We start from the raw sequence: 115,343 nt of genomic DNA, 5'->3' as shown, positions 1-115,343 counted from the left end.
GCTAGTACGAAATACTATGACCTTGCAGGCTGGCCCACACCCCACCGAGCGAGAGTCCAAGTTGCATTTCACCCTACTCGGTACCTAAATTTCGCGAGCTCACGATGCGAGATTCATCGCAGACTGCACACATCCACCGATGCATACCGAGCTGCGCTCAGCGTCAATAACCGGTGCATGACGTCGCGAGCCCGCCGTGCGAGAAACTCGTCACGCGTGACTGAGCCCTGACAGTCTTCCCGGCTCGCTGCCGATGCTCCCGGTCGGTTGACGCCATTCGCACCCGGTCGGCATCGGGACCCGGCCTCAACTTTATTTTCTTATCGGTAGACGCCCGTTCCGAAGACGCTATAAACTCACATGATAGCCCGCCGCGCGAGTCCGGCTTTCGTCGAACGAGACTTGCAGGGTGGGCGGAACCAGTGATCGGAACAAGAGTCATGGCACTCGAAGGCACACCAGTCGGCAAGTACGGACCTATCGCTCGTCATCGTGGATGTGACCGACGCCCCGGCCAGTCCAGCCTTATAACCACGCTTACCTAACCCCCAGCACACCATCCAGCGATTCCCTGCGCTCGCGGAGCGGGTCTTCTCAGCCCGCAAGGTGGTGCGGTCAGCCGCAACCCGTAGCGCCGATTTCCACAAGACCACGAACCGTCGATGCAACCAGGCATCCCGACATCGGACAGGAACTTCGACATGAGCGCTACTACTTTGAAACGCGGCACAATGCATCGAACGAACGAAGGTTACGTTTCAGGTCTATCCGTCATGCTGGATTCCGAGGGCGCGGTGCTGTTCAGCGCTGCCGAGGCAGTTACCGCCAGGGACGTGGCCATGGCAGTGCGTTACTCGTCCGGGCTCATACACGCGGCCATGTACTCCGAGGACCTCGACCGGTTGCGCATTCCTGATCAACCCATCTTCGACAGTGAGCGCAGTGGTCTCTGTTTCACAGTCGCAGTCGACGCAGTCGGTGTGGGCACCGGAATATCGGCTATCGATCGTGCGCACACACTCCGAACCCTCGCCGATTCTGGCACCACCGCGGACGATCTCCGCCGTCCAGGGCATGTCCTACCCGTGCGCTGTCGTAGAGACCTGAAGGAACACACGCACACTGTCTACGAACGTGCGCTCAGCGCGGTTGTAGCAGGCGGACACGCTCCGGTTGCGCTGGTCTGTCGAATCGTCCAAGACCAGGGACCCGAAGTGTCCGACATCGAAGCGTGCCTGTTCGCTGAGCGTCACAAATTGACAGTCTTGCCCTAGAAAACGATCCTTGGACCTGGCGCTTCCGCCCTTCGGACACCTCTTCACGCCGACCGTCCTGTTCGCGGTCGAATCAGCCCGGGCTGCTTTTGCCGTACCGCCAATATCCACCGAAAGTGATGTCGGACTTAGGAATTCCTCGATCGTTGACAAGATGCCGTCGCAGTCCAGTCGGCAGCTTGTGTTCACCGGCAACCCACGTGTAAAAACTCCCTGAAGGAAGGGTCGAATCCTTGATTTCGCGCAGCAACTGCGTCCCGGGTACTTCGCTCGGGTTGTCACGAACGATCCAGTTGATACGCGTGGACCGCGGGGCAGACACCGTCTCGGGAATGTCGGACGCTAGAGGAACTTCGAGGAACACCTCGGTGTGCAGATCATCATGAGCACACTCGAGGATAGACAAAATGGCCGGTACAGCACTTTCCTCGCCAGCCAGCAAATGCCACCGAGCGTCCGATGGCGGTAAATAGGTGATGCCCTCGTCGAAGATTCCTACCGGATCGCCCGGCTGCGCGTACTCGGCCCACTTCGCCGCCGGGCTGACGTCTCCGTGACGTACGAAGTCGATGTCGATTTCCGAGGCGTCGGGCCTGAAACGCCGGATGGTGTAGTTGCGTACCCATGGACGCCGCGACTTGGGCTGGAGGAGAAACTGCGCCATCCATGCATCATTCGACACTGTCGGCATTTGCAGCTGCATCTGACCATCCCGCGGAAAGAAGAAGCGAACAACCTGATCGAACCCGAGGTAGTCCAGGTCGGCCAGGCCGTCGCCTCCCACAGTGACCCTCCTGAAGCTCGGGCTGATCTCGACGTTGCGGGTTACCGTCAACATAGTCATCCGCCGGCTCTTCGGGCGTTGCACTTTTGGCATCACGCTCATCTGACAAAACCTCCGCAATTGGATCGGCGTTCGCCGACACATAAATTAGGTTAGGCTAGGCTTTATTCTAAGTCAAGGCCTCGGCATGTCGAGCCGGAGGATGTCGCGCCAGTCATCGTCGGCGTAGTCGCTGCCCGCGCGAGGAGATGCGGGTGCCTCGCCGAGTGGACTTCAGGGTGGCGCTGTCGGCGGCACTCCCCTCAACGAGAATCTGCGGCTGAAGATCGGACGGTCCAGATCCCGCGGATCACTGCATCCGTCAGCCCGGTACGGCTGTAGCTCGCCTCTGAGGATCGATATCAGTACGTGTGCCATCACCGTCCGGGATACCGTCGCCGCGACAGTGCCCCAAGGACCTCGAGACCTCAACCGAGTACTACGCAAATCGGTTCGACAATCAAGATGGAAATGCGTTGCCTGGCATGCCAATTTAGCTCTCGACACGGAGACCCGGCTACGTTTTCGTGGCGTGCGCCGATCCGGTCCTCCGATCGCGACGGGCAACAACGCGGAGATACACCACTTCCCGCACTTTCCGCGCTCGGACGACGAGTTGGTCGATTCGTCGGCGGTTACATCGCCCGGGCTCGACATCGCCCCACCGCGCGAGGCTACGGTGCCCGCGGGCGACCGCGGGACGCTCGACGATGTGGGCGAGATGCGGCACTGGGCGACGCCGCCGCAGCGTTGATCGACGTCGGTGCGACGGTTTTTCCGACAACGGCGTACCCGTCGGATCTACCAGCGAAATTGGATGTAGCAGAACGGTTTCGAATGACTTACGGCGTTGGCGGGCTCACCGAGAGTACGAATTCCACCGGGTCATTCGAATAGTTGCTGTACAGGTGCGGCTGGTTCGAATCGATGGTGATCGCCTCACCACGAACGACGGAATGTCGTTGGTCGTTGACCGTTACCGTAAGTTCGCCTTCGACGACGTAGGCGCATTCCACTGCAGGATGGGACCACGGTTCATCACTGGACCGTCCGCCCGGGTTCAGTCTGCCCCGCAATACTTCGAGTTGCCCATTTCCCGGGGTAAGTCGCTCGTACTGGATGTGGCCCACGGGCGTACTGATCTTTGATCGCTGCCCCGGGCGGCTTATGTGCACCGAAACCGGTAACGGATCCTCGAACAGCGTGGAGACGGATTGTCCGAACACTCGAGCGAGCGCTCGTAAGGTCTTGAGGCTCGGCTCCGTGACTCCGCGTTCGACCTGACTCAGAAGCGTTGGCGACAGCCCTGTTTCCGTGGCCAAGCCTCGGAGCGTCATACCATGCGCGGATCTGAGTTCGCGAAGCTTGTCTCCAATCACGTCTGAACCCTATCCCAATGCCGCACAGCGACCGGTGTGCAATTTCACTGCACATATTGCGGTATTGCTGCAGTGTGAATACACTAACAACACTCCCTCGCCTGACCGGCACGCTGTGCACAGCTTAGGTAGACGTGAGAGCGTTGGACGCCAGCTCGGCCGTGAAACCGCCTGCACACTCGGGCACGAGGCGAGCACTCGGCGGCATTCCCCGATCGTGTCGATATCAGTGAACACGTGTGCGCACCATAGTCACTCGGCCTACGCCGTGATGAGAGGGAACCTCCAATGACACAAGACACCCGCCTACAGTTCAGAGGGGGCTGGGCGATGGCGTTCGTTCCCATCGCCGCTTTCCTCGCATTCTGCATTCTGTTCTTCGTCGTGTTCAAAGCTTTCGACATGACCGCTCTGGCAATGGGCGGATTCGTCTCTCTTCTGATCGGCGCACTTTTCGCCAAGCCGTACGGCAGCCATTGGGACGCCGTGATGAAGGGCGTGGGTAGCCCGACGTCGGTGTCGATCGTGTTGATTCTGTTCACCGTCGGGATGATGTCATCGCTCATCAAGGCCACCAACGTCTCGGGCGGATTCGTTTGGATCGCAGACACTTTGGGCATCGGTAGCGGCACGTTCACGCTCTTCGCATTCGTCGCGGTCGGAATCATTTCCATGTCGACCGGATCGTCGATCGGCACGATGTTCACCGCTTTCCCGATCTTCTACCCGGCCGGTGTTCTGCTGGGAGCCGACCCGGCCATCCTCGCGGGTGCCATCGTGTCCGGTGCCATCTTCGGAGACAACGTCGCCCCGATCTCGGACACCACGATCATCTCGGCATCCACACAGCGTTTCCGTCGCAAGGAAGGTTCGGCCGACATCGGCGGAGTCGTGTCGAGTCGTGCCCGCTTCGCATTGACAGCAGCGGCAATCAGCGCCGTCGGATTCCTCGTACTCGCCTCGACACGCAAGCACAACACCGCAGACGGTGCCCACGAACTCCTGAAGGCTACCGAGGACCCCAAAGCTCTGGTGATGCTGATTCCGGTCGCCATCATGCTGGTGGTGGCACTGCGCACCAGGAACATCTTCAAGGCCGTCAGCGTCGGGCTCGTCACCGGCATCATGACCGGGCTCGCTGCCCAGCTCATCGTTCCGTCCGACATCATCGGGGTCACCGACGGCGTCCCGACCGGATTCCTGTCGGCCGGCGTGACCAACATGCTCGGAACAGTTGCGTTGGTCTTCGCCGTATTCGGCATCATGGGTGTACTCACAGCTGCGGGCGTCCTGGAACGACTCGTGGAGGCCATCAGCCGCGGACGTCTGTCCGATACCCCGCGCGGCGCAGAAATTGCCATCGGCCTTGGTGTTTCGGTCACGACCCTGCTGTTCGGGGGTGTGAACTCGGCTGCGATGCTGACGTTCGGCCCGGTGGCGGACGAAATCGGATCTCGCGTCGGATTGCACCCCTACCGCCGCGCCGTAGTGATGGATTGCTTTGCCATGGGTATTGCCTGCATCGTCCCGGTTACTAGCGCCTACCTGTTCATCGGCGCGCTCCTCACCAGTGGATACGACACGGCACCGGCCCTGTCGACCACAGAGATATTCCTCGCCATGCTCTATCCGTTGGTGTTGACCGTCGTCATGTTGGTGGCAGTGGGAACCGGGTGGCACCGACGCTTCGAGGGTGAAGGCGGCGCGGCAGGGAAAGAACCCGATCACAACTACGTCGTACCGGACAAAGTTCCCTGATTCACTGCCTGAACCTGCTGCACAACATTGCAATTCGATCTGGAGAGTAGAGATGAACAGAGATTCCGTCGGATGGACCGGGTACATACCTGCGATCACCACACCGTTCACCCGGGATGGTGCGCTCGATCTGGCCGGCTTCGACGTTCAGATGGGTTGGCTCACCGAGCAGCGAATGAACGGGGTGATTCTCGCCGGCACCAGCGGTGAGTGGTTTTCGATGAGTACGGACGAGCGTCGACAACTCTTCGCGGAGGGAGGTAAGCATCGAAGTGAGACCATGGTGGTCATCGGTGCCTGCAACGCCTTCACACAACAGGAGGCGATCACTCACGCCCGTGCCGCCGAAAACGCTGGGCTGGACGGCATTCTGGTCACCCCGCCGCCGTATGTCGTACCCAACCGTCGGGAGATCGTGAAGTTCTATTCCGATATCTCCGACGCCACCGATATTCCGATCTGTGTGTACAACTGGCCGCGCGGATGCATCGTCGATCTCGACACCGATATTCTCCTCGAGCTCGCCGATATCGACAATGTCGTAGCGATCAAGAACTCGACAGGAAACTTCGCCGGATTCCTCGCCGGTATGTATGCCCTCGAAGGATCTGTGCGGTACTTCGGAATGCCGACCAGTGCCCTGGGCGCTGATCTGGCTCTGCTCGGGCACGGCGACGGGCTCATGGGGTCCGGCGGAGTGCTGGGCTCGGACCAGCCGGATTTCTGGCGCGCGATCGCGGCCGGCGACAGAGAACGTGCGCTGGAACTCGGTGCCCGCGACCGAGTGATCATGGACAGTTGGTTCACACCCGATTACGGGGTGCAGTTCGGCAACCAGCAAGCAATCATGAAGACCGCCCTTCGTCTACAGGGAGTACCCGCCGGATTCGTTCGCGATCCCCTGCTCGAACTGACTGCGCACGAAGTGACGATCGTTGCCGCCACACTCGAAAGACTGGGTATCGAAACGACACCGCTGACATGAGAGAGCAATTCGACGCTGTCGTCATCGGCGGTGGGCTGCTCGGTTGTGCAGTTGCGTGGATGCTCGCGCGCGACGGGGCGGACGTACTCCTCGTCGAGCGCGACCAGATAAACCAGCACGCCTCCGGCCAGAATGCGGGCAGTCTGCACTTTCAGCTCGAGTATCGGATGATCGAGAAAGGGATCGACGCCGCCAAACGAGCAGCGGAGGCGATGCCACTGCATCTCGAGGCAGCGCGACTGTGGGCAAGGCTCGCCGAAGAGGTCGGCGAACCCCTCGGAGTCGTCCAGAACGGTGGCCTCATGCTGGCCGAAGATGCTGCCCAGGCGTCGTTGCTCGAGACGAAAGCCGACATCGAGCGATCGTGGGGACTCGACGTTCAACTCCTCGACGGCCCGCAGGTTCACGCGATGGCCCCGTACCTGTCGGACTCCGTCGTAGCTGCCTCGTACTGTCCGCTGGAGGGCAAGGCGGACACTCGTACCGCAGGCCCCGCCATGGCCAGGGCAGCAATTCGGTGTGGCGCGACAGTGCGGACCCGTACGTCGGTCGACGATGTGCGACGAAGCGGCTCGAGATGGTCGGTATCCCTGACGGACCGGGACAGCGACGACAAGCGCCGGACATCCATCGTCACAACCGAATCGGTGATTCTCACGAGCGGTGTGTGGACCACGGAGATCGGCGACATGATCGGCGCGCACCTGCCTACCGTCGCCCTGGCACTGACCATGACGGTGACCGCGAAGACCGAGAAGTTCATCCCGCACCTCGTACAACACGCCGGTGCACGGCTTTCCCTCAAACAGTCCGCAGAAGGCAACGTACTGATCGGCGGGGGGTGGCCGGCCCGGCTCATCACCGGAGTGGACGGATCTCCCGACTTCTCGGTCCGGCCCGAACTTCTTCGCGCCTCGGTAGCCGGAAACGCACGAGCTGCAACGAAAGTCGTCCCACGGGTGGGGTCGCTACCGGCCCTGCGCACGTGGGTCGGAACCACGACGGTGACGCCGGACCAGCTGCCGCTGGTCGGTCCGGTCCCCGGAGCACCCGGCGTGTTCGTTGCAACAGGGGGGTCTGCGTTCACCCTCGGTCCGAGCTTCGCGCAGGTTCTGGCGGAACTGGCCCTCGGTCGCACGCCCGGAATCGACCTCACACCATACGATCCGAATCGCTACGAAAGAAGAGTCGGTGTCTCCCAGCCGTAAGTTACCGATCGTGCGTGGTGACAGTGTCCACATCACGTTCGACGGAAAAGCCCTGCCGTGCAACGAGGGCGACACTCTCGCAGCGGCACTGCTCGTTTCCGGAATACAGGAATTCGGGACCACGAGAACCGGCGAACCCCGACAACCGTTCTGCAACATGGGCACCTGTTTCGACTGCGCCGTCGTCATCGATGGCATTCCCCTGGTGCGCGCGTGCATCACGCAGGTCCGCGAGGGCATGAACATCGAGCCTACGAAGGGATTCTGATGACATACGACCTCGCCGTTGTCGGTGCCGGACCTGCAGGCATGAGTGCAGCACTCTCTGCTGCCGACGCGGGCCTGAGCGTGCTCGTGGTAGACGAACAACTCCGCGCCGGGGGACAGATCTTTCGTCGCCCTCCAATCGAGTTCTCCGATTCGGTACTCGCGCCCACCGCCGGCTACGGCTGGGCTGCAGACCTGCTCGAGCGTTTCGACAACCATTCCGGCATAACGCACATGGCGTCGAGCACGGCCTACGGGATCCTGCGTGACCGTGACGAAGCCTCGTTGTCGCTCTCGATCGCAGTCGCAGGCCCGACACTCAACGGTGCCATAGCAGTGCAGCGCATTCTCATCGCTACCGGTGCCTTCGATATGCCGGTTGCCTTCCCCGGCTGGACGCTGCCGGGCGTCATGACGGCCGGCGCCGTGCAGAGCCTGCTCAAGAGCCAGCATGTACTGGCCAGCGACGATCTCGTACTCGCAGGATCGCACCCGCTGCTCATCATCGTGGCCGACCAGCTGGTGAAGAAGGGGGCCAGAGTGTCCGAACTCGCTTTCGCGCGCAGTATACCGGCCCCACGTGAGCTGATCGCGGCTCGGCGCGCCATTCCCGGACACACAGCCCTACTGGCCGAATCGAGCCGCGCACTGGTCCGTCTCGTCTCCCGCGGCGTCACCGTCAGCACCAAGACCATCGTCACCGGAGCGTTCGGCGATCGCACCGTCGAGTCCGTCGAATTGGCCAAGGTGGACATGCAGTGGAACGCCTCGACCGAGCGCCGACGACGCGCGGCGTCGACCCTGGTGTTGGGGTATGGATTTTCCCCGTCGACAGAACTGGCGCGACAAGCCGACTGCGAGATGGTGTGGCACTCGCCCAAAGGCGGATGGGTGGTGGCACACGACGAGCGGATGGCCACCAGCGCACCCGGAATTTTCGTCGCCGGCGAGCCCACCGGAGTCGCGGGCGCAGAACAGTCCCGCGCCGAAGGACACCTGGCCGGATTGTCGATTGCCCGCGAACTGTCCGCCGCCCGCGCACCCACGAACGCCACTCTCGCGCAGGCGAAGTCGTCCGTGACACGAGCATCTCGATTCTCCACTGTCGTGCAGTCGATGTTCGAGCCCCAACGCCAAGCCCTTGCACAGCTCGCCACCCCCGAAACCACGGTCTGCCGTTGCGAACTCGTCACCTGCGAGACGGTGCAACGCACGCTCTGCGACAACCCGTTCATCTCGACTGCCAGTGCAGTGAAGCTCCAATGCCGCAGCGGAATGGGTCCGTGCCAGGGTCGCTACTGCGAAGGCACGGTCGGTGCTCTGGTAGCCAACGAACGCCGGACGTCACCACGCGAGGCCGGCCATTTCACTGCGCACCTCCCGGTCAAACCGGTACCGGTGCAGGCTCTCGGTGCCCTGGATCGAGACCTGCAATGAACAGAACGAGCCTGTCTGCTCGTGTAGTTCAACTGCAGTCGCGTCGTCAAAATTGTTGCATACCCATGCTGCATCCAGACTACCTGCGATTGAATCTCACGTAGACGAGCCAGCCAGGGCTGGCGGCCAGTCGAAGTGCACGAATAAGACGACGAACGGTCGAAATTCCGCATCACCACCCATCATCGCCCGCCCGGGCGATGCGATCAGGAGGATACAGAAATGAATATGCAACCGATCAATCCCGAAAATGTGCACCCTGCACCGGGTTTCAGCCATGCCATCATTTCCCACGGAAGCCATGTGGTTCACTTCGCGGGTCAGGTAGCGCTGGACACGCAGTTCAACGTTGTCGGTACCGATTTGGTGAGTCAGACCGTTGCCGCGATGCGGAACCTGGAAATCGTGGCAGGAGAAGCTGGTGTTCGCTGGGACCAGATCATCAGACGCACCATCTACACCACCGAGCCAACGGAGTATGCGGCGATCACGGACGCAATTCGGTCGGTCACCGGCTCTGACCATGAGCCGGCCCAGACAATCGTGGGTATCACCGGTCTTGCGATCGAGGGACTCCTGATCGAAATCGAGTGCACCGCCATTGTCGACGAGAAGTGAGGATGAGATGACGTCGACCGAGACAAACCCATCGACCGCATGGCCGGAAAGGCTCAGTGCGATCTACAATCGCGCCGATTCGCTTGACGCACGAAGTTTTTCGTCCTACTTCTCGGCCTCCGGCACAATGAAATTCGGCAATTCTGACATCCTGACGGGACCCCAGGAGATCGGGTCCTCGCTCACTGAGTTCTTCGGTTCGATCAGTTCCATGAAGCACACGATTGTGAGTGTGTGGGAGGCCTCGAATCAGGCAATATTCGAGGCTGTCGTGACCTACGGCAGGCTCGACGGCTCTTCCGTCGATGTACCTGCGGTAACCGCGTACGCCTTCGAGAACGACAAGGTCTCGAGCTGCCGCATATACTGCGACATGACTCCCGTTTTCGAGGCAGAAGAACAACTCTCGTAGCCCGTTGGCGTGTCCGGATTGCCGCCGACACCCGCCGGTCGGCATGCCTTTGCGCTCGAGTAAGAAGTAACCCAGGTAAGTCGCCCAAGAGGCCCGAGGTGCAGGGAGCATCTACTCGCTGAATACAGAAATGCCCGTTCGCCAATAAGTTCTGGTGAACGGGCATTTCGGTGTGCGCCATCCGGGGTCGCAGTCACAGTACGAACCCTTCCGATCGCTGTCGCTGGTCGCGCCGAGGACGTGTATCCAACAGCTACTCAGCTTCTGGCACTGGACCAGCACGCAGCCTCGGTGTCTACGAGACGGGTACCAGCCGGGCCGAGGTGGCGACTTCGAGCACCGTCTCTGGATCGCCGGTGCGTACCACCGGCCATGGGCGACCGGCCACAGTCGGTTCTGGTTCATCGATGAACTGTCTGACGATGCCCTGAAGTGTGCGACTAACTGCTTCCGAGGTTGCTTCGTCGGAACCCGCCATCATCGGAGCGTCGCGCCAATCGTCGAAGTTTCCGAAGAGGAACGGGGTTTCGAAGGTGTGGCAGGCTCCGAGTCGCCCGCACGGATGGTTCGATCGGTGGGCGAACGAGTACAGCAGTGTCTTTCCGTGCCGGCTGGCACGCCGCTGCGCCATCTGGATCGATGGTTCGATCACGTTCACCCTCCCGAACAGGTCCACTGCCAGCTCAGCAGGTGTACGTCCGTCGAGAGACGTCCCTTCGAACCGTTCTCGCAGGTCGACACCACCGATCGACTCGACGAATTGCGCAGCTGCGGCGCGCTCCATCGCCCAGAACGAGTCGTCGAAAGCCCAGTAGGCTCTGGCCTCCTCGGTGTTCCACCCGAGGAGCATCTCGATCGGCGGAGCGACACCCGGACCACCGGCGACGATGGAGTTTTCTGTGATGACATCGCCGTCGAGCACATGCCCAATCGGCGCTGCCGAGGTCACACGGGACGCTGACCGCTTCATCGTCGCCGCCTGTACCGCCAGAATTGTCTTGACGGGCAACGCCTCCACAGCGTCCCTCGAGATGCGCTCGATGCCGGCGTCCGACATGAAGGCTCGCGTCGTCGCCCAGGCTTCATCAGGATCGATCGGTAGCACTGCCATCGGAGCACTCATCACCACAGTCCGGTGCACCAAGTGCCGGTACACCGGGCTGTCGGCAAGTGCGGCTACCGAGTATCCGCCTGCGGACTGTCCGATTGCAGTTACGTTTCCAGGATCACCACCGAATCCGCTGATGTTGTCCCGCACCCAAATCCACGCTGCTCCTTGGTCTCGCAGACCGAGGTTCGCCACCTGCTCGTCTCCGAGTACACCCGAAGGAAAGTACAGAAACCCTAGTGCCCCCAAGCGGTAGTTGACCGTAACCACGATGGAGTCGAGCCGACGAGCCAGAATCGCAGCGTCGAACCACTGTGCCGACCCAGCCCCCGCTATCAGCCTGCCGCCGTGATGCCAGACGATGACCGGCCAACCGCCCGTGGGCGGAGCCCCTGGCGGAACCCACACCGAGAGAGTAAGGGCGTCTTCGGAGAATCCACCCGCGACCAAAGGCCCCATCACCTCGTCCAGCCGAGATGGAAGTTGCGGAACTGCGGCACCGCGACTCGACGCACCGATTCCGGTCCACCCTCCATGTGGACGCGGCGGTACCCACCGCATTGCTCCAACCGGGGCATGGGCGTAAGGAATAGCGGGATAGCACGCCGCGCCCCCAACCCAGTGCCCCGCCACCACACCGGGGACGGTTTCAACGGCGGGCGGTGCCGCACCGCGCGCCGTCGACCCACGGCCGGTCACTGCGTGTCGCCAGCGTCCCGAGCCACTCCGGTGCGATCGTGCACAGCCCGCCCACCGAGGAGGGTGAACACTGGGTCGAGCTCGGGAATGGCATCGACATCGCATTCGAGTGGATCGGTGTCGAAAGCGACCATATCGGCCCAATGTCCTGGCACCAGGGTTCCTCGTGTGTCGGATTCACCGAATGCACGGGGCCCCGCGATGGAGTAGAGCTCGAATGCCGTCCGTCGGTCGACGGCGTGTGCGGCACCGAGAATCTCGCCATGCTGAGTCTTTCTCGTAATCGTCTCCCAGATCGCGAGAAGCGGGTCGTAACGGCTGACATTCGAGTCGGTGCCGCCGGAGACGATCGCCCCCTCGTCGACCCATTCCCGAATCGGCATGGCGGCATTGGCGCGATCGGCACCCCAGTGCTCGACCATGTGGGTGCCGAGTGCAGACGCGATCGGGAACTGAACGGTGACACCGATCCCGGCGTCCACTACCCGTTTGCGCATCGCCTCGTCCGCAAAGAACGCGTGTTCGACAGACAGCCAGCCAGGCGGCAATGTCGGGTTGGAGGCGAGCACGTTCTCGAACGCGGTCACGGCGGTGTCGACGGCGCGATCACCGACCGCGTGGCAGCCGACTCGATAGCCCTTGTCCACGGCTGCAGTGACGAACTCCGTCAGGGCATCAGGTTCGATGAGCAGGTGCCCTGAGTAGTCGGGCCGTCCAATATAGGGAGCCCCAAGCGCTGCACCTTCGATGCCGCCATCGAGCGAGGTCTTGATACCGTCCACCCGAAGCAAGTCGTCACCGAAATCGCTACGCACGCCCCATGCGTCGATTCCGGAGATGGCGTCGGCGAGGGTGGGAAATCGATTCACACGAACAAACAACAATGCCCTCGTTCGGACGGTCAGTCCGCCCCGTTCACGCAGCACCTGGTACACGTCGAGTTCCCCGCGCGGCGTGAGGCCCGGATCTCGCACTGCTGTCATTCCCCGAGCATTGACAGCTCGGCACATTTGGCCGAGTGCCTCCACTTTCTCTTCGATGGTCGGCTCTGGCAGGAGATCGTTCACCGGCCGGTAGGCTGCGAACTCGAAGAGTTGCCCGTTGGGCATTCCGTCCGAGTGGCGGCCGAGTGTGCCACCCACGGGATCCTCCATGAGATCCCGCAGTCCGGCCATCTCCAGCCCGCGGGTGTTCACCACCATCACGTGACCGTCGCGCTTGAGGCATACCGGATGCTGGCTGGTTGCACGGTCTAGCTCTTCGGCGAAGGGCAAACGAGATTCCCGCAGGTTGGAGTCTTGCCAGTGTCTGGAGCTGACGATCCACTGCCCCGATGGTGTGGTCTGCGCCTTGGCGGCTATAGCGGCCACTACATCATCGATGCTTTTACAACTTGACAGATCGACGAAGCAGAACTTGTCCACTGCCGTCAACAACAGGTGATTGTGGGTGTCGTAGAACGACGGCATGATCGTGCTTTCGGGCGCATCGACGATGCGGGTGCGGGGTCCGACCAGAGCCTCCAGGTTGTCGTCCCCCGCTCCCGTAGCTACGATCTTGCCACCGAGGATGCCCAGTGCCTGAACGTCTTCCAGGTCATGTGCGAACGTGTGGATCTGACGCGCCCGGATTACCGTATCGACATACAGCGTCACAGGAATCTCCCGGTGTTATTGCGGTAAATCATCAGTTTGCGCTCCGCTCTGCGATCGATTCGTCGACCAAGCCGGTCACATCGACCTCCTGCTGGATAAGATTCTGTTTCATCCAGATGTCCTGAATTCGTGACAGCGTCTCTGCCGTAATGGTGCCTTTCTCGTCGAATGTGGGCATGGGGTCGACCGTGAAGTCAGCGGGAGCTATTCCTGTCCACTTGGCGAGGGAGGCGCTGTATTCGTCCGTCCACTTACCGTTTTGCGCATTGATCTCGCGGATCGTCTTCAGGTACGCACGAGAGAATTTTTCGATGGCGTCGGACTTCTGGTCCAGACTTACCGAGGATGCCGCGATAATCACCTGTGGATACCACGGCGCGGTCTCGTTCATGACCTTCCACCGCTTTCCGAGCCCGAGTCGCTCGATCTGCGAACCGACAGGCTCGATCGTCGAGATAACGTCAGCACTCTGGTTTCTTGCCAAGGCAAGCATGTCTGCGGCGGTCTTCGCGTTCTTCTCGATTGTGAGGTCGCTCTCGGTCAATCCGCCCTTTGCAATGGCTTCCAAAGCATCGACCTGGATTACGGACCCGTCGGCACCGGAGTCGATCGTCCGTCCGCGTAGATCCGAGTAGTCGCGTATTTCGTCAGCTGCAGTACCGACGGTTACCAGTGAGGGCGTACCCGCTTCACCTGTTGTGCCAGTGGACAGGATTGCCTTGATGTCGAACCCCTGCGTTACCGAGTTGAAGAACGAGGGCGACGGAGTGGAAGGCAATAGGTCGATGTCCCCACGCACAAGTCGAGGAATCTGCGCGGTAGCGGCACCCTGGTAAGTGTCGATCTGGAGGTCGATGCCCGCCTGTTCGAACGCCCCACTGTCGATTGCGGCGAAGATCGGCAGGAGCTGAGTGTTCGGCGTCAACGCTAGTCGCAGTGTTTCGAGACCGTTGTCATCCGAGCTGGAGCCCCCGCAAGCGGCGGTGACGAGCACGGTGGCGGTGAGCACGCCGAGAATTCTGTTGAATCTGCTGAAGTGGTGCATAACGAATCCGCTTTCTACGAGGCACTGCAAGGCAGGAATGCCTTACGCGGAATCGACATGGGAACGTGCGCTTCGGGATTGTGCGGTTGCATCGTCCATGCCACTGACGACGGCAATGCCAGCGTCAGTTCGATCGTGAGCAGCACCTTCGCCTCGAATACATGCCCGCCGAAGATCCGTCCGTCCGGCTGCGCGAATAAACCGTGCACATGAGAGATGGGGTCTCCGCTGTCCGTGAATCCAAGATGCCCTGAGAGCGCGCCTGTTTCGAAGGGCTGCCCGGAGCGGACGACTTGCCGCATGTCCAGCGAACCGTTGTCGTGGTAGAAGCCTTCGCCGTACACGATCTCTGCGAAACTGCCGATCGCAGATACGATCGAGCCAGCGCGCGCCCCGCTTGCAACGAATTCCTCGCGAAGCCGCGAGGTGAAGTCTTCACCGGTGCCGAGGCGAACCACCAAGAATTCGGTGGGGCCGCCGCGAAGGCCTCGAACGGCTGGTTCCTGTAGTGAGGTCACTGTGCATTCCTTTCGGCGGGTGCCCACGGCACCACTTTGGGTTCGATCCAATCGAGAAAAAGAAAGACGAAGAAGCCTATGAGTCCTGTGACGACCAAGCCGACCATGGACAGCCCCAGGTTCAACACCTGCCAGGCATTCCAAATCATGTACCCGAGTCCATTGCTGCCGATCAAGAATTCGACGGTGATGACACCGAGCAGACCGAGACCGACAGACAGGCGAAAGGCGCTGAAAATGATCGGCATCGAGGCCGGCAAGAGCACCCGACGGTACAACTTGAGAGTGCGGACGTTGTAGCTCTTGGCCACCTTCATATAAATCGGATCCACGTTCTGCACCGCAGCCTGTGTGCCGATCAACATGGTAAAAAATGGTCCGAGCGCAATCATGATGATGTTGCTGGATTCGTTGAGACCGATGACAAGTAGCACAAGCGGAAAGAGCGCTACGCGGGGCAGTGGGTAGAGCAGCGACACCAGCGGACCCATGATGACGCGAGGCCAACGGAACAAGCCCATCGTAAGCCCCAGGAGCAGGCCCGGCACACAGCCGACGACCATGCCGACGACGAAGCGCCACAGCGTCACCATCGTGTCGCACCCAAGAATTGTGTTGGGAATCGTGACACCCGAAATTTCGCAACCACCTACGAGCGGCGTGGTGATCTGCTGCCAGCCCAATTTCGCGACTTCGCTCGGCATGGAGAAGATGCGGGGATCCATCACCGGACCCGATCCCGGGAAGCGAGCCAGGATCTCCCAGATCAAAAGTAAGGTGAGTGGCGTTACGACGACGAAAACCCGTTCTGGTGTGAGTCTCCACCGCTTCTTCGGGTTGTCGATCGAAGAGTGATTACCAGCCGACTTCGCACCGTCGGTGCGGGGAAGTGTTGCGGTGTTGGACATGTCAGACCGTTCCGATAGGTAGATTGCTGTTGCTGTCCGAGGCCGGCTGCGCCGCGACAGGATCGTCACCGCGAGCTGCGAGCACCTCATCACGAAGCTGGCTCCAGATGGTGCCATGAAGCTTCAGAAACTCGGGGTCACTCTGCATCTCCAACACGTTGCGTGGGCGAGGGAGAGCGACAGGAATCGAGGCCTTGATGCGGCCTGGGCGCGCGGTCATGATGAGCACTCGATCGGCCAGCCGGATCGCCTCGTCGAGGCTGTGCGTGATGAACAAGACGGTTTTACTCGTGCCTTCCCATATTTGCAAAAGGCTTTCCTGCAAAAGCAATTTGGTCTGTTCGTCCAGAGCTGCGAACGGCTCGTCCATCAACAGGATCTCGGCATCTGTCGCGAACGCCCGCGCAAGGTTGACACGCTGCTTCATTCCGCCGGACAACTCATGAGGGTAGGACTTTTCGAACCTGGCCAAACCCATCTTCTTCAGGTAGAGGCGGGCCACTTCCTGGCGCTCCGCTTCAGGCACACCACGTGCCTCCAGCCCGAACGCAGCGTTTTCCAGGACTGTCATCCAGGGAAATATCCCCTGCTCCTGAAACACCACTGCACGCTTGGTCTTGGCATCGGACCGAGTGTTGACAGTGACACTGCCGCTCGACGGATCCTCGAGCCCAGCAACGATATTCAACAGCGATGTCTTGCCGCATCCGCTGGGACCGACGATGCACACGAATTCACCCGCATGCACGTCGATATCCACGTCATCGATAGCACGGACAGTACCGTTGGATCCGCGAAACTCTTTGATGAGATGGCTGATGTCGATCGAGACCGATTGTTGAGTAGCGTTGTGGGACTTGGAATCCCGTTGGGAATTTTCCATGAATAGAACGCTATACGGCAATATTTGAGATGTCTCCCACCGTGTCCAGTAGGACTGGACAAAATGAAGGAATTTAACCGGTACGCGACACTGGCAATCGATCTGAAACATGAACAACAGCAACAGCTTTCGGCAACGCGACCGGGCCCAGACATAGAAATAGACCCTCGGTCAACTTCGATCGAGAGTATGTTGGCGGTATTTTCAGCGAAGAAGGAATCTGTCGGGTACGCCGACCCATATCAGTCGGCTGAATGAGGACGCATCAAAACGATTTCGTCCATAACCTCTTGGACGTGCGCTGCCATCGAGAGCCGGGCACCGGACGAGTCTTGCAGGCGGATCGCCTCATAGATTTGCCGATGCGCAGCAACCGAGCGGGTGATTCGATTCATCGTCTGCAGCGTCGGCTCCCGAGATGGGGCCATCCACTCGTTGGCCACCTCGAGCAGTCGCGAGAGGAGCGGGTTGTGTGCCAGCTTTGCGACGCAGAGATGGAACTCGACATCGAGTTGGATCAAAACATCGATCGATGTCGTCGACTTGGCGAGGAGGATTTCTGCTCGTTCGAGAGGTGCAAGCAACAGCCCGAGTTCGCCGCTGAGAGCTCGCTGTGCAGCACGTTCAGCAATGGGCGGTTCGATGACTGCACGAAGATCCATTACCTCACGGAGGGCCCGGTCGCCAGGCGTCATCAATCCGAGCATCCCCGCCTGTAGATCCGGCCGAAGGGCCGGCGCCACAACGGTTCCGCGACCCTGCTTCCTGATTATCAGTCCACGAATTTCCAAGTCACGCAGCGCCTCTCGGACAGAGGTCCGGGAAACACCAGCAGATTCGGCAAGCTCACGTTCTCCGGGCAACTTCGTCCCAGGTTGGAGCGAACCATCGCTGATCATCCCCATCAGACGCTGGCTCAGCCGGTCGGACAGTGAACTGGCGGGGGTGTCCAGCTTCTCCCAGACATCCACTGGAACCTCCTTAACATGTCTGATGGTCCAACCTATTTACTGATGTTTACACATCTACGTGTGCTCGTCAACTGGTGTGTGCAATCAAGGCCGTTGAAAAAACGCTGAAGGACAACACATTCGGGCTGCACAGCACCTCCACACAGCGTGCGCGTAACCAACAGACGGGACCCGTACCGGTCCCAAGACCGGCTATGGCAGCTCACCAGGTAAGTGATGATGATCCAAGAACTGAATGATGTCTCTCGACCGACCTATGGGAGCGGAATGCCGCGACATCATGCCGGCAGGTCGGTCCCGTCCTGCGAGGAGTGGACGGGATAGCCGCTCGCTGAGCGCCAGGTTTCCTTCCGACCCCGTCGTCCGAGCAGCCGACGACTGGCGGCCGCCGCGGCACCGGACACCGCCTCACCGACCTCGTGTATTCGCGACCATGGGAAAGTATTACTGGGGCCTGCGATCGACAAGCCTCCGACGACGCCCTCCGCCCCCACTACCGCCGCACCAACGGAGGTCCACCCTTCCTGGAGGGTGCGGCTCACGATGTAACCCTGAGCCCGTGCCTTCGCCAACTCCGAGAGGAGTAAACCTTTATCAGGCATTGGGATTCGATCCTGAACACAACTGCGCTGCACTCGATTCCAGGCGTCGTCGCCGCTGAGAACAGCAAGTCCGCTCTTTCCGCAACCCGACAGGAATGCGGGTGCTCGCATGCCGACGCGATTGACCATCGCCACTTTGGAGGGACCGGACTCGCGATGTAGATATACGATCCAGCCGCCTACCAACTGTCCGACGTGGATTTCCTGGCCGTGACCGCGTCGCAACCCGGCGGCACTGCCCTCGGTCGCTTCGACCAGACCGCTACGGTCGATGACTCGGCCGCCGAGCTGCAAGATCATAGATCCCAGCCGGTACCCCCCGCCGGGCACTGATTCGAGCAAGTCCTCCTCGACCAAAGTCCTGCACAAGAGGTGCACCGTAGAACGAGGTAGTCCAGTCGCGTCGGCCAAAGCTCGTATTGTGAGCGCATCTTCCCCTGATGCGAATGCTCGCAGGATATGTCCGGCCTTACCCACAGACGCACTCACGTGAACACCTCGACTAGGGGTTGATGACCGAAACGGCCAGTGGCGTCAGCTTACTCGCCGGAGCGAACTCCGACTCGACCACGTCGCCGACCGACAGGGACTTGGGCGAATTCGCGCGAGCGAGGGCTATGCTGTCGCAGAACGGCAGGCGAAGCCAAATGGCCGAATCGAAGACCGCGACGGTCGTCGCACGATCTTCGACTCGAATCTCGACGACACGCATCTGTCGACTCCTCTTGCTTCGCAGATCAATATATGGTCTTGCGCTGACGATCAATACTGTAGCAGTATATGGAGGCAGTGTCCTTCACAATCGACGATAGTCACTGCATACGATGCCGCCGCTGAATCGAGCCCCATGACGGTCAACCCCAGCAATCGGACCTCTCTGGTCACGCCCCCAAGTTTCGCCCGACGACAGCAAGCCCGGAGGGCTCGACTTTTTTTGCCGGGCAGACTGCGCTCGTCAAGGGGGAAGACGGTTCGCCTGTCTTTTTGATATGTTCTGGCCGCACTGCGCCTCTCGCGGCTGAGGACGACCCGCCCACCACATCAGCCACTGACCGACGATGTGCGGATTTTTCCAATTTTCATGCAATCCGCTGACAGGCATCGACTACCAGCTCTGCCGGGGTATCGACGTAGCCGGCATATCGCATTCCGAGTCTGTGATCCGAATTCGGGGATCAGCCGACACGAGCGGTAGAAGACAAGAGTTCGAGCCTGCTGTCCGCAGCCCCGAACCACACCGGATGAGTCCCCTCGAACGAAACCCAGATGACCGCGCAACGTTCGGCAGTAAGTTCCTAGCGCTCACAAGGAGAATTGATTTGTCTACTTCAGCTGGTCCATCCGAGAAACGTCTCGAACGACGACGTGTCCTACTGATGCTGGTTTTGACTTTTGTGACCGGAGTTCTCGACGCCGTCGGCTATCTCGGTCTGGACAAAGTATTCACCGGCAACATGACCGGCAACGTAGTGATTCTCGCTATGGGACTGGGCGGAGGCGACGAGCTACCGGTACTGGGGCCGCTCGTGGCGCTCTTGTTGTTCTCCCTCGGTGCCGTAGTTGCTGGTATGGCTCTCAAGAAGCACCCTGGAAAGTGGAATCGAACCATCACCCTGCTGCTCGCCGCCGGCACCTTCGTTCTCGTTGGTGCCGCCGTGGCAACTTTCATCATCGGTCCCGACCTACCCCATGCTGCTGGGATCGTCGTCGCCGCTGTCATTGCACTTCAGATGGGGGTTCAAGCATGCATCGCACGGAAGCTTGCAGTTCGCGATATGACTACAGTGGTAGTCACTTCGACCCTGACGTCGCTGGCAGGCGAGGATTTTGTACGCGGAGGAAAGACTGCAGTGTTCAACCGGCGCGCCGGAGCAATCGTCGTTATCTTCCTCGGCGCGGTGGTCGGTACCTTGTTACTGCACTTCGTCCACATGAGCGCCGCGATCTCACTCTCCGCCCTGCTCACTGGGTCTGTCACCGTGATCGGCCATCGGTCGTGGAATCCGCGATCCACCGAACCCTCGGCATTCGATGCGAGTCGAGTAGGCAGAAAGGTAACTCGATGAACGCAGAATCCGGGGACGAAGGCCCTCGAACCGCACGGCAGGAATAAACCGCCCGGAGGCGCTGTGCGAGCCTCGACCGAGCCGGACTCCACCTTGACGCATATTACTGGACACGGTTACCAGCAGAGACTGGAAAGGACTCCACTCTTGCGAAACAGCTTCGGCAAAATTGCGCTGTTCGACCCATTGACCGAATATTGGGACTGGCAGTTGAACGCGAGATGTCGTGGGGCAGAGATTGCAGAATTCTTTCCGCCGCATTACATCAGAGGTATCGAACGCAGCAAGATCGAAGCGCAGGCCAAATCGATTTGCTCAGATTGCTCCGTGCGGCCGGACTGCCTTTCTCACGCTCTTCGATGCGGCGAACCGTACGGCGTGTGGGGCGGGCTGACTGCGAGCGAGCGAGCGACTGTGCTCCAAGGAGGGGCGCTCGAGCAACAGGACGAGCGCGTCGAAGCGCCCGACAGGCCAAGACGCACAATCGGAGCACCCCAACGCGCATACCTCCACCCGCAGCGCAATCGAAGACTTGTCGACTCTGGATAAGTATCGCCACACAATGGCGCGCGTGAAGTGTCCATCAGTGCGCGTTCACGGCGATGCTCCGCAGTCGAGTACGAGCGAATGCTGCTGAGAAGCAGATAGTTCGAGTAACCGAATCGAGTATCGGTGAGTGGACGAAATCGTCCTCGCATGCCTGACTGTCCCCCACCGACGAAGACACTGGATCTACATCGATCGACGGGAGATCACCTCTGATTGCTCGATACCGCAGACGGCGGGACTCGCGCCCGCCGTCTGCAACATGGTCAAGAGGGAACACCTGATAGACGGTGTCGGGTCCGATCACCGGCATCGCAACTGCGCTCATGATGTCTACTTCACCGTCTACCGATCTCGCTCCAAGCTTGCATTTTTACAACGGCCGTCACGCGATCAACATGCAATGAGGACGTCATGGGAGCGGCTTTAGTGACTGCGGCGGAGGCGAGCTGGCGTGACTACGGCGGCTCACTTCCGCAATGGCGCTCCAATCAGATTGTGCAAGTTCCGGATCCGCCAGAGCGGCATCGAGCACTTCGATAAGCACGGGCATGGTGGCAGGCGCAAAATCGACCGACGATGCTACCTGTTGGGCGAGGTCGAGGTCTTTTCTTCCCAAGGACATGTGGAAGCCAGGCGGCATGTATCGCCGTTGCGCAATCAGATTTCCGTAACCGGTGTACGCCACGCCGCCGAACAAGGTGCTCGACAGCAATTCCGTGAACAGCTCCGGGCTGACTCCGAGCCGCTCTGTCATGGTGACCGATTCGCCGATCGCCTGAAGAGCGTGGATGATGTTGTAGTTCACAATGGCCTTGACCGCATTGGCGATAGAGGGTTTGTCGCCGAGTCGCCACACTCGTTTCCCCATCTCGAGCAGCAACGGTTCTACGGAGTCGATCGACGGTCCGGCGGCAAGAATGTTGAGATTGCCGGCTGCCGCGACATCAGGCCGGCCGAGGACAGGTGCGCTGATGTACGTCGAACCTGCATCAGTGAAACGCCGATCGAGCACATCGGCCGTCGACGGACTGATCGATGCCATCATGACATGCGTTCTATGCGCCCCGTCTGCGCTGGTGGAAGGAATCAGCACCGCATCGGCGGCCGCGTCGTTGGCTAGCATCGAGAACGAAATATCAGCCTTCAGTACCTCTTCCGGGGTTGCGGCGGCATAAGCACCGCGGTGAACAAGGGTTGCCACGGGCCCGGGGGAACGGTTCCAGACAGTGACGTGGTGGCCTGCGTCGACGAGTCTGGCAGCCATTGCACCGCCCATCGATCCGAGGCCGACGAAACCAATACTTGTCATGCTTCGCCTCGGCCCCAGGTGGTGTTGCGGTGCGATTGCGCGTCCCGGTTCAGATTGAGCGGCCCCCCGATCGTGTAGTACTGGCTGCCAGCGACGATCAGTTCCTCGGCCGGGAACTTGGTGATGACCTCGCAACCATCGGCGGTGACGACCATTTCTTCCTCGATTCGCGCTGCCCCCCATCCGTCAGCAGACGGCCAGTAGGTCTCGAGAGCGAACACCATCCCCTCTTCCAAGGTCTCCGGATGGTCGAACGACGTCAGTCGCGAGAAGATCGGCTTCTCCCAGATCGAGAGACCGATACCGTGTCCGTACTGCAGGGCGAAAGCAGCCATTTCGTTCTCGAATCCGAATTCCTCCGCCTTCGGCCACACGGCGACGATGTCCGCAGTGGTTGCGCCGGGCTTGACCAAGGCGATAGCTCGATCCATGTACTCGCGAGCACGTGTGTACGCGTCGTGCTGAGCCTGCGAGGCCGATCCAACCGCAAACGTGCGGTAATAGCATGTGCGGTAACCGTTCCAACTGTGCAGGATGTCGAAGAACGCTGGATCTCCGGGTCGAATGAGGCGATCGGAGAATACGTGGGGATGAGGTGCGCAGCGCTCGCCCGAGATCGCGTTGACGCCTTCGACATACTCGGATCCGAGGTCGTACAGCGTCTTTGCGACAACTCCGACCGCTTCGTTCTCCCGAACTCCAGGTCTCAGAAAACGGTAGAGCGTTTCGTATGCTGCGTCCACCATCGACGCAGCCTGGGTAAGGAGACGGATTTCGTCGTTCGTCTTCACCCTCCGCGCCTCCATGAACACCTGTTGCCCGTCGACGACTTCGATGCCTTCTTTCTGAAGCGCGAACAGGACAGGGAGTTCGATCACATCGACACCGAGCGGCTCGTTCGCCAGCCCGAACTTTTCGAGTTCGCGCTTGATCTTCTTTGCCACGTCCCCCGCCAGATTGGCGTCCGGCGGGAACGCACCGCGCAGAGTGGAGAGTCCGGCGCGAGATCCGCTCTCGAGCCGAAGCCGTTTAGCGCCCTCGTGCATGTGCGGCACACTGGGGTCCGCATCGGCTTCAGCGGTCGTCACGTCGAGCCATGGGTTGTAGAGCGCGTGGTGCTTCGCGGCGGACCCGAAATCCCACACGATCGGATCTGTTCTTCGCGTCACCAGGGAAAAGCGAATCATCTTGTCCATCGCCCAGGTGCCGATATGCGTCCCGCTCATGTACCGAATATTCGAGAAATCGAATGCGAGAACGGCACCGAGCGAGGAGCGTTCGAGTTCTGCATGCAACCGAGCCAGTCGCTCGTCGCGTAATCGGCCCATGTCGACGCGTGCTTCCCAGTCGACTGCGTTGGTTCCGGTCGTTCCGGTGGGCTTCACTGGACCTCCTGTTTGGATGGCGATGCGACAACAAAGTGTTCACTGCAACTTAACGCCTTCAGGCGCGACATGGAAGTGCCAATGCTGCAGATCAGCACGAGACGACCAACGAAATGGGCTCGAAGTACCCGCTCAGCAACGTTTTTGCTGATCAAATCCGTAAAGACTCTTCGTAAACTTTCCGTTTCGGCTTGCAAAAAATGTTCACTCCTCCTTGATATGAGTCGTGTTGTCTGTCACGCTTGCTGAACACCGCGCGTAACTCGGTGTTCGAACGCAACTAGGAGATAGACATGGCAGATGTAGGTATTCGACCCGAGGTTGCCGCAGTTGTCGCCAGTATCGACGAATTACGTCCCATGCTCATCGAGCGTGGACGCGAGGGTGAAGAACTGCGCCGCATCCCGAAGGACGTCTTCGACGCAGTCGCCTCGACTGGCGCGTTCGGCGTTTCAGCACCGAAGAAGTTCGGCGGTCTGAACGCCAACACCCGCGAAGCTCATGCAGTCGCCCGGGCGATTGCACGAGGTGACGGGGCGCTCTCCTGGATCACCGGCATCCTCGACTCCGGTGCCTGGGTTTTGAGCCTCATGGACGAGCGCGCCCAGAAGGATGTCTGGGGTGGCGAGAAAGGCATCAACTCGTTCATTTCCATCGTTCTCGCGACCACTTCGGACACCGAGCTCACAGACGGTGGATACCGAGTGACCGGCAAGTGGGGATACGGCACAGGTAGCCAGCATGCCGACTGGTCACTACTGGGCATCCCGCTCAAGAATGACAGGGGTGAGGTGATAGACGCAGGTCTCGCCCTCATCCCGACGTCCGAACTCGGCGTCAAGGACAATTGGTTCGTCGCCGGCATGAAAGCGACGGGCAGCGTCATACAGGTCGCCGAGGACGTATTCGTCCCCGAGCATCGCATCCTGCCGCTGGGGGCCGCTATCGAGGGCGGGTACATAAGCGACAACTCCGAACAGACCTACCGAACTGTATTCGTCCCGTCTTTGTTCATGAAGCTCGTGGGTCCGCATCTCGGGATGGGCCGCGCAGCACTCGACTTCGTTATCGCCAAGGCGGATAGCAAGGCCATCGCGTACACCGGGTACGAGAAGCAGTCCGATTCGACCTCGTTCCAGGCGGCTGTAGCGAAGGCCACCGTCCAACTGAGCGCCGCAGATGCGCTTGCAGCGCAGGTAGCCGACCAGATCTTCGAAGCCTCGGCGCGGGACTATTACGCGCCCTACGCGGAGCGAATCGAGATGCGCGCCAAGGCCGGATGGATCGTGGAGACCATCACGACGATGATCAACGATCTCCTCACGGCCCACGGATCCGCAGGATTCGCAGAGACGGCGCAAATCCAGCGCATCTGGCGTGATCAGGCTACTGCGAGTCGGCACGGTCACACGTTGAGCATCAGCGGTTACGAAGCGTTCGGAAAGACGATTTTCGGACGTGAGGAAGAAGCACGTTTCGTGCTGCCAGTTGTATAGACATTAGAATGAGGAGGGAAGACCTTGACGTTCGCGTCCTCTGAGAATGACATAACTGCCGAGGAATTCAAGCACGCATTCAGGCTGCACCCAGGCGGGGTTGCCATTGTTACAGCAGATATCGGTGACGGACCGAAGGCTATGACCATCACCTCGATGTTCTCGGTTTCGGTCGACCCTCCGACGCTCGTCTTCTCGGCGTCGGCCATGTCGTCGAGCACTCCGACGGTTCTGAGTGCAGAAACGGTTGTGGTACATATGCTGTCGTCAGACGACATCGACCTCGCGAAGCTCTGCGCCACAAGCGGATCAGCACGGTTCGGCGACGAAGTCGACTGGGATCGACTCCCGACGGGTGAGCCGTTCTACCCCCGATCGAGCTCGTGGATACGCGGCCGAGTGGTCGACCGAGTGAACGTGCATGGGTCCGTGCTCGTCGTCGTCGAAGCACTGGAGGCGAAGCCGCCGAACGAAGATTCGGCGCGAAACGCCGTCCCACTGATCTATCACAATCGGAACTGGTTCGGGCTCGGAGGAAGTGCAATCCTCTGATGGGGCAAATGCACACGCGGTACACGAATACCCAACGATCGATGAGTCAGAGCACACCATTCAGAGTTACTACAACCGCAGGAGAATCAAAATGTCGAACGACAGACTGACGCACACACCGGCACCGATAGTGCCTGGAATCGCAGACAGTGTGAGAGTCAAAGCGGGTGAGCTGCTGTTCATCTCCGGTCAGGTCGGTTTCGAGGAAGACGGCTCGGTACCCGACAGTTTCGAGCGGGCCATCGAGCTCACCTACGGTGAACTCGAGCGCGCGCTCACCGCCGGTGGGGCCTCCTACGACGATCTTGTTCGGGTAAACGTCTACATCACGCACCTCGACCAAGAGAAGCTTGGCATCTTTCGTAGAACCCGCGATGCCATCGTGAAGGTCCCGGAGCCATCGGCCAGCACCGTAATCGGTGTCTACTCCCTGTACAACGGTGCCACGATCGAGATCGACGCAATCGCCGCCGTGTGAGAAGGCCAAGTGAGGGCATTCCCGATTGATTACGCTCCAGGCCCTCCGTCTACTGTGACGGAGGGTCTGAGCATGCACCAGCTCGATCGGAAGTTCCGCCGACCGAAACAGATGTGAGCGAGGGGTTCGAAAATGCCGGAAGGCCTTGGCGCGCGGCTTCGCGAAGCCCGTCAGAGACGTGGTCTCTCCTTGCGATCCCTGGCCAACGCGTTGGGGGTCTCTGCCAGTCTCGTGTCTCAGGTCGAAATGGGAAAGACACAGCCGTCTGTAGCAACTCTTTACGCTATGGCCAGCCACCTCGAGGTATCCCTCGACGATCTGGTGGGTAACGACGTGGCGACCGATCACCGGGGTGTCACGAACGGACTCAACTCGAAGATCGATGCGGTTCAACGAAAAAAAGACAACCCCCTCATCGAAATGGAGAACGGGGTGCAGTGGGAACGCATGGCCTATGCGCCAGGAGGTCCGGCCGACTCGCTGCTCGTGACGTACCAGCCGGGAGCGTGTAGCTCAGTGGACGGCAAGATGATGCGACATTCGGGCATCGAATACGCATACCTGCTGGAAGGCGAGCTGACGTTGAATCTGGAGTTCGACGTCGTCACTCTTTCGACAGGAGATTCGCTGTGCTTCGACTCGACACGTCCGCACATGTACTCGAACAGAGGCACTGTGAAAGCGCGAGGGTTGTGGACGGTCGTCGGCCGGCGAGATTCCGACCTGGTCACCGCTGCTCGACCGTCGACCGACTCGAAGGCTAGAAAAAAGGCCTCGTCGGCAGTCGACGTGCTTCGATCGATCGACGAGCTGGACTGACCCCGCTTCTGCCGACGACACGGCGGCAGATCAGCAGCCTCGATGTTCCAGTAGAAGCCATGACCACTTTTCCTGCTGTCTCGAGATTCGAGTTTGTAGGGGTGCGTGGTCAGTGCTCGAAAATCGCTGGATGCCTGAACAATTCGACACGTGTCCGGCGGATGTGGCGGTACAACACGTCCTCGGCCTCGTCGGCATCCCGCCGTCTCATGGCGGCGATCAGAAGGCGATGGTCGAGAAAGACCGCCGCATCATCTCCGTGTGCGCGGGCCACAACTGTGAACGCTCGGCGGTAGTGGTGGGTGCGGTTCCAAAGCCGGACGACGGTGTCTCGGAGCATCGTGGTGTCGGCGGCGGAGTAAGTCGCCAGGTGGAAGGTGCGATCCAAGGCCAGGAATTCCTCAGCGTTCGAGGCTGATTCCATGCGCAAGACCAAGTCGTCGAGCCAATCCAGATCAGCTTCGCTGAGCAACGGAACGTTCATGCTCAACAGCAGCGGTTCGATCCTCTCCCGCACGCGATACAACTCCTCGCATTCTGCGAGTTCGAGCTGAGAGACCCAAGTTCCGGAGTTCGCGACGCGGGTGACAAGCCCCTCGTCTTCCAGGATGCGCAGCGCCTCACGAACCGGGACTCGGCTGGCGGCGTAGCGCTCCGCCAAGTCCTCCTGACGGATACGGGTTCCTGGCAGGTACGCGCCTTCGATGATCGAGGCACGAATACCGTTCGCGATGCGAGACCCTGCGGCTCCATGACCGAAATCCTTTGTCGAAGTCGATGCCGCATCGCCGGCTGGGGTGTTGTTGTCGAAGTGCATTCCGCTCACTCTGCCGGACGAGCAGGATGCCACAGCACAGATCCCGCGCTGTCCTGATATTCGACAGCAGTTTCGTAGATCTTTCCGTCGGGGTAACTCACCAGCTCGAACTGCATGCCCCAGGGCGCGCGGAAGTAGATCCAGCGTTGTCCGGTCGAGGCTCCCCCAGAGACAACGGGATCCCCCATGACCTCGACGCCTTGCTCGCGCAAGTATGCGACTGCCCCATTCATATCGTCGACGTACAACGCGAGGTGATGACCGCCGATATCGCTGTTTCTCGGCTGCGCGGACTGACCGTCGGCCGAATCGTACTGGAACACTTCGAGATTCGAGCCGTGTGCGAGACGATAGAAGCGAATTTCGCGGATAGCGGTGCGCGGATGAACACCGAGCTGGCGGGTCATCCACTCGTCGTCGGCTTGCTTGCTACCCAATGTGTAGACCCGTATCGCACCGAGCACACCCACCAGGAAGTCCTCTGCTTCGTCGAGGTCAGGGACTGTAAAACCGATGTGATCGGTACCTCGAATGCCCGGGATCGCCACCGGCATCTCCTCATCTCCATCGATAGCCCTCAATTGGATACATTCAGACCATAATGCTCGATCGTCGATGAGCGCAATAGCGAATTTTGCTTGCATTGGATCCAATGAGCCCCTAGCGTGAGCTCGGACACCACACTGGTGCCGCATGACGGAGGTAGCAACGATGGCGAAACGGAAGCGCTTGCAAACCGGCGTGGACTGGATACAACTCGAGTCCACTTCGAGCGATTGGAAGGCTGCGGACCCCCTCCTTCTTCGTACGATGCTGGGACAGCTCCACTTGGTTCGCGCGTTCGAGGAGACCGTCCTCGAACTTGCCGGCGAAGGCCTGGTGCACGGTCCGGCGCACTCGAGCATCGGGCAAGAGGGTGGCGCGATCGGGTCGATTGTCGGTTTGCGCTCGAGCGACGCGGTGAACGGGTCCCACCGCGGACATCATCAGTTTCTTGCAAAAGTGATTGGTCACGTCTCGGGAGGTGCGCTGGATCTGGAGAACCTCGTATCCACCGAGTTACAAGCCGTGCTACAACGAACCCTCGCTGAAATCCTCGGTCTTGCTCAGGGCTTTTCAGGTGGGCGCGGCGGGTCGATGCACCTGCAATGGCTCGAAGCCGGCGCACTCGGCACCAACGCAATCGTCGGCGGCGGAGCCCCCTTTGCGGCAGGCAATGCCTGGGCTCAGAAGAACAGCGGTACAACAGATTTGACCATCAACTACTTCGGAGACGGCTCGGCCCAGATCGGGTCGGTGCTCGAATCCTTCAACCTGGCCGCAGCGTGGAAGTTGCCCGTCGCCTATTTCGTGGAGAACAATTTCTACGCAGTGTCCACCCATGCGAACGAGGTAGCTGCCGACTCGCGATTTTCAGTGCGTGGTCAGGGATTCGGCATCCCTTCGTGGCGTGTGGACGGTATGGATCCCCTCGCAGTTCACCTCGCCACGACAGAGGCGGCCGACGTCATGCGCTCGGGGGATGGCCCGGTCATCATCGAGGCGGAGGTCTACCGGTTCTTTCACCAGAACGGACCTTTCCCAGGAAGCGCTTTCGGCTACCGCACCAAGACGGAAGAGGCCGAGTGGAAAGCGCGTGACCCACTCGAGCGAACAGCGACCGAACTCTTGAAGCTTGCTCTCATCGACGACAGAGGCATCGCGGCGGTGCGCGAACAGGCACAGGCAGCACTGAGCAACGCCGTCACTGCGCTGATCGAGGCGGACCCTCACACTCCTGGCCAGCGCCGTATCAGGCCGGAACTATGGCCGCTCTCGACTGTCGTCGATACTGGCATACGGTCCGACGGCGAAGAGCTCGCCGCACTGACCGTCACGGATCCGGTGAACCACGACGGACCCTGGACTACAACGAAGTTCGTCGACGCAATCGCCGCAACACTCGACCGACGCATGGAGCGGGACGAACGCATCATCGTGCTGGGCGAGGACGTTCACCGCCTCAACGGAGGCACAAACGGTGCCACCAAAGGCCTGGCAAAAAAGTACGGTGCCAATCGCGTGATCGGTACGCCGATCAGTGAAAACGGTTTTTTCGGTCTGGCAGGCGGGGTGGCACTCGATGGCCGGTTCAGGCCGGTCGTCGAGTTCATGTACCCCGACTTCATGTGGGTCGCAGCCGACCAGGTCTTCAACCAGGTGGCCAAAGTGCGGCACATGTTCGGCGACAACAACCGGATGCCACTGGTCCTTCGCACGAAGGTCGCGATGGGATCCGGCTACGGATCACAGCATCTGATGGACCCGGCCGGACTCTTCGCCACGTCGGCGGGCTGGAGAATCGTGGCCGCATCCAACGCAGCGGACTACCGTGGACTGTTGAACGCGGCGCTGGCACTGGAAGATCCGGTCCTGGTAATCGAGCACGTCGACCTGTACGGACAATCCGACCGCGTTCTCGAAGACGACCTCGACTACATCATCCCCCCAGGTTCGGCGGCCATCCGACGCGTCGGCTCCGAACTGACCGTCCTGACGTACCTGACTATGGTTCAGCACTCCCTCGAGGCCATCGAACAGACCGGCGTGGACGCCGAGCTGATCGACCTGCGCTGGCTCGATCGCGCCTCGCTCGACTGGGACACGATCGGCAAGAGCATCCGAAAGACCAATCGCGTTCTCATCGTCGAGCAAGGTGCCCGCGGCACCTCGTACGGTGGTTGGCTCGCAGACGAGTTGCAACGACGATTCTTCGACTGGCTCGATCAACCCATCGAACGTGTCACCGGCGGCGAAGCCTCGCCGTCGATCTCGAAGGTGCTCGAGCGCGCAGCGATCGCCAAGACAGAAGAAGTGGTCGCAGGACTCGAGCGCATGCGCTCGGAGTGGGGAGTTTCCTGATGTCCACTGTGATACGAATGCCTCAACTCGCGGCAGGTGGTGCCGAGGCCGGGATTCAAGCCTGGCTGGTGCAGCCTGGTGACTCCATCGAAGCGGGTCAGCCCATCGCCGAGATCGAGACCGAGAAAGCCGTCGTCGAGTACGAATCCGAGGTCACGGGCACCTTCGCCGGGACGCTGGTGGATGCAGGCGAGCAGGTGGAGGTGGGTGCTCCGATTGCCGTCGTCGCGGGCCAGGGCGAGTCCGTCGAGGCGGCCCTGGCAGCCAACCGTCCCGAGTCGGCAGGCGCACCGGAGCTTCCGACGCCGGCCGTGGTCCCGCAACCTCCGGAGCCCGAGACGGCACCCGAGTCTGCATCGTCGGCAGCACCACCCGTCGTATCGGCAGCCGACATTGCTCGGTCGACCGCTACGGCACCGAATGGCGTCGAGTCCGTTCCGAGCGCAACCTCTGGAAGACGGCTTTTCGTCACCCCCCTGGTCCGACGGCTCGCTGCCGAACGCGGCGTGGACGTCGCGGCCGTGCCGGGCACGGGCCCCAACGGCCGCGTGACTCGACGAGATTTCGAGAAGTACATTGCGGCTGGGGCTAAGTCAGTTTATCCGGCCGTACCCCCGAAATCGGTACCAGCAACTCCTGCAACCGCCGTTGCTCCCGCACCGACGGCACGCCTGGTCGATCCGGAAACCGGGTTCACCGATATTCCGCACACCGGCATGCGCCGCGCAATCGCACGCCGCCTGACCGAGAGCAAGTCCACGGTGCCGCACTTCTACCTGGTGGCGGACATGCAGGTCGACGAACTACTGGGATTGCGTGCACGGTTGAACGAGGCCTCCCCTGCAAAGATCTCGGTCAACGATCTGGTGCTCAAAGCCGTGGCGGCAGCGTTCACCGACGTCCCCGATGCCAACGCGATCTGGACCGACTCCGCCACGCGACGCTTCGACTCGGTCGATCTCGCCGTTGCGGTGTCGGTGCCGAACGGATTGCTGACGCCCGTCATACGCGGTGCCGACTCCTTGTCCATCGGTGCATTGGCCGCGGCAGTACGGGACCTCGCCGAGCGCGCGCGTGACGGAAAAATCAAACAACACGAACTCGAGGGCGGTTCTTTTGCTGTATCCAACCTCGGGATGTATGGAATAAGCGAGTTCGCGGCGATCATAAATCCGCCGCATTCTGGAATCCTCGCTGTTGGTGCCGCATCGAACCGGGCAATCGTTACCGAGAGCGGCGAACTGAGTGTAGGAAAAATGATTACGGTGACCTTGTCCGCGGATCACCGCGTCCTCGACGGTGCGTTAGCTGCCGAATGGTTGAGGGCATTTGTCCAGCGAATCGAGAACCCACTCAGCATTATGTTGTGACCTGATCTGCGATCCGTCACGGGCACCGATCAGTCGGTGTCCGTGACGTGGCAGGGCCCGCGTCGACGGTGGGCGAACCACCAAGCTGATGTACGCAGAGGGTGCCTGGACACGTCTAGCATCAACGCAGTGTCCAGTTGCGTTCGATGAGACTGCACGTCAGCTGTCGCGGTGAGACACTAAGTCGAATTATCGTTCGATTCATTTTCGTCGAACAATGAACTCCTTCTTCATCGCCTGAATCCCGGAATAGAGGAACCGATCGTGAACTCCCCTTTGCCACACGACGAGGCACGATGATCGCCGCTACTCTGTATGGAGTCGTGACACTCCTGCTACCGGCCATATTCTGGGCCGCATTGGGACTGGAATGGGCCCAACAATCCAGGCACCAGCGCACTGATGCAATCTGTTTCGTTTCCTATGCATCATGCGCCATCGCATTGCACGCTGCTGCAATCACAGCCACGCTGGACATCGATACTGCGCTTCGATTTACTCTCTTTTTCCCAATAGGAATCTGGCTGATCTCTGCTTTCTGCGGGCTCGCCTACGTCCGACGCGTACAGAGATGATCCACGTCGCCGAGTTCAGCGAATCCGATAAATAACCACGGACTGGCGAGTGGGCCCACGTCCGCGTGGCGCACGTCAGTCCGTGGTTATTGCGTCGAAGATGCAGTCGAAGTCGGACTCGTCGATGAATCGTTCGGCCATAGCTAGACCGATCTGCAGACGGAATCCCGAGAGGTTCGACAACGAAACGTCGTCGTCACTGAATGTTGTCTGCGAAGCCGCCTCGTGGACCCACTCCGACAACTGCTCGATCATCGTCTCCCGATCGAGCAGACTGGCTGCATAACGCGCTGCGATCTCGTACGGAGTTCCGCCGGCCATGTCCGGTCGTAGGTCGGGAGCATCGATACCCGCCATCTGAAACCATTTCGAGATGGCCGACTGGCTGACTCCATTGGCCTTGGCCAGGCGCGTTTGGGTCCACATCATCTGCTCGTGGAGCTGGCGCAGACAGCGCAAGAACTCGATTCGGTCGACAGCGCCTTTCGCCTTGGACGTCATCATGGTCGTCTCGAGCTCGCGTTCGGGCACATCGGTCACAGCTACCACCTCAATTCTGACCGTAACATGATTTTTATATTGCTCTATTGACGATCATTACAATGAGGCAATACGTTGGGTGCTCACTCCGAGACGAGGAAGTCCCTATGACACGTCGCCCCGCCACGAGGCAGCACTCCGGCCTACTGGTATTGGCTCTTTGCTTCGTCACCATCGTGTTCGACGGCTACGACCTGGTGGTCTACGGATCAACCGTGCCAACCCTGATCGCGTACGAAGGATGGGACCTCGACAGCGGTTCAGCCGGTCTCATCGGCAGTCTCGCTTTGGTGGGCATGCTGCTCGGCACCCTGTCCGTCGGCTTGATGACGGATCGGTTCGGCCGACGCCGCATCATGATCGGGTCGATCGCCTGGTTTTCTGTCTGCATGATTGCCACGGCCTTCGCTCCGAACGAGGTCGCCTTCGGGGTACTGCGATTCCTCACGGGGATCGGCCTCGGAGGCGTGGTGCCTACGTGCATAGCTCTCACGGTCGAATTCGCGCCGAAGCGCAGGCGCCAGATCGCCAACGCGGTCATGTTCAGCGGATACTCCGTCGGCGGTGTGAGCGCAGCAGTCTTGGCCATCACACTGCTTCCCGTCGTGGACTTCAAAATGCTCTACGCACTCGGTGCCCTACCGCTGGTCACGCTCCTTCCCGTCGTCTATCGCTATCTCCCCGAGTCTGTTTCCTACCTTGCGGCGGTCGGCAGGGAGGCGGAAGCGCGAGCAGTGGCCGACCAACACGGGCTGGTCTACGAGGACGTCGTTGCTCCCACGTCGCTCGAGTCGAACGGCGATTTAGCCCAACCTATTTCGAGCATGCGTGAATTGTTCTCCACCCGCTGGCGTCGATCATCACTCCTGTTCGCTGCTGCCAACTTCTGCGGGCTTCTTCTCGTCTATGGCCTCAACACCTGGCTCCCGCAGATCATGCGTAGCGCTGGGTTCGCGCTAGGCAGTTCTCTGGCGTTCCTGATGGTGTTGAACCTGGGCGCAATCGTCGGCGCGATCAGCGCGTCGTTCATAGCCGACCGCATCGGAATCAAGAAGGTTGTCACAACCTCGTTCCTCATCGCGTTCGTCGCGATCTTCCTCATCAGCCTCGATCTCCCCGCTGGGTTGCTGTTCTTGCTTGTCGCAGTGGCGGGACTCGGCAGCGTGGGAACACAGATCCTTGTGGGAGGCTTCTGCGCCACTCACTACCCGCAGAAGCTAGGGGCCACCGCGCTGGCCTGGTCACTCGGCGTCGGCCGAATCGGTGCCATCTGCGGACCACTCCTAGGTGGTCTGATCGCAAGCTGGGCTTTGGGCTATCAAGTGAACTTCTACGCCTTTGCAGTCGTCGCGGTGCTCGGAGCGATCGTCGTCGCCTCGGTGTCCAACAACGACAATCAATCGCAGATCAGCGGTATCGCCACCGAGGAACCAAGAGCAGCGCTCAGCACAGAAAGTTGACAGTGTTTGCGTGCGTGCGAGATTCGCGCTGTATCAGCCGGCGTCTGTCGACCTGCGAATGAAGTGCCGGCTATACCCCAACTGGCATATCGAACACTCGAATAGGCATTTCTTAGGCAAGGCGGAGGGTGTGACAATCAAGACACTGCCGGTGGTCCTCTTGCCATCGTATTCACTCACGGAGGTTCAGATGACTGTTGACGCCTCGCAGCCCCAGGGGTGTCCTGTGGCCCACGACTTCGATCCACTCGGTGCTGACTACCTATCCGATCCGTACCGACCTCTCGAATCCCTTCGCGCCGAGAGTCCTGTGCACTACGTGCCATCCCTCGGCTACTGGCTCGTCACGCGCTACGCCGATATCGCTGGGGTGTTCGCCGACCGTGAGACCTTCTCGGAACGCATTGCCCAGGAACCACTTGCACCGTTGAGTGAGGAGGCACGCCAGATTCTCACGGAGGGTGTACGCAACACACCGGTGCTGACCAATTTCGGCGCTCCAGGGCACACCAGAGTTCGTCTCCGTCTCGCACGCCCGTTCCTTCCTCGTCGGGTTGAGCAATTACGCCCACTTATCGAAAAACGGGCTGAAGAGCTGATCGACAAGTTCGCCTCGAACGGCAGTGCGGATCTGGTCGAAGCGCTGACTTTCCCGCTCCCTGCCTTGACAGTATTCGGCCTTATCGGTTTCCCTGCCGAGGACGCCGACCAACTCAAATCGTGGTGCGACAACAAGCTCGAAGTCAATTGGGGGCGTCCGTCTCCGGAGTACCAGCAGCGGGCAGCGTCGAACATGTCGTTGTTCTGGGACTATTGCGAGCGATTCGTCGCTACACGACTGTCCGACCAGGCCGATGACCTCACCTCCGAGCTGATCCGCCAACGCGAGACCGATGAAGATGCCCTCGATGACCGCGAGATCACCAGTGTGATCTTCGCGCTGAGCTTCGCCGGACACGAAACCACCACCAATTTGATCGGCAACACTCTGCGCCAGCTGCTCTCGCGACCGGAGCTACTCCTTGCGATCCAAGCCGATCCCAGTGTGATCGACCGAGCGGTCGAAGAGACTCTTCGGTTCGATTCATCGGTAGTGGCGTGGCGACGTGTCACGACCAAGCCCACAACGATCGGAGGTGTCGACGTTCCGGAGGGAGCAAAGCTCATGCTCAGCCTTGCCTCCGCGAATCGCGACCCCGAGCAGTTCACGGATCCGGAGACTTTCGATATCGGTCGGAAGAATTCTCGAACACACCTGTCCTTCGGCAAGGGTGCGCACTTCTGCATGGGCCAGCACCTTGCACGTGTCGAGGCTCGCATCGTCATCGAGATGCTCGTCTCTCGCTTGCCCGGACTTCGATTGTCCGATGAACAACAATGGAGTTTTCCTCCCAACATCTCATTTCGAGGCCCGAAAAAACTGCAAGTGGAATGGGATGCCAACTGATGTACATCACCATCGCGCGAGAGAAGTGCACGAGTTGCGGCAACTGTGTGTTGGTCGCGCCAGAATTTTTCGATCTCGACGACAACGATGCCCGGGTCGTTCTCATCAAAGAACAACCTGACGAGTCCGAGATCGACACCATCCGCGAGGCCATCATCGATTGCCCCACTGATGTCATCGACCTGGTCGACGCGTGACCCGACACCATGCCACTGTCATTGTCGGTGCTTCCCGGGCAGGCCTGGCCGCCGCTCAGAGTCTTCGCCAGTCCAATCAGGATGAGAATGTAATCTTGATCGGCGAAGAGCGGTGGCTGCCTTACGACCGGACCACTCTGTCCAAAGATGTTCTTGCAGGCCTCCTCTCAGCCGAAGGCGCGATGCTTTGCGCTGAAGAGCAACTCGACGGCATTGATTTGAGGCTCGGATCGCGTGCAACCGCCTTGAACGTGGCAGAAAGCACGGTGGATCTCGACAACGGTAGCGCGGTCCAATTCGATTCACTCGTCATCGCGACCGGAGCAACCCCGCGGCGCCTGCCCGGAAGTGCAGGCCTGAAGGGTGTCCATGTGTTGCGCACGTTGGACGACAGCATCGGATTGGCTGAAGACCTTGCAGAATCAGACCATATTGCTATCGTCGGCGGAGGCTTCATCGGTGCTGAAATCGCCTCTACTGCAACGGCTCTAGGCCGTCGAGTGACATTAGTGGAAGCCGGACCGGCACCGATGTCCGCCGTGTTGGGGACCCAGATCGGGCAGTGGTCGGCTCAGTTGCACCGTAGTCACGGCGTCGACGTACGCACCGACGTGAGAGTAGACGGAATTACCAGCCGTCTGGGTCGGGCCAACGGACTCTCCCTTTCCGATGGGTCGTCAGTAGCAGCAGACCTGGTTGTCATGGGGGTAGGTGTCACGCCGAACGTCGGGTGGCTGGCAGGCAGCGGACTCCATCTCGACAACGGCGTCATGTGCAACGACAGGCTTCGAGCAGGGCCGAGCATATACGCCGCAGGTGACGTAGCTTGCTGGCCCAATCCCCTCTTCGACCGCACCATGCGCATCGAACACTGGACAAATGCCAGTGAGCAAGGGGCTGCGGTTGGGCGTGCGATCGCAACTGGCGAGTATCGCACTTTCGCTCCCGTCCCGTATGTATGGTCCGATCAGTACAACCTTCGGTTCCAGCTCTACGGAGATGTTGCCGGAGCCGACTCGGTACGGATTGTCTCTGGTTCGCTGCAAGAAACACCGCTGGTTGCACTTTATGGTCGACAGGACCGACTGGTGGCGGCCTTGGGCGTAAATGCGGCGAAAGATCTACTCAAATATCGTCGATTGATCACACAGCAGACCTCCTGGGACGATGTCGCCGCCGAAATGGTCTGAGTCCGAGGCCTTCCTGCTGCAACACTTCTCGCCGCTGTCGGCGGAGACCTCCGCTCGGCATGAACGTGTCGATGCCGATGAGGGCGAAGCAATAGCTTTTTCCGGTGAACCCGAGTGACTACCGTGGAACCATGACCATACTCGAGAAGCGGATACACGGGTGAGCACCCGCACGTTCGACGCGGTTGTGGTCGGTGCGGGAATCAACGGGATGGTCGCTGCCGCAGAACTTGCCGGCTCGGGATGGTCGGTCGCTCTCGTCGACGAGCGCGAGAAGCTCGGAGGATTCATCGCCTCGGATCCGCTGACGTGTCCCGGTTTCGTCCACGACACCTTCAGTTCCTGGCACCCCTTGTTCGTCACCGGTGGCGCATACGCGACTCTCGGGGACGACCTGCACCGTCATGGCCTCGCGTATTCCAACTCCGACGGAGCTGTCACGGGCGCGGTCTCGGATCGGGGCGTAGCAGTGGCGCATCGCGACCCAACGCAAACCGCCCAGAGCTTCGAGCACGAACACGATCGAGTGGCGTACGCAGCGATGCTGGCCGATCTGGAATCCTGGTCCCCCCATGTGTTCGGTGCCTTGGGCTCGGAACTGCGGCCGTTCGATCTCGCTCGCCTGGGCACATCGATGGCGCGCGCACTCGGCAAGGACGCCAGCTTCGACATGCTACGCGTCTCGGCACAGAGCGGACGCGCGCTCATCCGTGAGCGCTTTCGTGGTTTCGAGGCCGACCAACTCTGGACTCCGTGGTTACTGCATGCAGGCCTGTCGCCCGACCACGCGACCGGCGGGCTGATGCTGCCGATCATGGCTCTTACTATGCACGCGGCCGGACTTCCTGTGGTGACCGGTGGTGCGGACAATTTCGTGACCGCATTCGCCCGCGTGCTCAACGAGCGCGGGGTGACGGTGATACTCGGTGAAGCCGTGCAGCACATCGAGATTCGGTCCGGTCGCGCCGTTGCCGTGCAACTGGCCGACGAGAGACTGTCGGCGACGCGAGCCGTACTGGCATCGACAGCAACGCCCAGACTCTACGACAACCTGCTCGATCCTTCGGCCGTTCCTGTTGCAGGCCGACGCGCCGCCGACCGGCATCGCCCGGGCCGTGCTGCAATGCAACTGCATTTTGCGTTGGACCGTCCCGTTCGGTGGTCCGATTCGCGACTGGACGATGTGCCGCTGGTGCACATCGGAAGCGGTGCGTCGAGCACCGGAATCGCCTGTGCACAAGCCGAATCAGGCTATCTACCGTCAGATCCCACGATCGTCGTCGGCCAGCAGTGCGTTCTCGATCCGAGCCGAGCTCCGACCGGCAAGGCTACTTTGTGGGTACAACTACAGGAGCTGCCGTTTGCGCCGAAAGGTGATGCTGCGGGGTCGATTTCGACGGACGGTACGTGGAATACCGACACGACGGCAGCGTACGTCGATCGCGTGTTGGACTCGATCGAGCGTTTCGCACCTGGTCTACGTTCGACCGTGTTGCACGCGTATTCCATCCCGCCGACCGCGCTGACGGCTGCGAACGCCAACGCCGTCGCAGGCGATCCTTACGGCGGTGCGGCCGAAATCGATCAATCGCTGCTTTGGCGCCCCGGCACCGGCACCGGCCACCGCACCGGCATCGACGGACTGTTTCACATCGGTGCCTTCACGCACCCCGGGCCCGGACTCGGCGGCGGTTCGGGCCACCTGGTTGCTCAGCAACTACTCGCGCCATCTCGTCGCACACGCAGTGTCGATCGCGTTCGCAGAGCTATCGAGAAATTAACATCGAAATGATGACGGGAGTCACTCAGACGCTATATCGTAGCGGTGTTCGGTCACCAGGCGCGGTTCTGCCACGTCTACGGCAGCGCGGCCTGCGGGTATGAGATCTCGACTTAGCCCGAACAGTAACTTCGACAGAACCGACGAAAGGCTCGACCGATGACCACTCCAGCGACAACCTCGACACTCACCAACCTGTTGACCGAGCTGGCCAACGGCGCGCTACGGATCGTCGACCTCACTGCTCCCCTGTCGTCCACGACACCGGTGCTGGCGCTGCCCGCACCGTTCGCGAACACGATCTCACTGTCCCTCGAGCCCGTCAGCGACTTCGACGATGCAGGCCCAGGATGGGGATGGAACAACATCCACACCGGAGAGCACACCGGCACTCACGTCGATGCGCCCGCCCACTGGGCAACCGGGCGCGACGGTCACACCGTCGACACCATTCCCCCGTCGCGACTCGTCGGCCCCGCCGTCGTGCTGGACTTCACCGCCGAGGTCGCCTCGGACCCGGATTTCCTGCTCGAGCCCGCCCACCTCGACGAGTTCGTAGCAAAGAACGGCCCCCTTCCGGACAATGCGTGGTTGGTCTTCCGCACGGGATGGAGTGCTCGAAACCAGAACGCAGAAGAATTCCTCAACGCCGACGACGACGGCCCACACACTCCCGGCGTATCGGTGGCAGGTGCGCAGTGGCTCGCCGCGTCGACAATCTCCGGATTCGCCGTCGAGACAGTGGGCATCGACGCCGGCCAAGCGGCCGCGATGGAACCGATGTTCCCCGTCCACCACCACCTGCTCGGTGCGGACAAGTACGGAGTCACCCAACTGCAGAACCTCGATCAACTCCCCGCCGCAGGCGCGGTACTCGTGGTATCCCCCCTCCCGATTGTCGGCGGAACCGGCTCTCCTGCACGTGTTCTCGCGTTCGTGCCGGCATGACGCGCACGGTTGCACACCTGGTAGCGGACGTGCTCGCCGATCTCGGCGTCGGCCACATCTTCGGTGTCGTCGGTAGCGGTAACTTCGACGTCACCAACGCCCTCATCGCACGCGGCATCCCCTACACAGCAGCACGCCACGAAGGAGGCGCTGCGTCGATGGCCGATGGATTCGCCCGCCTTGCAGCGCTACCCGCGATTGTCAGCGTGCACCAGGGTTGTGGGCTGACGAACGCGATGACCGGCATCGGCGAGGCCGCCAAGAGCCGCACCCCCGTCATCGTGCTGGCCGCAGACGTCGCGGCATCGTCGAGATTGTCGAACTTCCGCATCGACCAAGACGCACTCGCCCGCAGCGTCGGCGCCGTTTCCGAGCGTGTGCACTCGGCGGCGACCGCCATTGCCGACGTGACCCGAGCGTGGCAGACCGCCGTGCACGACCGTCGCACCGTGGTGCTCAATTTGCCGCTCGACGTACAGTCCGCTCCCGCACCGGAACACGCCGGCACCGTCGCGCCCCCCTCGGCTCCCGAGCCGGTGCGTCCGGCACAGGCTGCGGTCGAACAGTTCGCAGCCCTCATCGCAGGGGCGTCGCGACCGGTGTTCGTCACCGGCCGTGGCGGTCGCGCTGCGGGCCCGGAGATCTCGGCCCTGGCCGAGCATGCCGGGGCGCTCGTGGCGACCTCTGCCGTCGCAAACGGCCTGTTCAGAGGCGAAGAATTCGATCTGGGAATCTCCGGCGGATTCTCGGCTCCGCTGACCGCGCAATTGATCTCCGACGCAGACCTCGTCGTGGGGTGGGGATGCGCGCTGAACATGTGGACGATGCGACACGGATCCCTCATCGGGCCGGATGCACGAGTGGTCCAGATCGACGACACCGCCTCCGCACTCGGTGCACATCGCCCCATCGACCTTGGAATCCATGGCGACTGTGCAACCACTGCGATCGATGTTCTCACCGAATTGACTCGTAACACCAAGGCGCGCCACGGATACCGGACTCCGGAAGTATCCACCGAACTCTCCGTACGGCGCTGGTGGAACGATACCGAGACTCCCGACTTGTCCACGTCCGAGACCATCGATCCGCGCCCGTTCACCAAAGCCCTGGACGACATACTGCCCGCAGAACGAGTGGTAGCCATCGACTCGGGCAACTTTATGGGATATCCGTCGACGTATCTACGCGTCCCCGACCACATGGGTTTCTGCTTCACGCAGGCGTTCCAATCCATCGGGCTCGGGCTGTCCAGTGGCATCGGAGCAGCGTTGGCTCAACCTGATCGCCTCGCCGTGATCGGGACCGGAGACGGCGGCTTCATGATGGGCATCTCGGAACTCGAAACCGCTGTCCGACTGGGACGTCCGCTGCTGATCGCGGTGTACAACGACGCGGCCTACGGTGCGGAGGTTCACCACTTCGAGCACCTCCCTCATGATGGTGACGCTGTGAATTTGTCGACTGTCACGTTCCCCGACATCGACATCGCCGCTATAGCAGAAGGTTTCGGTGCCCGCGGCGTGACGGTACGTACGCTCGCCGACATGGACGAAGTACGACGATGGGCCTCAGCACCGGACGGCGTCATGGTGATCGACGCCAAAATCGCCGCTGACGGCGGAGCGTGGTGGCTCGCAGAGGCATTCAAAGGCCACTGAACTGAATATCCTCGCGATACCTTCCGGGCTGTGCAAAGAGGTCACACTGCCCGGAAGGTGAGGACCGTCATGTCCCCTCTGCTTCGCCGTCATCCGGTGCTCGCCACAGCCGACCTGGACGAGGCGTGCTCGTCGGTCGGGCAGGTCCTCCACCGCTGTCGGTTCTCCCAGCGCTATCGCGCCGAGTTCGGCCTGAGCCCGTCTCGGACTCTCGCGTCCTGAACGGGCTCGGCAGGTGCCGTCACCAGAGCCTGCAACACCTCTCGCCACTGCGGCGGCCACGGCGCGGCAGCGGCTCCCGCGACTGCGCGGTCGATGTGCACCGTCACGTACGAGCCTCTCGCCGCGAGTGATCGGTCTCGCCCCTCGAACGCCTCACCCCAGATAGAGAACTCGAAACGCATCGACGACGACCCCAAGTGCGCGATATCGAGATCCGTCGTGACCTGCTGGCCGAAATACAGCGGTGCGTGGAAGTCGACCTCGTACCGCACTCGTGGGACTACCGGAAAATAGCCGACGAGGCCACACTCGCGAACGAGTGCGGCCTCGGCAGATTCGACGAACCGGATGACTGTGCTGTTGTGGTAGATGCCTGCTGCATCGGTGTCCACCCACTCGACCCGGCCTGTCAGCGAAAAAGTCATGCGGGCACTGTACTTCTCGGGCGCCAGCGGACGTGGGCGGAGTTGTCGGAACCGTCCCGAAGCAGCGACAGGCGAGGCGGGACCTTGTCGGTGCGGGAGGTCGGCGGACGGCGCCGACCTGCACGCCACTGGACAGGCCATTGCGCTCCGGGTCCTCGATACTCCTGCTCTGCAGCAGCATGCAGTGTCCACTGTGGGTCGTAGAGGTGCGGTCGACCGAGTGCGCAGATGTCGGCTCGGCCGGCCAGGAGAATGGAATTGACATCGTCGTACGACGAGATCGCTCCCACGGCGATGACGGCCACTCCCGCGGCCGCGGCCACCTCGTGACGGATGCGGTCGGCGAACGGAGTCTGATACGACCGTCCGAACGCCGGCTTCTCCTCCTTGGTCACCTGGCCAGAGGACACGTCGATGGCGGCTGCACCGTGTTCGACGAACGCCCGTACGATCTCGACGGCATCTTCGACCGTGTTTCCGTCCGGAGCCCAGTCGGTCGCCGAGATACGTACGGAGACCGGGAAGCTCGACGGAACCGCGCGTCGGACTGCATCGAAGACCTCGAGCGGGAACCGCAAGCGGTTCTCCAGGCTTCCGCCGTAGGAGTCGGTCCTGACGTTCGCAATCGGAGACAGGAACGACGAGAGCAGATATCCGTGCGCCGCATGGACTTCGATGAGGTCGAAACCGGCGGCTACGGCGCGCTCGGCCGCGGCGACGAAATCGGCCACCACGATATCCATGTCCTCGCGAGTTGCCTCACGTGGAACATGACATCCGTCGCCGTACGGGAGCGGCGACGGTCCGATCGGCTCCCAATTGCCCGATTCGAGCGGTTCGTCGATTCCGTCCCACATCAGCTTCGTCGAGCCCTTGCGACCCGAATGACCGATCTGCACTCCGATTTTCGCAGCACTGTGTGCGTGCACGAACGACGTCACCTGAGCCCAGGCACCGCGCTGTTCGTCGGTCCACAGCCCCGGGCAACCCGGCGTGATCCGCGCTTCCGGCGATACACAGACCATCTCGGTCATGAGCAGACCTGCTCCACCGAGTGCTTTGGATCCGAGGTGGACGAGATGGAATTCCCCGGGTAGACCGTCCACCGCCGAGTACATGTCCATCGGCGAGAGCATGATGCGGTTGACCAAATCCAGTTCACCGATGCGCACCGGTTGGAACATCGCAGGTGCTGATTCGACCGCGTTTCCACCCGCAACGGTGTCGGCAAACCGTTGCTGCACCAGCGCCGCGAACTCGTCGTCACGCTCACCGAGGTTCTCGAACGTGATTCGGCGTGAGCGGGTCAGCAAATTGAAGACGAACTGTGTGTCTTCCTGATCGGCGTAGAGGCCGATGTTCTCGAACCATTCCAACGAAGCCTGCGCCGCCCGCTGGGTACTTTCCACCACCGGCTTTCGTTCGGCCTGGTAAGCAGCGAGAGCGTCGGGGATGTTGGAGTGTTCATGCACGCAAGCGGCCAGAGCCAATGCGTCCTCCATCGCGAGCTTCGTTCCCGATCCGATGGAGAAGTGGGCTGTGTGCGCCGCGTCGCCCAGCAGCACCACGTTGTCGTCGAACCATCGCTCGTTACGAACAGTCTGGAACGACAACCACTTCGAGTTGTTCGTCAGAATATCGTGACCGCCGAGATCGTCCGCGAAGATCTCACGAATCCGATCGACTGCATAGGTATCGGATACTCCGGGTGGGAGTTGCTGGTCCTCGGTCGCGTCGAAACCGGCCCGCCGCCAGACATCCTCGTGCATCTCGACGATGAACGTCGAACCCTGATCCGAATACGGATAGCCGTGGATCTGCATCGTCCCGAACTCGGTGTGCCTGACGAGGAATTGAAACGCCTCGAACACTTTGTCGGTGCCCAACCAGATGTACTTGTTGTTGCGACGGTCCAGCGTCGGACCGAACGCATCCGCGTAGCGGGTACGGACAGCGGAATTTATCCCGTCGCAGGCGAGCACCAAGTCGTAGGATTTTCGCAGAACGTCGGTATCGGGTGCATGAGTCTTGTACTGCACCTCGATGCCCAACTCGGCCACGCGCTGCTGCAGGATGGCCAGTAGTTCCTTGCGGCTCATTGCAGCGAATCCCTGCCCGCCCACCGTGTACGAGCGGCCGTCGATCTCGACATCGATGTCCGTCCAGCGAGCGAAGCGGCGCTCCATCTCGGTGTGGACGACGGCGTCGGCCCCTTCGATACTGCCGAGTGTCTCGTCCGAGAACACCACCCCGAAGCCGAACGTGTCCTGCGGCGCATTACGTTCCCATACGTCGATGACATGACCTGCATCGAGTTGTTTGGCGAGGGCGGCGAAGTACAGACCGCCGGGGCCCCCACCCACGATGGCAATCCTCATGGTGTGTTCTCCTGTATCGTTTCGCGAAGTTTGAAGTGCTGAAGCTTGCCGCTGGAATTCCTCGGCAGAGCATCGATGAAGCGAATTCTTCTGGGGTACTTGTACGGTGCCAGTTCCGCTTTCACGTGATCCTGAATGGATTTGATGGCCGCGGCATCGTGGGCAACTCCCGCGCGAAGTACCACGAATGCGCTGACGATCTGGCCGCGTTCGGCGTCCGGCTCGGCGACGACGGCCGAATCCACGACGTCCGGATGCATATCGATACACGCCTCCACTTCGGGCGCGCCGATGTTGTAACCGGAGGACACGATCATGGAATCCGTGCGGGCGCAGTAGAAGAAGTAGCCGTCCTCGTCGCGGTAGAAGGTGTCACCGGTGACGTTCCAACCGTTCTCCACCCGCTCCTGCTGACGATCGTCGGCGAGGTATCGGCACCCGACCGGACCGATCACCGCCAGTCGACCCGGTATGCCTGCTGGCACCGGCTCGCCGTCGTCACCGAGAATCTCGGCCCGATAGCCAGGCAGGGGCTTACCTGTCGAACCCTCGCGAATCTCACTCGCCGCGGCGGTGGACAGAAAGATATGCAGCAGTTCTGTGGCGCCGATTCCGTCGACGATCTCCAGACCGACGGCGTCTCGGATGCCGTTCCACACCCCCGCCGAGATGTGCTCACCTGCGCTGACTGCGACCCGAAGATCGGCCAGCTGCTTTATCTTCCCAGCCTTGATGATTTGCTTGTACGCCGTGGGGGCGGTGGCAAGAACCGAAACTCCCTCGCTACGAACCACGTCGGCGAGTTCCGCGGGTGCCACCGCTTCGGTGAGCAGAGCGCAGGCACCAGCTCTCAACGGGAACACCACCAGCATCCCCAGGCCGAACGTGAACGCCATCGGTGCAGTACACGCGACCACGTCGTCCGGCCGTAAGCCGAGGCCGTGTTTGCCGAACGTGTTGTCTATCGAGAGCACATCGCGGTGAAAGTGCATCGTGATCTTGGGGGTTCCGGTACTGCCGGATGTCGGGCACAGAAGCGCGACGTCGTCTGCTGCGGTATCCACGGCCACGAAGTCGGTGGGCTTGACTGCCGAACGAACCATCAAATCGTCGGACGCGTCTCCTCCGAAGGGAACCACCACGAGTTCGGGATGCCCCTCGTCGCGCACCGTGTGCAGATCGTGCGCAAATCGCGAGTCCACCAGTGCGATGACCGGGCGTGTCTTGGCCACGATCGGTGCCAGTTCGCGGGAGCGAAGCGCGCTCATCACCACAACTGCGATGCCGCCTGCTTCGATGATCGCGAGCCATGCCGCGACTGCTATCGGTGTATTCGGCGAACGCAGCAAGACGCGGTTGCCGGGAACGAGTCCGAGGTCCTCGGTGAGCACCCGGGCGATCCGGTGCGTGTGGTCTCGGAGTTCACCGAGCGTCCAGGCTGTTCCAGCTGGGGTGCGAAGAGCGTGGTGATGCTCGCCGAATTGCTCGACAGCGCGCTCGATCAACTCGGCCCCCGCGTTGAGCCGCTCCGGATACTGCAGTTCCGGGGTCGTGAATTCGAGGATCGGCCACAATTCGGCGGGCGGGAGGTTGTCTCGCGCGAACGTGTCGACGTGTGCGCTTGGGGTGAGAGCTTGTACTGTGTCCGCGGTCATTGCCCGGCTCCTGTCGTCTCGGCATCGATCATGCCCTCCTGGACGACGGTGGCCAGGTGGATTCCTTCAGGGGTGAAGAATTTGCCGAGGCCGACACCGCGACCTCGATCGGCGGCGACTGCCTCCTGTGCGTAGAGCAACCATCCGTCCATCGTCCCCGGCTCGGGCATGCGGTGAAACCACATCGCATGATCGAGACTGGCTGTGACAAGCCCCTTCTCGGCCCACGGATGACCCAGCGCACGAAGTACCGGCTCGAGGATGGTGTAGTCGCAGACGTAGGCGAGCGCGGCGAGGTCCCTCTGCGCATCGGACAGACCGTCCACCGGACGTAACCGGTCGAAGGGGCGCACCCAGATGGCCTGGTGCGGGCTTCGCCCGCCTTCGATATCGAGGTAGATCGGACCCGGCACGTGCCGCATGTCGAAGCTACGTCCCGCCGACCAGTAGTCCTTCGAGACCGTGGTCATCGTGTTCTCGTCCGAGATGGCATGGTCTGCCAGGTATTGCGCCGACGTCGGAAGCGATTCGGGCGCCGGAACATTCGCGGGCACTGCGCTGCTCAAAGACCCACTACGACCGCCGGCCGCGAAGGACACCGTGCCGATGTAGGCAACTTTGTCGTTCTGATATGCGCGCACCTGCCGGGTGGAGAACCGGCGACCGTCACGAATCACCTCGACGTCGTAATGCACCTCTGCATCGATGTCGACGGGCCGCAAAAAATACGAGTGCATCGAGTGCATCGACTTACCGTCGGACACCGAACGCATGGCCGCGGCTGCTGCCTGGGCAACCATGTCGCCGCCGTACGCTTTGGGCCACGGACACTCCTGGGTGTGCGCGGTGAACCCGAGGTCGGCTCGACGAGGCTCGACTTCGGCCAACGACACGCATCTGGTGAACATGGCGGAGGTCGCCACCGACTGCGTCACGGCCGGTTCGACCAGTCACGAAGCGAATCATCATCCACCTCAGGCAGATTGACGACGATGTTGTCCGGTGTTCGCGTGGTCAGCCAATGCAACGGCTCGGTACGGCTCAGATTGCATTCGATGTGGGGCATGAACGGCGGCACGAAGACCCAGTCGCCCTCGTTCATGTCGATGTACTCCGAGTAGTTCTCGCCGAAGTAGATGCGGGCATGACCCGAGAGGACGTAACCACCGGTCTCGGCCTCCCCGTGATGGTGAGCGAGAGAACGATATCCGGGTTCGTTGCTGACCTTTCCGTACCAGATCTTCGTGGCCGGTGTGTGTTGCGGACTGACGCCCGAGATTCGTACAGCGCCCTCCGTTTGACCGGTGCGGCCGTCCTCTTGGCCGGCCCGGGTCACGACAGGAACAACCTGACCACCTGCGCTCGCGTAGATCGAGTTGTCGCCTTCCAGACGGTATCCGGCGTTGGAATCGAACTGGGTTGTCATGCTGTTCTCCTTGCTGGTGAGGCCGGCTCGGCGACCCGGACTGTGTTGGTGAGGGTTCCGATGGCCTCGATCTCCGTTTCGAGGACGTCGCCATCGGCGAGGAACCAGGCCGGCTCGCGAGCCATGCCGATTCCACCAGGAGTGCCGGTGAGTACGAGATCACCGGCACGCAAAGTTGTGAATGTCGATATGTACGAGAGGAGTTCCGCAGAATCGAACACCAATGTGCTCGTGCTGTCGCGCTGGACCTCGACGCCGTTGACCCGGCACGTGATCGTGATCCCCGCGGTCGGGTCGATTTCGTCTGCCGTCACCACGACCGGGCCCACCGGAGTCGTTGCGTCCCAGGCTTTTCCTTGAAACCACTGCAGGGTGCGGCGCTGCCAATCGCGCATCGAGACATCGTTCGCGACGGTGTAGCCCAAGATCGCTTCGGCTGCCTCGGCACGCGAAGCGCGCGTCAGCGTCCGGCCCACGACCACAGCCAGTTCGGCTTCCCAGTCGGCGTTGACGTCCCCTGATATCACCACGTCGTCCGTCGGCCCGATGAGAGAGTCGGCGAACTTCGCGAACAACGTCGGGTGGGTCGGCAGCTCACGACCGGTCTCGGCGATGTGCTCGCCGTAGTTCAATCCGCAGCAGATCACCTTGGTCGGTGCCGGCAGCGGAAGGACCAGAGTGCCGGCCACCTGCGGGCCCTCCACAACACCGGAGGTGGGCGCAGTCCAGCCCGTGCGGAGCAGCTCGGACAACGACGGCGCAGGTAGAGCCACCCAGCCGCCTGCATACGCCGCCGCTGCAACGGTGTCCCCGTTGTCGAGTTCGAGTGTCGCGAGCCTCATCCAAATCCTTCCGACCGATCGTGTGTTGAGTTTTGCACGATCGTCGCAAGTGCGCAATACTTGTTGTCAACATACAGATCCGGCGACCTTCGGGAAGGACCACTCATGGCCCACCACACTGTCAATCCGCCTCAACTGCCGACACCCAAGGGCTTCTCGCACGGCACGCTGGCAGGCAACACGCTCTACTTGGGTGGGCAGACAGCCCTCGACAAAAACATGAACATCGTCCCCGGCGGGATAGTGGAACAATTTCGCCAGTCCTTCTCGAATGTTCTGACCACGTTGGCCGCATCGGGTGGACAACCCGAAGACCTGGTGAACATCACGATTTTCTTGACCGACATTCCCGACTATCAGGCGCACGGCCGGGAGATCGGACGCGTGTGGCGCGAACTCGCCGGGCCGGTCTATCCGGCGATGGCCGGAATCGGAACCACTGGCCTGTGGCAAGCGGATGCCTTGATCGAAATTACAGCGATAGCAGTGATTCCCGAGGATCGGTTGATCCGTCCTTAGGACGCGTATCCATGCGAGCGGCGGCCCTCCCTCCATCCCGAGGAAGGTGAGATTGCTGTACGAGCACTATCGAGGGCGGATGCTCAGCAGTCTCCGGGCTGCCGACAATTACTCGGGTCCAGCGATCGACACGCTCGGATGCGACGGACATACATTCGTAGTACACGACTTGGAGGCTAGAGAGACATGACGCAAGTATCCGGCGATTACATGACGGGCACGTGGGTGATAGATCCACAGCGAAGTGCGGTCAAGTTTTCGATCAGCCACTTGATCGCGAAGAAAGTGCACGGTGTGTTCACCGAGTTCGACGGCCAGATCGTCACTCGTCCCGATGTCACCCAGACTGCCGTCCAGGCAAGCGTCCAAGTGCGGTCGATGGATACTTTCAATGCCAAACGTGATGAGGGAACGCTCGCCAAGGACCCGTTCGATGCGAATAACCACCCAGCCATTACCTACACTTCGACCTCGATCGAACCCAGTGGCAACGAAGTTCGAGTCCACGGCTCTCTCACCGTTCGCGGAGTAACTCGCCCGGTAGTGCTGGCGGTGACACAGCTCAGGTTCGAGCGCGACGCCAACGTACGCTACAACGTTCGATTTCTTGCCACAGGGCAGGTCAATCGTCAGGACTTCGGAGTCCGCTTCCCCGTTCCGCTGGATCGACAGGGAGTCTTGGCGGGCAATCGGATCGACATCGAGCTCGACGTCACTGCTGGTCTGCTTGACGACCATGACCATGATCTTGTGCCGGGAAATCGTGGGTAATTGACATGCACGAGGTCAGCTTCGATAAGTCTCCCTTTGCCGTTGTAATCAGTGCTGACGCAGCCCCGCGCGACGGAGCGGCACAATGGGCTGGCCTCGTGAGTTCTACCGATGCGCTTGCGCGGCCGCTGCCCGGGTATGGCGGAACGATCTGGCTCGCGCAGGGCCGGGCGCTCGGTCCGGCCTCCACCACCGACACCGAACTTCTCATGGGGTTTCTTTTCTGGCGCAGTAGCAGCGAGGCCGAGGCGTTTTCCACGGAACTGAGTCGCGCTCGAACCAAGAGCGAGTTCGTCGACGACCTCCTGATAGACGAAGGGATCTACCAGTTCAGCGCCACGGTGACGGCAGACGCGTCAACTCACGTCGACCCCGTGCGCTATCAGGCCGAGTTGGCGACCGAGATCATCAAAATGACACCCGTCAGCGGCAAACAAGGGTGGGTCGGCGAGTACAACGAGAGCGAGACGCGCGACCACATCAAGAATCTCGACGGCTTCGTTTCGGCGAGCTTCTTTCGCGACCTCCGGAGCGATCGAATAGTCGAGTATGTGCAGTGGCGCTCAGCCGCCGACTCGGCAGCGGCACTAGGCGACGCGCGCTTTGCCGAGCATCTGAGCGTGAACAGTCATTACTCCGCAGGAAAAGCTTTCCTCTTCGGTGAACGATTGGCCGGCGACACCGTGTAGGCGACGTCCCTCGCACGGCGCGAACCAATGTCGCCACCGCATGCGAAAACATGCAATAAGTGAACAAGCACGATGTCGGTAACGGTGCCCGTCATTCGATAGCGACGCACCGCGGACGCCCGTCGGGCGTCCGCGGTGCGTTACTTCTATGGCCATCGAAACTGGTGGTGCGCGCAAGGCGCGGCCATACCCAGTTCAGAACAACTGCACCGCTCTTCGACGTCACGGCTAGCAGCCTGAGCATGGCGGGTACCCAAGTGCAGACTCGCGTATTGCAAGTTGACATACCAAGACTGGGATAGCTGCACGAGAAAGTCGCATTGGTCAGAATGTGGGTCAAGTATCAGTATTGAGACAACCCGGACCCATCTCGAAGCGGTCAGCCCACAAGGCGCTGAGCCGGCACCAAAAGCGGGAGCGGCGAGAACAACTGCCCTGCAGGCGTCGCCTACGTTCAGGGTATAGGCGGCATATCTGGACACAAACGATTTTTGACACGTGACAGAGCGGAAACTAGATAACATGGCCTCACAATTCGACGGTTGGATTCGCAATTACGTCGACGGCTCCTATGTCGAACCCGACGAATCTTCGAGCTTCGATCAAGTCGACCCCGCAACGGGCCGCGTGCTCGGGCGGGTCCACGAGGCCGACAAAGCTTTGGTCGACCGGGCCGTGACTTCCGCCAGACGCGCCCTGGACAACGGTTGGTCCGATACGCCTGTCCGAGAGCGAACGGCATTGCTGCGCCGCGCCGCCGACCGGATCGAGGAGCGTTTCGAGGAGTTCGTGGCCGCAGAAATGGCGGACACCGGTAAGCCGATCACGCAGGCACGCGAACTCGACGTCGCGCGTGCCCTGACGAACTTCCGCACCTTCGCCGACGTCGCCGCCGCAGCCGGTCAAGAATCTTTCGTCACCGACCTCGCCGGGGGCAAACAGGCGCTGAACTATGCGATCCGCAAGCCGCTCGGAGTTGTCGCCGTTATTGTTCCGTGGAACTTGCCGCTGCTTCTGCTGACTTGGAAGGTTGCACCCGCTCTCGCGTGCGGAAATTCCGTGGTCGTCAAGCCCTCCGAGGAAACGCCGGCAACGGCGTCCCTACTCGCAGAGGTGCTCGAAGAAGTCGGGCTGCCCCGCGGCGTCTACAACGTCGTGCATGGGTTCGGCGCAAACTCCGCCGGGGAGTTTCTGACCACACACCACGGTATCGACGGAGTCACCTTCACAGGTTCCTCGGCAACGGGATCGAATGTCATGAAAACCGTTGCGCCGCGGGTTCGGCCAGTCTCGTTCGAACTCGGCGGGAAGAACGCCGCGATTGTGTTCGACGACGTCGACATCGAGGAAACGCTGACCGGCCTCACCAAATCGGTGTTCGCCAATACCGGCCAGGTCTGCCTGTGTACCGAACGGGTATACGTGCATCGAAGCATCTTCGATGACATCGCCGGCGGGCTCGTGGAGCGGGCAGCGGCACTGCGTCTCGGCGACCCGACGCTTGCCGATACGACCACCGGTCCCCTGATTTCGCAGGCGCACCGGAAGAAGGTCATGGACTACTTCGAAATCGCTGAGCAAGAAGGCGCGAAAGTGCTCACTGGCGGGGGCATTCCGGATCTCGGGCAGGACCTGTCCGGCGGATCCTGGATCGAACCTACTCTATGGACAGGCCTGACCAACAAGGATCGCACCGTGCGCGAGGAGATCTTCGGACCCGTCGCAGCGCTCATTCCGTTCGAGACCGAAGCCGAAGCGATCGCTCTGGCGAACGACACCGAGTACGGCCTTGCAGCCTCCGTCTGGACCAACGACCTGCGTCGTGGTCACCGCGTCGCGCAGAAGATGAACGTCGGAATCTCATGGGTGAACACGTGGTTCACACGCGAACTGCGATCACCCTTCGGTGGTATGGGGTTGTCGGGCATCGGACGTGAAGGTGGCGAGTCCTCGCTGCACTTCTACACCGAACCCACGAATGTGTGCGTGCAGCTGTGAATATCGAAACCGCAAATAATGTGCAGAAATGAGTGAGGCGTCATGACAGCCCTGAAAGGCACCGAAACCGCGCTTGCACGTCGCCTCGACGACGCACAGCAGAGACGCACCGACACCCCGAGCCTCGCCGACGATCACACCATCGATATCGACCAGGCCTACAGGATCCAAAACGAGCTCCTCGAACTACGCACCGAGCGTGGTGAATCGATTGTGGGCATCAAACTCGGCTTCACGAGCGAGGCGAAGATGGCGCAGATGGGCGTCTCGGAGGTCATCGTCGGCCAGTTGACCGACGCGATGTGTGTCAATGACGGCGGCGAAATCGACCTATCGGAATTCATCCATCCCAAGATCGAACCTGAAGTGGCTTACCGTCTGTCGAAAGACGTAGATATCGACGATCCGAACGTCGACATCGAAGCCTGCGTCGACGCGGTGGCTCCGGCGATGGAGATCATCGACTCGCGTTACCGCGACTTCCGCTTCACCTACACCGACGTCGTCGCGGACAACACCAGTGCGGCCGGTTACGTGATCGGACGATGGCTGCCGCTACAGAACGTCGCAGACCGTTCCGTGCGGATGGAAGTCGGTGACCAGACCGTACTCGGTTCCACCGAAGCAATTCTGGGCGATCCAGCGCGCGCTCTCCATGCACTGCTCGACATCGCTCGACGGCGCCGAATTCCATTGCGCGCGGGTCACGTAATTCTGGCCGGCGCTGCCACAGCAGCTGTGCGACTCGACGAGGGCGTCGCGCAGTGCAGCATCGACGGCCTCGGGACCGTCACAGTGATCGGTGTGAGGCAATGAGCGGCGCGCAGGTCATCGAGAAGCTGGCCAAGCCGCGCGGAAAGTTTCCGCACGTCAAGGTGGTCGGTGACTTCGTGTACGTCTCTGGCACCAGTTCGCGTCGGCCCGACAACACCTTTGCCGGCGTCGAGGTCGACGAGATGGGGACAACGGCCCTCGACATTCGAGAGCAGACCCGTGCAGTCATCGAAAATATCGAGTCGATCCTCGCGGAAGTGGGCGGGGTTCTCGGTGATCTGGTTCAGGTCACCTCGTACCTGGTGTCGATGAACGACTTCGGTGGATACAACGAGGTGTACGCCGAGTGGTTCGACGAAGACGGTCCGACCAGAACGACTGTGGCAGTGCATCAACTACCACACCCACACTTGCTCATCGAAATTTCCGGCGTGGCGTACGTGCCCGCCGCGAAGCGCCCAGAATCCGACGAAACGGAGACCACACCATGACCACAATTCCTCCAGTCATCGACTTCACCAAGTGGATCAACGACAACCGCCACCTCTTGCAGCCGCCTGTCAACAATCAGACGATGGCGCTGGGAGACGACTTCATCGTGCAGGTCGTCGGTGGCCCCAACCAGCGGACCGACTACCACCTCGACCCCTACGAGGAGTGGTTCTACCAGCTCGAAGGAGACATTCACGTCAACGTCATGACTGACGACGGCCCCCAGCGCGTCGACATCAGTGAGGGTGAAACCTGGTTGCTGCCGGGGAATGTCCCTCACTCGCCTCAGCGTCCCACCGTCGGCTCCATAGGCCTTGTCATCGAACGTGTCCGAAAAGAAGGCACCCTCGAGAAGTTTCAGTGGTACTGCCTCGAATGTGACCACAAAATTCATGAGGTCGAACTTCAGGTGCGCGACATCGTGTCCGACCTCCCACCGGTGTTCGTCGAGTTCTACGAGAGCGAAGAGGCTCGCACGTGCGACAAGTGCGGCACGCTCCATCCCGGTAAGGGCTGAACACATGAGCAACCTGATCGACATCCACACCCACTACGTTCCCAATGGGTGGCCGGACTTGACCGAGGATGCCGGGGCCCAAGCACCGTGGTTGAGGGTCGAGTCGGAAACCGAAGCCATGATCATGATGGGAACCAAGGAGTTCCGCCGCATTCGGTCCGATGCATGGGATGCTGAAGTGCGTCTCAAAGACATGGATGCCGATGGCGTCCATACGCAGGTCGTATCGCCGACGCCCGCGTTTTTCAACTACGGCCGAAGCGGCGAGCAGGCAAGTCGCATTGCACGGATCTTCAATGATCTCGCACTGGATATCGTGGAACCGGCGACTGATCGGTTGATTCCTTTCTGCCAGGTGCCTTTACAGGACACCGACGCAGCGTGCCGTGAACTGGAACGCTGCATTGCGAACGGGCACCGCGGTGTCGAGATCGGTAATCATGTCGGCGACCTGGATCTCGACAGCGAGGGCGTGGTGACGTTCCTCCAGCACTGTGCGTCGCTGGACGTACCGGTCTTCGTGCACCCGTGGGACATGGCCAGCTCTCCGCGCCTGGACCGGTGGATGGCACAGTGGCTCACCGCAATGCCCGCCGAAACGCATCTGTCGATACTTGCGCTGATTCTGGGAGGTGTGTTCGACAAGATCGACGACAGTCTCAAAATCGGATTTGCCCACGGTGGTGGATCTTTCGCGTTCTGGTTGGGCCGAATGGAAAACGCCTGGCATGGCCGGAACGACATCATCGGTACGTCGGAGTTTCCGCCCTCGCATTACCTAGGAAGATTTTACGTGGACTCGGTCGTCTTCGACGAGCGTGCGTTGAGGCTGTTGGTCGACACAGTAGGAGTGGACCGCGTGATGGTGGGCAGTGACTACCCGTATCCACTGGGCGAACGTCCGGTCGGTGAAGTGGTGCGCAAGAGCGAGTTCCTGAGCGAGTCCGGTCGTCACATGATCGCGAGGGGAAACGCTGAACGTTTCCTCGGGCTGGACTGAAATTCCTGGGCTTATCGGAATTTGGCGTGTTACCGCGGCACCTCGAACATCACGCGTCCGCAGGCGTGCTGGGCGGGGAACGAACATCGGTGCTTCGAGACCCACCCATCTCGATCGGTGACCGTCGAGATGCTGTTGTGCTTGATTCGTGGATGACACACCCGTACATCCACAGTAGATGTTCCGAGCGGAATCAGCCGTCGAGTCGGGGGCTCGCAATGTCGTCGGCTGTCTCGTGCAATCGAGCCACCAACGCATCAGCCGAAGGGTTCAGCGGACGATTGACTGCCAGAGTCAACCCCACTCTGTGAGATATCTGATCCAGTGTGACTGGAAGAGTAGTCAGGCGCGAATCAGCGCGAGGAATCAGACTCGGCAATACCGCGACCATATTCGTTTCCAGCAGCAGCTGCCTCACCGTCAGGAATGACGTCGCATCGACACGATTGGTCGGCAGTTCCATATCGTTCCGTGCGAAGAACTCTTCCAACTCGCTACGGAGTGCAGTCTCGACACCGGGAAAGATCCACGGGTAGCCCGCAGTATCCGAAAATTTCAGTTCCTTCACATCTGTCAACGGATGGTCGACACGTGTGACAAGTTGTACCGATTCACTGTAAAGAGCAATACGGATGACCCGGGCGTCGGAATGGGATGTCAATCGGCCGACGATCAGATCCACTTTCCCAGCTTCGAGTTCTGCCAACAACACTTCCGGTGTGCCTTCACGTACGATGACGGTCAGTTGCGGACGATCCACCTTGAGGGTTGCAATAGCTTTGGGCAGCAATATATTCGATCCAGCTAGATGCGACCCGACTACCACGGTTCCACGATCGGCATCGGCAAGTTCTGCGATGTGTTTCTGCGCTTGGACGAGCTGGGCGAGCACCGCCCTCGCATGCTGAGTGAAGGCCTTGCCATATATGGTTGGGCGCACCCCCCGAGGGCCGCGCTCATACAACGTCACACCAAGAATCGATTCCAGCTCATGTAAGCTCCGAGTTGCCACGGGCTGCGTGATATGCAGAAATCCGGCCGCCCCTACAACTGTGCCCAATCTTGTCACCGCGTCCACAAGTAGCATGTGCTTGATCTTCAGCCGACCATCGAGCAGGCGGGGTTCGTCCACGTAGCAAGCGTACCCCTGGAGCGGCCACGGAGAACGTTCGTGATGCTGGTACCGAACATTTCTTTTCGATCCGAGTCGAGTCGAATTCACCGTTATCCGTGGCGAGCCCTACCGAGTTCACTCCTTGCGGGCCGAACTCGCAAGTCACTCGGCAGACACACGTGCAAGCAATCGCCCCAGTGCCAAAGTGGCAGTCCGGACAGCGGGTGCAAGCAATTCAGGGCTGAAGCTCGCCTTGGGAACGGATACCGAGATTGCGGCAATAGCCTTCTTCGAGACAAGTACCGGTGCAGCAAGGCAGCAACCACCGATGGCTGCTTCCTCTCGCTCGATGGCGACGCCGGTCCGTCGTATCGAATCGAGCTGCTTGGACAGAATTCGAGGGTCTGTGATCGATTGCGGGGTGAAGCGGCGGAACGGCCGGGCGAGGATCTCGTTCTGTACAGCCGAGTCCTCCGATGCCAACAGCGCCTTCCCGACCGCAGTACACGTCAGCGGTAGTCGCCCGCCGATCTGCGAGGGCAAGGGTAGCGAGGAGTGGCCGTGAATCTTTTCCACGTACACCGCGTCGTGACCGTCTCGGACCGCGAGGTGCACCGTCTGTTCGGTCACTGCGAACAGGTCCTGCATAAACGGCAGTGCAGCGGTGCGCAATCGATGCTTGAGTCCGACTCGCTCACCGAGCTCGAACAGCGACATTCCAAGCTCGAATGTTTTGCCGATACGCATGATCCAACCCAGTTCTGCCAGATCGACCAACAACCGGTGCGTCGTCGAGCGAGGCAATCCGGTGCGAGTAGACACCTCGGCCAGCGTAAGAGCACAGCCCCCGGGAAAAGCCTCCAAGATCAAAGCGGATCGCTGCAACACCGATAACGCATCCCGTTTCATGGGACAGATCCTATCCGCGACGGCCGATCGTGAATAGCGTGAAAATCATGACCACAGTGGAACAACACACGATCAGCGAAGCGGCCGACCGTCTGGCCGCCGCCGCCAACACGGCCACCCCGTGTGCTCCGGTCCGTGACCTCATCGGACGCGAGGATATCGACGCCGCCTACCGCATCCAATCACGCAACATCGATGCACTCCTGGCATCGGGTCGCACCGTCGTCGGCCGAAAGATCGGGCTGACCTCGCCCGCCGTGCAGAAACAGCTCGGGGTCGATCAGCCCGACTTCGGAGTGCTGCTCGATGATTTCGACGTCTCCGGCGACGGCCCCGTCGACTCTGCCCGGCTGCTGCAACCGCGCATCGAAGCCGAGATCGCATTCATTCTGTCCTCCGACATCGACGAGAAGATCACCGCAGCACAAGCGCCATCGTTCGTCGACCGGGTGTTCGCATCGTTCGAGATCGTCGACAGCCGGATCACGGGCTGGGATATCAGCCTGGCCGACACCGTCGCCGACAATGCATCATCAGGGCTCTATGTGTTGGGGGAGAGCATTTCTCGCGCCGACGCACCCGACCTCGCCGAGGTCACCATGACCATGACCGCGGACGGTGAACAGGTTTCTGCCGGCAAGGGCTCGGACTGCCTGGGTAGCCCGTGGGAGGCGCTGGTGTGGTTGGCCAACACCAGCCTGTCTTACGGTTCGCCGCTGCGAGGCGGCGAAGTGATCCTCTCCGGTGCCCTCGGCCCGATGGTCCCCGTCACCACTGGCTCGACGTACACCGCGTCCATATCCGGAATCGGCGACGTCACAGCGACATTCACCGCGTGATCGACGACGGACGAACCTCCACACAGAATCGAAGGACATCATGAGCAAGACCAAAGTAGCGGTGATCGGATCCGGCAACATCGGCACCGACCTCGTCATCAAACTCAAACGTGTAGCCATGAACGTCGAAATCGCGGTACTCGTCGGAATCGACCCTGCCTCCGACGGTCTCGCCCGGGCACGCCGACTGGGTATCAGCACTGTGGACTCGGGAGTGCAGGGGCTGATCGATCACCCCGACTTCGCCGACATCGACATCATCTTCGACTCGACCTCCGCCAAAGCCCATGTCGCGAACGAAGAAGCTCTCCGGCCGTACAACAAGCGGCTGATCGATCTCACTCCTGCGGCGATCGGACCGTACGTTGTTCCCGCAGTCAACCTCGAGGAGCATCTGGGTGCGCCCGATGTGAACATGGTGACCTGCGGTGGGCAGGCGACCATCCCGATCGTCGCCGCGATCTCGGCCGTGACGCCGGTGCATTACGCAGAGATCGTCGCCTCGATTGCCTCGAAATCGGCGGGTCCCGGAACCCGCGCAAACATCGACGAGTTCACCGAAACCACCTCCGAGGCAATCGAAAAGGTCGGCGGTGCCGCCCGGGGGAAAGCCATCATCGTCCTCAACCCGGCCGAGCCGCCGTTGATCATGCGCGATACCGTGCTCGCGCTGGTATCGAACCCCGATCAGGACTCGATTCGTCGATCCGTACTGGACATGGTCGACAAGGTCTCGGCCTATGTCCCCGGCTACCGCCTCAAGCAAGAAGTGCAATTCACCCAGCTGGACGACGAAGAATCCGTCGCCACCTTGACCGGCGGCGTCGACAAAGGGCCCGGCCTGTGGAAGGTCTCGGTGTTCCTCGAAGTCGAAGGTGCCGCGCACTACCTTCCCGCGTATGCCGGCAACCTCGACATCATGACCTCCGCCGCCCTGCAGGTCGCGGAGAAGATTGCAGAGAACAAGACCTTGGAGGCGGCACGATGAGCGAAACCACGAAGCGATCGAACGCGACCGACGGCGCCGCCCTGTACATCCAGGACGTCACCCTGCGCGACGGCATGCACGCCATGCGTCACCGCATCAGCCCCGACAACGTTGCACGCGTCGCCAGCGCCCTCGACAGCGCCGGTGTCGACGCCATCGAGGTCACGCACGGGGACGGCCTCGCCGGCCACAGCCTGACGTACGGGCCGGGCAGCAACACCGACTGGGAGTGGATCGAAGCCGCCGCCTCAGTGGTGCACCGCGCCAAACTCACCACCCTGCTGTTGCCGGGGGTGGGGACGGTGAAGGAACTCGAGCACGCCTTCAAGCTCGGTGTCACCTCGGTCCGAGTGGCGACGCACTGCACCGAGGCCGACGTCTCCGCCCAGCACATCGGCAAAGCCCGCGAGCTCGGCATGGATGTGTCCGGATTTTTGATGATGTCGCACCTCGCCGAGCCCGAACAGCTTGCCGCGCAGGCCAAGCTGATGGAATCCTATGGCGCACACTGCGTGTACGTCACAGACTCGGGCGGCCGACTGACCATGAACGGCGTTCGCGACCGAGTGCGTGCCTACCGAGACGTCCTCGATGCCGACACCCAGATCGGCATTCACGCACATCAGAATCTGTCTCTGTCGGTCGCGAATTCTGTTGTGGCGGTGGAAGAGGGAGTTACCCGCGTCGACGCATCTCTCGCCGGTCACGGCGCAGGAGCAGGTAACTGCCCGATCGAGCCGTTTATCGCCGTCGCAGACCTACACGGGTGGAAGCACAATTGTGACCTGTTCGCACTGCAGGACGCGGCAGACGACATCGTCCGGCCTCTGCAGGACCGGCCTGTTCAGGTCGACCGCGAGACACTGACCCTCGGGTATGCAGGGGTGTACTCGAGCTTCCTACGTCATGCGGAGGCTGCCGCCAAGCAGTATGGATTGGATACGCGCGCAATCCTTCTCGCCGTCGGTGAACGTGGACTTGTGGGTGGCCAGGAAGATCTGATCACCGACATCGCGCTCGACTTGGCAGCGTCGAAGAGCTGAGTCGTCTGTTCCACGAATCCATCACGAGAGTTCACGAGCCTCATCGGCAAGCACCGTCGCAGACGCCGGATCACGATCCTGCGCCTTAGACAGAACTCGCCTGACCGTTCACTGTCCAAGGAGACTCATGACCACCATGTGCAAGGGAGTTATCGCCCGGAGTAAGGACGCCGTCGTAGAGCTCGTCGACATCGTCATCCCCGACCCCGGCCCCCACGACGTCATCGTCAAGATCCAGGCCTGCGGGGTCTGCCACACCGACCTCACCTACCGCGACGGCGGCATCAACAACGAATTCCCATTCCTCCTCGGCCACGAAGCCGCCGGCATCGTCGACACCATCGGCGACGCCGTCACCCACGTTTCCGTCGGCGACTTCGTCGTCCTCAACTGGCGCGCCGTCTGCGGAGAATGCCGCGCCTGCAAACGAGGCCGACCCTGGTACTGCTTCGACACCCACAACGCCTCACAGAAAATGACCCTCACCGACGGCACCGAACTCACCCCCGCCCTCGGAATCGGCTCCTTCGCCGACAAAACCCTCGTCCACGAAGGCCAATGCACCCGAGTCGACCCGACCGCCGACCCCGCCGTCGTCGGACTCCTCGGCTGCGGAATCATGGCCGGCCTCGGAGCAGCAGTCAACACCGGCAACATCTCGCGCGGAGACTCCGTCGCCGTCATCGGCTGCGGAGGAGTCGGAGACGCCGCCATCGCCGGAGCAGCCCTCGCCGGCGCATCGACCATCATCGCCATCGACCGCGACGACACCAAACTCGCCTGGGCGAAAGAACTCGGCGCCACCCACACTGTCAACGCCTCCCACACCGCACCGATCGCCGCCGTCAAAGACCTCACCGGCGGCCACGGAGCCGACGTCGTCATCGACGCCGTCGGACGCCCCGAAACCTGGAAACAAGCCTTCTACAGTCGCGACCTCGCCGGCACCGTCGTCCTCGTCGGCGTCCCCACCCCCGACATGCGCATCGACATGCCGCTCATCGACTTCTTCTCCCACGGAGGATCATTGAAGTCCTCCTGGTACGGCGACTGCCTCCCCGAACGCGACTTCCCGATGCTCGTCGATCTGTACCAACAGGGCCGGCTACCGCTCGAAAAGTTCGTCACCGAACGCATCGGACTCGCCGACATCGAACAGGCCTTCCACCGCATGCACGCCGGCGAAGTCCTCCGATCGGTCGTCGTCCTATGACCACCGAAACACTCATCACCACAAGCGGACTACGCATCGAACGAGTGCCTGCAACAAATAGTTCAGGTCGCGCTTTGTCTGGACACGCGAGGAGAAGACAGTCTGGGCGCACCGAAGGGAAATACCCACGCTGGGCAAATTTTGCTCTGCAGCCATCGACGAAACGCTCTCGGGCACACACGCCCTACACGACATTCCACACTCAGGGTCGGGAACCACGAGGAGCTGCAACGTCGTGCCCACATACCGGCAAATCCCTGAGGTCGACTTCACTCGGCGATGCCCATCCTGCGGTAACCGCTGCCAAGCAGAAGTGGTGCAGCGGGCAGTGACACCGACCGATAGCATCACCAGCGTTTATGCGGCATGCATGACGTGCCAGTGGGAAGGTGACGCGGACATGACAATTCGTTCGTGACTACGCAAATGCGCACGTTCGATCGACGCTCCTGACCGAGCGGCACGAAACCGCATCCCCCGCCCTCCACACAACTGCTCAGTACGAGGGAGAGACCTACCGTGGCACAGAATCAGAAGTTTCACGAGCAATGCTGGACTTCGCGTTGCGGTGGAGTCCCCACGGCGGAGGGAGGGACGAAGACATCCTCATCGAGTTCGGCCTCACCTCGCCCGCGTTCTTCGAACGCGTTCTCACGATGCTGGCCACACAACCGAACGGTCTGAAGTCAAGGAAAGAAAGATTGATCAACCCTTCGGCCGCACGTTCACCTTCGCCGAACCCGACGCCTGTGCCCTCACTCTGTACGACAAGGCCTGATTCATGACTCGACTCGAGAGCGTTCACGAGGTTGCCGGGCCCTGGTCGCTCGAGACCAGCAAACGATTCTGGGAGGGTTTCACCCCCGGCAGGCTGGTATCCCAGACGCATGACGCGGGCATCCACACCGCCTTTCTCTGCGATACCGACTGGCAGCGAGTCGATGCCGTCATCACCCAGGACGGGCCGTCCGTCCGCATCGTGGTCGAGGGCCCGGGCGAGCTGGATGCCGCGACCGAGCAGGTTCGTCGGCTGCTCTCGATAGACATCGATGGGCGCGGCTGGCCCGACGTCGCGGCACGCGATGGGGTCATTGCAGATGCGCAGGCTCAGCTCAGCGGGTTCCGGCCCTGCGGCTTCTTCTCGCCCTACGAGGCTGCCGTGTGGTCGGTCCTGACGCAACGCCTGCAGATACGGCAGGCGGCGGCGATCAAGATACGACTGACGCAGCAGCTCGGTGATGACGGAGCCTTTCCGTCTCCGGCCACCCTGCTCGCAGCGTCACTCGATCTGCCCGGACGCAAGGCCGAGTACCTGCATGCCGTCGCCGAGGCCGCTCTCGACGGCAAGCTCTCCGGCTCCCACCTGCGCTCGTTGCATTGGACCGAAGCGTTCGTCCAGGTGCAGAGGATCCTCGGGATGGGACCGTTCTCGGCCGAGCTCGTGGTGATTCGCGGGGCCAACTTCCCCGATGTGCTGCCGCGCAACTAGAACCACTTGAGCGACGAAATCACCAAACGCTACGGCACCGAACGCTCGATCGACGAGATCACCGAGGGCTGGAAACCATTCCGCTCGTGGGCAGCGGTGCACCTGCGCGCGCTGCGAGCGCTCGAGGAGTAAGTCCCACTCCCGCGGCTCGAGTCCTGCAGTTTTCCGCGATGGTGTCCCTCGGCATCGCCATAGAATACTCGAGTAACGCATCAGTGGCTGTGGGCGGCGAGCTTGTCGCGAATCAGCGTCGCGATCTCGGGGTCGACACCCTGGACCGTCGAAAGCAGGTACTCCTTCAGAGCGTGTACCGCACCGTCCGGGTCTCTGGCCGAGCATGGGGCGAGAACGGAGTCGCGCTCTCTGCGTCGGATATCGACCTCGGTCTCATTGGCTAGTGAATGAGCGCGGTATCGCTCACTGTTCTGCCACGTCGGGGCGATCGATCACATCAGCCAACACAATCGGCTCCTCATAGACCGTGAACAATGAAATCTCTCGTGGGCGATACGTGCCGAATCCCGTACTCCAAGTGTGAGAGTCAACTGCTGGACGTCAAGAGCCGCCGCCGCGTTGAGCGCATAGGCAGCCTGTTTGACCAACATTCCTTCCAGCATAATTCGCGTGAAGTAGGTACAAACCTGTTCAAATAGCGAACGGTTCACGAATCGGCGATGATTCCCTGGAGACGGTCCTTGAGGACCATGAGTTCTTCCCAGCTGCCCCGCTCGACCGGTACCGAGATGACGATCGCCATACGGTCACGCCAGGAGGCTCCCGAGAGCAGGAGCGCAATCGAACTGACCCCGCGCTCCGACTCTTGAACCGCCACGGCATATCCGTTCTGGCGGATCTCGGCGATGTCGTCCATCAGCGCCGTCCGAGTGGACAACGTCTTCGGCCCAAGTCGCAAAAGCGATTCGTCAGGGAAGAGGGCGAAGATTTGGTCGTCGCTGAGGCAGGACAACAACAGTTTGCCGCCTGCCATACCGTGCGCGGGCGCAACCATTCCCACTCGCAAACCAATGTCTACGCGATGCTTCGAGCGACGACCGTCTACGACGAGCAACTGGTCACCCAGAAGAAGAGACGTGTGTACGGATTCTTCGGTCTCTTCGAGTACCCGGTTGAGAATCGGGCGAGCCTCGATCCGGGATTGCGGATCGAGGCAGCGCGGACTCCCGATCTCTACCAGCCGCGGCCCGGCGGCATATCCGCGGCCCGATGACGACAGAGCGACGAAGTGTCGTCGCTCGAGTGTCGTCAGAGCACGGTGCGCCGTTGATCGAGCGACCCCGAGCTCGGTGGCAATATCGGTCACCGTGACGGTGTCGCGATTGAGCATCAGTTCGAGTATCTGCAAACCGGTGTCAAGGGATCCGATGATGTACTGGTTTTCGGCGGACACTGGTCACCTCGCTAATCGGGGGGCAGGTTGTGCCCAGTTCCATCATCGCAAGGTCTGCCTATGCGCGCCGATGCCCGTCGAAACCGACATCATGATCGCAGTTCGACCACTGCGGCGAGCACATACGTTCAGCCGAACGGCTACATGATATCGAGGTCGATGTCCGCGACGTCTTGATCGGTGAGGTTGACGACGATGTTGTCCGGGGTCCGGGTGGTCAGCCACACGAGTTCCTCGGTAGCACTGGCGTTGCCTTCGATGTGCGGCAGAAACGGGGGCACGTAGACGAAGTCGCCGGCTTCCAGGTAGACCACCGTTTCGTACCGCTCCCCGAAGCGAATGAAACCACGTCCGGAGAACACATACCCGCCCGTCTCGGCTTCGCCGTGATGATGGGGGTCGGAAACCTCACCGACGCCCGTGACCACTCGCCCGAACCATAGGCCATCGACCTCACTGTTATCCACGCTCACCCCGGAGTACCGCAGCGCCTTTTTCGTCTGGCCGGACGCTGGGATAAGGTCCGACCCGCGATTGACTTTCAGAGCCTTGTACGTGGTTTCCATTACCGGAGATCCTTTCCTCTGTAGCAACGTGTGTTGCGACAACTCGGCCACCATCCCGCCGCAGCACCGGGGGGACGTTCACCAGGCTCGGTGGCACTCACGCGCGTTGGCAAGTGGGGTCAACACTTCGTCCCTTACATCAGGACAACTCGAAGACTGGATCGAGTTGTTGTCCTGCACTGCGGGTCGTGCAGACCACCTAGATCGAAAACTAGTCGACTTCTAATGATGTAGCTCACTTATCAACCGGATTCAGCGACCTATTTGGATTTTTGTCCCGCTCTACGGGACGGCTGGGTACACCCAGTCAGCTGTCGTACCGCCATACGGGATATGTCGGACGCAGTCTTGCAGATCACATTCCAGCCCCCGCAGCATGTTCATCACTCGGTCGAATCGATGTCGGCCGGGGCCGCCACGGCGAAAGCACCCCTCAGACGAAAGGAGCCGGTCATGTCGCAAAGTAGCGATTCACTGGCACTCACGGCAGACGACGTTCGAGAGAACACGTTGCTTCGACTTGTTTTTCGGCGACTCATCCCCCTTATCGTCCTCATGCAGTTCATCTCTCAAACCGATCGAGCCAATCTCGCAATCCTGGCCGAACCTATCGACAAGTCACTGGGCCTCACCGCAACGGCCTTCGGCTTCGCTGCCGGCATGTTCTTCTGGGGTTACGTCGTGTTCGAGGTACCAAGCAATCTGGCGTTGTTGAAGTACGGCAGCCGGAAATGGTTGGCCCGCATCGTTATCTCGTGGGGCATGGTCACAGGATTGACGTCGCTAGCTCAGAATGAAGTGCAGTTTGCAATTCTTCGGTTCCTGTTGGGTGCGTGCGAAGCGGGACTCAGCCCCGGAATTCTGTTGTTCATTTCGATCTGGTTCAGCAAACGCAAGCAGACGAAGCCGCTGGCGTACTTCCAGTTGGCCGTACCGCTGGCATTCACCTTCGGCTCCATTCTGACCTCAGGACTGCTGCACGTATTCACCAACATCAGCCCGCTCTCCGCGTGGCGCTGGGTATTCGTCGCCGAGGGAACCGTCACGGTCATCATCGGCGTTCTGATACTCATCGCCTTACCTTCCAATCCGCGAGAGGCCAAGTGGCTGTCCGACGACGACGCCGAGTTCTTGGTCGCGCGCCGGGAAGCAGAACGTCAGTCCTTAGGAGACGTACACGAACATCTGAGCGAATGGCAGCGAGTGGGGCTTGCGCTGAAAAATGCCAAGACCTGGTACTTGTCGTTCACTTACTTCATGATTCTGACGGGCTTCTGGGCGATCACTTTCTTTCTTCCACAGATTATTGCCGCGACGTTCGGCACCAGCACGGTAAACAGTGGCCTCCTCTCGGCCATCCCCTGGAGTTTCGTCTTCATCGCAATCCTGTTGGTGGAACGCTTTGCGCGAAAGACACAGCACCGCAACAGAGTATTGTTCGGGTTGTTGGCAGCTGCTGGAGTAGGAATGCTCATCGCGGCCTTTGTGGGTAGCCCCGTAATCAGCCTCATCGGCCTCACTCTGGCGCTCTGTGGAGTGCAGTCGGCCGCCCCGTTGTTCTACCGTTTGCAGACCACACTCTTCACCGGAGTCATGGCCGCAGTACTCCTCGCCGTGGTGAACTCGATCGGAAACTTCGGCGGATTCGTCGGCCCCTTCATCTTCGGATTCTCCAAGGACCAATTCGGAAGCAATACCGTCGGCATCACGATCATGTCCGGGTTCCTCTTCATTGCCGCCATACTCGCTTTGGCCTCGACCAAGGTCTTGGGCGTCGCTGTTGACGAAAACGCGCCTGCCCCGCATACAGACGACCGGCCTGCAGCAAAGTCCAGGACGTAGCGATCCACCGACCATCGCCGCCATACACCCGAATCGGCGTGATCAATCAGAAAGGAACTCAACAATGACTGTGCGCGCTCTGACATTATTGACGAAGCGAGAAGGGATGAGCCGGCAGGATTTCAGAGAACACTGGCGGACCGTCCACGCCCCGATCGGGGCACGCTTCCCCCACCTGATTGCCTATCATCAGCACCTCACCATCGACACCGTGGCACGTGGGGCAATGCCTGCACCCGAGGCAACTGTCGACGGGATCTCCGAATTGGTCTTTGCAACTCGAGCTGATCTCGACGCTGCGTTGGCCAGCCCCGAGGCAGCAGAGGCCGCCGCCGACGCAGCCAATTTCATGACACAAATGCGGATGTACATCGTCGAGAGCACCACCGTGGTCGACGACGGACAAACCAAGCTACCGCTGGTGGACCGAGATGACTGACGATGCCGAGCGAATCGAGTCTGCGTATCTGCACGGTTGCGGCGGTGCCGCAGGCGTTGCCGAGTTCGAGCCGGGCCAGTCGTTTCCCCAGCACTACCACCGCACCGTCACTGAGATCTTCGTATGCACGAAGGGATCGATCAGCATCAGCATCGGCGAGGAAGTCCACCACCTCCACCCCGGCCAAACCGTGACGGCACCGCCGGGGGTGCTCCACCGAACCGTGAACGTCTCCGACTCTGCTGCTGAGATCTTCTACGTCAAGACTCCGCCGGCCATGGAAGATGTAGTCTTCGTATCTGAGTCCCAGGACCGGCAGCAATCAACGAAAGCTGTTGCATCACGATGAAACTCGTATCATTTGACCACCGCAATAGATACACCTGGGGGGTCTTGGAAGGCACTTCTTCGGTCTTCGACCTGGGTGCGGTGAGCCCGTACCCCGATCTTCGAGCAAGCCTGACCGCATGCAACATAGAAGAGTTCGCTGCCTGGCGGAGTGCGGCGACGTGCCTCAACACCGGCGACGTACAGCTTCTCCCACCCATTCCGCAGCCTGGGAAGATCTTGTGTGTTGGTCTGAACTATGCGGACCACATGGCTGAGATGGCGCGACCGGCCACGTCGAGGCCACCGATCTTCACTCGCTTTGCCGACACCTTGATCGGCGACGGCGAAGGAATCCTCGCGCCGTGGTGCAATGCCACCCTTGACTACGAGGGTGAATTAGCGGTTGTCATCGGCACAGGGGGCCGCCACATCGCCGTCGAGGACGCGCTGGATCATGTTCTTGGATATTCGGTCTTCAACGACGCCTCCGTGCGCGACTACCAACGCCATTCCAGTCAATTCACGCCGGGCAAGAACTTCCCCAAAACGGGTGCGTTCGGACCGCACATCATTACCGCCGACGAGATCGGCGTTCGGTTGGAGAATTTGACCATCCGAACCCGGCTCAACGGCGCGATCGTACAACAGTCGACCCTGGGGAACATGATCTTTTCGGTAGCCGAGATCATTTCCTACTGCTCGGAGTGGACCACGCTCAGCCCCGGTGACGTCATCGCCACTGGCACTCCCGGAGGTGTCGGCAGCGCCCACCAACCGCCGCTCTGGATCCATCCGGGCGATGTGGTTCAGGTAGAGATCGAGTCCATAGGCCACCTGACCAATCCGGTAGTCGAGGAGCCCCATCCCGCGGCCGACATCAAGCCACCAAGACCCGCGGACTCCGCGGAACAACCACAACAGATGAAGGAGAGAAGAGACCTATGAACCGGGTAGAGAACAAGGTAGCGGTCGTGACAGGCGCGCTGGGCGGAATCGGCGGAGCGATATGTTCGCTGCTCGCACGTGAGGGCGCAGCCGTCTATGCAATCGATCTGGCCAAGGAACCCGCAACACCCCTCGGACAGGGGATCACCTACCTGGCCTGCGACATCACGCAGGAGACGCAGGTCGCCGAAACGATAGCGGCGGTCCTCGCCGCCTCCGGTCGTATCGACATCCTGGTGAACAACGCGGGCATCATTGGTCCACACGGTCCGTCACATCTCGTGTCGCAGGAGCAGTTCGAGGAGGTCTTCGCCGTCAACGTTCGGGGCCCATGGCTGTGCACGAAGTACACCGTGCCCACGATGCTCGAGCAGCAGAGCGGAAGCATCGTCGACGTGTCGTCGATCAACGGAATCGTCGGTGGCTCAGCGATTCCTGTTTATCACGCCAGTAAGGGTGCGGTGCGACTCATGGCCAAGTCCGATGCCATCACCTATGCGAAGGATGGTATCCGGGTCAATTCCATTCACCCCGGGTCCATCACCACGGCGATGAGCGCGTCTGTCGTCGCTGTGCAAGGCGAAGTCGGCTCGGACTACGAAGACAAACTCATCGCGGCACACCCCCTTGGGCATCGCGGCGAACCCGACGACATCGCCTACGGAGTGTTGTATCTCGCGTCGGACGAATCGAAGTTCGTCACCGGTTCGGAGCTGGTCGTGGACGGCGGATACACCGCGCGCTGAAGCAGGTCTCGAACATGGACTTGCTGCGCCGGCCCGACATCGACTTCCGAGCGTGAATTTCGGTGCTGTACGCGGCGAACCATCGCCGATTGGCAGGTTGCACTGGCTACGTCCGAAGCCACGTCCCGATCGTGCGATCCCGCCCGGCCTCAGCATCAAATCTTGAATCGACTGCACAACCGACATGGAGGATCCACTATGGAACACAAGAAGGATGCCTACTTCGATTACCGCGTGCACGCGGATGATTCCCGCGGCCGCATTCTGGTGGCCAACTCATTGACGTCTTTCGAGGCCGGTGACCATCGCGATGACGTTGTTCTCGGGGGCTCGTTCGCCGGCGCGCCGACCGGCGTCCTGCCCCTTCGCCAAGGCGCTCGCGGCTGGATTGCTCACGAAGCCGGCCCCGGACTGGACGACGCGGGGGTCGGTGGACTGCCTATCTCGGACGACTTCGATGTGCCTGCCGCGGCTATCGCCACCATGTCGTCGCGCATCGCCTTCGGAGACGGCCTACTCACCGGCGTCGTGTCGCGGGTAAACCGGGCCGGGGCGGCACTCGGAATCGAATCCGGCATGAGCGGCACGCGGGCCGCCGAGGCGATGCTGCAAGCGCCCCGCGGTGTGTTCCGCACTGTCGATGGAATAGTCGATGAAAGCACCATCACCCTCGTCGAAGGGCCGACGGGCGGCATATACTCCTGCTGGTCTTCGTCGCGAGTCCAAGGCCGCCACCCAGAAGACGTCTTCTTGCTAGCGTCACACGGCGCTCTGACGATGGCGCTCTATGTCCTCGAGATCGCACCGAAGGGTGTCATCGTGAACGATGCCGGACGTGCGTTGGACGACTCGGGAATCGAGGGACTGGCGGAGCTCGGCAAACACGGCGTCGCCGCTGCGGCCGTCTCGGCGGAAACCGCCCGAATCGGCGACCCGGCAAGCACTTACGATGGCGTGATCTCCGCTGTGAATGAGGTGGCACGGGGCCTCGGAGTCCTGGTGGGCCAGCCGGCACGCACGGCGGCTGCACTGATGCTCGGCTAGAGCGGCGCGCTCGAAAGCAGTTGGGCGGTTGCGTTCGATCGAGTTGCTCGAATGCGCCGCCCGGTTGCCGACCGCCGATGCCGGCCATCCACACCTCGCGAAGTGGATTCGCTCGTCGCCGTCCGGTAATCCGTGGCCGAAAAGTTCCAGTGAGAAGAAAAGTGACTCGCGCAAGCGAGCCAGGTGCCCCATCGTTCAGACACGCGTTGCTGCTCCGTCGCCATTTCGCGCGTCGTGAACGGAAAGGTCATCTGTGGGCAGAACATCACAGCGACGGTCTCACTATCGGCTGACTTTCGCGGTGTTGGTCAGTGCCGCGATCGGATTTTCACTACTCCAATCGCTGACCTCGCCCGTGCTGGGTCCGATCAGCGAGCACCTTGGAACCGACCGCAACACGGTCACCTGGGTGTTGACCGCCTACCTGATTTCTGCGGCCGTGTGCACGCCGATAATCGGTCGGTTGGGCGATCGCGTCGGTAAAGAACGAATGCTCGTGGCATCGATGTCTGCACTGGCGTTCGGATGCCTCGCGGCAGTGTTCGCCCCGAGCATCGGGTGGCTGATCGTCGCACGGATCGTGCAGGGCGTCGGTGGCGGTGCGGTACCTCTGTGCTTCGGGATCATCCGTGACGAGTTCCCCGAGCAGAAGATCGCGGGGGCAGTGGGGTTCACGGCGTCCGTGGTAGCCATCGGAGGGGGCATAGGCGTCGTCGTAGCGGGTCCGATACTCGACGCGTTCGGCTACACGGGCCTGTTCTGGGTGCCTTTCGCGGTCACATCCTCTGCCGCCGTCGCAGCTTACTTGCTTGTCCCCGAGTCGCCAGTGCGCACACAAGCAGCCATCAGCGTACTGCCTGCTGTACTGCTCTCGAGCTGGCTCGTAGCCTTTCTGGTTCCGCTGAGCCAGGGGCTTCATTGGGGCTGGACATCGGCTCAGGTGATTGGGCCGATCGCGCTGTCCGTGCTGTTGTGCTGGGCGTGGATACATGTCGAGCTACACAGCAAAGCTCCCCTCATCGACATGGCGATGATGGGCAAGCGTGCGGTGTGGACCTGCAACGTCGTGGCGCTTGTGCTGGGGTGGACTCTGTTCTCGGCGTTCGTTTTTCTGCCACAGTTCGCACAGGTCGACAGCTCCCACGGTTACGGCTTCAGCGCATCGGTGACACAGTCCGGGCTGTTGATTCTGCCCTCGGCCGCAGCGATGGTGCTGACAGGTCTGTGCTCACCCTGGCTGGCCCGCCAGATCGGTGCGCGGACGGTTGTGTTCATCGGATGCCTGACGATGTCGGGTGCCACGGCAACGCTGGCGTTCGCGCACGGCACGATGGCGCACTTCTTGGTCGCCAACGGCATACTGGGCTTTGGGCAGGGCATGGTGATCTCCTGCATGGCAGGGCTCGTCGTCGCCGCCGTGCCGCCGGAGCAGACAGGCGTCGCCAGCGGCATGAACGCCAACATCCGCAATATCGGCGGTTCGGCCGGTGCCGCCGTGTCGTCGATGATCATCACAGCGAACACAGGCTTCGACGGAGTTCCAGCCGAGTCGGGGTTCACGTGGGCGTTCGGGACGATGTCCGCGACCATGGCCCTGGTGTCCGTTGTGGCACTGGCGATCCCGTCGATGGGCCGGCCACGTCCGGTCGAACGACTTTCTGCCCCGCAAGGGGCACCAGCAGACGAGACATCTCCGACTGCCCTATCGACAGACCGTGCGCGGGAGGAAATCAGCAACCACTGCCCTCGCTGACCGGGCCGACATATCCGCCGTGCGGCTGTACTCACACGCGTCGACACGATCCTCCGAGCGTGCCGACCAGATGTCACGTACCAGCACCGTCGAGACACCCGCCAGATCGTCGACCGGGACCCACCCGACGATCTCACACCTTCTGGACCGGAACGGAATTGGTCGTGCCGAGTAGTGGAACGTCGATCCGCGACCGAATCGGTTCGATCTACGAGTTTCGAGGTTCGTCACTGCACCACCCCGGTCTCGGACGTCGGGTGTTCCGGCGGTCGAAACGTGCGCTTGAACGACGACGAGAGAACACGCACGATTTTCGAGACCCGAAAACCTGGTGGAATGCGGCACATGTGCTGCGCGACGGAAGTGGTGGGACTCGGAATGGAGAGCGCTCGAACGATGGAACGCCGATACGCATGTGCAGCCGACGAATTGGCCCCCGGTACATCGATGACGATCAAGGGCGACCCTCAGGTGGCGCTGTTCAGGAATGTGGGGGGCGAATACTTCGCGACCGCGGACAGCTGCACCCACGAGCAATGGTCACTGGGTGAGGACAGCGACCTCGAAGGAAGCGAAGTCCTGTGCCCACTGCACATGGCCCGGTTCGATCTGCGTACAGGTAAGCCGCTGTGCTTTCCTGCGACCGTTGCGCTGCTGACATACGTCGTCGAGGTCGATGCCGACGGCGCGGTTCACGTGCTCGTCTGAGGTCCGGGCCAAGACTGCAAGGCGTCAACCCGTCCGATTTCATTGCGCCCGAACAGAATTCTCGTCCGGACACCGGGCAGCTACGCAGTCTCGCTCGGCCGGGACCGACCGCGATCGAGATCGACAAGAAGAGGGACAACATGGCCTACGTCATCACCCAGAACTGCTGCAGAGATGCCAGCTGCATTCCGGCGTGCCCGGTCGACTGCATCCGTCCGGTCGGGGGCACGGCCGAATATCTGAACAGTCACATGTTGTACATCGATCCGGCCTCATGCATCGACTGCGGCGCGTGCGTGGAGGAATGTCCCGTGGACGCAATCCATCTCGACACGGATCTGCCGCCTGCGCAGGAACGGTTCAAGGAGATCAATGCGGCCTACTTCGAGCAACATACACTCACACCCATCACGCTGCCTCCCGAGGGAAAAAGACTGTCGGTCAAGCCCGGCTCGCTTCGGGTCGCAGTAGTCGGCTCCGGGCCGGCGGGGTGCTACGCGGCCAAGGAGTTGGTCGCGATCGACGGCGTGGAGGTGGACCTCTTCGAACGGCTCCCCACCCCCTACGGGCTGATCCGTGCTGGTGTCGCCCCAGACCATCAGAGCACGAAATCCGTTGTCGAGATGTTCGAAGAGGTGCTGACTCACAATCGGGTCGCGTGTCATTTCAATATCGAGATCGGCCGAGACCTGAGCCACCGCGATCTCCTGGCGCACCACCATGCCGTCGTCTACGCCGCGGGCACCTACACAGGCCGCGAACTCGGCATCGCCGGTGATCACCTGGCCGGCAACTACGCGGCAGCCGACTTCGTCGCGTGGTACAACGGCCATCCCGACCATGCCGGTGACACTTTCGATCTATCGGGCCACCGGGCAGTGATCGTCGGCAACGGCAACGTTGCACTCGACGTGGCGAGAGTGCTGCTGATGAGTCGTAATGAGCTGGCCGAAACCGACATCGCACAGCATGCTCTGGACGCATTGTCCGACAGCAAGATCAATGAGGTCGTGATACTGGGCCGCCGAGGTCTGCGAGACGCAGCATTCTCGGTGGCTGAGTTCCTTGCTTTGGGTTACCTCGACGGCATCGACGTTGTTGTCGAAGGAGCAGACTTCGACGGGTCCGCTGACGACGATCACGAGACCGGACTCAAGTTGCAACTCGCACAAGAGTACGTACAGCGTCCGCGTGCTTCGGACAAGCGAATTATTTTCCGTTTCATGACATCTCCGGTCGAAATTGTCGGTACAGACCGAGTCGAAGCACTGCGGGTGGCGTCGAACCATCTCCACGCGAACGGTGCCCTAAGCCCCGAGGTCGCGTCGGACTCGAATCTCATCGACACTTCGCTGATCTTGCGCTCGATCGGTTACAAGGGTTCGCCCATCGGCGGGCTACCTTACGATGCGATCAAGGGTGTGATGCCCAATGTCGACGGCCGGGTGATCACCCCCACCGGCGACTCGCTGCACGGCACTTACGTCACAGGCTGGATCAAGCGAGGACCGCAGGGCGTGATCGGAACCAATCGTGCCTGCGCCGAGCAGACGGTCGCTCGCCTGTGGGAGGACTTCAACAGCGGTGTGCTGTCGCGCGACATCGACGGACGCGACGCGCTGGAATTGCTGTTGGCGTACAACGACGCAGACCCGATCGGATGGGCGGGTTGGCACATGATCGACACCCTCGAGCGCGAGCGGGGAGCGCAGGAGTCCCGGCCAAGAGCGAAATTCGTTGCTGTCGCAGACATGATTGCAGCCACGATGCCTTGGTCGGAAGACAACTGACATCGAAAGATTGCATCGAAAACCATGAACACAACGAGCGGTCACCTCACTGTCATGAAGCGCGGCGGACGCCGGAAACGCATCTGGGAGCCAACGCAGTCAGCGCGCCTACGGCCGAGGTAATGGGAGGCGACGAAGCAATGCAGACGGCAGTCGCGCGCGCACATCATTCCCTTGCTTCTCGGCTGCCGTACCACCGCCCTAGCGGACGAAGAGCCACTCCCTGTGGACGTTCCGGCTGCTCTGCGCGACGCTGCCTCACGCGTCGAACTGCTCATCGGCAACACCGAGGACGACGCCGCACCCTTCGTCGCCGTGTATCCGCGGATCGCGACGCTACGCAGATTCGGTTTCGTCGGACGCGCATTGGTTTCTCGCATAGTTGCCCGCGCAACACAATCGACGTTCGGGATCGACGATATCGTGAAACTCTGGCGTCAGGGACACGGAAAAGTGGCGACCTACCGATTCGATTGAGCTGCAACAGGTTCGTCACTCAGCGTCATTCTCACCGAGTTCATGACGGGCGTGAGACCAGCAGGGTGGTTGCGGCCTCGAAGGCGTCGTCGAGCCGACGTCCGAGCAGCTCGAGTGACGGGTCGTTCTCCTCGCGCCACCGCTCGAAGGCGACACGCAAGGCACTCAATGCCCAGGCCGCCAGCAACTCGGCGTCTCGGTGTGACCGCGGCTCCGGGAGCCGTTCGAAGATCACCTCGGACAGCAGTACCTCCCAGTCGAAGACTCGGTCGCGGATGCGCTTCATGAGGGCGGGAGACGAATAGGCCATCTCGGCGCTGATCCGCATCTGCTCGGCGAATCGGCTCGACGGGTCGTGGACGGGGTCGAACGCGCGCCGCAGAGCGAGCCAGATCGGCTCGTCGGCCGGGCGCTGTTGCAGCACCGAGCGGAAGGTCGGGCCCGGGTCGTCGAGCCACGCCATCGCGAGGTCTTCCTTGGACTCGAAATGCCGGTAGAAGGTGCGGCTTGCGACGCCGGCTGCGGAGGCGATCATGTCGACGCTCGTGGCCTCGATGCCGCGCTCCTCGAAGAGTTCGCGGGCTGCGTCGGACAGGCTGGCGCGTACCGCCTCGCGGGCGATCGCCCGCCCGCCCACGGGGCGCTCGGACCGGTCCGTCATGGGGCAGGCTCCTGTCGGACGATGGCTGGGTGACGGAACACGTCAGGGTCGGGCGAGCAACTGCCGGACAGAAATCGAGTCGTCCGTCAGGCAGTCGATGGCGGTAGCTATGGGCCGGCCGAGCCAGGACTTCGATTGCGCGAATTCGGCCGGTCGGTCGACCGCCTCGATCCGGGTGATCCGATCGTCGACGATACCAAAGGTCATGAACGATCCCTGCGACATCTCGCCCCTGGTCAGCCAGCGTTCGGCCCGTGCTGCGGGGTCGCCTGCCATCTGGATCTTGACGTCGAACTGGTTCGACCAGAACCAGGGTGGGCCGTCCACCGGCGCAGGACGGCCGAGGATGACCGCCGCCACGCGTCGGGCACTGGCGGCGGCGTGTGGTGCCGACTCCAGCCGACGCGTCGACCCGTCGGGACGGACCACCCGCGCGCAGTCGCCGATTGCGAACACATCGAGCGCCGAGGTGCGGTAATCGGCATCGACGAGCACACCGTCGTCGACGGACAGGCCCGCCTGCTCCGCGAGCGAGATCTCCGGGACCATCCCGATCCCGACGACGACCTCGTCGACCTCGAGATTCGCCTCGTCGGTGACGACGTGTGCGATCCGGCCGTCGTCGCCAGCGCGTAGGTGTAGCCCCGTCACGCCGGTTCGGATGTCGACGCCGCGGCTGCGGTGCAAGGCCGCGACATGGTCGGCGGTCACCTCGCTGCATACGCGCCCGAGCAGACGCGGTGCGAGCTCGAATACCGTCACGGCTGCCTCGCGAGAGCATGCGCTCGCCGCGACCTCGAGCCCGACGAATCCGCCACCTACGACCCCTACCCGGGTGCCGCGGAGCAAGCGACCACGCAACCGCTCGACGTCTGAGTGCGTCTTGACGTGGTGGACGTTCCCGGCGTGCTCGACGGCCGGATCGGCCAGGGCGCGGGGCCGACCTCCCAGTGCGAGCACCAGCATGTCGTACCCGACGGATTCATCGTCGAGGTGAACTGTCTTGGCGTCGATGTCGACTCCGTTCACGTGGCGACCGAGTACCAGTTCGATGTCGTGCTGCTCGTAGAACGACCGGGGCCGGGCGAGGAGCTCGTCAGCGGCCGTCGTTCCGAGCAGGAATCCCTTCGACAGCGGCGGACGCTGGTACGGCGGCAGGTCTTCGTCGCCGATGAGCGTCAGGGTGCCATCGAAACCCCCGGCCCGCAGCGCGGCGACGACCTCACCTCCAGCGTGCCCCGCCCCGACGATCACGATTTTCGGACTCACCATTGGCTCGCCGGGATGCGCACCCTGACGCCGTCGAGGGCCGGGCCGACGGTGACCTGGCACGACAACCGGCTGCCCGCCTCGCGTTCCGCGGACGTCGCGTCGAGCATCTCGTCCTCGAAGCCCGTCGGCGGTCCGACGACGCCGATCCAGGCATCGTCGACGATGACATGGCATGTCGCGCACGACAGCTCTCCGCCGCAGTCTGCGACGATCCCGGGGACGAGGTTGGTCAGAGCGCTGCGCATGAGAGAGTCGCCGTCTGGGGCGTCGACCGAAGTGACAGTGCCGTCTGGCTGCTCGAACTCGACCGTGCTCACGATGCGGTCCGATCGCTGCCGTCCGCTACGGCGTATCCCGCCATGCGGTCGAGGGCCGACGTCAGGTGCGGGCGGAATCCCTCGGGGTCGTCCGACGGGGTGAAGTGCGAGAGCCCGGGCATGGTGACGAACTCGGCACCGGGGATGTTCGCGGCCAGCGCAGACCCGTTGTCGTTGGGCGTCAGCATGCTGATGTCGTATTCGCCCGTGAGGATCGTCAACGGGGTCTTGGCGGTGTCGATCAGGTGCCCGTCGACGCGCAGGTCGTGGCCGAACATGAAGTAGTCGTTGTCGGCCGGGTAGATATCGCGATGGTTCGACGTGTAGATCCACTCCACCTCGCGGCGGAAGTCCTCGGGCGCGTTGATGCCCGTGACGTCGAACATCGTCGCGCCGACAGCGCCCGCGGCGACGCGAGGGTCGCGGAAGCGATCGTTGTCGAAGGACTGCCAGGATTCCATGTGGTAGAGCCCGTTCACTCCGATTGCGCCGCGGATCGCATCGGGGTGATGAGCGCACAGATCGGAGGCCAGCTGGCCTCCTACGGAGCAGCCGACGAAGATCGGCCGGTCGAGACCCGTCGCGGCGATGAAGCCCGTGACCCAGTTCATCAGCGTTGTCTTGTCGAACTTCAGGTCCTTTTCCCACCAGCGTGAGCCCAGTGGGGGCAGCGACTTGCCGTGGTACGGCAGGTCGATCGCGATCATTGTGTATCGCTCCTGCAGTTCGGGATCGGCGAGCACGTGGCGGTACTGGCGGCCGTCCGCTCCCGCGGTGTGCATGAACACCACCGGTACCGGCCCCTGTCCTGCCTGCTCGTAGTAGACGCGGTATTCGAGGCCGTCGACCGTGTAGCGGACGTAGCGGCCGATCGGGTCGTCGGAGGCGGCGAACGGATCTGCTTCTGCGACCTTCTCGCGTCGACCGGTCGCGGTCTCGACGCCGAGGCGGACGATTCGGTTCCATGCGCCGACATAGGGGGCCACGACGGTGGGCCAGTCGGCGTCGATCGTTGCGCCGAAGACCTGGGCGGACGTCATGCACTCCAGTCCGACCTGCGGCTTCTCCACAGCCATGAGCGTCCACAGCCAAGCGGGGATCTTGATGCCGACTGTCGGTGTGCCAGCGTCGGGTGCCACGTCGGAGGTCGTGATCACTCCGTCGTTCACCGCCAGTTCGAGGACGGACTCGCCGAATGCCACGCGCACTGTTCCGTGAAAGGCCTTGAAACGAACCGCGAGCTCGCGGTCGTTTTCCAGCCGCGTCCGCAGCCGTGTGATGTCGAGAGTCATGGGCGTGTCCTTCCTGACACTGGCAACAATTTATCCGTCATATATTGACTATGTGTCACACTATGACAGATAGTCAGAGTGAGCAACATCACACATTGCGGCCAACGCGATCTCCCCGGCGACAGGATGACGATGACGGAACGACATGACAGGGCGGCGCTCCTCGCCGCCGCAGAGCGTGCCAAGCGCACTGCGATCGACTGGATCGAGCAGCAGCTCGAGGACGGCCGCCCTCGCGATAACGCTCTGAAGAACACGTGGTGGCGCGTGCCGTGGGCGCTCTCGGTGGCCGGAGCCGGCGACACGGCCGCATCGGTCCTCCAGTGGGCCGAGCGCGACGCCTTGGACGAGGATGCGGACTTCGTATCCGGACCCGCCGAGTTCATGCCCGGGGCCAGCCCGGTTTACGAACTCAGCGCCCTCGCGATCGCGGCGTCGCGCCTTGGCCGGAGCGATCTCGCCAACGCCTTGCTCGATCGTTGCCGTGCCTTCCAGAGCCAGCACACCGGCGGCGTGTACGACCGGCGCGACCGAGCGGACGGGAGCGAAACACTCCAGGACCTGCTCAAGACGTGCCAGCTCGGCATCGCCGCCGTGGTCGTCGGCCGCCGCGATATCGCCGATCCGATCGCAGCCTGGGTACGGGAGCTGTGGGCGCAGCAGCCCGAGCTGCCGAACGTTCTGTACGCGGGCCGCGGCGACGACGGCTCACTGTTCATCCCTGCCGAGGACGACTACTTGCGAAAGTTCTTGCTGCGCGTCGACTTTCGCGAGCCCCTGCAGGCGTACTACAACCCCGGGATCGCCGCAGCCTTCCTGCACGGTTACCGCGCGCTGACTGGGTCCGACGACCGCGACCTCGCACGCAGCTTCCTCGCCTTGAACGCCGGCGGCACAGACGCCCAGTTCACCGATCCGAACTCGGTGCAGATCTGCAAATACGCCTGGGGTGTTGCCTGCGACGTCGCACTGGACCCGGCATCGCCGCTCGTCGACGATGCCGAGCGGATGACCGAGTGGTTTCTCGACCGCCAGAACGCCGACGGCTCCTGGTCTCCGTCGACCTTCGGATCGACCGAGGTACCGGCTCCCGTCGACCGACTGTGGAAGACCGCCGAGCACCTCATGGAGCTGACGTTCCTGATCGAAGCCCTGACCACTGCCGACCCGACGACCGCTGAGGACTGACATGACCGACGACACCACCACCTCCCCCGCACTGTGCCCCGTGACCTCACCCGAAGGCCGAGTCGACATCGACTTCGACCACCTCGCCCCCGACTACTCCGACAACTGGAGCGACCGCCTCAATCAGCTGGCCGGGTGCCCCGTCGCCCACTCTGCACATCACGACGGCTTCTGGATGATCACCGGACACGAGGAGCTCAAAGCTGCCGCAGCCGACTGGGAGCACTTCTCGTCCCTGCACGACGGCGTCGCGGGCGACGCATTTGCCGCACGAGACCAGGTCGCCTATCCCGAACCGCGCACTCCACGTGGCGGGTCGATGATCCCGGCCGCCTCGATAGCCCGCATGGTGCCGAGCGAGGCGGACGGGCCGATGCACACCGACATCAGAAGACTCGAAGTGCCGTTCTTCACACCGAAGGCAGTCCGGTCCCACGAGCAGCAGATCCGCACATACGTCGACGAGGCCCTGGACGCCGTGATCGAGACCGGGCGTATCGATTTCGCAGCAGATCTGGGCCGGGTGATCCCGACGAAAGTCACGATCTCGGTCATCGGCTTCGACCCCGACGAATGGCACGACTTCGCCGCCGTGGTCCACGCCATGAACCTGCACGGGATCTTCTCTCCGGATTTCCCGTTCGAGGCGCTGTTCGCCACGCAGGCAAAGGTCCTCGAGCTCGTCAAGGCGCGCCGCGAGAATCCGCAGGACGATGTCGCCTCGGCCCTGACCCGGGGCTCGGTGCTGTCGTCACCGGTCACCGACGAGGAGGCGGCAACGATCCTCAACGGTCTGACGTTCGCGGCCACCGACACCACGACCTCAGCCCTGCTGCATTCGCTGCGGTGGCTCTCGGCGCACCCCGAGGAGCGCGAGCTTCTGTCGCGCGAGCCCGAGCGGATCCCTGCGGCGATAGAGGAGTTCCTTCGCTTCTACAGCCCGTTCTTCGGCATCGCCCGCACCGTCGCCGCAGACATCGAGATCGGCGGTCAATCGATGGCCGAGGGCGATCGCGTCATGTTGACCTATGCCGCCGCGAATCGGGACGCCCGCACGTTCGAGGACCCCGACCGCGTCGATCTCACCCGCGCCAACGCATCCGAGCACGTCGCATTCGGTGCCGGCCCGCATCGATGCCTCGGCGCGCCGCTGGCCCGCCTCGAGCTGCGCATCATGCTCGAGCGCATCCTCGAGCGGATTCCCGACTTTCACGTACTCGAGGACGACGTCGTCGAGTACCCCATCAAGTCGACCATCAACGGCATCGACCAGCTGCCCGCGACATTCACGCCCAGCACGCGCGTCGGTGCCGTCCACTGACCTGCAACCCCTCATCACCGAAATCCCTTATCACCGTAGGAGAGTCATGAAGAGTGTTCATCGCGAGACCGGGGACCTGACCGGACGCGTCGTCGTCATCACCGGAGGCGGCCGCGGCATCGGCCTCACGACCGCGACCCAGCTGGCCGCGGCCGGCGCACGGGTAGTGCTGGGCGACCTCGACCTGCCCACGGTCACCGAAGCAGCCACCTCCGTGGGCCACGGCACGGTAGGAGCAAAACTGGACGTGACGAGCCGCGAGTCGTGGGGCGAGTTCCTCGACGCGACGGCCGCGGTCGGGCCGATCGACGTTCTCATCAACAACGCAGGCATCATGCCCATCGGTCGCTTCCTCGACGAGGACGACGCAATCTCGCGAGCAGTGCTCGACGTGAACGTGCTCGGATGTGGGCTCGGTATGAAAATGGTCGTGCCGGGCATGATCGAACGCGGCGGCGGGCACGTCGTCAACGTCGCTTCTGCCGTCGGCCGGCTGCCTTTGGCCGACGGTGCCAGCTACTCGGCCTCGAAGGCCGCCGTCATCGCGATGAGCGAGGCCGTCCGCGACGAGCTCGCAGACGACGGCATCGACATCAGTGTGATCCTGCCGACCGCCGTCGAGACAGCCCTTGCCGCGGGAATCGCCCACGCCAAGGGAGTCAAACACCTCGTGCCGGAGGACGTCGCGCGGTCGATAGTCGGCGTCGTCCGACGCCCCCGAGCCGAGACATGGGTGCCTCGCTCGGGCGGGTTCATGGTGGCCGCGTCGGCGGTGCTGCCCCGCAACGTGCGACTGGGTCTGCAGCGGCTGGTCAGCGCCGATACGGTCCTGAGCAGTGCCGACAGGACGGCTCGCGTTACCTACGAGCAGGAGCTGCGCCGAAAGATCGGGCGGGACTGACGAAACATCTGTCGCCCCTGTTAGGACCCGTCTAGAGAATGGACTCGCCACCGGCCGAGCGATGGTCGATGGCGAGTCCGGTGGAGGAACAAGGCGTTCGAGCTACCTCCCAGGTCCGACAAGAGCGCTTACGGGTGCGGCACCCACGGCCAATACTTGGCTGTCGCACCACCATCGACGGTGATGTTGCTGCCCGTGATCATTGCCGAGTCGTCCGACGCCAAGAAAACGACCGTTGGTACGTAGTCGCTCGCCGACGGCAAGCGGTTCATCGGCATCTGCCCGTAGAAGTCGTTGGAGTACTCGTTGTCGGGCGACTTCGCCGCGCGCAGCATGGCCTGCATCTCAGGGTTGTCGGGCTGGGTGGCGGTAGGAGTGAACCCGTTGACGCGGATGTCGTGACCAGCCAGCTCCATTGCAGCCGAACGAGTGAAATTGATCAGACCGCTCTTGGCCGTCGAGTAACCGATATTGCCGGCCTGACCTTGCCAAGCAGCAGTCGAGAGCACGTTGACAATGCTGCCCCCGCGTCCACCCTCGATCATCGCCCCGGCTGCTGCCCGGGTGAACACCAACGCCCCTGTGAGGCAGATATCGACCTGGCGCCGGAACTCCTCTACCGGCATCGTCATGACGCCCTTGTGGTTGAACATCATGGCGTTGTTCACCAGGACGTCGACCCGCCCCCACCGCTCTTCGGCCTGCCGCACCACATCCTCGGCGTGCGCCGGATCCGTGACATCACCGGCAACCGCGAACGCCTCGCCACCGGACGCGACAATGCTGTTTGCCGTCGCTTCGGCCACGGAATGCACGAGGTCGGTACAGATCACCCTGGCTCCCTCCGCCGCCAACCCGGCGGCCAGCGCCCCACCGATGTTGGCGCTGGCTCCCGTCACAATTGCCGTCCTACCCTCGAGACGGTTCACAGAATGATGCTGACCTTGCCGTGCGGCCGTAGTGCATCGAGCACCATGACCGATTTCCGGCTGATGAACCGGAAGCCGGTCACCTCGTCTCGCTCCACGATGTGCCGGTACTGGCCGACATACGTGTCCAGGACCCCCGAGCGAACTCGGTAGACCGCGAAGTTGGCCAGCACATGCAGACGGTCGTTCGGAGCCTCCATCACCCGCACGTTCGAGATCATCCGCCGCGTTGCCGAATGCGGATACTCGGCGTGCGCGGCTCGCGTCAGCAGCGAGTTGACCCGTTGCTCCAGCAGGAAACGATCGTCATGGACCAGGAAGAGATCTTTCGACGGATCGCCGTCCGGACGGTCCGTCGCCGGAATCTCGTAATAACCCCCAGGCGCGAAAAGGTCGAGCCACTCGTGCAGGCGCCACTGGTCGAGCATCTCGGCCTCCTCGAACAAGAACTGCTCGACGTCGACCAGGACGTCGCGAGCGGCTGTCGACCGAAGATCGGGCTGTGTCGTCAAACTCATCAACATTCTTCTTTCGTCGTGACTTCGATGGACCGGTCGTCAGCCGGCGAGGCGGCCGACGAGTTCACGGGCGACGATGATGCGCTGGACCTGGCTGGAGCCTTCGAAGATGTCCATGATCTTGACGTCGCGATACCACTTCTCCAGCAGGAGCTCCTTGCTGGTGCCCTCCGGTCCCAGCAGCTGCATGCAGCGTCGGATGATCCGGTCGCACGTCTGCGGGGAGTACCCCTTCGAGATCGCCGGGTTGTACCGGTTGGGGGTGCCGTTGTCGAGTACGAACGCCGCCTTGTAGTTGATTCGGCGGGCGCGGGAGAGTGCCTCGTTCATGGCATCCAGATCGCGCTGCACCGCAGCCCAGCGGTGTACGGAGTACCCGGCCTGCTGACCCTCGAGAAGCTTCGTGGTCACGTCGATGGATGCCTGCGCCATGCCAACGGCCATCCCGGCCATGTTGGGTCGGTTGTTCGACAGCGCCGCCAGGGCACCGCCCTGACCGGATACCCTGGGACCCTCGTCGACCGGACCAGCGGCGTTCCAGCCGAGACGGTTCTCGAGCGGCACACGGCAATCCTGAAAGAGAAGCTCGGATGTCTGCCAGCTGCGGATACCGAGCTTGTCCTCGTTCTCCTTCGCTATCGAGAAACCGGGCGTCCCGCGCGGTACGACGAAGCAGGCGATCCCCTTCGCACCGAGCGATTTGTCGGCGTTGGCGAACACGGTGATGTAATCCGCACGCGCACCATTGGTGCAATACATCTTGGAACCGTTGATGACCCAAGAGTCGCCGTCCCGCACCGCTGTGGTGGCGACCTGCGAGGTGTCGGAGCCGAAGTGAGGCTCAGTGAGCGCGAAGCCGGTCGAAAGAGTCCCGTCCATGACCGGGTCGTACCACTTCTTGATCTGCTCAGGACTGCCCATTGCCTCGATGACGAGTTGACCGATACCGCGCCCCGGAACGCCGAACCCCCACACGTCGCCGTACACGAAGTTCTCGTGGTAGGCCATCTGCGCGACCCAGAAGCCGTCGGCGAATTCAGGCAGCCGATCTGTGTCGGTGTCCTCGCGCCCCAACGGAACGGGCGAGGTATGCAGGATCGCCTCCCAGTCGTCCGGAACCTTTTTCCGAGTGTCGGCCTCGCGGGCATGGGGACGAAGTGCGCCGGACGCCCATTCGCGCAATTCCTGCGCGTACCTCTGCAGCTCCGGACTCAGCTCGAACGATGTTGTGCTCATGCGTGCTCCTCGATGAAAGTGAATGTGGTGGTGTCGGTCATGGTCAGAAGACGGCGCTGAAGGAGGATGCGGTTGGATCGAAGTCGAGCGTCGAGAGGAAGGCCGCCGTCCGGTACCACAGCTCGACGGGGTACTCGCGGATGAAGCCGTGCCCGCCCAGCACCTGCACTGCGTGACGGGTGGTTTCGGCTCCGTTCTCGCTGGCATACGACACGGCGGACGACACAACCGCCGAAATGCGTTCGATGTCGCCGTCGTTGTCGATCAAGGATGCTGCGTCGAGCACTTCGAGTCGGGCCTGCTCGGTGCGCGCGAAGGCCTCGGCCAGAGGGAACGAGATGCCCTGGAAAGACGCGATCGGCTTGCCGAAAGCAACCCGGGTCTTGGCGTAGTCGGCGGCGTATTCCAATGCGCGCTGAGCCATTCCGGTCTGAGCAGAGGCAACTGCGAGCCTGAGCCACTCGACACTCTTGCGCAGGCCCTCGGAATTCAGGAGGTTTGCGCGCGGGACGACGACGTCGAAATCGATGCTGGCGATATCCGCCGCGTCGAGCGCCAGTGATTTGTCTCGCACACCCACATTCACGCCATACGCGGTGCGCGGCACGATGACAGCACGCAGGTCGCGGGTGGAGGGATCGACACCGACGACGATGATCGACTCGGCCTGACCCGAAAACGGCACTCCGACCTTCCGACCGGTGACGCGTACGCCGTCGCCGTCGTCGGTGATGGTCGTCTCGAGCTCGGACGCTCCGCGGCCGAATCCTTCGTACAGTGCGACCGAGCCGCGGTTGTCGAGATTCTTCGACGCTTCGAGGATGCCTGATTGCTGCTGGGAGGTGCCGTGCAAGGAGATCAGCAGTGATGGGGCACCGCTCCAGACGGCCGCCAGCGTGATGCCCGCGTCACCGTAGGCGAGGTTCTCGACCGCAGTCATGTAAGTGACGGCACTGGGCATGCCCCCGCCACCGAGTTCCTCGCTGACCGGAGCGGTGAGTTCCGTCCCGACGATGGCTTTCCAGGTCTTGGACGGGACGACTGCGGCCGCTTCGGTCTCCCTCGCTACTGGAAACAGCACCTCGAGGCCGAGCTCCCGCGTCATCTCCGCGACGGCTTCCTGCTCATCGTCCTGTGCCAGGTAGATCATGAACTCTCCTCGTTGTGGTCGATCACGCCACTCGCCGGAAGGCGCTGGCTTTCATACGATGCTGCGTCGCGCGTCACAGACCGACAATCCGTTGTTCCGCTCCATGGAAGCTGCGCCGCACGCCGCGCCCGGCCGCCGTTAGCGTCCGAGGAGCCGTGAACACGCACTGGCCGAAGGGAGCTACCCATGCAGACAGGACTGGCCGGCAAGATCGCCCTCGTGACGGGGGGCAGCCGCGGTATCGGCCGTGCGAGTGCTCTCGCCCTCGCAGCAGAGGGCACACGCGTATGCGTGGTCGGCCGTGACAGCGACCTGCTCAACGAAGTAGTTGCTCGCTCCGACGGGTCCGCGGTCTCGGTCATCGCCGACCTGTCGACCGAGGAGGGGTGCCGGGTCGCCTACGACGCCTGCATCGCCGGCTACGGCTCCCCCGACATTTTGGTGAACTGCGCAGGCTCAGCCGGGATGGGCCCGGTACTCGACCTTCGCAGGTCCGACATCGACGACGCGCTGCGTCTCAAGCTGCATGGCTACCTCACGATGTCGCAGCTCGTGGCACCGGACATGCGACGCCGCGGGTGGGGGCGCATCGTCAACGTATCCGGCGGTGCCGGTGCCAGTCCGACCTCGACCAACCTGCCCACGAGTCTGGCCAACATCGCCGTGCACAACCTCACGCGAGCCCTGAGCGACGAGTTGGCGCCCGACGGTGTCCTCGTCAATGTCGTGGCACCGGGCCTCACTCTCACCGGCCGCGCCACCGACCTCTTCCGGGTCGCGTCAGAAAAATCGGGCCGGAACGTCGAGGCGTTGATCGCCGAAGCCGGCGCCGGAGTGCCCGCCGGTCGTGCGGCGCGGGCCGAGGAGATCGCCGCCGCCGTCTGCTTTCTGAGCTCCGAGCTCTGCAGCTACATCCATGGGTCGGCCATCTACATGGACGGCGGTGGGCGTCGAGCGACGCCGTGACCACCTCGAGTCGAGGTTGTCGCACACCTCGAGGCCGGCCGCGCCGCGGCCCCGGCACACACAACCGCACCGCGGCCACGATGCTGAGCCGGACAGCCTCCGTCGGCTGAGCGGGACGTCAGGTTCCGTCGGCCGGAACGTTGTCTGGGTCGAGCGCGTCGGCGCATGGATCGTGCAGGCACCGACGAAAGGAATCAACCATGCTCGACGATGTGACCGTCCTCGAGGTAGGCGACCGAATCTCGACCGGCTTTGCCGGCAAGATGCTCCGCGACGCGGGAGCGACCGTGGTCCGGGTCGAGGTGAACGCACGGCCCGAACTCGATGTAGCGGGCCGCGACTTCGCAGCGTATCTACACGGCGGCAAACACTCCGTTCGGCTGAATTCGCTGCGAGATATCTCGTCCGACCTTCCGGGCTTGGTGTCACGCGCAGACGCCGTGGTGTGCGACGGTAACGATCCCGCGGTGGTCCGCGCACTGCGAGCACTTCGCGAGCAGCAGCCGGATCTGGTGGTCGTGTCGATTTCCGACTACGGCCTGAACGGCGCATCTCCCTCCGTTCCGGCCAACGAGTTCACCCTGCAAGCCGAGTGCGGTCTCACGGCCGTACACCCGACAGGCGACCGGCCCCCTGTCTACGCAGGAATCGACATCGGCGAGTACACCGCGGGCATCGACGCGGCGGTCGGTGTCGTCGGAGGACTGCTCGCGTCCGAGGCGGGCGCAACGGCTGTCGACGCCGACATCTCACAATTCGAGTCGATGGTCGGTGTCCTGCAGATTCCGTGGCTGTACGGGCAACACGATCACCACGCCGCGTACACGTGGCCGCAGGCAGCGGTACCGGGCATCGAGAAGGCGAAGGACGGCTGGGCATGCATCGTGGCCGTCACCCCGCAACAGTGGATCGACTTCAAAGCTCTCGTCGACATCCCCGAGCTCGAAGATCCGCGTTTTGCGGAACTGGTCGACCGACAGCACTTGACTCGGGAGGTCACGCCCCTCATTCGCAGCTTCACTGCGCAACACACGGTCGCCGAACTCGTCGAGATGGGGGCCCGTGCGCGAGTGCCCATAGTCCCTGTCGCCACCTCCAAGACCGTCCCCGAGCTACCTCCGTACACAACCCGCGGCACGTTCGTGTCCCACCGCGACGGCTTCCTGCAGCCTCGGCCTGCGTTCCGTATCGAGGGCGACGCATGGCAGATCGGCGAGCTGGCGGAGCAGGGACGCGACAACGACACCGACTGGGGATCGCGGCCGGAGCGTGTTGTCCGAAAGGACGCCGATCCGGCCCGTCCCCTGGCGGGGGTTCGTGTGCTCGACTTCGGCAGCTTCCAGGCGGGACCGCTGGCGACCCGCAATTTGTCCTCGTACGGGGCCGACGTCATCAAGGTCGAGTCGGTCACCCGACCCGACCTGATGCGCTTTGCTGGTCCGCTCCCCACCGCTCCCGACCCGTGGGAGCGCGGCGCAAGCTTCACCGCCACCAACTGGGGTAAGCGGTCGGTCACGGCCGACTTGAAAGACGCAGAAGGACACGAAATCGTCGAGCGACTCGTCGCGTCGAGCGATCTGGTTATCGAGAACTTCTCGCCCCGCGTGATGGAGAAAGTCGGGTTCGACGTCGACGGCATCCGTCGCCTGCAGCCCGACGCCATCGTGATGCGGCTACCCGCGTGGGGACTGACCGGTCCGTGGAAAGACCTCCCCGGTTTCACGTATTCGGCCGACGCCACCTCGGGACTGAGCGACATGACTGGCTACCCGGAAGGCGAGCCCTTACTGACCAGCACCGCCTACGACCCGATCGCAGCCGACATGTCCACATTCGTGGCGCTCGCGGCCCTTCGCCGCAAGTTGTCCACCGGACGCGGCGCTGCCGTCGAGGTGTCACTGTGCGACGTCGCCCCCCAGACCACCGCCCAGGGAGTAATCGCATCGAGCCGCACCGGTGAGCGAATCGAACGACGCGGCAACGACGCTCCGGGCATCTCACCGCAGGGCATGTACCGCGCGTCCGACGGAGCATGGGTGGCCGTGTCGATTGCCACCGACGAGAACTGGCGGGCCCTCGCAGACGTCACCGGTGGGGCACCGTGGGCGACGGCGACAAATCGAGCCGATCTCGCCGGCCGCCTGGCCGACCGCGATCTTCTCGACGCCGACTTACGCGACTTCGTCGGCAATCACGAGTCCAGCGAGCTCGTCGAGCGTCTGCACAGTGTCGGCGTCCCTGCAGCAATCATGCAGTCGGGCAAGGAGGTTCTTGCGCACCCTGCGGTGGTGGCGCGAGGTCGTAACGTCGATGTCGTGCACTTTGTCAACGGCTCCAAGGAGCACCTCGCCTCGCCGGTCAGATTGTCGAGCCAGCTGAACAAGGCCCTTGCCATCCCACGACCGTCGCCGATATTCGGCGAGCACAACATCGAGGTCCTTCTGGAACTCGGCTATACGGACGACGATATCCAGCGGTTGTACAAGGACGGCAAGATCGGTGGTTCGCCGTTCGGCCTGCCCATCGGCGAGCGTCCGCCCGCACACTCCAGATGATTCGGACGGTCGGGGCCAGCAGGCCCCGACCCTCGCTGGCGGGGATGGACGGCGCTCAGAGCCAGCGAGGGGGCTCCAACGATTGCGCGAGTGTGAACCAGGCACGCATGCGATCGGGATCTTCGGCGATGCGCCGCATCGGGGCGAACTCCTGTTCGACGGCCGCGTCGTCCTCCAAGTTGAAGACGAACTTCTTGCGCTCCGACGATGTCGGTGACGCGTACTCGACATAGTTGTGGCGACGCTCCTCGGCCCACCGGTCGAGCAACGAGTTGTCCGCCTGCCCGGAGACGACGGCTGCGAGAACCTCGCTCAGCGCGAACGCGTCGAAAAGGCCACTCGACATGCCGTGACCGCTCGCGGGATTGGTGATGTGAGCCGCATCGCCGATAATCATGACGCGATCTCGGCGGAACGTCGCAGCCGCGCGCTGATGGATGCGAAAGGACGACCACGTATAGGTCGCCTCTGCCATCTCGGCCGACAGTCCTTCTACGAGAACATTTTTCATGCGCGAATCGATGGTGTTCTCCGGCATCGACCTGTCTTCGGCGTAGATGTACCTCCACCGAGAGCCGGGATCGACACACGCAGCTATCGCGCCGAACTGCGGGTCGATCACCGCACCGGCACCACGCATGCCCAGGACCTCGAGATCGGCATCGATCTCGACCGAAACGAGGCGTTCGGGCCAGGTGATGCCGACGAACGAGAGGCCCAGAGCACGGCGTACCGCGCTGTGGGCACCGTCGGCACCCACGACCCATTTCGCGCGCAGCGTGACCTCGCCCTTCGGCCCGTCGGACGTCACCGTCACACCGTGATCGTCCTGTGCGAGATCGGTCAGCGCAGAACTCAGGAAAATCGTGACTTCGCTGCGCTCATCGAGGTGCTCGAGCAAAATTCTCGTCACCTCGGCCTGCCGGACATGAAGGTTGAACGGGAAGGGACAGTCGTCCTTCATCACGCCGAGGTCCAAAGTCACTGTCTCGCCGGTGGAGTGCACGCGATAGAACGTGTGCGGCTCGCAGTACCCGACGCTCAGCAGATCGTCGAGGATTCCCAGGCGATCCAGGCCGGGCAGCACATTCCACTGGTAGACCAGGTCACCAGGAGTCGTGCCCGCCTCCTGCCTCGCCTCCAGTATCGTCACGCCGATGCCTGCGCGTGCCAGTCCGAGCGCGTGGGTCAGCCCCACCGGCCCTGCACCTACAACGATTACCTCGTGCGCGTTCACTGATCCATCCTGTCGTGACCGTATTGGTCGTCAAACCGCGGGGGGCCAAGCGTGCAGACCCAGGAACCCCATCGCGTTTCCGGACAGGATCGGCTCGACGACATCATGATCGAGTATGCGCGCGTGCGCGGCGTCCCGCACGAACGAGCCTGCGGCCGCGAACAGGTCCGGGAAGAACGGGTGATCGGTGCCCACCATGACTTTGTCGGCACCGAACCGGTGTACGAGGAGGCGCAGATGTTCGGGATCGAGCACCAGGGTGTCCACCCACAGCGATCGCATGCGCTCGTCCATTGCCTCGACCGGACCGGCACCCCACACCTCGTGTGCCTTGCGTAGGCGGGGGTAGACCCAGCCGAACGCGCCGCACCCGTGGGCCAAGCCGATCCGCAACCGCGGGAACTTCTCGAGTACGCCACCGAACACCAGGCCCGTCGCGGCGATCGAGGTATCGGTCAGCATGCCCATTCCGAAGTCGTAGAGCTGCCCGGTGCGTCGAACCGCCCCTCCGCCTCCGCCCACCGGGTGAATGAAGACGGCCGCGTCCAACCGCTCTACGGCTTCCCAGAACGGCGTCAACGATGGATCGTCGAGTTCGGTGTCGTTGATCCTGGTGCCGATCTCCACGCCGCGCAGACCGAGATCGCCCATCACTCGTTCGAGCTCCATGACTGCAATGTCGACGTCCTGCAGCGGAACTGTCCCCAACCCCAGCAGACGACCCGACGAACCCTGTACATCGGCGGCCAGCGCGTCGTTCACAGCGGCCGAGTACTCCTGAGCAGCACCGGGTGACGCGCCGTACGTGAGCATGACCGGTACCGGAGAGACGACCTGAAGTGATACCCCGGCGTCGTCCATCGCCTGCAGTCGATGCTCGATGCTCCACAGCTGTGACGTGACGGGCCGGAACACCCGGTCGCCGATCATGATGCGCCCGGAGCGCTCGTCATCGATGACCAGACTCGGAAGCACCTCGCCGGAGGTGGGAGCGAATCCATCCAGCGACGCCGCAAAATGGTGGGCGTGCGCATCGACGACCGTCGGCTGTGCGGTGGTCGAATCTGGTTGACCCATAGTCGGTTTCCTTCCGGGCACGTTCCGGCGGAGTCGCCGTCGAACGACCGTAAGGAGCCCCGACGCATGAGGACGAGGTGGCGTTCCAGGGAGCAGAACAGGAAGCACCGACCGATACGGGTAGCAGCGGTATCCTGTGTGACGCGCACCATGTCGGATACCGAGCGCGCATACCTTCGAACGCGCAGACAGAGGTGAAATTCGTGACCGATGCCGAGTCGACCGGCTTCGAGAAAGAGACGCCCTCGATTTTGACCAAGGCGTTCGACGTACTCAATTCGTTCAACCAACACGAGCGGGTCATGACTCTGAGCCAACTGGCGCGCGCCTCGGGTCTGCCGAAATCGACAGTTCACCGTTTGCTCGCGCGACTCGTCGAACTCGGGGCCCTCGAGCATCACCGCGCTGGTTACAAGCTCGGTCTCGGGCTTTTGCAGTTGGGCGCTACCACCCCGGCGGCAATGTTGCGCGATCAGGCAATCCCGCACCTGGTGGCCCTGCAGCGGTGGAGCAGGCAGACGGTCACGTTCGCGGTGCTGCGTGAATTCGACGTGGTGTACCTCGAAAAACTTGCACCGTCGGACTCGCCGTCGACTCTTGCAAGCATCGGGGGTCGATTACCTGCCAACTGTACTGCGATCGGTAAGGCTCTTCTGGCCTACGAGGACCTCGACGACCTTGCAGGTTTTCTACCCCTACGACTACACCAGCTGACACCGCACTCGATCACCAACGCCGACGACTTCGTCGAGCACCTTCGAATCGTTCGCAAGGAGGGCATCGCACGCGAGCAAGACGAAGCGCAAATCGGCCTCCACGGTGTCGCGGTGCCGGTGATGGTCAACGGGTTGGCGGTCGGTGCAATCTCGATAACCCACGGGCCCAACTCACCAGCCGGCGGTCAGATCGACGCCGCACTACGCGACACCACTGCCCAGCTGTCAGCCGAGTTGCGGTCGTACCTCGCCGCCGCTCCCGGGCGCGATCGAATAGTCCCCCGCACCCTTTCCGATCCGCCCCCCTGGTCCTGACAACACCCTTGTTACCTGAGTCCCTCGGACCTCGGTCACCTTTACGCCGCAGGGCGGCCACCGCATGCGCGGTGGCCGCCCTACGGCGTACGTTGGAGCTCAGGCCAGTCCGCCCGACTCAGCGATAGATTGCGAAGGTTTTGTTGGAGTTGAGAACCTCGGTCTCGACGAATTCGCTCCAATCGAGCGTAAGGCCCAACTCTTTCATCGCACCCAGCAGACAGAACCAGTTGAGCATCTCGTGCTGCCCTGCAACCACGATGTCGGTGACTGTCTTGGATGTCCAATCGTCGAAGTTTCCGGCGACCATGGAGTCGTAGAGCGCGCGATCGGCCTCGGTGTCCGGTCGTAGGTGCCAATCCTTGTCGTTCAGGAAGGCGTGCGACCAGCTGGCCGACGCGACCAGAGCCACCCTTTTTTCGCTGTTGTGCAGGGATTTGCCCACTGCCTGGCCGAACTCGAAGCAACGCTTCGGGGACGGGCCGGGCGGGTCGAGGTCCTCGCCCTTGAGAATCTCCGAGAAGGGCGCGATCCCACCTCGACGCGCGATGACGTGCTCGCCGTAGCAGTTCACAGCCATCGGGATGATCGGGTAAGGAAACCTTTTACCCACATTCTCGAAGTCCAGGAAGATCTGGGTGTTCGCGAACGCATGCGGAAAGTGGTGCATGTCGGGCCGTGGCTCGTACGAGTAGGCGACGTCGACGCCGTTCGTCAACACGTCTTTGGCGATCTTCTTCGCGAAATCCTGATCACCCCGCATCACGAACGACTGGCCGTTCGGCAGATCCCAGGCGTTGGGGACACTCAGCACCTCGAGAACACCGAACGGATCGATCTCGGTGTCGGGATAGGCCAGAATGCAGAACGACGGAATGACTTCCTCGCGGAAGTTTTCGTACTGGTCGTCACCCCACACGATGACGACGTCGGGGTCGAATTCGTCGAGTGCTTCACGGCAGGTGCTGAGACCGGCGAGCAGAGCCTTGCGGTGCCGACCGGCAGCTGCCGTTCCTTGATCGTCCGACCATTCTTCTTGGGCCAGGGCGGACCAGTTCGCGGGGTCTTTACGCTCCGCTGGGATGTCGGGGTCCGTCAAGACCATCTTCATGAGGTTCGCCATGAAGGGATCCTTCGCAGCGAGCATGGGGTAATGAGTGATGCCGAGACCGAGCACTTCTGCCATGGTCGCTCCTTGTGGTTGTTGTGCCGTGAGGTGCCGCGAGCACGGCACCGGTGGCCGGGACGACGGCCAGGATTGCCGTCCCGGGGTGGTTGGCGGTCCGGTCGATCAGGCTTGTGCCACAAGCTCTTTGATCTCGGGACGCCGGTCCGAGACGCCAGCGGCGTCAGCCGTGGCGCGCGAGACCTGTCCATCGCGGAAGAACTCCAAGTACACGGGGTTGAACAAGTCGGGGCGGTCCGTCTGCCCCTGATGTCCGCACTCGTCCGGGTAAAAGAACTGCACGTTCGGTAGTCGCTCTTCCTGCACGAAGCCCCATTCAACAGGGGTCAGCACGTCCTGCCGGCCGTACAGGTAGATCCCCGGAATGGTCATCTTGTCGAACCGGCCCTTGGTCGACATCCGCGCGCGAAGGTTCTCGTCGTCCCACGCTTTGAATCCCGCGAACGCATGTACGTTCGGGAGAAACTCGGGGTAAGCCTCCGCATGGCGCGCGGCCGCTTGGTAGCGCATTTCGACAAGGTCGTCGTTGATGGATTCGGGGCGATGCAGGATCGACGACATCATCTTTCGCATGCCGTCCTTCGTCCCGTCGTAGACCGTCAAATCCAAACGGCCCTTGGGCTTCTCGAGGCCCTCCGTGATATCACCGATGTCGCCGGCGATCAGCACGTAGCTCAGCACTCTCTCGGGGTGAGCCGTCACGTAGGAGACGGTGTTCATGCACCCCATCGAATTGCCGGAGATATGGAACTTGTCCAGCCCGACGGCGGTGACGAACATCTGGATGAAGTCGGTGTGGTCGTGCAGCCCCTTCGGCCGGTACTGCTCGGCAGTATCGGACAGGCCGAACGCCGGCATGTCCGGGCAGTAGACCCGAAATCCGTTCTGCGCCAAATTGGCCGCGATGTAACGCCAGCCGGCCGAACCCGACGAACCGGGGAGGCCGCCGTGCAGTAGTAGAACTGCGGGGCCGGTATCACCGGCGAACATGTAGTGCGCTTTGGCACCGTTGCCGAGACGGACCCACTGACTCGACATGCCCGGAACCTCGATGATGCCTTCTTCTGTCAATGCCATTGAACTCTCCTCTTCGAATTCCCGCGTTGCCGTTCGGCGACGCGAATGAGCTGGACCGGTTGGTCAGTTGGCGGGGTCGAGACCGAGGACGATGTCGAGGCCGTCGACCGTCGATCCTGTGGTGATTGCTTTGCGGCACTTCATGAACAGGCGTGGATCGTCGACTACCAGCGCACCGACCACTCGGCCTTCGGGAGACGTGTAAATCGCCGCATACGGTGGGCTGTCGACGGCACCTACAGCACGGGCGAGCTCGCCTTCCGCGGGGCGTCCTGCTATCTGGATCCGCTGCCCGTACTGGTCGGACCACACATAGGGCGGCGGTGGGGATGGTGTCACCGGGGCACCTGTTATGGACGCCGCGACGATCGCACCGTGCTCGTTTGCATTGGTCCAGTGCTCGATACGCACGAGCCCGTCGGCGTGCGGACTCGGCCAACGTGCAACATCGCCTGCGGCATATACGTGCTCGGCACCCTCGGCCCGCAGGCGCGCGTCACAGACGACACCGTTGTCGAGAGGCAGGCCGGACGACTCCAGCCAACCGGTCGCCGGTATGGCACCGATGCCCACCACGACGAGGTCTGCGCGCAGCGTCCGCCCGTCGGTGAGAGTGACGCCTTCTACCTGACCATCACCGACCAGGGCCGCGACCCCGACGCCGGTGTGCACCGTCACTCCGTTCAGGACGTGGAGACGGCTCAGCTCGGCCCCCACCACGTCGCCGAGAACATGCGCCATCGGGATCTGCTGCGGCTCGACCATATCGACACGCACACCATGCGACCGCGCCGCCGCGGCGAACTCGGCACCGATGAAGCCCGCGCCGATCACCACGACGTGCGTGGACGTCATCAGCTGCGATCTCACAGTGTGCGCGTCGTCTGCTGTCCGAAGAGTGTGAACCCCCCGCAAATTCTCGCTTCCCGGCAGCGTCCTGGGTGTCACTCCTGTTGCTATGACCAAGTCGTGGAATGGGTACTCCCGTCCGTCCGATGCGATAACGAACCGGTTGACGAGATCCAGGCTCTCCGCCCGGACTCCGAGCCGCAGGTCGACATCGAGCTCGACGAGCTGCTCGTCGCTCAGCAGCGGCACCGGAGCACCGGTCCCGGTGCCCAGCATGTCCTTGGAGATCGGCGGCTTGTCGTACGGGGAGTGACGCTCCTCGCCGAGCATGGTGATGGACTCGGTGTAGCCCATGTCGCGAAGCGCTTGGGCGGTACGGACGCCGGCCACGGATGCACCGACAATCAAAGTTCCCATGGACACGATGTTCGAGCCGAACACGCTGGGCCTCAACGTCGCGTGCCGATGGGTGGAACCGTCGCCGTCGTGCTCGGGGCTCAGGTGACGAGTGCGTGTAGACAGCCCCGCCGCCTGCTACGTCCACGTGCGTTCCAGTGCGCGGGACAGGTCATTCCGGGGCCGGCCACGGAGCAGGACCATTCGAACTCCCGGTTATCCGCGCCTCGGTCCGGCTCGACGACATCAGGAGTTCTGTTCATGGCATCTGCCGTTAGCATCAGACCGCGCGAGGACACTGTCGACTCGCAGCTCGGGTCTGTGGCCATCTCCCAGATCGACCTGGGCGGCATCCCCCGCGGCGCAGTGTTGCTGCTACTCGGCCCCGGAGGCGACTTCGAGTCCGATTCCACTCAGCACCTCAACGACCTCGCGACCCACGGTTACGAAGGCGTAGCAGCCGACCTACGCGGAATCGACGGCACCGAAGACCAACTCGAGAGCGTTGTGGAATCACTATTGGCCCACGTCGCTCGGCGCGGTTGGGAAAGCGAGCAGACAGCGCTCCTCGGATACGGTCTCGGTGGCCGCGTGGCGTTGTCGGCGAGCGCACGCTTCGGGCTCGGTGCGGCCATCAGTGTTTCGCCGACCGCGATTGCCGCAGGTGACGGTCATCTGTCCGCCGCCGTTGCCCGCCTCGCGCCGCTGGTCCGAACCCCGTGGCTCGGCTTGTTCGGCGAGGAAGACCTGACGGCTCCTGCGACAGCCTGCGACGAGCTCGAGACGGTCCTGCGGGAAGACTCCCCCGTCTTCACCCAACTGGTTCGGTACCCGAGTGTCGGTGACGACTTCCATCGGCCGTCCAGTGAGTCGATCGAGATCGCCGCGTCCTACGACTACTGGCAGCGCACGATCGAGTGGCTCAATCTTCGGGTGCAGCCGCGGCTGACCCCCCTCGCGCTCGCCTGGAACGCGCGGCGCTCTCTCTCATGACCTTCGGCAGCCAAGCCCCACACCGACACCGACCCATCAACAGGAAGATGTGACATGTCCGAATACGTACTCGACGACCGCGAAATGCCGCAGTTCAAGGTGAACCGCGAGACCATGATCGACACTGCCGTTCTGATGCAGGAGCAGAAGAATGTGTTCGACAAGAGCTGGCTCTATGTCGGTCACGAGTCCGAGCTGGCGAAACCTCACAGCTTCAAGACGCGGAAGCTGGCCGGACGGCCCATTATTTTCGCTCGCGACGGCAAGGGCGAAATCCGCGTGTGGCTCAACTCGTGCCCGCACCGCGGGGCCATGATCTGCCGCGAGCCCGAGGGCAACGCTCGGTTCATGACATGCTTCTACCACGGTTGGACGTTCAACATCGCCGGCGAGCAGGTCTCGATGCCGGGTGACCAATCCTACGGGGAGAACTTCGAGCGCCCGGGTCTGGCCAAGCCTCCGCGTCTGTCGTCTTATCGAGGCTTCGTGTTCGCGAGCTTCGATCCCGACATCGTCGATCTGGAGACGTACCTGGCCGGAGCCAGGGAGTACATCGACCTCATCGCCGACCAGTCCGAATTGGGCATGCAGGTCATCGAGGGAACACACGAATACTCGGTCAAGGCCAACTGGAAGTTGCTGGTAGAGAACAGTATCGACGGCTACCACGCATTATCGACCCACCAGCGATACTTCGAGATGGTGTCGGCTTCCAGGGACGGCTTGGACTTGTCGTTGGTCGGCAAGGAGCGCGGTATCGCGCTCGGAAACGGGCATGCCGTTGTCGCGTCGCCTCCCGGTTCGGAAGAGCTCCTGGGGCGTCCGCTGTCACCGGAGGGCCACGCCGAACGCGCGGCGCGATACGCGGCTATCGCCGAGAAGCACGGCGACGACTGGGCGACTCGTTTGCGCGGCCAACGCAATCTGGTGATCTTCCCCAATTTGATCATCATCGACCTCGTCATGGGGGTCGTCATACGCAAGATCGACCCGATCACCCCCGACTACATGGAGGTGAGCGCGTGGCACATCGTGCCTCCGGAGGAGGGCCCGGACCTGCTCGCACAGCGACTCGACAACTTCCTGACCTTCTGGGGCCCCGGCGGCTTGGCGTCGCCCGATGATGTCGAGGCCCTCGAGAGTGCTCAGCGCGGGTTCGCGACGTACAAGGAGCTGGGCTGGTCCGATATTTCACGCGGTATGTCCTCTTCGGTCGTCTCCGGCCAGGACGAGTTGCAAATGCGCACGTGGTGGCGGAGGTGGAACGAACTCGTGACGGGCGAGGTGCTGCCCCCCGAGGAGAAAGATCCTCTCGGCCTCCCGTTCAACGGCAAGCGTCTCGAGCTGTCCCCTGCCGACGACGCGGCAACCGCCGACGCCGGCTGATCTCGGAAAGCACCATCGATCAAGCCCGGCCCTCAGTTGGGGGCCGGGCTTGATCGATGGTGCGGACAATGCTTATACGCGGTGCGACGCGATCCAGTCCTGTTCGCGTACGACGCGCTTGAGCAACTTGCCGGAGGCGTTCCGCGGTAGGGCGTTGACCAGCTCCACGGAGGTAGGACACTTGTAACCGGCCAAGTGCAGCCGGGCGAACGCCATTACCCCCTCGACGGTGCATGCACCATCCGTGGTCGGCACCACTATGGCCTTGACGGTCTCGCCCCATCGGTCGGACGGCACACCGATCACGGCCACGTCGGCCACGCCGGGGCATGCCACCAGGACCTTTTCGACCTCCACGGGATACACATTTTCGCCTCCGCTGATGACCATGTCCTTGATGCGGTCGCGGAGGTAGAGGTAGCCGTCCAGTACGTAGCCTCCGTCGCCCGTGCGCAGGAATCCGTCGCCGGTGAACATCTCGGCAGTGCGTTCGGGTGCCTGGAAGTAGCCGCTCATCACCGTTGGGGCCATGACGCAAATTTCACCGGTTTCGCCCGGGCCTACGTCGACGCCGCTCATAGGGTCGATGATCTTGATGACCACTCCCGGGAGAGCACGTCCGACCGACCGCAGTCGTTCGGGGTGCCCGGTATCGAGGTGATCCTCGATCTGCAACACCGAGATGCCGGTGACTTCCGTCAGTCCGTAGAGCTGCACCAGACCACACTCGAATTCCTCGAGGCACCGCGCGAGCAGCGTCGGTGTGATGGGCGACCCGCAGTAGGAGATCACCTGGAGGCTGCTCAGGTCGCGAGCCATCGCGGTAGGCCGCGACAGCATTTCGTTCAGGAGTGTCGGTACCAGCATCATGCACGTGACGGCGTAGCGCTCTACCGCGGTCGCGAGGGCGTCGGCGGACGTGTCAGCGGACATCACGAGGTGTGCGCCCGCACGCAAAGCAATCATTGCAGCGCCGGCACCCCCCGCGTGAAAGATTGGGATGACCACGAGCATGGTCGAGTCGTTCGTGACCTTCATCGCACCAGCGCTCAGTTCGACACCCTTCAATGCAGCGTGGCTGAACAGCGCCCCTTTGGGTAGACCAGTCGTGCCGGAGGTGTACATCTGCAAGGCGATGTCGTCGGGTGTCGGCCCCGGGTGATGTGGTGCGATCGGCTCGTGCTCCGCCAGCCAGTGCTCGTACTCATCGCCGCCGCCGCCGAAATACACGGTGGGGATCGGCGAGGTCGACCACGCGCCGGCCCACCGCTCGGCGAACTCGTGATCGACGAAGGCCAGCGCAGAATTCGAATGCTCGACTATCTGTGCCATCTCCGGTGCCGCGAGCCTCCAGTTGACTGCCGTGAGCACCGTGCCGGCCAATGACGAGGCAATTGCAAGTTCGATGAAGACCGTGCTGTTACGGCCCAGGTAGATGATCCGCGCACCGCGCCCGTGCGACGCCAGACCAGCGGCAAGGCACCGGCAGCGCTCCATCACGGAGGCCCAACTTCGGGTCGTCTCTCCGGAGGTGAGGCACGGCGCGTTCGGGGTGAGCGAGGCCCAGTATGTGCACCGGTCCGCCAGAGTGAGGTCCGGCACGGTGGTCGGCTGCTCGACAGTATTCATGCGGGTCCCATCTTGCGTTCGAGTATCTGCAGCGCATTTGCAACCGACAAACGGACGGCCCCGTACACGGCGGCCTTCCTCGTGGTCGTATCAGTAGTCACACCCACCCGCTTCCTGCCCTTCCGCTCGATCAGGACGATCGAGCGGAGACCACTTCGTCGACGGGGGCTGCGGCACCCTGTCGATCCCCGGCACGAAGACCCCACTCTTGGAAACACCGGACTTCCCGGCTCCGGCCGCCGTGCTGACGGCCCGTCCGCGATGCCCCCCCCCCCCCGACGATTACGTGGTCACAAAGGTCGACGAACTCGAAACCGTTCGGCTACTGACGACAGGAACCCGAGTCGAGCATCAGCGGTTTCACGTGGCCAGGAAAGACGACACCAGTGCGTTGAACTCCGCAGCATGTTCGATCTGGGTCCAGTGGCCGCATCGCCCGAACATGTGCAAACGGGCGTCGGGAATCAAGTCGAACAGACGGGCCGACGTCGATCTCGGAATGACTTTGTCCTCGCGTCCGTGCACGATCAAGGTCGGGCAAGTGATGGAACGGATCGCGTCGTCATCGGTGACCATCGCGTCGACCCAGCGCTGACGCGGAGCAGGAAACATCGCCGCGTAGGACTCGTGAAAACCGGGTTGGATGCTGCCTTGGTAGCGTGCTTCAGCGAGGTCGTCGTCGATCAACGCACGGTTGTGAGCAAAGTAATCGAGCACGCGGCGCATCGCGTCCACGGAAGGTTCGTAACCCCACACTGCGTCGAGGCCCTCGGTGATCTCGAACGGTACACCCACACTTCCCATCAACACCAAACGGTCGATTCGGTCGTGATTCTCGGCGGCCAGGCGAAGGGCCAGTGCGCCACCGAAGCTGTTGCCTACCAATGAATATCGATCGAGACCGAGAGCATCGACGAAGTCCTGGACCTGACCGATCCAGGCGTCCATGACATACCGGTAGTCCCTGGGCCGTTCGCTGTAACCGAAGCCGACGAGATCGGGAGCCAGGACTCGGCGGTCGACAGCGAGCGTGGGTATCGTCAATCGCCAGTTGGCGTAGCCTGATACTCCGGGACCGGACCCGTGAAGAAGAACGACAGGCACACCGCTGCCTCTCCCTTCATCGAGATAATTGGTGTCGATTCCGCCCGCAACGACGCGTTTGCCGATCGCCGGGTTCGCGGCGTCGAAATGGGTGCCCGTCATATCTGAACGAGTCACAGGATCACTCCCACATCACCGGTCGAGCGCAGCGTGGTCATATCGAGTTCGACCCTCTTGGATCGGATCAGAAGTCTGCCGTCGATGATCACCAGCAGGTAGCGGTAGCGTCCGAAGTAGCACATATCCCGACCGGCACGGCTTCGATACACAGCGAACGATGCTTTCACCGACAGCTCGTCTCGGTCCGGAGAGTCGAGTCGGACGTTGGACACGAGGTGCCGCAGGTTCGAATGTGGGTACTCGCGATGTGCCTTACGGCTGTTCAGCCGATCCACCCGCGCACCCATGCGCATCCTGTTGTCGTCTATGAGCATCAGCGACGAGGACGCATCGGCGTCACGGTCGTCGGTCGGAGGTACGACGTACCGGGCATCGTCGGTGTACATCGTGAGCCACTGATCGAGCTTCCAGTCATCGAGTAGCTCCGCCTCCTCGAAGAGCAAGTCTTCGACATCTTGACGCGTGACTTCGGAAATCGCGGAGAGCTGGGACATGTTCATCGCCGCCCGTCCATCTGATCGCGCCAGCGACGCCAGAACGCGCGCATCTGTTCCTCGTCGGTTGCTTTGGGATTGCGGTCCATCCCGCGCGAGATGTCGTTCCACTCGACTCCCCCGCTCGCGAACCCTTGCTGACATGATTCCAGCGCTTCGATGTCGTCGGGAGTCGCGAATCCGCCGGGCCCGAGGAAGGTCAGGAAGCTGTCCAGCCTGCGTTGCCGAACTTCGGGAAGTTCATCCGAGGGTGCCATCTGCCATGCCGTGACGTCGACGTTCGTCGGGGAGGTCGGCATGAATGTTCGCACGGTCAGAGCCATGATGTCGTTGATGATCAAATTAGGGTAGATCAACAGGTTTCGGTTGTAGTCACACATCAGCGTCGCGCGCTCTTCACCGAACTTCTTCGCCAGATCAGCGCGCGCGCTTGCCATTTCCGGCTTCGCATCCTCCCCGAAAAGCGCCTCCCACTTGGCTATTGGTCGCCCCCACGGGCCGCGGTACTCGATTACCGCGTGCCCATTGCCGAGACTTCGCCCCTCTCCGTGCACCCCTTCACCCAAATCCGTGCCGAGGTCGGCAAGATACTTGAAGTAGGTGTCGTGCGTGGGAACGGCATGGTATCCATCGATACTGTTTTCTACCAACAGTTTCCAGTTGGCCTGCATGTTGTACTCATGGGTTCCGTGGAGGATCTGAGCATCGCGTTGGGCGTCGATGATGTTGTCGAGATACGGGCGCGCATCAGCCAGGTATGTCGTCAAGTCGACGATGTCGGGGTCGTAGCTCGCGAAGACGAAGCCCCGGTAGCTCTCCGATCGGGCCGGCCGCGCCAGGCCGAGTTGGCCCATGTCGAGAGTGCCTGCATAGGCTTCGCGGTCCGGGACCCCGACCAGACTACCTTCACTGTTGAAAGTCCAAGCGTGGTAGAAGCACTGGAATGTCTTACTGTTGCCGTTGCCTTGTCGGCACACCACCGCACCACGATGAGTGCAGGTGTTGTGGAAGACGTTGACCTCGCCGGTCTTGGAACCACGAACCATGAAGAGTGGACGTCCACCGACGGAGCGACGTACATAGTCACCGCGATTGGGGACCTCGGACTCGTGTCCGACGTACAGCCACGAGTGGTCGAAGACTTTCCTACGCTCTTCGTCGAAAATCTCGGAGGACGTCATTGCGTCGCGATTTACCCGGAATCGCCCCTGGGCCGAATCCTCTCTTACCAGCGTTGATCCGGAGAGAACGGCGGCGGCCACTGGATCGTCGATTGTTGTCATTCCTGCTCCTCGTAGACGGCAAAGCACTTGTTGGAGTTGAAGACGTCGGAAGGGACCAAGGTGGACCAGGTCAAAGTCAGTCCCAGCTCGGCGACGGCACCGAGCAGGCAGAACCAATTGAGCATCTCGTGCTGTCCGGCGTCGACGATCTCCCGGGTCGTCACGCTCTGCCAGGCTTCGAAGTCGCCGACAACCAATGCGTCGTAGAGCTTCTGATCGGCGGCCGTGTCGGGCCTTATGTGCCAACCCCTGTCGTGCAGAAATGCATGAGACCAACTCGACGACGCCACCATCGCGATTCGCTTGTCCGTGTCGCGATACGCGCGGGCAACAGCGCGGCCCAGATCGAAGCACCGTTTGGGAGACGGACCTGCCGGGTCCAATTGCTCGACAGCAATGTCGGCAAATCTGGTGAAACCGCCACGGCGCGCTATTGCGTGCTCGCCGTAGCAATTGACAGTCATCGGCACTATCGGATACGGAAACCCTCGGCCGACGTTGTCGTAATCCAGAAATAGCTGTGTGTTCATGATGGAATGCGGAAATTTCTCGCCTTCGCGTTTGCGGTAGGAGTACGCCATGTCGAATCCGTCGACGAGCAATGCGTCGACCAGTGAGCGAGAGGCGGCTGCGTCTCCATGCAGAACGAAAGTCGAGTCCTTCGGCAAGCCCCAGTAGTTCGGATTGCCCTGTTCGTTCACCATCGTGAAGGGATGGACATCGAGATCGTCGTAGGCGAGCACGCAGAACGGCGGCACGACCTCCTCGCGGAAATTCTCGTATTGATCGTCGCCCCATACGACCACCAGGTCGGGTTGGAAGGCATCGAGCGCCTCCCGGCATTTTGCGAGGTTGACTCGCAACGCATCTCGATGTCGAGCGGCGGCAGCGGCCCCATCGTCGTCGGACCAGTCCGCGACCATCGATGCCGGCCAGTTCGCCGTGTCCTTCGCTTCGTCGGGGATGTCGGGGTCCTGCAGCGTCCACCGAAGCACGCCCGCCATGTGCTCGTCGTCGCCGATGATCATGGGGTAATGGGTCATCCCAAGACCGAGGAAAGCACTCATATCGGGAACCTTTCACTTTACGTATTTCGACGACGCACAGTCGAGACTGCTGCGAAATTAATTGCACAGCAACATGTTCGATATACACCGTTCCGGTGGTCGGAATCAGTGACCTCTACAGTGGTTACCACCTGGCAGTTGGAACGTCTTCACTCGCGATCGCTCTTCATCCGGATATCTCGCTGACCGACTTCTGCCGATTCGAACAGCTTTCACCGATGACTCCGGTCCATTGCAATCACCGGATGGATCCGAGGTCTCATGACAGGTAGCCGGCACGCGGTCCTACCAGATTTCGATCAGCTCACCGGGCGCGGTATTCCTGGGGACGCCGTCAGGCCGTTGTTCTTCGTCCGGCTACCCGAGGTGATTGCGACACAGAGAACCAGTAGGGCGGATGCGGTAAGTGCGGCACCGGCCCAGATAGGTGAGGTGTAGCCGAAGCCGGCGGTGAGGGTAAGGCCGCCGATCCAGGCACCGAGGGCATTGCCGAGGTTGAATGCGCCGATGTTGGCGGCCGAGGCCATCGTCGGTGCCTCATCACCGAACGTCATGACACGCATCTGCAGGGCAGGAACACTGCCGAAGGCGGCGGCTCCCATCGCCAGCAGCGCGACGATGGTGGCAGGCCGGCTGTGCGCAGTGAGCGCAAACCCCACCAAGCTCACGGCCAGAGCGGCGATGAACACGATCAGCGCCCGGTCGACCGACCGGTCCGCGGCCTTGCCTCCGACGACGTTTCCGATGAAGCCCCCGACACCGAAAAGCACCAGGAGCCACGGCACGGTCGAGGAGGCGAATCCCGAAACCTCTGTCAGCGTGAAGGCGATGTAAGTGAACGCACCGAACACGCCACCGAATCCCAGGATGGTCACTGCGATCGACAACCACACCTGCAGGCGAGTGAATGCCCTCATCTCGCGCCGCAGGCTCGGGGCCGACTCGGCCTGCATATCATCTCTGGGTGCCAGGACAGCGATGCCGGCCGTGGCAATCACCCCGATGAGCGTGATCGCCCAGAACGTCGCTCGCCAACCGAACTGCTGCCCCAGTAGCGTTCCGAACGGCACCCCTAGAACGTTGGCTGCAGTGAGCCCAGTGAACATGAGGGCAATGGCACCGGCTTTGCGATGGGCAGGAACCATGTTGGCGGCGAACACGGACCCGATACCGAAGAACGCTCCATGACACAGTGCCGCCAGAACTCGACCGCCCATCAGTACCGCATAGCTCGGGGCCAGCGCCGACAGTAGGTTGCCTGCGATGAACAGACCCATCAACCCGATGAGAACGGCTTTGCGTGGAAGCCGCGTCACCGCCGCCGTCACGACGAGTGCGCCCACGACGACAGCGAGGGCGTAGCCGGAGATCAGCCATCCTGCGACGGCTTCTGTCACGGCGAACTCCGTGGCAATGTTCGGTAGGAGCCCCATGATGACGAATTCGGTCAAGCCGATGCCGAATGACGCGATCGCCAGCGCGATCAAACCCTTGGGCACGGGGCCCCTCTCAGTAGTGTCGCGAGCGCCTGTAGCGCGCAGGCAACTGATTCAACGGTTCGGTCATTGCTCGAATTCGATCTTCCGGACGAGCGATCGAGGTGACAATCCGCTGTTCCATTCGCTGGAAGTGAGCCTGAGGCGGTCGCGAATCAGTCGTGGCACCCCGACGTTCCAGCCATCGGAACCGACAGCCGACGATCCTTCGTGCTGGTACCTAGGATCGCGTCGACCACCCCAGTCACCACTCGAAAGATCAGTCACCTCAGGCCGTCGGGCGAATCGAGCAGTACACCGAGCTACACGCCGGCTCCTCGGAGGAGCACTGGCCCTGTTTTCGAGAAGTAGCCCGGGACAACAGATAGCGATTGCCCCACCCCTGATGGTCGACCTATCCATCTTCGGGGTCGAGGTCAGCCGCGAGCATTTCCTACCAATTGGAGGCCTGATGGACATCCGCACCGGCATCGCCAAATCCGGCGAGCTCGACATCGCCTACGAGGACATGGGCGACGTGAACGACCCCGCGGTTCTCCTGATCATGGGGTTGGGTGCGCAGTTGGTTTACTGGCGCACGGGTTTTTGCGAGCGTCTGGTCAATCAGGGGTACCGCGTCATCCGTTTCGACAATCGCGACATCGGGCTCTCCAGCAAGCTCGATGGCCTTGACACGGGCGCGAAGCTATTGCCCCGACTGCTGCGTTTCCAGGTCGGACTGCGAAACGCGGCCGGCTACACACTGGAGGACATGGCCGACGACGCTGCGGCGCTGCTCGACCATCTACAGATCGAGAAGGCGCACGTCGTCGGCGGGTCGATGGGCGGAATGATCGGGCAGATTTTCGCAGCCACGCATCAGCACCGCACCAAGACTCTGGGCCTGATCTTCACCAGCAATAACCGGGCGCTGCTGCCCCTGCCGGCTCTGAAACAGATGCGGGCGGCGACGACGCGGTCCAAAGACACCTCGCGCGGGGGCGTCATCGCCAACGCTGTGCGGACCGCAAAGATCGTCGGCAGCCCGGGCTACCCAGCGTCGGAGGAGCAGATGGTCGCCGTTGCCACGGAGGCATACGACCGTTCTTACAACCCCGACGGAGTCGCGCGCCAGTACGCCGCCATGCTCGGCACCGGCAGCCTGGTGCGCTACGACAAGAAGATTACCGCTCCCACAGTGGTGATTCATGGGCAAGCAGACAAGATGATGCGCCCCACGTGTGGCCGTGCGGCCGCCAAGGCAATTCGTGGGTCCCGTTGGGTGACGTTCGCTGGGATGGCCCACGACATACCCGAAGCGCTGTGGGATGACATTATCGGTGAACTGACGACCAACTTTTCCAAGGTGCGCTAAGCAGCGAAGCCACCTCGGATCCGGTGGACTGCGCTGCCGCTCCGACCGCCATGACAAGACAACAGCGAGATCGTCCGTGTTCAACCCACCATGTTTGTTGCTTCGGCGCGCGCGATCCGATGTTACCGCTACCCCTCGGGTGCGCGAGCCAACCTGGATACTGTTGCAACAGTTGACAATTGCCAGGGATGAACGAGATGGGCGACCGTGACGTCGGCGTGGGGCGTCGGGGCCACGCGTTCCATCGATCGGAACCGAGCTTGGACGCATAGCTCGGCAGGCCCGATGATCGTCCTCGTTGAGGAGGTCTGAAATGACAATGACTACGGCGAAGACGGTCACCACCCGAAATGTGACCGTTGGAGACCATCGATTACTGCTGAACGAGGCGGGAGATCCTTCCCGCCCGGCGGTGCTGTTCCTGCACGGGTCCGGGCCTGGAGCGACGGGCATGTCCAACTGGTCGGCCGTGCTGGGCGACCTGAGCGACGACTACTACTGCTTGGCACCCGACGTCCTTGGATTCGGTGACTCGACGCACCCGAATCCGCCTCCCCAGGGCCTGGCTGCGTTCACGACTGCGCGGGTCGACAGCCTCATCGCGTTGCTGGACGTGCTCGGCTTGGAACGTGTTACCCCCGTCGGCAATTCCATGGGAGGGATCTGGTCGCTCGAGCTTGCTCGAAGGATTCCCGATCGCCTCGACAAAATCGTGCTCATGGGATCGGGCGGTGCACCGATTCCTGCCGGGCCTTCGATTCCGGCGCTCGCCGGGTTCTACCAGAAGCCCAGCACCGAGGCGATGACCGCACTGCTCGAGGCGTTCGTCTACGACCCGTCTTTGTTCGGAAATGAGCTCCGCCAAGTGGCGGAACGCCGGATGGCCCACGTGTCGAGGCCGGATGTGACGCGATCCCACGTCGCCACGTTCGCCGGTCTCAACGCTTCCGACCCGTGGTCACTGACGCCCGACGAGGCAGCTGCTATCACTCACGAGGTGCTGATCGTTCATGGCCGTGAAGACCGGTTCGTTACCTTCGACTCGGCGCTGTGGTTCTTCGAACACTTGGCCAATGCCCGGCTTTACGGGATCGGCAAGTGCGGTCACTGGACTCAGATCGAACAGCATCAGCGTTTCGTGACGGCATTGCGCGAATTCCTGTCGGATCGGCTTTGACAAGCTGGGTCTGTTTCTGGCGTCAGTCGTCGGTCCAGGAATAACGCACTGCCGGGCGTTGTCGACCCCTGACGCCAGGGACACGGATCCGATCGAAGCGGCTCTTCACCAAAGGCTGATTGCGGGTCCACCAAGCGCCCGCCCGATGAGCTCCATATCGCGCTCAGCTCGAAACTCGAGGAGAAGTCAGTTTCGAGCGCACAGAAATACGAAACTCGGACCGGGTACATCCGGCTCTGCAGCCATCAACAAAATACGATCGGGCACAACGCCCAACACGATATTCCTCACTCAGGGTCGGGACCCACGAGGAGCTGAACGTTTGTGCCCACATACCGGCTCATCCCTGAATCCGACTTCGCTCGGAGATGTCCATCCTGCGGCGGCCGCTGTCAGGCAGAAGTGGTGCAGCGGGCGGTGATACCAACCGACAACATCACCAGCGACTATGCAGCATGCATGACGTGCCGATGGGAAGGATTTGCGGACATGACCATTCGGTAGAAGTCGAGCATACAAACGTTCGACCGACAACGGGATCAGACCGACCCGCAATTGTATGCTCGGTCTTCGTACACGGCTAAGCAAAGAGCGTGGCCCACCGTGTCCGGAGAATCTCGAGTCCGACGAGAAATGCTGGGGTGCAGTCTTTACCACAGAGGGAGCGACGAAGACATCGTGATCGAGTTCGGCCTCACATGGCCCGTCCGAGAGTCAATCCCGGGGCATCGGCAAAGGTCCGCGAACTCCTGGCACCCGTCCGGTCAAGAAGTTTCCTCGGGCGAGTTCGGCATTGCGACAGGCTGGACCCATACTCGATTCGACTGCGAAATCGATGCAGGAAAGCTGAACATTCTGACCTGTTCAACATGTCAGAATGTCGACACCGAGAAGGAGAGACTCATCAGCGCGAGCGGCCCCGGCTTCTTCCCACTACAGGTCCGCGACACCCTGACGGCCGACGGATTCACCATCGCTCTGCACGAGAAGGCCTGATTCATGACTCGACTCGAGAGCATTCACGAGATTGCCGGGCCCTGGTCGCTCGAGACCAGCAAGCGATTCTGGGAGGGTTTCACCCCCGGCAGACTCGTATCCCAAACGCCGACCGCGGGCATTCACACCGCCTTTCTCTGCGATACCGACTGGCAACGAGTCGATGCCGTCATCACCCAGGACGGGCCGTCTGTCCGCATAGTCGTCGAGGGCCAGGGCGAGCTCGACGCCGCGACCGAGCAGGTTCGTCGGCTGCTCTCGATAGACATCGATGGACGCGGTTGGCCCGACGTCGCGGCGCGCGATGGGGTCATTGCCGATGCACAGGCACAACTCAGTGGGTTCCGGCCCTGCGGCTTCTTCTCGCCCTACGAAGCGGCCGTGTGGTCGGTGCTGACGCAACGCCTGCCGATACAACAGGCGGCGGCGATCAAGACGCGACTCACGCAGCAACTCGGTGATGATGGAGCCTTTCCGTCTCCAGCAACCCTGCTCGCAGCGTCACTCGATCTGCCCGGGCGCAAGGCCGAGTACCTGCAAGCGATAGCCGAGGCCGCTCTCGACGGCCAGCTCTCCGGCTCCCACCTGCGCTCGTTGCATTGGACCGAAGCGTTCGTCCAGGTGCAGACGATCCTGGGCATGGGACCGTTCTCGGCCGAGCTCGTGGTGATTCGCGGGGCGAACTTCCCAGATGTGCTGCCGCGCAACGAGAAACATTTGAGCGACGAAATCACCAAACGCTACGGCACAGGACGCTCGATCGACGAGATCACCGAGGGGTGGAGACCGTTCCGCTCGTGGGCAGCAGTGCACCTACGCGCCCTGCGGGCGCTACGGAGTGAATAGACGACTCCAAGGCACTCGCAGACAACGTGAAGGTGCGGACGCACAGCGTCCGCCCCGCTGCCTCGTCAACCGCGACAACGGCCAACGGATCGGACAAGCGTGTCGTGTGCACCATCAGGGGCCCGAGCCCCGGACCGGCTGTACGAGCGACGAGAAATCAAATGGATACATGTGCGGAATAGGACCAGTTGGACAGCCTCCGTCGACCTGAGTTTTGCAGGTTTTGCAGTCCACACCGTGCACCGACACTGGGACAGCGGAATGCAACCGGCTGAGCCGGCCGGTCGGCCAGTTGTCCGGGTACACCACCACAGTCGCCTACCATCGTTGACTTTCATCGAACGGCCGCAGTACTGTAGTTGTTGGATTGCCGGACAATCAGTTGTGAGATGGGTGCAGGCATGTCTGTATTCGTGTTCGTCAAAGAATGGCTGGACGCCAATGTGGCCGTCCTCAGCCAGAATCAGTAGACCGCCAGTGTTCGCGGCCCCGAGGCACTCGTCGGACTGGCGTCATTATCGGTCGATGCGCGGCGCATCGTCGGACCTACCGCGTACCTCTCGTTGCACTCCCCGGTCCTCGAGAGTTCCGTTGCGACCATCGGGCGTGCCCACAGCGCGTCGACGAATGTGGCCGTGAGGCGTCGTGATACAGCGCGACAGAGCGACGATTCGATGCTTTGATTACTGAACGGATAGCACTCGAGGAGTGCCATGACTGATCTCTACACGCAGGTTCTCACCGATGTGTCCTACGCAGCGGGATGCGCCGGCTACGCCGATGCCGGCAGGGACGTTCTGACGCTCCTGCAGCAGGGAACGCACCATGAGGCTGCGGCGCTTCTGGCTTGGGACAGTTCTCGACGGCGGCATCGACCGATTGCCAGCGCGGGCTACCGCGCCGAGACTGTTGAATTTCTTGGCGACCCATACATGGCATCGGATGAAAATCGCGTCTTGGAGATTGCGTCCGGCCCGGTGCGGATAGATGACTTGCCGAGTTACCGCGATACCCCCACGTTTTGCGAGGTGCTGGGCCCTGCGGGATTCCTGGACGGTATGACGACTCGTCTGTACCGCGAAGACGGGGCTTATGCGGGGATGCTCCACGTATCGGCCACATCGGCCGGTACATTCGATCATCGAGCGCAAGAACTTGTTTCGGCGTTGTCGACGGTACTTTCCCGCCTCACCCTCGCCGACCGCCCGCCGGCTCTGCTGCCCCCGGCTCCCGAAGGTGCCATGGTTGGCGTGATCGACCGCCATGGACAGCTGAGGCCGGTCGATGGCTTCCCAGCCCCCGGCGCAGTGGTCGACCCCCGCTTCGGCGCGGTCGTCGCACGGTTCTTGCGGTCGTTGAACCCGGCCATGGTCGGCCTGTGGCCCACTGATCACAAGTGGTCGTCGGTGACGCTGACACGCGTTGTCGACTCGGGCCTGCACGAGGCCGCCTTGGTCCAGGAGGTCCTGGTGGACCCCATTCCGTATGGGCTGTCCGCCAGAGAACTCGACATCCTGTCGGCAATGGCGTCCGGGCATTCCAATCGCGAGATCGCCGTACCGCGGTCGATCTCGGTGCGGACGGTGACATCGCACGTGGAGAGCATCCTGCGCAAGATGGATGCCGGCTCACGCGCGAGCGCCGTGGTGGCCGCCACGCAGCAGAAGCTGCTGCGCCTGGACTGCGCTCAGTCGATGATCTGATCCAGGGGTTCTTCGATCACGAAGCGCTCGAGGACGTTGCCGGTGGAAGGACGCTGTTCACCCGGCACCGCCGAGCTGCAGCGTTAGGCGCAGTTGACGTTCCACTCGTGGTCCGATGGTGAGAAGCTCGCGATCAACGTCCAGATCAGTAGTGATCCCTTGTCGAGACAACGTCGGTCCGGCCTGAACTTCGTACGACGCCAACGCGGCAAGCATGACTGTTGCAGTTGCATTCGCGGGAAGACGCAAGGACAGGATCGGCGCGAGGGTTCCTGCCGCAGAGGCATTGTTGCCCGCCACCGGCTTTGCGACACCCTCGATGAAACCCTTGCCGAACTCCTCCGGATGCTTGGACACTTCGTTGTCGGTGATGTACGACAGAGATGTCGGCAGCTCGGTCCCGCCGGGCGAAGCGCGCCGAACGGAATTTGTACGCGGTACTACGCAACCACGGCTTCCATGATCGCTTCCAATCGCTCTTGCCCGTCAGACGCGCGGCGGGAATCACCTCGGACTGCCTATGGCGCAGTGCTGAAGAGGTCAGGGCGTCGGACTATCTTTTGTTGGAGGTGAGGGAGCCGATAGCAGTGCAGTGCTCATGGCTGCGAAGGGGATCAGTTGTTCTTCAACTACTTCAGCGTCCCTTCTTGATTCCCTCGAACACCTTCGGGTCGACGAGGGTGGAGACGTCGCCGAGTTCGCGGCCCTCGGCCACGTCGCGCAGGAGGCGGCGCATGATCTTGCCGGATCGGGTCTTCGGCAGCTCCGGCACGATGGAGATCTCGCGTGGCCGGGCGATCGGTGAAATCTCCTTCGAGACTTGAGCTTTGAGTTCCTTGATGAGTTCGTCGCCGGTGTTCTCCATACCTGCGCGCAGGATGACGAACGCGACGATGCCCTGACCGGTGGTCTCGTCGGCGGCACCGACGACAGCTGCTTCGGCGACACTGTGATGGCTGACCAGGGCCGACTCGACTTCGGATGTCGAGATGCGGTGGCCGGAGACGTTCATGACGTCGTCGACGCGGCCGAGGACCCACAGGGCTCCGTCCTCGTCGTACTTGGCACCGTCGCCGGCGAAGTACCAGCCCTCTTCGGCGTAGCGGGACCAGTAGGTGTCCTTGTAGCGGTCCATGTCGCCCCAGATGCCGCGCAGCATCGCCGGCCACGGCTCGGAGAGAACGAGGTATCCGTTGCCGCCGTTGCCCAGTGGCTTGGCGTCGTCGTCGACGATCTTGGCCGAGATACCCGGCAGTGGGGTCATCGCGGAGCCGGGCTTGGTGGCGGTGACGCCGGGCAGCGGGGAGATCATGATCGCGCCGGTCTCGGTCTGCCACCAGGTGTCGACGATCGGTGCGCTGCCGCCGCCTACGACGTCGCGGAACCAGCGCCATGCCTCGGGGTTGATGGGCTCGCCGACGGAGCCGAGCAGGCGGATCGAGCTCAGGTCGTGTGCCTCGGGAATCTCCTTGCCCCACTTCATGAACGTGCGCACCAAGGTGGGGGAGGTGTAGTAGATCGACACCTTGTACTTCTCGACGACGTTCCAGTGCCGGTGCTCGTCGGGCGAATTGGGCGTGCCCTCGTAGACCACCTGGGTGGCGCGGTTCGAGAGCGGTCCGTAGACGATGTAGGAGTGTCCGGTGACCCAGCCGATGTCGGCGGTGCACCAGTAGACGTCCGTGCCGGCCTTGTGGTCGAAGACGTTGTGGTGGGTGTACGAGGTCTGCGTGAGGTAGCCGCCGGAGGTGTGGATGATGCCCTTGGGCTTACCCGTCGTACCCGAGGTGTAGAGGATGAACAGGGGGTGCTCGGCCGGGAAAGGCTGCGCCTCATGCTCTTTCGACGCCTTCGCGACGGTCTCGTGCCACCACAGGTCGCGTCCCTCGGTCCAGGCGACGTCGGAGTCGGTGCGCTTGACGACCAGCACGTGTTCGATCGAGGCTGCCCCGTCGACTGCTTCGTCGACGGTGTCCTTGATGGGAGCGGGCTTGCCGCGTCGCCACTGTCCGTCGGTGGTGATGACGAGTTTGGCTTCGGCGTCGTCGATGCGCGAGCGCAGTGCGGTGGCGGAGAAGCCGGCGAAGACGACCGAGTGGGTCAGGCCGAGGCGAGCGCACGCGAGGATCGAGACGATGGCCTCGGGGATCATCGGCATGTAGATCGCGACGCGGTCACCGGACACGAGACCGAGGTCGGTGAGGGTGTTGGCGGCCTGGCTGACGTCGGCGAGCAGATCGGAGTAGGTGATGTCGCGGCTGTCGCCGGGTTCGCCTTCCCAGTGGATGGCGACCTGGTCGCCGTGGCCGTCGATGACGTGGCGGTCGACGCAGTTGTAGGCGACGTTGAGTTCGCCGTCGGCGAACCATTTGGCGACGGGGGCGTCGGACCAGTCAAGGACTTCGGTGAACGGGGTGTGCCAGTGCAGCCGGCGAGCCTGCTCCGCCCAGAACCCGAGTCGATCCTTCTCCGCGGCGGCGTACAGATCTGCCTGAGCGTTCGCCTGCGCCGCGAACTCGGCCGACGGCGCGTAGGAGGCAACCGCGGTCTCGTCGCTTCCGGAAGTACTGGTCGTCATCTCGAATAGCTCACTTTCGTTCACGCGTTTCTTGCCATGCAAGTCTGGTGTCGTAAGGTTTCAGGCCAAGCGGCAGATGTAGGGAGAAGCCTCAGCGCTGCTAGAGATGCGGCAGCACGAGTTTCCGACGCGCTGGCGGCAAACTCACGGACTCGGCGCGAACGGAACTCAACTCGGGTATTCCACCGGCTTCGGCGATCGCCGGCGTCTCGGTCCTGTCCACCGTTGTTGTCGTGTACCTCGTGTTCCGCAGCCACGGGACACCGCTGGAGAGCAGCATGGTCGACTGGGACAAAAGGTGTGGCGGGCAGACAAAGCACGCGGACTGACAACTTTCCTCAGTCCGCGTGCTCTGTTCTACCGACGGATCAGCCACACGCCCAAACGTCGGGGCGCGTGACTGTCCCCGACCTCAGGGTTGACGCAGGGTACGAATCAGCTTCTTGTTCGCGAATTCGTCGATCCCATGACGCCCGAGCTCACGCCCGAAACCCGAACGCTTGACGCCACCGAACGG

Annotated in this window: 106 protein-coding genes and 1 pseudogene; 60 read left to right on the top strand and 47 right to left on the bottom strand. The window is 62.0% G+C overall.

Annotated elements, in window-relative coordinates; translation table 11 throughout:
* Positions 1 to 773: 773 nt before the first annotated feature.
* Positions 774 to 1,274: a 3,4-dihydroxy-2-butanone-4-phosphate synthase gene (locus tag E4P29_RS15615; protein WP_245154354.1), complete on the top strand. Its 501-nt coding sequence runs from the start codon at positions 774 to 776 to the stop codon at positions 1,272 to 1,274.
* A gap of 73 nt (positions 1,275 to 1,347) precedes the next feature.
* On the opposite strand, the gene E4P29_RS15610 is transcribed toward E4P29_RS15615, so the two are convergent.
* The gene (locus E4P29_RS15610; protein WP_209205422.1) at positions 1,348 to 2,160 is read right to left on the bottom strand and encodes a siderophore-interacting protein; all 813 of its coding nucleotides are present in this window, start codon (positions 2,158 to 2,160) and stop codon (positions 1,348 to 1,350) included.
* Positions 2,161 to 2,629: 469 nt separating this feature from the next.
* Here E4P29_RS15610 and E4P29_RS15605 point away from each other — a divergent pair, with 469 nt between their 5' ends.
* The 8 genes from E4P29_RS15605 to E4P29_RS15565 all read left to right on the top strand — a co-directional run bounded on the left by E4P29_RS15605 (position 2,630) and on the right by E4P29_RS15565 (position 10,161).
* Positions 2,630 to 2,851 carry a hypothetical protein gene (locus E4P29_RS15605; protein WP_135046120.1) on the top strand — a complete coding sequence of 74 codons (222 nt, stop codon included), beginning with the start codon at positions 2,630 to 2,632 and terminating at the stop codon, positions 2,849 to 2,851.
* Between the two features lie 913 nt (positions 2,852 to 3,764).
* On the top strand, positions 3,765 to 5,234 hold the full coding sequence (locus E4P29_RS15595) for a Na+/H+ antiporter NhaC family protein (protein WP_135046116.1): 1,470 nt from the start codon (positions 3,765 to 3,767) through the stop codon (positions 5,232 to 5,234).
* A gap of 52 nt (positions 5,235 to 5,286) precedes the next feature.
* Positions 5,287 to 6,219 carry a dihydrodipicolinate synthase family protein gene (locus E4P29_RS15590; RefSeq protein WP_135046114.1) on the top strand — a complete coding sequence of 311 codons (933 nt, stop codon included), beginning with the start codon at positions 5,287 to 5,289 and terminating at the stop codon, positions 6,217 to 6,219.
* On the top strand, positions 6,216 to 7,427 hold the full coding sequence (locus E4P29_RS15585; RefSeq protein WP_135046112.1) for an FAD-binding oxidoreductase: 1,212 nt from the start codon (positions 6,216 to 6,218) through the stop codon (positions 7,425 to 7,427). Before E4P29_RS15590 ends, E4P29_RS15585 begins: the two co-directional genes overlap by 4 nt.
* A gap of 10 nt (positions 7,428 to 7,437) precedes the next feature.
* Positions 7,438 to 7,695, top strand: a complete 258-nt coding sequence (locus E4P29_RS15580; RefSeq protein ID WP_209205421.1) for a (2Fe-2S)-binding protein — start codon at positions 7,438 to 7,440, stop codon at positions 7,693 to 7,695.
* Positions 7,695 to 9,131 (top strand): FAD-dependent oxidoreductase, encoded by a 1,437-nt coding sequence (locus tag E4P29_RS15575; protein WP_135046110.1) that lies wholly within the window; start codon positions 7,695 to 7,697, stop codon positions 9,129 to 9,131. Before E4P29_RS15580 ends, E4P29_RS15575 begins: the two co-directional genes overlap by 1 nt.
* Before the next feature lie 222 nt (positions 9,132 to 9,353).
* Positions 9,354 to 9,749, top strand: coding sequence for a RidA family protein (locus E4P29_RS15570; protein ID WP_135046108.1), 396 nt, complete (start codon positions 9,354 to 9,356; stop codon positions 9,747 to 9,749).
* A gap of 7 nt (positions 9,750 to 9,756) precedes the next feature.
* On the top strand, positions 9,757 to 10,161 hold the full coding sequence (locus tag E4P29_RS15565) for a nuclear transport factor 2 family protein (protein ID WP_135046106.1): 405 nt from the start codon (positions 9,757 to 9,759) through the stop codon (positions 10,159 to 10,161).
* Positions 10,162 to 10,456: 295 nt separating this feature from the next.
* On the opposite strand, the gene E4P29_RS15560 is transcribed toward E4P29_RS15565, so the two are convergent.
* The 9 genes from E4P29_RS15560 to E4P29_RS15520 form a co-directional block, all read right to left on the bottom strand.
* Positions 10,457 to 12,073, bottom strand: a complete 1,617-nt coding sequence (locus tag E4P29_RS15560) for a carboxylesterase family protein (protein ID WP_135046104.1) — start codon at positions 12,071 to 12,073, stop codon at positions 10,457 to 10,459.
* The gene (locus E4P29_RS15555) at positions 11,965 to 13,623 is read right to left on the bottom strand and encodes an amidohydrolase (RefSeq protein ID WP_135046102.1); all 1,659 of its coding nucleotides are present in this window, start codon (positions 13,621 to 13,623) and stop codon (positions 11,965 to 11,967) included. The genes E4P29_RS15560 and E4P29_RS15555 overlap by 109 nt, the downstream gene beginning before the upstream one ends.
* A 31-nt stretch (positions 13,624 to 13,654) precedes the next feature.
* Positions 13,655 to 14,632, bottom strand: a complete 978-nt coding sequence (locus tag E4P29_RS15550) for an ABC transporter substrate-binding protein (RefSeq protein ID WP_167735499.1) — start codon at positions 14,630 to 14,632, stop codon at positions 13,655 to 13,657.
* A gap of 50 nt (positions 14,633 to 14,682) precedes the next feature.
* Positions 14,683 to 15,126, bottom strand: a complete 444-nt coding sequence (locus tag E4P29_RS15545; RefSeq protein WP_167735498.1) for a PPC domain-containing DNA-binding protein — start codon at positions 15,124 to 15,126, stop codon at positions 14,683 to 14,685.
* A 56-nt stretch (positions 15,127 to 15,182) separates the two neighbouring features.
* Positions 15,183 to 16,094, bottom strand: coding sequence for an ABC transporter permease (locus E4P29_RS15540; RefSeq protein WP_167735497.1), 912 nt, complete (start codon positions 16,092 to 16,094; stop codon positions 15,183 to 15,185).
* Position 16,095: 1 nt separating this feature from the next.
* Complete coding sequence (locus tag E4P29_RS15535; protein ID WP_135046094.1) at positions 16,096 to 16,977, bottom strand: ABC transporter ATP-binding protein; 882 nt, start codon at positions 16,975 to 16,977, stop codon at positions 16,096 to 16,098.
* Positions 16,978 to 17,219: 242 nt separating this feature from the next.
* Positions 17,220 to 17,948 (bottom strand): FadR/GntR family transcriptional regulator, encoded by a 729-nt coding sequence (locus E4P29_RS15530; RefSeq protein WP_135046092.1) that lies wholly within the window; start codon positions 17,946 to 17,948, stop codon positions 17,220 to 17,222.
* 278 nt (positions 17,949 to 18,226) lie between these two features.
* Positions 18,227 to 18,850, bottom strand: coding sequence for an IclR family transcriptional regulator C-terminal domain-containing protein (locus E4P29_RS15525; protein WP_245154353.1), 624 nt, complete (start codon positions 18,848 to 18,850; stop codon positions 18,227 to 18,229).
* Positions 18,851 to 19,052: 202 nt separating this feature from the next.
* Positions 19,053 to 19,262, bottom strand: coding sequence for a hypothetical protein (locus E4P29_RS15520; RefSeq protein WP_135046087.1), 210 nt, complete (start codon positions 19,260 to 19,262; stop codon positions 19,053 to 19,055).
* 529 nt (positions 19,263 to 19,791) lie between these two features.
* Here E4P29_RS15520 and E4P29_RS15515 point away from each other — a divergent pair.
* A complete protein-coding gene (locus tag E4P29_RS15515; RefSeq protein WP_135046085.1) occupies positions 19,792 to 20,616 on the top strand; it encodes a YoaK family protein in 825 nt (274 codons plus the stop codon).
* A 63-nt stretch (positions 20,617 to 20,679) separates the two neighbouring features.
* Positions 20,680 to 21,165: a WhiB family transcriptional regulator gene (locus E4P29_RS26600; protein WP_348539770.1), complete on the top strand. Its 486-nt coding sequence runs from the start codon at positions 20,680 to 20,682 to the stop codon at positions 21,163 to 21,165.
* Between the two features lie 409 nt (positions 21,166 to 21,574).
* On the opposite strand, the gene E4P29_RS15505 is transcribed toward E4P29_RS26600, so the two are convergent.
* Positions 21,575 to 22,474, bottom strand: coding sequence for an NAD(P)-dependent oxidoreductase (locus E4P29_RS15505; protein WP_135046083.1), 900 nt, complete (start codon positions 22,472 to 22,474; stop codon positions 21,575 to 21,577).
* Positions 22,471 to 23,859, bottom strand: a complete 1,389-nt coding sequence (locus tag E4P29_RS15500; RefSeq protein ID WP_245154352.1) for a Xaa-Pro peptidase family protein — start codon at positions 23,857 to 23,859, stop codon at positions 22,471 to 22,473. The genes E4P29_RS15505 and E4P29_RS15500 overlap by 4 nt, the downstream gene beginning before the upstream one ends.
* Positions 23,860 to 24,152: 293 nt before the next feature.
* Between E4P29_RS15500 and E4P29_RS15495 the strand changes: the two genes are divergently transcribed.
* The 4 genes from E4P29_RS15495 (at position 24,153) to E4P29_RS15480 (ending at position 27,204) form a co-directional block, all read left to right on the top strand.
* Positions 24,153 to 25,355: an acyl-CoA dehydrogenase family protein gene (locus E4P29_RS15495; RefSeq protein ID WP_135046081.1), complete on the top strand. Its 1,203-nt coding sequence runs from the start codon at positions 24,153 to 24,155 to the stop codon at positions 25,353 to 25,355.
* 24 nt (positions 25,356 to 25,379) lie between these two features.
* Complete coding sequence (locus E4P29_RS15490; protein ID WP_280634545.1) at positions 25,380 to 25,907, top strand: flavin reductase family protein; 528 nt, start codon at positions 25,380 to 25,382, stop codon at positions 25,905 to 25,907.
* Positions 25,908 to 25,998: 91 nt separating this feature from the next.
* Positions 25,999 to 26,385 (top strand): Rid family hydrolase, encoded by a 387-nt coding sequence (locus tag E4P29_RS15485; protein ID WP_135046079.1) that lies wholly within the window; start codon positions 25,999 to 26,001, stop codon positions 26,383 to 26,385.
* A gap of 132 nt (positions 26,386 to 26,517) precedes the next feature.
* Positions 26,518 to 27,204 (top strand): helix-turn-helix domain-containing protein, encoded by a 687-nt coding sequence (locus E4P29_RS15480; RefSeq protein WP_135046077.1) that lies wholly within the window; start codon positions 26,518 to 26,520, stop codon positions 27,202 to 27,204.
* 109 nt (positions 27,205 to 27,313) lie between these two features.
* On the opposite strand, the gene E4P29_RS15475 is transcribed toward E4P29_RS15480, so the two are convergent.
* Together E4P29_RS15475 and E4P29_RS15470 are read right to left on the bottom strand one after the other, a co-directional pair.
* The gene (locus tag E4P29_RS15475) at positions 27,314 to 28,021 is read right to left on the bottom strand and encodes a GntR family transcriptional regulator (RefSeq protein ID WP_135046075.1); all 708 of its coding nucleotides are present in this window, start codon (positions 28,019 to 28,021) and stop codon (positions 27,314 to 27,316) included.
* A 5-nt stretch (positions 28,022 to 28,026) separates the two neighbouring features.
* The gene (locus E4P29_RS15470; RefSeq protein ID WP_135046073.1) at positions 28,027 to 28,575 is read right to left on the bottom strand and encodes a VOC family protein; all 549 of its coding nucleotides are present in this window, start codon (positions 28,573 to 28,575) and stop codon (positions 28,027 to 28,029) included.
* A gap of 256 nt (positions 28,576 to 28,831) precedes the next feature.
* Here E4P29_RS15470 and E4P29_RS15465 point away from each other — a divergent pair, with 256 nt between their 5' ends.
* Complete coding sequence (locus tag E4P29_RS15465; RefSeq protein ID WP_245154349.1) at positions 28,832 to 30,922, top strand: alpha-ketoacid dehydrogenase subunit alpha/beta; 2,091 nt, start codon at positions 28,832 to 28,834, stop codon at positions 30,920 to 30,922.
* A complete protein-coding gene (locus E4P29_RS15460; protein ID WP_135046071.1) occupies positions 30,922 to 32,292 on the top strand; it encodes a dihydrolipoamide acetyltransferase family protein in 1,371 nt (456 codons plus the stop codon). The genes E4P29_RS15465 and E4P29_RS15460 overlap by 1 nt, the downstream gene beginning before the upstream one ends.
* A gap of 650 nt (positions 32,293 to 32,942) precedes the next feature.
* Here the strand turns inward: E4P29_RS15460 and E4P29_RS15455 are convergent.
* The gene (locus E4P29_RS15455) at positions 32,943 to 33,407 is read right to left on the bottom strand and encodes a helix-turn-helix transcriptional regulator (RefSeq protein WP_135046069.1); all 465 of its coding nucleotides are present in this window, start codon (positions 33,405 to 33,407) and stop codon (positions 32,943 to 32,945) included.
* Between the two features lie 107 nt (positions 33,408 to 33,514).
* On the opposite strand from E4P29_RS15455, the gene E4P29_RS15450 reads away from it, so the two are divergent.
* The 7 genes from E4P29_RS15450 to E4P29_RS15420 all read left to right on the top strand — a co-directional run bounded on the left by E4P29_RS15450 (position 33,515) and on the right by E4P29_RS15420 (position 42,090).
* Entirely contained in the window at positions 33,515 to 34,867 is a 1,353-nt protein-coding gene (locus E4P29_RS15450) for an aromatic acid/H+ symport family MFS transporter (RefSeq protein WP_209205419.1), read from the top strand.
* A gap of 10 nt (positions 34,868 to 34,877) precedes the next feature.
* Positions 34,878 to 36,314: a cytochrome P450 gene (locus E4P29_RS15445; RefSeq protein WP_245154348.1), complete on the top strand. Its 1,437-nt coding sequence runs from the start codon at positions 34,878 to 34,880 to the stop codon at positions 36,312 to 36,314.
* Positions 36,314 to 36,511, top strand: a complete 198-nt coding sequence (locus E4P29_RS15440) for a ferredoxin (RefSeq protein ID WP_135046065.1) — start codon at positions 36,314 to 36,316, stop codon at positions 36,509 to 36,511. The genes E4P29_RS15445 and E4P29_RS15440 overlap by 1 nt, the downstream gene beginning before the upstream one ends.
* Positions 36,508 to 37,701: an FAD-dependent oxidoreductase gene (locus E4P29_RS15435; protein WP_135046063.1), complete on the top strand. Its 1,194-nt coding sequence runs from the start codon at positions 36,508 to 36,510 to the stop codon at positions 37,699 to 37,701. The genes E4P29_RS15440 and E4P29_RS15435 overlap by 4 nt, the downstream gene beginning before the upstream one ends.
* A gap of 160 nt (positions 37,702 to 37,861) precedes the next feature.
* Positions 37,862 to 39,493, top strand: a complete 1,632-nt coding sequence (locus tag E4P29_RS15430) for an NAD(P)/FAD-dependent oxidoreductase (protein ID WP_135046061.1) — start codon at positions 37,862 to 37,864, stop codon at positions 39,491 to 39,493.
* Between the two features lie 147 nt (positions 39,494 to 39,640).
* Positions 39,641 to 40,429 (top strand): cyclase family protein, encoded by a 789-nt coding sequence (locus E4P29_RS15425; protein ID WP_135046058.1) that lies wholly within the window; start codon positions 39,641 to 39,643, stop codon positions 40,427 to 40,429.
* Complete coding sequence (locus E4P29_RS15420) at positions 40,426 to 42,090, top strand: thiamine pyrophosphate-binding protein (RefSeq protein WP_135046056.1); 1,665 nt, start codon at positions 40,426 to 40,428, stop codon at positions 42,088 to 42,090. Before E4P29_RS15425 ends, E4P29_RS15420 begins: the two co-directional genes overlap by 4 nt.
* 173 nt (positions 42,091 to 42,263) lie before the next feature.
* On the opposite strand, the gene E4P29_RS15415 is transcribed toward E4P29_RS15420, so the two are convergent.
* Genes E4P29_RS15415 through E4P29_RS15390 form a run of 6 tightly spaced genes read right to left on the bottom strand, consistent with a single transcriptional unit; the run spans position 42,264 to position 49,038 of the window.
* A complete protein-coding gene (locus tag E4P29_RS15415; RefSeq protein WP_135046054.1) occupies positions 42,264 to 42,737 on the bottom strand; it encodes a thioesterase family protein in 474 nt (157 codons plus the stop codon).
* Complete coding sequence (locus E4P29_RS15410) at positions 42,734 to 45,115, bottom strand: bifunctional salicylyl-CoA 5-hydroxylase/oxidoreductase (RefSeq protein ID WP_135046052.1); 2,382 nt, start codon at positions 45,113 to 45,115, stop codon at positions 42,734 to 42,736. The genes E4P29_RS15415 and E4P29_RS15410 overlap by 4 nt, the downstream gene beginning before the upstream one ends.
* Positions 45,112 to 46,770 (bottom strand): AMP-binding protein, encoded by a 1,659-nt coding sequence (locus E4P29_RS15405; RefSeq protein WP_135046050.1) that lies wholly within the window; start codon positions 46,768 to 46,770, stop codon positions 45,112 to 45,114. Before E4P29_RS15405 ends, E4P29_RS15410 begins: the two co-directional genes overlap by 4 nt.
* On the bottom strand, positions 46,767 to 47,678 hold the full coding sequence (locus E4P29_RS15400) for an acyl-CoA thioesterase domain-containing protein (RefSeq protein WP_135046048.1): 912 nt from the start codon (positions 47,676 to 47,678) through the stop codon (positions 46,767 to 46,769). The genes E4P29_RS15405 and E4P29_RS15400 overlap by 4 nt, the downstream gene beginning before the upstream one ends.
* A gap of 23 nt (positions 47,679 to 47,701) precedes the next feature.
* Positions 47,702 to 48,196 carry a cupin domain-containing protein gene (locus E4P29_RS15395; RefSeq protein WP_135046046.1) on the bottom strand — a complete coding sequence of 165 codons (495 nt, stop codon included), beginning with the start codon at positions 48,194 to 48,196 and terminating at the stop codon, positions 47,702 to 47,704.
* Positions 48,193 to 49,038 carry a fumarylacetoacetate hydrolase family protein gene (locus tag E4P29_RS15390; RefSeq protein ID WP_135046044.1) on the bottom strand — a complete coding sequence of 282 codons (846 nt, stop codon included), beginning with the start codon at positions 49,036 to 49,038 and terminating at the stop codon, positions 48,193 to 48,195. The genes E4P29_RS15395 and E4P29_RS15390 overlap by 4 nt, the downstream gene beginning before the upstream one ends.
* Positions 49,039 to 49,143: 105 nt before the next feature.
* On the opposite strand from E4P29_RS15390, the gene E4P29_RS15385 reads away from it, so the two are divergent.
* From E4P29_RS15385 to E4P29_RS15350, 8 genes are all read left to right on the top strand, one after another.
* Positions 49,144 to 49,557: a RidA family protein gene (locus E4P29_RS15385; RefSeq protein ID WP_135046042.1), complete on the top strand. Its 414-nt coding sequence runs from the start codon at positions 49,144 to 49,146 to the stop codon at positions 49,555 to 49,557.
* A gap of 186 nt (positions 49,558 to 49,743) precedes the next feature.
* Entirely contained in the window at positions 49,744 to 50,328 is a 585-nt protein-coding gene (locus tag E4P29_RS15380; RefSeq protein WP_135046040.1) for a YceI family protein, read from the top strand.
* Between the two features lie 5 nt (positions 50,329 to 50,333).
* A complete protein-coding gene (locus tag E4P29_RS15375; protein WP_135046038.1) occupies positions 50,334 to 51,017 on the top strand; it encodes a hypothetical protein in 684 nt (227 codons plus the stop codon).
* A gap of 522 nt (positions 51,018 to 51,539) precedes the next feature.
* Positions 51,540 to 53,015 (top strand): 2-hydroxymuconic semialdehyde dehydrogenase, encoded by a 1,476-nt coding sequence (locus E4P29_RS15370; protein ID WP_135046036.1) that lies wholly within the window; start codon positions 51,540 to 51,542, stop codon positions 53,013 to 53,015.
* Between the two features lie 42 nt (positions 53,016 to 53,057).
* The gene (locus E4P29_RS15365; RefSeq protein ID WP_135046034.1) at positions 53,058 to 53,831 is read left to right on the top strand and encodes a 4-oxalocrotonate decarboxylase; all 774 of its coding nucleotides are present in this window, start codon (positions 53,058 to 53,060) and stop codon (positions 53,829 to 53,831) included.
* A complete protein-coding gene (locus E4P29_RS15360) occupies positions 53,828 to 54,280 on the top strand; it encodes a RidA family protein (RefSeq protein ID WP_135046032.1) in 453 nt (150 codons plus the stop codon). The genes E4P29_RS15365 and E4P29_RS15360 overlap by 4 nt, the downstream gene beginning before the upstream one ends.
* Positions 54,277 to 54,798 carry a 3-hydroxyanthranilate 3,4-dioxygenase gene (locus E4P29_RS15355; RefSeq protein WP_135046030.1) on the top strand — a complete coding sequence of 174 codons (522 nt, stop codon included), beginning with the start codon at positions 54,277 to 54,279 and terminating at the stop codon, positions 54,796 to 54,798. The genes E4P29_RS15360 and E4P29_RS15355 overlap by 4 nt, the downstream gene beginning before the upstream one ends.
* A 4-nt stretch (positions 54,799 to 54,802) precedes the next feature.
* Positions 54,803 to 55,798 (top strand): amidohydrolase family protein, encoded by a 996-nt coding sequence (locus E4P29_RS15350; RefSeq protein WP_135046028.1) that lies wholly within the window; start codon positions 54,803 to 54,805, stop codon positions 55,796 to 55,798.
* Positions 55,799 to 55,991: 193 nt separating this feature from the next.
* Here E4P29_RS15350 and E4P29_RS15345 read toward each other — a convergent pair whose 3' ends face one another.
* Both E4P29_RS15345 and E4P29_RS15340 read right to left on the bottom strand, forming a co-directional pair.
* Complete coding sequence (locus tag E4P29_RS15345; RefSeq protein WP_135046027.1) at positions 55,992 to 56,930, bottom strand: LysR substrate-binding domain-containing protein; 939 nt, start codon at positions 56,928 to 56,930, stop codon at positions 55,992 to 55,994.
* A gap of 144 nt (positions 56,931 to 57,074) precedes the next feature.
* Positions 57,075 to 57,821 carry an IclR family transcriptional regulator gene (locus tag E4P29_RS15340; protein WP_135046026.1) on the bottom strand — a complete coding sequence of 249 codons (747 nt, stop codon included), beginning with the start codon at positions 57,819 to 57,821 and terminating at the stop codon, positions 57,075 to 57,077.
* Positions 57,822 to 57,868: 47 nt separating this feature from the next.
* On the opposite strand from E4P29_RS15340, the gene E4P29_RS15335 reads away from it, so the two are divergent.
* The 6 genes from E4P29_RS15335 to E4P29_RS26545 all read left to right on the top strand — a co-directional run bounded on the left by E4P29_RS15335 (position 57,869) and on the right by E4P29_RS26545 (position 63,525).
* Positions 57,869 to 58,660 (top strand): fumarylacetoacetate hydrolase family protein, encoded by a 792-nt coding sequence (locus E4P29_RS15335; protein ID WP_135046024.1) that lies wholly within the window; start codon positions 57,869 to 57,871, stop codon positions 58,658 to 58,660.
* A 40-nt stretch (positions 58,661 to 58,700) separates the two neighbouring features.
* A complete protein-coding gene (locus E4P29_RS15330; protein WP_135046022.1) occupies positions 58,701 to 59,648 on the top strand; it encodes an acetaldehyde dehydrogenase (acetylating) in 948 nt (315 codons plus the stop codon).
* Complete coding sequence (gene dmpG, locus E4P29_RS15325) at positions 59,645 to 60,691, top strand: 4-hydroxy-2-oxovalerate aldolase (protein WP_135046020.1); 1,047 nt, start codon at positions 59,645 to 59,647, stop codon at positions 60,689 to 60,691. Before E4P29_RS15330 ends, dmpG begins: the two co-directional genes overlap by 4 nt.
* A gap of 127 nt (positions 60,692 to 60,818) precedes the next feature.
* Entirely contained in the window at positions 60,819 to 61,904 is a 1,086-nt protein-coding gene (locus tag E4P29_RS15320) for an S-(hydroxymethyl)mycothiol dehydrogenase (protein ID WP_135046019.1), read from the top strand.
* A 781-nt stretch (positions 61,905 to 62,685) separates the two neighbouring features.
* Positions 62,686 to 63,393, top strand: coding sequence for a DNA-3-methyladenine glycosylase 2 family protein (locus E4P29_RS15315; RefSeq protein WP_245154347.1), 708 nt, complete (start codon positions 62,686 to 62,688; stop codon positions 63,391 to 63,393).
* Between the two features lie 6 nt (positions 63,394 to 63,399).
* A complete protein-coding gene (locus tag E4P29_RS26545) occupies positions 63,400 to 63,525 on the top strand; it encodes a hypothetical protein (protein WP_280634544.1) in 126 nt (41 codons plus the stop codon).
* Positions 63,526 to 64,054: 529 nt separating this feature from the next.
* Here the strand turns inward: E4P29_RS26545 and E4P29_RS15310 are convergent.
* The gene (locus E4P29_RS15310; protein WP_135046017.1) at positions 64,055 to 64,801 is read right to left on the bottom strand and encodes an IclR family transcriptional regulator; all 747 of its coding nucleotides are present in this window, start codon (positions 64,799 to 64,801) and stop codon (positions 64,055 to 64,057) included.
* Between the two features lie 140 nt (positions 64,802 to 64,941).
* Complete coding sequence (locus tag E4P29_RS15305; RefSeq protein WP_245154346.1) at positions 64,942 to 65,421, bottom strand: cupin domain-containing protein; 480 nt, start codon at positions 65,419 to 65,421, stop codon at positions 64,942 to 64,944.
* Between the two features lie 399 nt (positions 65,422 to 65,820).
* Here E4P29_RS15305 and E4P29_RS15300 point away from each other — a divergent pair, with 399 nt between their 5' ends.
* The 10 genes from E4P29_RS15300 to E4P29_RS15255 all read left to right on the top strand — a co-directional run bounded on the left by E4P29_RS15300 (position 65,821) and on the right by E4P29_RS15255 (position 75,441).
* On the top strand, positions 65,821 to 67,209 hold the full coding sequence (locus E4P29_RS15300; RefSeq protein WP_167735496.1) for an MFS transporter: 1,389 nt from the start codon (positions 65,821 to 65,823) through the stop codon (positions 67,207 to 67,209).
* A gap of 64 nt (positions 67,210 to 67,273) precedes the next feature.
* Positions 67,274 to 67,648 carry an EthD domain-containing protein gene (locus tag E4P29_RS15295; RefSeq protein ID WP_135046013.1) on the top strand — a complete coding sequence of 125 codons (375 nt, stop codon included), beginning with the start codon at positions 67,274 to 67,276 and terminating at the stop codon, positions 67,646 to 67,648.
* Positions 67,641 to 67,997, top strand: a complete 357-nt coding sequence (locus E4P29_RS15290) for a cupin domain-containing protein (protein WP_135046011.1) — start codon at positions 67,641 to 67,643, stop codon at positions 67,995 to 67,997. The genes E4P29_RS15295 and E4P29_RS15290 overlap by 8 nt, the downstream gene beginning before the upstream one ends.
* Complete coding sequence (locus tag E4P29_RS15285; RefSeq protein ID WP_135046009.1) at positions 67,994 to 68,923, top strand: fumarylacetoacetate hydrolase family protein; 930 nt, start codon at positions 67,994 to 67,996, stop codon at positions 68,921 to 68,923. The genes E4P29_RS15290 and E4P29_RS15285 overlap by 4 nt, the downstream gene beginning before the upstream one ends.
* Positions 68,920 to 69,669 (top strand): glucose 1-dehydrogenase, encoded by a 750-nt coding sequence (locus E4P29_RS15280; protein WP_135046007.1) that lies wholly within the window; start codon positions 68,920 to 68,922, stop codon positions 69,667 to 69,669. Before E4P29_RS15285 ends, E4P29_RS15280 begins: the two co-directional genes overlap by 4 nt.
* A gap of 198 nt (positions 69,670 to 69,867) precedes the next feature.
* Complete coding sequence (locus E4P29_RS15275; protein ID WP_135046005.1) at positions 69,868 to 70,713, top strand: hypothetical protein; 846 nt, start codon at positions 69,868 to 69,870, stop codon at positions 70,711 to 70,713.
* Between the two features lie 253 nt (positions 70,714 to 70,966).
* The gene (locus E4P29_RS15270; protein ID WP_135046003.1) at positions 70,967 to 72,466 is read left to right on the top strand and encodes an MFS transporter; all 1,500 of its coding nucleotides are present in this window, start codon (positions 70,967 to 70,969) and stop codon (positions 72,464 to 72,466) included.
* A gap of 396 nt (positions 72,467 to 72,862) precedes the next feature.
* Entirely contained in the window at positions 72,863 to 73,174 is a 312-nt protein-coding gene (locus E4P29_RS15265) for a non-heme iron oxygenase ferredoxin subunit (RefSeq protein ID WP_245154345.1), read from the top strand.
* A 140-nt stretch (positions 73,175 to 73,314) separates the two neighbouring features.
* Positions 73,315 to 74,964 (top strand): 4Fe-4S binding protein, encoded by a 1,650-nt coding sequence (locus E4P29_RS15260; protein ID WP_135045999.1) that lies wholly within the window; start codon positions 73,315 to 73,317, stop codon positions 74,962 to 74,964.
* 225 nt (positions 74,965 to 75,189) lie between these two features.
* Positions 75,190 to 75,441: a hypothetical protein gene (locus E4P29_RS15255; protein WP_135045997.1), complete on the top strand. Its 252-nt coding sequence runs from the start codon at positions 75,190 to 75,192 to the stop codon at positions 75,439 to 75,441.
* A gap of 40 nt (positions 75,442 to 75,481) precedes the next feature.
* On the opposite strand, the gene E4P29_RS15250 is transcribed toward E4P29_RS15255, so the two are convergent.
* Genes E4P29_RS15250 through E4P29_RS15235 form a run of 4 tightly spaced genes read right to left on the bottom strand, consistent with a single transcriptional unit; the run spans position 75,482 to position 78,983 of the window.
* Positions 75,482 to 76,102 (bottom strand): TetR/AcrR family transcriptional regulator, encoded by a 621-nt coding sequence (locus tag E4P29_RS15250; RefSeq protein WP_135045995.1) that lies wholly within the window; start codon positions 76,100 to 76,102, stop codon positions 75,482 to 75,484.
* Between the two features lie 42 nt (positions 76,103 to 76,144).
* Complete coding sequence (locus E4P29_RS15245; protein ID WP_135045993.1) at positions 76,145 to 77,374, bottom strand: FAD-dependent oxidoreductase; 1,230 nt, start codon at positions 77,372 to 77,374, stop codon at positions 76,145 to 76,147.
* Positions 77,368 to 77,691, bottom strand: a complete 324-nt coding sequence (locus tag E4P29_RS15240) for a 2Fe-2S iron-sulfur cluster-binding protein (protein ID WP_135045991.1) — start codon at positions 77,689 to 77,691, stop codon at positions 77,368 to 77,370. Before E4P29_RS15240 ends, E4P29_RS15245 begins: the two co-directional genes overlap by 7 nt.
* Entirely contained in the window at positions 77,688 to 78,983 is a 1,296-nt protein-coding gene (locus tag E4P29_RS15235) for an alpha/beta hydrolase (RefSeq protein WP_135045989.1), read from the bottom strand. Before E4P29_RS15235 ends, E4P29_RS15240 begins: the two co-directional genes overlap by 4 nt.
* 132 nt (positions 78,984 to 79,115) lie before the next feature.
* Here E4P29_RS15235 and E4P29_RS15230 point away from each other — a divergent pair, with 132 nt between their 5' ends.
* From E4P29_RS15230 to E4P29_RS15220, 3 genes are read left to right on the top strand one after another with little or no spacing between them, the layout of a single operon-like run.
* Positions 79,116 to 80,171: a hypothetical protein gene (locus tag E4P29_RS15230; RefSeq protein ID WP_135045987.1), complete on the top strand. Its 1,056-nt coding sequence runs from the start codon at positions 79,116 to 79,118 to the stop codon at positions 80,169 to 80,171.
* Position 80,172: 1 nt separating this feature from the next.
* Positions 80,173 to 81,492, top strand: coding sequence for a cytochrome P450 (locus tag E4P29_RS15225; protein WP_135045985.1), 1,320 nt, complete (start codon positions 80,173 to 80,175; stop codon positions 81,490 to 81,492).
* A gap of 46 nt (positions 81,493 to 81,538) precedes the next feature.
* Positions 81,539 to 82,393, top strand: a complete 855-nt coding sequence (locus E4P29_RS15220; RefSeq protein WP_135045983.1) for an SDR family oxidoreductase — start codon at positions 81,539 to 81,541, stop codon at positions 82,391 to 82,393.
* Between the two features lie 128 nt (positions 82,394 to 82,521).
* Here the strand turns inward: E4P29_RS15220 and E4P29_RS15215 are convergent, their stop codons facing one another.
* From E4P29_RS15215 to E4P29_RS15200, 4 genes are read right to left on the bottom strand one after another with little or no spacing between them, the layout of a single operon-like run.
* Complete coding sequence (locus tag E4P29_RS15215) at positions 82,522 to 83,322, bottom strand: SDR family oxidoreductase (protein WP_135045981.1); 801 nt, start codon at positions 83,320 to 83,322, stop codon at positions 82,522 to 82,524.
* Positions 83,319 to 83,840, bottom strand: a complete 522-nt coding sequence (locus E4P29_RS15210) for an aromatic-ring-hydroxylating dioxygenase subunit beta (RefSeq protein WP_135045979.1) — start codon at positions 83,838 to 83,840, stop codon at positions 83,319 to 83,321. Before E4P29_RS15210 ends, E4P29_RS15215 begins: the two co-directional genes overlap by 4 nt.
* A 39-nt stretch (positions 83,841 to 83,879) precedes the next feature.
* Positions 83,880 to 85,076: an acyl-CoA dehydrogenase family protein gene (locus E4P29_RS15205; RefSeq protein ID WP_135045977.1), complete on the bottom strand. Its 1,197-nt coding sequence runs from the start codon at positions 85,074 to 85,076 to the stop codon at positions 83,880 to 83,882.
* Positions 85,077 to 85,119: 43 nt separating this feature from the next.
* The gene (locus E4P29_RS15200; protein ID WP_135045975.1) at positions 85,120 to 86,226 is read right to left on the bottom strand and encodes an acyl-CoA dehydrogenase family protein; all 1,107 of its coding nucleotides are present in this window, start codon (positions 86,224 to 86,226) and stop codon (positions 85,120 to 85,122) included.
* Between the two features lie 186 nt (positions 86,227 to 86,412).
* Between E4P29_RS15200 and E4P29_RS15195 the strand changes: the two genes are divergently transcribed.
* Positions 86,413 to 87,192, top strand: coding sequence for an SDR family oxidoreductase (locus tag E4P29_RS15195; RefSeq protein ID WP_135045973.1), 780 nt, complete (start codon positions 86,413 to 86,415; stop codon positions 87,190 to 87,192).
* A 200-nt stretch (positions 87,193 to 87,392) separates the two neighbouring features.
* Positions 87,393 to 89,747: a CoA transferase gene (locus E4P29_RS15190; protein ID WP_135045971.1), complete on the top strand. Its 2,355-nt coding sequence runs from the start codon at positions 87,393 to 87,395 to the stop codon at positions 89,745 to 89,747.
* Positions 89,748 to 89,802: 55 nt separating this feature from the next.
* Here E4P29_RS15190 and E4P29_RS15185 read toward each other — a convergent pair whose 3' ends face one another.
* A complete protein-coding gene (locus E4P29_RS15185) occupies positions 89,803 to 90,984 on the bottom strand; it encodes an NAD(P)/FAD-dependent oxidoreductase (protein ID WP_280634543.1) in 1,182 nt (393 codons plus the stop codon).
* 30 nt (positions 90,985 to 91,014) lie between these two features.
* A complete protein-coding gene (locus E4P29_RS15180) occupies positions 91,015 to 92,061 on the bottom strand; it encodes an amidohydrolase family protein (protein ID WP_135045966.1) in 1,047 nt (348 codons plus the stop codon).
* 203 nt (positions 92,062 to 92,264) lie between these two features.
* Between E4P29_RS15180 and E4P29_RS15175 the strand changes: the two genes are divergently transcribed.
* A complete protein-coding gene (locus E4P29_RS15175) occupies positions 92,265 to 93,092 on the top strand; it encodes an IclR family transcriptional regulator (protein ID WP_245154344.1) in 828 nt (275 codons plus the stop codon).
* 118 nt (positions 93,093 to 93,210) lie between these two features.
* On the opposite strand, the gene E4P29_RS15170 is transcribed toward E4P29_RS15175, so the two are convergent.
* The 3 genes from E4P29_RS15170 to E4P29_RS15160 form a co-directional block, all read right to left on the bottom strand.
* Entirely contained in the window at positions 93,211 to 94,278 is a 1,068-nt protein-coding gene (locus tag E4P29_RS15170; RefSeq protein ID WP_135045964.1) for an extradiol ring-cleavage dioxygenase, read from the bottom strand.
* Positions 94,279 to 94,383: 105 nt separating this feature from the next.
* Entirely contained in the window at positions 94,384 to 95,355 is a 972-nt protein-coding gene (locus E4P29_RS15165) for an alpha/beta hydrolase (protein WP_135045962.1), read from the bottom strand.
* Positions 95,356 to 95,418: 63 nt separating this feature from the next.
* Positions 95,419 to 96,621, bottom strand: a complete 1,203-nt coding sequence (locus E4P29_RS15160) for an FAD-dependent oxidoreductase (RefSeq protein ID WP_135045960.1) — start codon at positions 96,619 to 96,621, stop codon at positions 95,419 to 95,421.
* A 240-nt stretch (positions 96,622 to 96,861) separates the two neighbouring features.
* On the opposite strand from E4P29_RS15160, the gene E4P29_RS15155 reads away from it, so the two are divergent.
* The gene (locus E4P29_RS15155; RefSeq protein ID WP_167735492.1) at positions 96,862 to 97,593 is read left to right on the top strand and encodes a dienelactone hydrolase family protein; all 732 of its coding nucleotides are present in this window, start codon (positions 96,862 to 96,864) and stop codon (positions 97,591 to 97,593) included.
* 54 nt (positions 97,594 to 97,647) lie between these two features.
* Entirely contained in the window at positions 97,648 to 98,979 is a 1,332-nt protein-coding gene (locus E4P29_RS15150) for an aromatic ring-hydroxylating dioxygenase subunit alpha (RefSeq protein ID WP_135045956.1), read from the top strand.
* 72 nt (positions 98,980 to 99,051) lie between these two features.
* On the opposite strand, the gene E4P29_RS15145 is transcribed toward E4P29_RS15150, so the two are convergent.
* The 6 genes from E4P29_RS15145 to E4P29_RS15120 all read right to left on the bottom strand — a co-directional run bounded on the left by E4P29_RS15145 (position 99,052) and on the right by E4P29_RS15120 (position 106,175).
* The gene (locus tag E4P29_RS15145; protein WP_135045954.1) at positions 99,052 to 100,608 is read right to left on the bottom strand and encodes an AMP-binding protein; all 1,557 of its coding nucleotides are present in this window, start codon (positions 100,606 to 100,608) and stop codon (positions 99,052 to 99,054) included.
* A gap of 360 nt (positions 100,609 to 100,968) precedes the next feature.
* Positions 100,969 to 101,814, bottom strand: coding sequence for an alpha/beta fold hydrolase (locus tag E4P29_RS15140; RefSeq protein WP_135046260.1), 846 nt, complete (start codon positions 101,812 to 101,814; stop codon positions 100,969 to 100,971).
* 11 nt (positions 101,815 to 101,825) lie between these two features.
* On the bottom strand, positions 101,826 to 102,332 hold the full coding sequence (locus tag E4P29_RS15135) for an aromatic-ring-hydroxylating dioxygenase subunit beta (RefSeq protein WP_135045952.1): 507 nt from the start codon (positions 102,330 to 102,332) through the stop codon (positions 101,826 to 101,828).
* Positions 102,329 to 103,609: an aromatic ring-hydroxylating dioxygenase subunit alpha gene (locus E4P29_RS15130; RefSeq protein WP_135045950.1), complete on the bottom strand. Its 1,281-nt coding sequence runs from the start codon at positions 103,607 to 103,609 to the stop codon at positions 102,329 to 102,331. Before E4P29_RS15130 ends, E4P29_RS15135 begins: the two co-directional genes overlap by 4 nt.
* Positions 103,606 to 104,676: an extradiol ring-cleavage dioxygenase gene (locus tag E4P29_RS15125; RefSeq protein ID WP_135045948.1), complete on the bottom strand. Its 1,071-nt coding sequence runs from the start codon at positions 104,674 to 104,676 to the stop codon at positions 103,606 to 103,608. The genes E4P29_RS15130 and E4P29_RS15125 overlap by 4 nt, the downstream gene beginning before the upstream one ends.
* A 299-nt stretch (positions 104,677 to 104,975) precedes the next feature.
* Complete coding sequence (locus E4P29_RS15120) at positions 104,976 to 106,175, bottom strand: MFS transporter (RefSeq protein ID WP_135045946.1); 1,200 nt, start codon at positions 106,173 to 106,175, stop codon at positions 104,976 to 104,978.
* A 448-nt stretch (positions 106,176 to 106,623) separates the two neighbouring features.
* On the opposite strand from E4P29_RS15120, the gene E4P29_RS15115 reads away from it, so the two are divergent.
* The 4 genes from E4P29_RS15115 to E4P29_RS15100 all read left to right on the top strand — a co-directional run bounded on the left by E4P29_RS15115 (position 106,624) and on the right by E4P29_RS15100 (position 112,248).
* Positions 106,624 to 107,526, top strand: a complete 903-nt coding sequence (locus tag E4P29_RS15115) for an alpha/beta hydrolase (protein WP_135045944.1) — start codon at positions 106,624 to 106,626, stop codon at positions 107,524 to 107,526.
* A gap of 313 nt (positions 107,527 to 107,839) precedes the next feature.
* Positions 107,840 to 108,703 (top strand): alpha/beta hydrolase, encoded by an 864-nt coding sequence (locus E4P29_RS15110; protein ID WP_209205417.1) that lies wholly within the window; start codon positions 107,840 to 107,842, stop codon positions 108,701 to 108,703.
* A gap of 999 nt (positions 108,704 to 109,702) precedes the next feature.
* The gene (locus E4P29_RS15105; protein ID WP_135045942.1) at positions 109,703 to 110,545 is read left to right on the top strand and encodes a DNA-3-methyladenine glycosylase; all 843 of its coding nucleotides are present in this window, start codon (positions 109,703 to 109,705) and stop codon (positions 110,543 to 110,545) included.
* A 713-nt stretch (positions 110,546 to 111,258) separates the two neighbouring features.
* The gene (locus E4P29_RS15100; RefSeq protein WP_135045940.1) at positions 111,259 to 112,248 is read left to right on the top strand and encodes a helix-turn-helix transcriptional regulator; all 990 of its coding nucleotides are present in this window, start codon (positions 111,259 to 111,261) and stop codon (positions 112,246 to 112,248) included.
* A gap of 111 nt (positions 112,249 to 112,359) precedes the next feature.
* Here E4P29_RS15100 and E4P29_RS15095 read toward each other — a convergent pair.
* The 3 genes and pseudogenes from E4P29_RS15095 to E4P29_RS15085 form a co-directional block, all read right to left on the bottom strand.
* A pseudogene (locus E4P29_RS15095) lies at positions 112,360 to 112,798 on the bottom strand (tripartite tricarboxylate transporter permease); the annotation flags it as partial.
* A gap of 84 nt (positions 112,799 to 112,882) precedes the next feature.
* Positions 112,883 to 114,826, bottom strand: coding sequence for an acetate--CoA ligase (acs, locus tag E4P29_RS15090; protein ID WP_135045938.1), 1,944 nt, complete (start codon positions 114,824 to 114,826; stop codon positions 112,883 to 112,885).
* Positions 114,827 to 115,238: 412 nt separating this feature from the next.
* Positions 115,239 to 115,343, bottom strand: a 105-nt coding sequence (locus E4P29_RS15085) for an aldehyde dehydrogenase family protein (protein WP_135045936.1), incomplete at its 5' end; no start/stop codon positions are given.

Source organism: Rhodococcus sp. 1R11 (assembly GCF_004563845.1).
In the GTDB taxonomy this organism is placed as follows: Bacteria; Actinomycetota; Actinomycetes; order Mycobacteriales; family Mycobacteriaceae; genus Rhodococcoides.
Note: the sequence above shows the minus strand (reverse complement) of the source record. Positions and strands in the feature narration are given on the sequence as shown.

Bases quoted from the DNA above. Each gene is read 5' to 3' on its own strand.
- E4P29_RS15370 (WP_135046036.1), top strand. From the start codon at position 51,540: ATGGCCTCACAATTCGACGGTTGGATTCGCAATTACGTCGACGGCTCC.
- E4P29_RS15230 (WP_135045987.1), top strand. From the start codon at position 79,116: ATGACGGAACGACATGACAGGGCGGCGCTCCTCGCCGCCGCAGAGCGT.
- E4P29_RS15360 (WP_135046032.1), top strand. From the start codon at position 53,828: ATGAGCGGCGCGCAGGTCATCGAGAAGCTGGCCAAGCCGCGCGGAAAG.
- E4P29_RS15590 (WP_135046114.1), top strand. From the start codon at position 5,287: ATGAACAGAGATTCCGTCGGATGGACCGGGTACATACCTGCGATCACC.
- E4P29_RS15420 (WP_135046056.1), top strand. From the start codon at position 40,426: ATGACGCGCACGGTTGCACACCTGGTAGCGGACGTGCTCGCCGATCTC.
- E4P29_RS15585 (WP_135046112.1), top strand. From the start codon at position 6,216: ATGAGAGAGCAATTCGACGCTGTCGTCATCGGCGGTGGGCTGCTCGGT.
- E4P29_RS15110 (WP_209205417.1), top strand. From the start codon at position 107,840: ATGACAATGACTACGGCGAAGACGGTCACCACCCGAAATGTGACCGTT.
- E4P29_RS15295 (WP_135046013.1), top strand. From the start codon at position 67,274: ATGACTGTGCGCGCTCTGACATTATTGACGAAGCGAGAAGGGATGAGC.
- E4P29_RS15170 (WP_135045964.1), bottom strand. From the start codon at position 94,278: ATGGCAGAAGTGCTCGGTCTCGGCATCACTCATTACCCCATGCTCGCT.
- E4P29_RS15280 (WP_135046007.1), top strand. From the start codon at position 68,920: ATGAACCGGGTAGAGAACAAGGTAGCGGTCGTGACAGGCGCGCTGGGC.
- E4P29_RS15425 (WP_135046058.1), top strand. From the start codon at position 39,641: ATGACCACTCCAGCGACAACCTCGACACTCACCAACCTGTTGACCGAG.
- E4P29_RS15495 (WP_135046081.1), top strand. From the start codon at position 24,153: ATGGCAGATGTAGGTATTCGACCCGAGGTTGCCGCAGTTGTCGCCAGT.
- E4P29_RS15115 (WP_135045944.1), top strand. From the start codon at position 106,624: ATGGACATCCGCACCGGCATCGCCAAATCCGGCGAGCTCGACATCGCC.
- E4P29_RS15595 (WP_135046116.1), top strand. From the start codon at position 3,765: ATGACACAAGACACCCGCCTACAGTTCAGAGGGGGCTGGGCGATGGCG.
- E4P29_RS15275 (WP_135046005.1), top strand. From the start codon at position 69,868: ATGGAACACAAGAAGGATGCCTACTTCGATTACCGCGTGCACGCGGAT.
- E4P29_RS15265 (WP_245154345.1), top strand. From the start codon at position 72,863: ATGGAACGCCGATACGCATGTGCAGCCGACGAATTGGCCCCCGGTACA.
- E4P29_RS15450 (WP_209205419.1), top strand. From the start codon at position 33,515: ATGACACGTCGCCCCGCCACGAGGCAGCACTCCGGCCTACTGGTATTG.
- E4P29_RS15135 (WP_135045952.1), bottom strand. From the start codon at position 102,332: ATGAACATGTCCCAGCTCTCCGCGATTTCCGAAGTCACGCGTCAAGAT.
- E4P29_RS15375 (WP_135046038.1), top strand. From the start codon at position 50,334: ATGCACGAGGTCAGCTTCGATAAGTCTCCCTTTGCCGTTGTAATCAGT.
- E4P29_RS15470 (WP_135046073.1), bottom strand. From the start codon at position 28,575: ATGCCGGTGGCGATCCCGGGCATTCGAGGTACCGATCACATCGGTTTT.
- E4P29_RS15335 (WP_135046024.1), top strand. From the start codon at position 57,869: ATGACCACAGTGGAACAACACACGATCAGCGAAGCGGCCGACCGTCTG.
- E4P29_RS15560 (WP_135046104.1), bottom strand. From the start codon at position 12,073: ATGCGATGTCGATGCCATTCCCGAGCTCGACCCAGTGTTCACCCTCCT.
- E4P29_RS15480 (WP_135046077.1), top strand. From the start codon at position 26,518: ATGCCGGAAGGCCTTGGCGCGCGGCTTCGCGAAGCCCGTCAGAGACGT.
- E4P29_RS15565 (WP_135046106.1), top strand. From the start codon at position 9,757: ATGACGTCGACCGAGACAAACCCATCGACCGCATGGCCGGAAAGGCTC.
- E4P29_RS15200 (WP_135045975.1), bottom strand. From the start codon at position 86,226: ATGATCTACCTGGCACAGGACGATGAGCAGGAAGCCGTCGCGGAGATG.
- E4P29_RS15160 (WP_135045960.1), bottom strand. From the start codon at position 96,621: ATGGGAACTTTGATTGTCGGTGCATCCGTGGCCGGCGTCCGTACCGCC.
- E4P29_RS15330 (WP_135046022.1), top strand. From the start codon at position 58,701: ATGAGCAAGACCAAAGTAGCGGTGATCGGATCCGGCAACATCGGCACC.
- E4P29_RS15260 (WP_135045999.1), top strand. From the start codon at position 73,315: ATGGCCTACGTCATCACCCAGAACTGCTGCAGAGATGCCAGCTGCATT.
- E4P29_RS15395 (WP_135046046.1), bottom strand. From the start codon at position 48,196: ATGACAACCCAGTTCGATTCCAACGCCGGATACCGTCTGGAAGGCGAC.
- E4P29_RS15465 (WP_245154349.1), top strand. From the start codon at position 28,832: ATGCTGGGACAGCTCCACTTGGTTCGCGCGTTCGAGGAGACCGTCCTC.
- E4P29_RS15180 (WP_135045966.1), bottom strand. From the start codon at position 92,061: ATGGGTCAACCAGATTCGACCACCGCACAGCCGACGGTCGTCGATGCG.
- E4P29_RS15515 (WP_135046085.1), top strand. From the start codon at position 19,792: ATGAGTCCCCTCGAACGAAACCCAGATGACCGCGCAACGTTCGGCAGT.
- E4P29_RS15365 (WP_135046034.1), top strand. From the start codon at position 53,058: ATGACAGCCCTGAAAGGCACCGAAACCGCGCTTGCACGTCGCCTCGAC.
- E4P29_RS15125 (WP_135045948.1), bottom strand. From the start codon at position 104,676: ATGAGTGCTTTCCTCGGTCTTGGGATGACCCATTACCCCATGATCATC.
- E4P29_RS15350 (WP_135046028.1), top strand. From the start codon at position 54,803: ATGAGCAACCTGATCGACATCCACACCCACTACGTTCCCAATGGGTGG.
- E4P29_RS15250 (WP_135045995.1), bottom strand. From the start codon at position 76,102: ATGACGGACCGGTCCGAGCGCCCCGTGGGCGGGCGGGCGATCGCCCGC.
- E4P29_RS15380 (WP_135046040.1), top strand. From the start codon at position 49,744: ATGACGCAAGTATCCGGCGATTACATGACGGGCACGTGGGTGATAGAT.
- E4P29_RS15100 (WP_135045940.1), top strand. From the start codon at position 111,259: ATGACTGATCTCTACACGCAGGTTCTCACCGATGTGTCCTACGCAGCG.
- E4P29_RS15165 (WP_135045962.1), bottom strand. From the start codon at position 95,355: ATGGCATTGACAGAAGAAGGCATCATCGAGGTTCCGGGCATGTCGAGT.
- E4P29_RS15225 (WP_135045985.1), top strand. From the start codon at position 80,173: ATGACCGACGACACCACCACCTCCCCCGCACTGTGCCCCGTGACCTCA.
- E4P29_RS15305 (WP_245154346.1), bottom strand. From the start codon at position 65,421: ATGGTGGCCGAGTTGTCGCAACACACGTTGCTACAGAGGAAAGGATCT.
- E4P29_RS15525 (WP_245154353.1), bottom strand. From the start codon at position 18,850: ATGATCTTGCAGCTCGGCGGCCGAGTCATCGACCGTAGCGGTCTGGTC.
- E4P29_RS15130 (WP_135045950.1), bottom strand. From the start codon at position 103,609: ATGACAACAATCGACGATCCAGTGGCCGCCGCCGTTCTCTCCGGATCA.
- acs (WP_135045938.1), bottom strand. From the start codon at position 114,826: ATGACGACCAGTACTTCCGGAAGCGACGAGACCGCGGTTGCCTCCTAC.
- E4P29_RS15440 (WP_135046065.1), top strand. From the start codon at position 36,314: ATGTACATCACCATCGCGCGAGAGAAGTGCACGAGTTGCGGCAACTGT.
- E4P29_RS15205 (WP_135045977.1), bottom strand. From the start codon at position 85,076: ATGAGCACAACATCGTTCGAGCTGAGTCCGGAGCTGCAGAGGTACGCG.
- E4P29_RS15210 (WP_135045979.1), bottom strand. From the start codon at position 83,840: ATGAGTTTGACGACACAGCCCGATCTTCGGTCGACAGCCGCTCGCGAC.
- E4P29_RS15415 (WP_135046054.1), bottom strand. From the start codon at position 42,737: ATGACTTTTTCGCTGACAGGCCGGGTCGAGTGGGTGGACACCGATGCA.
- E4P29_RS15220 (WP_135045983.1), top strand. From the start codon at position 81,539: ATGAAGAGTGTTCATCGCGAGACCGGGGACCTGACCGGACGCGTCGTC.
- E4P29_RS15570 (WP_135046108.1), top strand. From the start codon at position 9,354: ATGAATATGCAACCGATCAATCCCGAAAATGTGCACCCTGCACCGGGT.
- E4P29_RS15460 (WP_135046071.1), top strand. From the start codon at position 30,922: ATGTCCACTGTGATACGAATGCCTCAACTCGCGGCAGGTGGTGCCGAG.
- E4P29_RS15535 (WP_135046094.1), bottom strand. From the start codon at position 16,977: ATGGAAAATTCCCAACGGGATTCCAAGTCCCACAACGCTACTCAACAA.
- E4P29_RS15320 (WP_135046019.1), top strand. From the start codon at position 60,819: ATGACCACCATGTGCAAGGGAGTTATCGCCCGGAGTAAGGACGCCGTC.
- E4P29_RS15410 (WP_135046052.1), bottom strand. From the start codon at position 45,115: ATGAGGATTGCCATCGTGGGTGGGGGCCCCGGCGGTCTGTACTTCGCC.
- E4P29_RS15235 (WP_135045989.1), bottom strand. From the start codon at position 78,983: ATGACTCTCGACATCACACGGCTGCGGACGCGGCTGGAAAACGACCGC.
- E4P29_RS15390 (WP_135046044.1), bottom strand. From the start codon at position 49,038: ATGAGGCTCGCGACACTCGAACTCGACAACGGGGACACCGTTGCAGCG.
- E4P29_RS15195 (WP_135045973.1), top strand. From the start codon at position 86,413: ATGCAGACAGGACTGGCCGGCAAGATCGCCCTCGTGACGGGGGGCAGC.
- E4P29_RS15520 (WP_135046087.1), bottom strand. From the start codon at position 19,262: ATGCGTGTCGTCGAGATTCGAGTCGAAGATCGTGCGACGACCGTCGCG.
- E4P29_RS15405 (WP_135046050.1), bottom strand. From the start codon at position 46,770: ATGACCGCGGACACAGTACAAGCTCTCACCCCAAGCGCACACGTCGAC.
- E4P29_RS15155 (WP_167735492.1), top strand. From the start codon at position 96,862: ATGGCATCTGCCGTTAGCATCAGACCGCGCGAGGACACTGTCGACTCG.
- E4P29_RS15615 (WP_245154354.1), top strand. From the start codon at position 774: ATGCTGGATTCCGAGGGCGCGGTGCTGTTCAGCGCTGCCGAGGCAGTT.
- E4P29_RS15145 (WP_135045954.1), bottom strand. From the start codon at position 100,608: ATGAATACTGTCGAGCAGCCGACCACCGTGCCGGACCTCACTCTGGCG.
- E4P29_RS15400 (WP_135046048.1), bottom strand. From the start codon at position 47,678: ATGTTCACCAGATGCGTGTCGTTGGCCGAAGTCGAGCCTCGTCGAGCC.
- E4P29_RS15315 (WP_245154347.1), top strand. From the start codon at position 62,686: ATGACTCGACTCGAGAGCGTTCACGAGGTTGCCGGGCCCTGGTCGCTC.
- E4P29_RS15475 (WP_135046075.1), bottom strand. From the start codon at position 28,021: ATGCACTTCGACAACAACACCCCAGCCGGCGATGCGGCATCGACTTCG.
- E4P29_RS15340 (WP_135046026.1), bottom strand. From the start codon at position 57,821: ATGAAACGGGATGCGTTATCGGTGTTGCAGCGATCCGCTTTGATCTTG.
- dmpG (WP_135046020.1), top strand. From the start codon at position 59,645: ATGAGCGAAACCACGAAGCGATCGAACGCGACCGACGGCGCCGCCCTG.
- E4P29_RS15150 (WP_135045956.1), top strand. From the start codon at position 97,648: ATGTCCGAATACGTACTCGACGACCGCGAAATGCCGCAGTTCAAGGTG.
- E4P29_RS15505 (WP_135046083.1), bottom strand. From the start codon at position 22,474: ATGACAAGTATTGGTTTCGTCGGCCTCGGATCGATGGGCGGTGCAATG.
- E4P29_RS15610 (WP_209205422.1), bottom strand. From the start codon at position 2,160: ATGAGCGTGATGCCAAAAGTGCAACGCCCGAAGAGCCGGCGGATGACT.
- E4P29_RS15105 (WP_135045942.1), top strand. From the start codon at position 109,703: ATGACTCGACTCGAGAGCATTCACGAGATTGCCGGGCCCTGGTCGCTC.
- E4P29_RS15140 (WP_135046260.1), bottom strand. From the start codon at position 101,814: ATGACGGGCACCCATTTCGACGCCGCGAACCCGGCGATCGGCAAACGC.
- E4P29_RS15385 (WP_135046042.1), top strand. From the start codon at position 49,144: ATGGCCCACCACACTGTCAATCCGCCTCAACTGCCGACACCCAAGGGC.
- E4P29_RS15290 (WP_135046011.1), top strand. From the start codon at position 67,641: ATGACTGACGATGCCGAGCGAATCGAGTCTGCGTATCTGCACGGTTGC.
- E4P29_RS15575 (WP_135046110.1), top strand. From the start codon at position 7,695: ATGACATACGACCTCGCCGTTGTCGGTGCCGGACCTGCAGGCATGAGT.
- E4P29_RS15245 (WP_135045993.1), bottom strand. From the start codon at position 77,374: ATGGTGAGTCCGAAAATCGTGATCGTCGGGGCGGGGCACGCTGGAGGT.
- E4P29_RS15300 (WP_167735496.1), top strand. From the start codon at position 65,821: ATGTCGCAAAGTAGCGATTCACTGGCACTCACGGCAGACGACGTTCGA.
- E4P29_RS15190 (WP_135045971.1), top strand. From the start codon at position 87,393: ATGCTCGACGATGTGACCGTCCTCGAGGTAGGCGACCGAATCTCGACC.
- E4P29_RS15485 (WP_135046079.1), top strand. From the start codon at position 25,999: ATGTCGAACGACAGACTGACGCACACACCGGCACCGATAGTGCCTGGA.
- E4P29_RS15540 (WP_167735497.1), bottom strand. From the start codon at position 16,094: ATGTCCAACACCGCAACACTTCCCCGCACCGACGGTGCGAAGTCGGCT.
- E4P29_RS15355 (WP_135046030.1), top strand. From the start codon at position 54,277: ATGACCACAATTCCTCCAGTCATCGACTTCACCAAGTGGATCAACGAC.
- E4P29_RS15285 (WP_135046009.1), top strand. From the start codon at position 67,994: ATGAAACTCGTATCATTTGACCACCGCAATAGATACACCTGGGGGGTC.